The organism is Streptomyces sp. NPDC003284 (assembly GCF_053589675.1).
Genome location: NZ_JBSFSI010000009.1, coordinates 1 through 113,646, shown reverse-complemented (window position 1 = coordinate 113,646; position 113,646 = coordinate 1). Strand labels below are relative to the sequence as shown.

The following is a 113,646-nucleotide window of genomic DNA, read 5'->3' as shown; positions in this document are numbered from 1 at the left end:
GCTGCGCACGGCGCCACACGCGAGAACGCACACGGACGGACGGTATCCATGACCCACCCCGCGAACACTTCCGGATCCGCGGCACACCCCAGGATCGACACCTCCGTGCCGCACTCGGCGCGGATCTGGAACTACTGGCTGGGCGGCAAGGACAACTACCCCGTCGACGAGGAGGCCGGCGACGCCTACACGGCGGTCTTCCCGGGCATCGTCACCATCGCCCGCAGCAGCCGCGCCTTCCTGCGGCGCACCATCACCCATCTGGTCGCGGAGGCGGGCATCCGGCAGTTCCTCGACGTCGGGACCGGCCTGCCGACGGCCGACAACACCCACGAGGTCGCCCAGCGGATCGCCCCCGAGGCACGGATCGTCTACGTCGACAACGACCCGATGATCCTGGCGCACGCCCGCGCCCTGCTGTACTCCACGCCCGAGGGCGCGACCGCCTACATCGACGCCGATGTGCTGGACACGGACCGGATCCTCGCCCAGGCGGCCCGGACGCTGGACCTCACCCGGCCCACGGCCCTGATCCTGAGCAACATCCTGGGGCACGTCCCCGACCACGGGCAGGCGCGCGGGATCGTCACCCGTCTGATGGACGCGCTGCCCTCCGGCAGCCACCTGTCCGTCAACGACGGTTCGCTGGGCGTCGATCCGGTCTTCGAGCGGGCGCAGCAGTCCTACAACGAGAGCGGCGCCGCCCCGTACGTGCTGCGCACCGTCGAGGAGATCACGGCCTACTTCGACGGGCTGGACCTGCTGGAGCCCGGGGTGGTTCCCGTCCCGCTGTGGCGTCCGGAGCCCGCGGACGCGACCCCGGAGCCCATCGCCGAGCACGGCGGTCTCGCGCGCAAGCCGTGACCCGCCCGGGGGACGCGGCGGGGCCCCGGCAGATGACCGGGGCTCACCTGCGCGCACGGTGTGCGGGGTTCCCCCGCGTGGCCGCGCCGAAGGGCCGTCAGGTAGTCCGAATGCGGCGCTCCGATGGTGCGGACCGCGCATCCCGCTGACAGTGATCACGTCGCACCTGCGATCCCGAAGAGCGGGCGTGGTGCCTGTTCTCGCAGTCGCGACGGAAGGATCACCATGCGTATCTCCCGTACTCTGTTCGTCTCGGCGGCGATCGCGTCCGCCGTCGCGTTCTCGGCCCCCGCCGCCGGCGCTCTGGGCATCACCGCCCTCGCGCCCGCGCAGGCCACCGTCGTCCACGGTGACGACTCCGACGACCACGGCAGTGACCGCGGTTCCAAGGGTGACGACGACCACGGCAGCGACCGTGGTGGCGACCGCGGTGGTGACCGTGGTGGCGACCGTGGCGGTGACCGCGGTGGCGACCGTGGTGGCAAGCCGCACGGTGGTGTGCACGCCGGTGGCGGTGCGCTGGCGATGGCCACCACCGGTGACGACTCGGACGACCACGGCAGTGACCGCGGTTCCAAGGGTGACGACGACCACGGCAGCGACCGCGGCGGTGACCGTGGTGGCGACCGGGGTGGCGACCGCGGTGGCGACCGTGGTGGCAAGCCGCACGGTGGTGTGCACGCCGGTGGCGGTGCGCTGGCGATGGCCACCACCGGTGACGACTCGGACGACCACGGCAGTGACCGCGGTTCCAAGGGTGACGACGACCACGGCAGCGACCGCGGCGGTGACCGTGGTGGCGACCGCGGTGGTGACCGGGGTGGCGACCGTGGCGGTGACCGCGGTGGCGACCGTGGTGGCAAGCCGCACGGTGGTGTGCACGCCGGTGGCGGCGGCCTGGCCCAGGACACCAACACCATGGGGCTGGGTGCCGCGCTCGTGCTCGGCGGTGTCGGCGCGGGTGCCTACATGCTGCGGCGCCGCAAGGCGTCGGGCACGACCGTGGCCTGAACAGATCCCTGTTCTCCGTCGGTGCGCCGCCGCGGCCCGTGTCCCTCCCCGTGAGGAACGCGCGGGCCGCGGCGGCGGCGCCACCCGCGCCACGCGGGACCCGCACCACCTCTTGACGAAAGGCACCGTCCATGGCTATCCAGCGTCCGCCCCAGCCGGACCGGTCCGGGACAGAGACCGCACCACCGCGTGCCCGGCTGCGCCTGCTGTGGCCCGTGGCAGCGGTCGGGTTCGGACTGGTGCTCATCCACCAGTCCCTGGGTGCCGCCCCGGTGACCAGCCTGCGGCAGCCGGACAGGCCCGCGGCGATCGCCTCCCGGGCGCCCTCGGCCGCACAGCCGGAGCCGTCCACCGGGACCGACGACGGAGCACTGCCCCGCTCGGCCCCCACCCGGATCTCCATTCCGGAGATCTCCGTGGACGCGCCGTTCACCAAGCTGTCCCTCGACGCGAGCGGCCAGCTGGCGCCGCCCCCCGCCGATGACACCAACCTCGTCGGCTGGTACCAGGGCGGAGCCGCGCCCGGCGAGCGCGGCGCGTCGATCGTGGTCGGCCACGTCGACACCACCACCGGCCCCGCGGTCTTCGTCGGCCTCGACGCCCTCAAGGCCGGTGACCACGTCGACATCACCCGCGAGGACGGCATCGTCGCCCGGTTCGCCGTCGACGCGGTGGACACCTTCAGCAAGGCGAGCTTCCCCGACGACGAGGTGTACGCCGACACCCCGACGCCCGAACTGCGGCTGATCACCTGCGGCGGCACCTTCAACCGCACCAGCAAGGACTACGAGTCCAACGTGGTCGTCTTCGCCCACCTCGAATCCAGCTCGCAGTCCTGAGCGGTGGCCCGCGGGCGGCCCCTCCCGCGCGGCGGCCCCTGAGCGGCGTCCGGCCCGCGCCGCTCAGGGGCGCGGGCGCCGCAGGAGCAGATCGGCGACGACCGGCCGGTGGTCCGAGGCCGTGGTGACCGCCTCGCGGACCCCGGCCACCGCGACCTCGGGGGAGACGGCCACGACATCGATCCGCCGGTCGGGAGCGCCCGCCGGATAGGTCCTGCCGCCCTGCGGGGCGGCGTCGGCCAGCGGCCCCCACAGCCGGGCCAGTTCGGGCGCGCCGGGCTCCGCGTTGAAGTCCCCGACCAGCACCTTCGGGCCCGCGTCCGCGGCCAGCACGGCGAGGGTGTCGTCGACCTGGGCGCGCCGCACGGACGGATCGGCGCGGTAGTCGAGATGGGTCGTGTACACGTGCACGAGGACGCCCCGGACCCGTACGGCCACCTCCGCGAAGCCCGGCGCGGGCTCCGGCACCGGGTCCGGCGTCTGGGTGGAGAGCCGGGTGATGTCGTGGTTCTCGGCGCTCACCAGCGGCAGGCGGCTGAGCACCGCGACACCGAACCGCCGCCGCGCCGTGTGCCCCGGGTCGGCGGGCAGGTCGTAGATGGGCGCGAAGAACACCCGCATGCGCAGCCGCCGGGCCAGTTCGCGCGCCTCGTCGGTGTACGCGCTGCGCTCGCCCCAGCGCACGTCGACCTCCTGAAGGCCGATCACATCGGCGTGCAGCGCGCCGATCGCCCGCGCGGTGCGGTCGAGGTCGAGGACGCCGTCCTCGCCCGCGCCGGCGTGGATGTTGTAGGTGGCCACCCGCAACGGCACCGGCGGGGCGCCGTGCGGCACCGCGGTCTGCGGCGCCCCGGTCTGCGGGCGCGCCGCGGCGGCGCCGGGGGAGGCCGCCGCGAGCGTGGCCGCGGCGGTGAGCGCCAGGGCGGCCAGAACGCCGCGGACGGTGGGTCGGGCGGTGCCTGTCACACGAGTCACACGGTCCTCCGGGTGAGAGAGCGGTGCTACGGACGAGCCCCGGGATCCGGCCGGTGCGCCTGGGCGGGCGGCGCCGGTGGGCCCCCGGCGCACCCGACTGTAATGGGTGGGGCTGAACGTACGCTCGCGCACTTCTGTTGATGATATGAAGAAGTCTGATCAGGCTTTGTCGTCCGCGCGGTCCGGACATCACAAGGGTGGATTTCCGTCCCTTGCGAGGTGAGACCGCATGGTGCAGGTCGAACGACTGCTGGCCGACTGCCTGGACGACGCGCGCACCGCCCCCATGGGCACCGTCCCGCTGGACCCCGAGGACGCCGGTTACACCGCGGCCCGCCGGACCTTCCTGACCGCGGGACTGCACGCCCTGCGCGCCCACGCGCCCGAGGCGGCCTGGGTCCAGCTCAACGTCCGCGCCGAGCCGGCCGGCTGGCCCCGCCTGTACCGGCGCCTCGCCCGGACCGCCGGCGACCTGCTCGGCACCGGACCCGCCCGCGACTTCTTCTTCATGCACAAACCGCCCGGACTGCGCGTCAGGTTCCGCGCCGCGCACCCCTCCCGGGCCGGGGAACTGCGCACCGCCCTCACCCGCCGCCTGGACCCGGCGACCGCGGACGCGCCTTGGACCCGGCCGGTCGCCGAGGTGTACGAACCGGAGACGTACCTCTTCGGCGGCCCCCGCTCCATGCCCCATGTGCACGCCCTGTTCACCGCCGACTCGCTGGCCTGGCTGGACGCCCACACCGCCGCCGACGGGCCCGCGCCCGCGGACTGGCGGATCTCCCTGACACTGCTGGGCGCCGTCTTCGAGGGCCTCGGCATCGTCGGCTGGGAGCACCGAGGGGTCTGGCAGGCGGTCCGGGAGGAGACCGGGCGCCGCCTGCCCGGCGGCCTCGACGAGCCGGACCGCCGCCGCGCCGCCGACGGCATCCGCGCGTACTGGGAGCAGGACCCCGCATCCCGCCTCGCCGCCCTGCCGAAGGACTGGCGGGATCTGCTCGGTCCGCACACCGAGGAGGTGCGGCGGGCCGCCGAGCGCTGGCGCACCCACTACTTCGCCTCCGGCGCGGCCACCGTCGGCCCCCGCCGCGCCGCCGCCCACCACGTCATCTTCCACTGGAACCGCGGCCGGCTCTCCACCGCACGGCAGTGCCTGCTCACGGAGGCGCTCGCCGCCGACGGCCACGACGGGACGGACTGACCATGGGCCGGCCGACGGCGCGGATCCCCGCGCCGACCGACACCGCCGGGCAGGCGCTCGGGAACACCGCGCTGCTGCGCGTCGCCGGAATGCCCTGCGACGCCTGGACCGCGGGCGCCGCCCCCCACCTGTTCGACGCCGTGCTGCGGCACACCGACACCGCCGAACGGCTCGCCGAGCAGGCCCGCGTGCTGGCCGACCGGCTGGGCGAGGAGGCCGTGCCCCACCCCGCGCTGCGGGCCGCCGAACGCGGTGCCGTCCTCGCCCTGCGGCGGCGGCTGCACTCCGGCCTCCCGCCGCGCCCCGCTGACCACCTGCTGCTGCGCGGCTCGGCCGCCGTCCCCGCCCCGCTCGCCGCAGCGGTCCACGACCTGCTGCGCCGCACCGAGGCGGCCGACGAGACCCTGGCCGCACTGCGGCGGGAGATCGCGGACGAACAGGAACGCCTCGCCACCTGGGCCTGGCGGACCGCGAGCGACAGCCCGTTCCTGCGGGCCTTCCTGGACAGCGCCGCGCCCGGACTCGCCGACGACGTACGGCGCCGGCTCGCCGCGGGCGACACCTGGTCGAGCAGGCGGCTGCGCAAGCGCGCCGCCTACCTGTGGCGGGCCATGGGCCGGGCCGCGGCGAAGACCACACCGCGCGGCTGGGCCGGGCAGATCGCCGCGCTCCCGGTCACCGCGGGCGACGGCGGCGGCCCGCTGCTGCTGCCCCCCGGGGCCGCCCTCGGCGCCCTCGCCGCCGTGGCCGTGGAGAACGTCCACCTGGTCCGCACCCGCCCGGCCCCCACCGAACTGCGCACCGCGCCCGCCACGCTGCTGCTGACCCCCGCCCCCCTGCACTTCACCGAACCGCCCACCGCCGCCCCCGGCAGCACCCCCGGCCAGGTCCGCTGCTACGTCGTCGACCCCCGCGAACCGGGACGGCTGCGGCAGATCGTGCTGCGCCGCACCCGCGCCCTGGAAGGCGTCCTCGCCGTCCTCGCCGACGGCCCCCGCCCCCTCGGCGACCTCGAAGCGGCCCTGGCGACCGCCGCCGCACCGCCCGGCTCACCGCCGATGGCCTCCACCGAGGTGCTGCGCGGCTTCCTCCAGCACCTGCTCGCCCTCGGCGTCCTCCAGATCTGCCGGGCGCCCCGCCGCCACTGCGCCGACTGGATCCCGGCCGCCGCCGTCACCACCGGGGCACCCCTGCCCCGTACCCCCGCGAACACCCCGGGCGCCACGGACACCGGCCACTGGTTCCTCGACTCCTACCGCAGGCCGCACCCGCGCACCCGCGTCCCCGGAGCCGCGGCCGCGCGCGTGCGCGACGGCCTGCGGACCGCGGCCCGTATCGCCGCCCTGCGCGCCGCCGACAGCCCGCCGGACCCGCCCGCCCGGCGCCCCGAGTTCGCCGGACTCACCGAACAGCCCCGCCCGGTCAGCGAGTTCCTCGCCGAACGGCTGCCCGCCGAACAGCCGCGGCCCGCACCGCGCCACCCCACCGGCTGGGCCCCCGCCCACGACCCCGCCGGCCCCTACGCCCGCCTCCTCGACCGGCTGGACGCCGCCGCCCGCTCCGGCGCCGCCCAGGTCTCGGTGGACGACGCCCTCCTCGACGAACTGGGCGCCCCCGCGGCCGAGTCCGCACTGCCCTGCTGGCCGGTCGACTGCCTGCTGCGCCCGCTCGCCGCCCACGGGGGACGCGGACCGGTTGCCGTGCTGGAGACCGCCTCGGCCGCCGGAGTGCTCGACGCCCGGTTCGCCGACGGCCTGCGCGCCCTCTACGGCGGCTACGGCAACAGCGACGCCTACCGCGACTTCCTGGCCGCCGTGGAGCGCCGCACCGGCGTCCGCTTCGTCGACCTGCTCGTGCCCCCGCTCAACGAGCGCTCAGCCAACGCCGTACGCCGCCCCGTCACCACCCGCTGGTGGACCGGCGACCCGGACCCCACCCCCTACTACGGGCCGCTCACCCGGCACGCCCGGTACCTTCCGCTGGACCGCATCAGCCTGCGCCGGGACGGCCGGCGGATCGTCGCCGAGGCGGACGGCCGCCGCATCGTCCCCGTCTACCACGCCACCCGCTCACCCGCCCCGCCCTACGACACCCTCGTGCGGCTGCTGCTCGCCGCGAGCCATCCCGCCGCCTCCTATCTGCTGCGCCTGGACGCCCTGGACGCGGCGCTGCCCGACCGGCCCGTACTGCCGCGGCTGACCGCCGGGGACGACCTCGTCCTCGCCCCGGCCACCTGGCGTGTCGACCGCTCGCGCCTGTGGCAGCCGGGCGACGACCCGCTCACCAAGGTGCGCGCCCTCGCCCTGCTGCGGCGCGGCGCCGGACTGCCCCGGCACGCGTTCGTCCGCACCGCGCCCGGCGCCAAACCGGTGCCCGTGGACCTCGCCTCACTGACCGCGCTGCATCTCCTGGAACGGCTGTGCGCCCAGCAGGCGGGCGCCTCCCTGCTCGTGGAGGAGATGCTCCCGGCCCCCGACGGCCTGCTGCTGCGCGACCCGGTGCACGGCGGCGCGGCCGTCGCCGCGCAGGTGCTGCTGCGGCTGCCGCACGACCTGAGCGCCGGCCGGCTCGCCGAGTCCGCCGCCCGCACACTCGCCGGCCGCGACCGGCACGACGTCCCCGGCCCGCCCGCCAGGCGGTCCGCCGGGGCGGCCATCACCCGATGAGAGAAGGGAAAGTCCCATGCCCCACACCGAACTCACCGAACTCGACGCCCTCATCAGCGACCTCGACGAGCGGATCAGCGACAGCGACCTGCCGTCGGCCGCCGCCTCGACCGCCGGTTGCAGCGGCCTGTGCACGATCATCGTCTGTGCCACGGTCGTCATCTGTGCCTGACCGCACCCAGGAGCCGCCCGCCGAGGCGGGCGGCTCCGCCCGGCGCATCCCGAAGGAGCCCGATGGCGTCCGAGACCCTCCCGCCGGCCACCGTCCGCGAACAGGCGCGGGCCCACGCCGTCCGCTGCCTGAAGGAGTGGACCGCGGCGCCCGGCGGCACCGCGCACCCCGGCGACCCCGGAATCCCCGTACTGGCGGGACTCGTCGCGGAGAACCCCCGCGACGGCGACACCGCCCGTGCCGCGGTGGCCGTCTGGGCACGCACCGCCGGACGGGGCCCGGCCCACCCCGCCCTGCACGACGGCGGCCTCGCCGGAACCCTCGTAGGACTGCGTCTGGGCGCCCGCCTGCATCCGGCCCTCGACCAGGTCGCCGACCGGCTCGCCGCCCATCTGGGCACCCGGCTGCCCGCGTACCGCACCCATGACGTCGCCTTCCCCGACTACGACCTGATCTCCGGACCCGCCGGAACGCTCCTCGCGCTGTGCGCGGGCCCGCCGCGGCCCGCCGCGCTGCGCCCGCTCGCCGCGCACCTCGCCCTCCTGTGCGACGAGAGCGAACTGCCCCGGCTGCGCGCCGGACAGTACGAGGGGCACCCCCATCTCGCCTGGACGCAGGGCCGGATCAACACCGGCATGGGGCACGGCGTCGCCGGTGTGGTCACGGCGCTCACCGCCGCCGTGCGCCGTCTGGCCCCGGACCCGGCGCTCACCGCCGCGCTCACCCGGGCCGCCGCCTGGCTCGTCCGCCAGGCCCACGACGACGAACGCGGCATCCGCACCTGGCCGGAGGCCGGGCCCGACTCGTCGCCGTCGCCCGCCGCCCGGCCCCGCCAGGCGTGGTGCTACGGCACACCCGGCGCGGCCTGGGCCCTGTGGGACGCGGCCGACGCCCTGGACGACCCGGTGACCGCCGACTGGGCCCTGGCCGCCTTCCGCACGCTCACCGACCACTACGACGAGGACTTCCACCTCTTCGGCGGGACACCCGCCGACCGCCTCGGCCTGTGCCACGGCGCCGCCGGCGTGCTGTGCGTCGCCGACGCCCTGCACCGGCACGCCGGGCTGCCGGCCGCCGGGGCGCTCGCGGAACGCCTCGTCCGCCATCTGGCCGCCCGGCTGCCCGACGGCCCGTACGACCCGTGGCCGGCCGACCTGCTGGGCGGCCTGCCGGGCGTGCTGAGCGCCCTGCTCACCGCCACCGGCCCGGCCGCCTCCCGCGCCTGGCTGCCCTGCCTGGGCCTGCGCTGACCGCCCGTGTCAGGGGTGCGGTCCGCCCCGGTGGGGGAGCGTGCCGCGCGGCGGCCGGGCCAGGTAGGCGGAGGGGGCGCGGCCCAGCAGCCCCCGGAAGGCCGCCGTGAACGCCGCGGGGTTCTCGTACCCGAGCGAGACCGCGACCCGGGTCACCGGGGTGCCCGCGGCCAGCGCGTGCACCGAGCGCAGGACGCACGCCCGCTGCCGCCACTGCGCGAAGCTCAGCCCGGTGCCGCGCCGGAAGAGCCGGCCCAGGGTGCGTTCGCTGATGCTGAGGGCCGCCGCCCAGCGGGCGGGCGGATCATGGATGTCCGGGGCCCGCAGGAACGCCTCGCACAGCCGCCGCAGCCCCGGATCGGCGGGCAGCGGCACATCGAGGGGGAGCGGGGTCACCGTCCGCAGCTCGTGCAGGACCAGGTCGACGACGGCCGCGTCCCGGCCGTGCGCCGGATAGCGCGGCGCCATGTCGACGGCCGCGAGGAGCAGCGCCCGCAGCAGCGCGGACACCTCCACCACCCGGCAGCGGTCCGGGAACCACGGGGCGGCGGCGGGCTCGATGTACAGACTGCGGGTGCTGACCCCCGTCATCGTGACCTGGTGGGGCACCCGCGGCGGGACGAGGACCGCGCGGGCCGTGGGCACCGTCCAGGCGCCGTCGTCCGTCTCGACCTCCATCACCCCGGTGGCCGCGTACAGCACCTGGGCACGCCGGTGCTCGTGCCGGGGCAGCAGATGCCCGTACGGGTAGTCGGTGCCGATGGCGAGCACCGCGCGGTCCAGGGCGTCCACCTCGTCGACCGGTACGTTGCGCACCCGGCCACCCTACGCCGGACTGTCGGCTGCGCGTAAGGATGTGGCGAACAGTCGATTGCCCGCCACACCGGCCGCTCCGTAGCGTCGTCACGGTGTTCACTCTGTCCTCGTTCCTGACGCTCCTCCTGTTCGGCTGCCTGACCGGCGTCACCACGGTGCTCTTCGGCTTCGGCGGCGGCTTCGTCACCGTCCCCGTCGTCTACGGGGTCCTCGGCGCGACCGCGCACGACGGCTCCGCCGACGCCATGCACGTGGCGATCGCCACCTCGACGGCCGTCATGGTGGTCAACGCCGTCTCCGCGACCGCGGCCCAGCACCGGGCCGGGCGGATCCGCCGGGAGTACGTGTGGCCGCTGGCCGGCTACGTCCTGCTGGGCGCCGCGCTCGGCTCCCTGGTGGCGACCCGGCTCGGCGACACCCTGCTGCGTGTGCTGTTCGCCGGGTACCTGCTGGTCACCATCGCGGACAGCGTGCTGCGCAAGGGATTCCTCGCCGTCGGCGGCGACGGCGGGCCGCGCCCGCTGGGGCGGTTCACGACGACACTCGGCGGGGTCGGCATCGGCACCGTCGCCGCGAGTCTCGGCGTCGGCGGCAGCGTCATGACGGTCCCGCTGCTGCGCCGCCGCGGACTGCCCATGGCCACCGCCACCGCGCTCGCCAACCCGCTCAGCGTCCCCGTCGCCCTCGCGGGCACGCTCGTCTACGCGCTGGCGCCCGCGGCCCCCGCGCACACCGGCCGCGTGGGCTACGTCGACCTCGTCGCGTGCGCCGCGCTGCTGTGCGGCTCGCTGCCCACCATCGCGGTGGCCAGGCGGCTCGGCGCCCGCGTCCCCGACCGGATCCACTCCGTCGCCTATGTCGCGCTGCTCGTCCTCGTACTGGCCGTGACGGTGGCGGGCGGGCTGTGACGGTGCCGGAGCCTCACGCGCCGGAGGGCTCGCGGTGCGCGAGACAGCAGCGTACGAAGTCCCGCACCACCGGGTCCGCGTCGGCCGCCGGGGACCAGGCGACCCCGACCCGGGTCGGACTCACCCCGTCGACCGGTCGGTAGACCACGCCGGGCCGGGCGTAGAAGCGCGCCGCCGACGCCGGGGCGAGGGCGACGCCGTACCCGTTGGCGATGGCGCTCAGCCAGTCGTCGGGCTGGTCGGTGACCGCGCCGATGCGCACCGGACGGCCCGCCCGCTCGTCCGACGCCAGCCACAGCTCACGCCATACGCCGGTGGCGGCGGGCGCGGCGACGAACGGCTCGTCCCACAGGTCCGCGAAGGCGATCCGCTCGCGCCCCGCCAGCGGATGCGCGGCGGGCAGCGCCACCCAGCGGGGCTCGGTCAGCAACTCCCGTGTGCGGAAGGCGTCCTGGCCGGGGAACGGCAGCCGCAGCAGCGCGGCGTCCACCTCGGCCTGGGCGAGCCCCGCGGTCGGGTCGGACCACGACGCCTGGCGCATCTCGACCCGCCAGCCCGGCCTGCGGCGGCCGAGGTCGGCGATGATGGCGGGCGTGGCCTCGTTGGCGGCGCTGGCCAGGAAGCCCACGCGCAGCACCCGCCGCGCCCGGTCCGCCGTGCTCTTCGTCTGCCGCAGCGCCCGGTCCCAGGCCGCCAGCACGGCCGGTGCCTCCCGGGCCAGCTCCCGCCCCGGCGCGGTCAGGGTCATGCCCTCCCGGGAGCGCTCGAAGAGCGTGGTGCGCAGAACGGTCTCCAACTGCTTGATCTGCTTGGTGAGGGCGGGCTGCGACACGAACAGCCGCTGGGCGGCCCGGGTGAGCGTCCCCTCCTCGGCCACCGTCACGAACGTCCGCAGCAGCCGGGTGTCGATGTCCATGCCCATACGTTATAGACGCAGGTATTGGACGCAACCGGGGGCCGCGCAAGACGCTGGACACGCCGACGGGACCAGGTCCGCGCACTCCCGCTCCGCCCGTCGCGCCGTCCCGTCCACCGAGCCCGAACGGTTGCCCTCGCCATGTCCACCACATATGCCGTCATCGCCGCCCTGACCATCGCCGCCAACGCCGGTGTCGCCGCCGCCGACCTCGCGGGCGCGCGGTTCGTCCGCGCCAACGCGGCCGAGGTCGGTGTGCGGCCGCCCTGGATCCCGGTGCTCGCCGCGCTCAAGGCCGCCGGAGCGCTCGGGCTGCTCGCCGGACTCCTGGGCCTGTGGCACCTGGACGTCGCGGCGGCGGCCGGTCTGGTGCTCTTCTACGCCGGAGCCGTCGCGGTGCACCTCCGCACCCGGGTCCTGCACAACATCGCCTTCCCGAGCGCCTTCCTGGCGCTCGCGGCCGTGTGCTGCGCGCTCGCGGTGGCCGGCGTCTGACACCCCGGCCGCGCGGCGCCGCGGCCGCCCGCTCCACCGGTTCACCGGTTCACCGGTTCACCGGAGCGTGGAACGGACGGCCGCCGGGCGGGGGGGGCAGGGCGGCGCGGTCAGCCCGTCAGCGGACCGCTGGTCAGGGCGACGTCGAAGAGGTGCAGCACACCCCGGTCACTGCCCTGCGGCAGCACGACCGAGGCGACGCGCCGGTCCGGGTCGAGCGCCACCGGCGCGGTGGCGAACACCTTGGCCTGCGCGCTGTCGCTGCCGCCGCCCGCGGTGTTGCGCCCCTCGGTGGTGACCAGCGGGACATTGCCGAACCGGTAGTCCGTGCCCGGCGTCCAGTCGGTGAGCCCGACCGGCACCCGCTGGGTGGAGCCGTCGGTGTACTCCACCACCGCCTCGCCCTGCGCGGGCCCGTTGGTGGCCAGACCGAGGAAGGTGATCCCGGTGCCGCGGGCGCCGCCGAGCGCGATGCGCTGGCCGTGCGGGATCCAGTTGTCCGGCTCGCCCGGCGCGGTGTCCGGCCAGGTGAACACGGCACCGGTGGCGCCGAGCGGCAGCCGCGCACCCGGCGCGGCACCGGCCGCGGCCAGCCGGTCGCGGGAGAGCGAGTTGCCGCTCAGGTCCAGGGAACCGAGGTCGCCCCGGCCCGCCGGGGTGGTGCCGATGTCGTTGCGGGCGTCGGCGCCGTCCGTGTACGACGGTGGCACGTCGCCCGCGCCGGTGCCCCAGGTGCCCGGGGTCCGCGCCATGGTGAACGTCAGCGTGCCGCCCCGGCGGGTGAAGCCCTCGTCCACCCAGGAGCGTGTGGTGCGCCGCCCGTCCACCCGCAGCCCGGCGACGTACACCCGGCCCTGCGAGACCCCGTCCGCCCTGAGGGTCAGGGTGCGGCCGGTGCCCGCGCTCCTGATCCGCACATGGTCGAACATGGGCGCGGAGACCACCAGGTCGGCGGTGCCGTAGACCGAGGGGTAGACGCCCAGGTTCGCCCAGACGTACCAGGCGCTGAGCGAACCGAGGTCGTCGTTGCCCGGCAGCCCCGAGGGCGAGGTGCCGTACAGCTCGGTGACCGCCCGGCGCAGCACGTCGGCCGTGCGGTCCGGGCGCCGCAGCCAGTTGTAGACATAGGGCATGGAGAAGCTCGGCTGGTTGCTGAGGTAGGCGCCGGTGACGCCGTACACGCCCGCGTCCAGGTCCTTGGTGTGCTCGTCCAGTTCGGCGGTGACCCGCGCGATGCCGCCGCGCTTCTCGATCAGCGTGCCCACGTCGTGCGGCACCAGCCAGCCGTACTGGTAGCCGGTGGCCTGGTCGAACTGGTCGCCGCGCCGGCTCAGGTCGAAGGCGCGGTCGAAGCCCGTGCGGTCCCGGGGGCGTATCTGCCGGGTCGTGTCGTCGAAGACGTTCTGCCAGTTCTGCGCGCGCGCCATGAAGGTCCCGTACGCGTCCCGGTCGCCGAGCCGATGGGCGAGCTGGGCGATGCCGAAGTCGTCGATGGCGTACTCCAGTGTGGTGGAGGTGGCCGAGCCGCCCCGGCGGCTCTCCAGGAAGCCGGTGCTGAAGTACTGCTGGGCGCCCGCGCGCCGGGTGGCCGTGGCCGGCAGCGACTGGGTGGTCTTCATGGAGGCCAGGGCACCGGCCCGGTCGTAGTGGGTGCTGCCGAAGGCGTCCACGGAGGCCAGCAGCGACTGGAGGGAGTCGCCGCTCATCTTCTGCTGCGACTGGTTCAGATGCGGCCAGTTGGGCCAGGTGCCGGTCTGCCGCACCATGTCGACGATCGACTGGTTGATGTCGTCGCCGACCTTCGGGAAGAGCAGCGCGACCAGCTGCGCCTGGCCGCGGTAGGCGTCCCAGCCCGAGTAGGTGACGTACTCGTGACGGCCCCCGGTCACCTGGTGGACCTGCCCGTCGTAGCCGGTCCAGCGGCCGTCGGCGTCGTCGAACACATTGGGGTGCAGCAGCGCGTGGTAGAGCGCGGTGTAGAACGTGACGCGCCGCTCCCGTGCGCCGCCGTCCGCCGCGAGCGTGCCCAGCGCCTCGCGCCAGGTCCGCGCGGCCCGGTCGCGGACCTGGCCGAAGCCGAGCGAGCGGGTCTCGGTGTCGCGGTTGTGCGCGGCGCCCGCGACGCTCACATAGCTCAGCCCGCTCTTCGCCGTGACCCTGGCACCCTGGTCGAAGACCAGGTAGGCGCCCGCCCCGTGCGGGTCGCCGGTGCTCCGCGCGGTGGCCGAGCCCGGGGTGACGGTGCCGCCCTGCCAGGTGCCGAAGGCGCGCACCGGCCGGTCGAAGGTGGTCGAGAAGTAGGCGCGGTAGCGGCCCCCGACATCGCAGACCGCGGCGGACTCCACCCAGCCGCTGACGGTGTTGCCGGAGACGGTGACCTGGCTGCCGAAGACGCGGTTGTTGGAGCCCGCCACGTCGATGAGCAGCGCGGAGCGGGCCGCCCCGGAGAAGTCGTACCGGCTGACCGCCGTGCGGGTGGTGGCGGTCAGCTCGGTGCTGACATCGTTGTCGGTGCGCACCTTGTAGTACCCCGGCCGGGCCTGCTCCCGGTCGTGGCGGAACGGCAGGTAGTAGTCGGTGATGCGGGTGGCCGGGCTGACGGGCAGCGCGCCGCCGGGCAGCTCACCGGTGTAGGGCAGCACCGGGAAGTCGAAGGCGCTGAACCGGCCCTCGCAGCCGGTGCCGGACAGCCGGGTCATCCCGAAGCCGCGCAGCCGGTCCGCGGTGTACTCGTACCCGCCCTTCTGGTCGCCGTCGCCGCTGCGGTACGTCGTCGGGCTGGACTGCACCATGCCGAACGGGACGGTGGCCCCGGGATAGGTGTCGCCGTACGCGCTGTTGCCCTTGTCCTGACCGGTGTCCAGCCGGGTGCCGATGAACTGGTCCACGGCGTCGTACGGGTCGACGCCGCGCCCCGAAGCCGAGGCCGTGACGGGCGCGAGGCCCGCCAGGACGGTGCCCAGGGCGAGGGCGCCGGCCAGCAGCCGTCGTGGCCGGGGTCCGGGGCGGTGCGGCCTCGGCCGCGTCACTGATCTCCACATGGTGGTCGTGTCCTTCACTGCCGCTGACAGGGATCCGCGCCGACAACGCGCGGGCCAGGAGGCTACCTTGGCGAAAGAGCGCGACACACGCGTGAACGGACGGGGCCGCCGTGTGAACGCCGCCGGAACCAGCTCCGACGTCCCGGCTCCCGCCCGCCGCAACGAACTGTTCACACAGAGACCGGAATCCCCGGGCACCGCACCGCCGTTGACCCCCACATGACTGTGGGAGTGACCATCGACACGACCGGATCCGCGCTGCCCGTCGAGGAGGTGGTGCGCCAGGCACGGCAGGCGCGCGCGTCCGGGCTCGGATCCCTCTGGTTCGGCCAGACCTTCGGCTACGACTCGCCGACGATCGCCGCGATCGTCGGGCGCGAGGTACCCGGCATCCACCTCGGCACCTCCGCGCTGCCGGTCTTCGGCCGGCATCCGCTGCTCGTCTCCAGCCAGGCCCAGACCGTCCAGGCCGCCACCGGGGGCCGCTACCACCTCGGACTCGCCCTGGGCACCAAGCTGTTCACCGAGGGCGCCTTCGGACTGCCCTTCGAGCGGCCCGTCGCCCGGCTGCGCGAGTTCCTGACCGCGCTGCGCTCGCTCACCGAGACCGGGCAGGCCGACTTCGAGGGCGAACTGCTCACCGCCCGGACGCCGTTGCCCGCCTCGGTGCCCGGCGCTGAGCCCGCCGTGCCGCTGCTCGTCGCCGCGATGGGACCGCAGTCCCTGCGGGTCAGCGGCCGGCTCGCCGACGGCATCCTGCCCTACCTCGCCGGTCCGCGCGCCCTGGAGCAGCACATCGTCCCGGCCCTCACCCGGGCCGCCGAGGAGGCCGGCCGCCCCGCGCCCCGCGTCGTCGCCTTCGTGCCCGGCGTCGTCACCGCCGAACCCGAACGGGTGCGCGGCACCGCCCACGAGGCGCTCTCCTTCTACCAGCAGATCCCGTCCTACGCCCGGGTCATCGAGCAGTCCGGCGTCGCCCACCCGGTGGAACTCGCCGCCATCGGCGACGAGAAGACCCTCGCCGACACCGTCCGCCGCTACCGCGACGCCGGTGCCACCGAGGTCGTCCTCTCCGGCAGCGAACTCGGCGGCCCCGACGACCGGTTGCGCACCTGGGAGGCGCTGGGCGAACTGGCCTGACACCCCCCGCCCGGCCCCCGCAGCGCCCTCAACCGGCGACTGCCGCGGCCCAGTCGGCGACCTCCACCACCGTCCCGGTCGTCCTGGCGTGCTCGGCCGCCCACACCACCCGGTGGGTGGCCAGGCTCTCCTCGGCGTCCGACAGCAGCAGCGAGGCGTCCCCGGTCGCGACGGCGGCGACGAACGCCTCGGTCAGCGCCTCGTCACCGCCGCCGTGGCCGTCCTCGGCGGACGGACCCGCCTGCGCACCGGCCTCCGCGGCGAGATCGACGAACTCCTCGGTGCCGTCGCGGAAGTCGACCACCCGCAGCGTGGTGCCGTCCCCCTCCACGAAGCCGTGCGTGCCCATCAGCCGGGTGCGGCGCTGCTCCATCGGCGTGAAGGCGCTCATGGTGAACGAACAGGTGGCACCGGAGGCGAACTCCATCGTGACCACCTGGTGGTCCACCACGTCGTTGTCGCAGGCGTACACGCAGCGCCCGTACGGCCCGGTGCGCAGCGCCTCCAGCACCCCCGCCTCCGTGTGGTCCGCCGTCACCGCCGACAGCGGCCAGAACTCCTGCTCCGGATCGCCGAGGCAGCCCAGGTAGAGCCGCTTCGCGGAGTACGGGCAGGTGGTCTCCAGCGGGCAGTCCGTGCAGCGGGCGGCGGCCCCGGCCGGTGCGTCCCCGGCCCTGAAGTGGGTCAGCGAACCGAAGGACGCGACCCGCGCGGGTGTCTCCCCGACGAGGTGCACCAGCCAGTCGATGTCGTGGCACGCCTTGGTGAGCAGCATCGGCGCCGAGGTGTCGGCGCGCCGCCAGTTGCCCCGGACGAACGAGTGCGCCTGGTGCCACCACCCCACCGGCTCCAGGTGCTGCACGCTGACGAGCCGTCCGATGCGGCCCTCGGCGAGCAGCGCCTTCAGCCGCCGGGTGTAGCCGGTGTGGCGCAGCACATGGCACACCGCCAGCAGGACACCGTGCTCGCGGGCGGCGTCCGTGATCGCGGCGGCCTCCCGCGCGGTGGTCGCCATGGGCTTCTCCAGGAGGATGTGGTGGCCGAGGGCGGCCAGCGCCAGCGCGGGCCCGGTGTGGTCGCGGTCCTGGGTGGCGATGACGCACGCGTCGGCGACCCGGCCCGCGGCGGCGGCCTCCCGCCAGTCGCGGTGGGTCCGCTCGGGCGGGACGCCGAACTCGGCGGCGGCCCGCGCCCGCCGCTCCGGGTCGGGCTCGGCCACGGCGACCACCCGCGCCGCCCCGCCCGTCCGGGCGTGGCGCGCGTAGGTCATCCCGCGCAGTCCGGCTCCCACCAGCAGGAGCGTCACCTCGGTCATGGTCGTCCTCCCTTCCGGCGCGCCCCGCCGGCCGGGGCGCGCCCGTGCGGCATCCGTCAGTGGCCGAGCGTGGCGCGCAGCGACGGCTGGAGCAGGTCGCCGTGGGCCCGGACCATGTCGTCGCACAGGTCCCAGATGCGCTCCACGGGCAGGGCGGCGGCCGTCGCCGGGTCGGTCATGGCCGCCTGGCGGATCGAGCGCGGGTCGTCCTCCAGGGCGGCCCGGACGACCAGGTCGTTCATGCTCAGGTAGGAGCGGTTGAGCGCGGCGCACTGGGCGGGCAGCGCGCCGACCCGGGTCGGCTGCACCCCCAGCGCGTCCACCAGGCAGGGCACCTCCACGGTGCCGCCCGCGGGCAGGTTGTCGATCAGCCCGTGGTTGGGGACGTTGCCGTAGACCGTGCGCGGGGTGCCCGTGGTGATGCTGTGGATGATCTGCGGGGCGTACTCCATGGTGCCCTCGACGGTGAGCGGCTCGCCCTGGGCGAGGGCGTCGCGGGTGTGCTCGTAGGCGGCGATGTTCTCGTCCACGATGTCGAGATAGGCGCCGACCGGGAGGCGCAGCCGCTCGATCTCGTCGGTGTGGTGCAGGTACCAGGGCACGTACTCGGAGGAGTGCTCGCTCGTCTCGGTCGGGTAGTAGCCCAGGCGCCGGTACATGTCGACCCGTACGCGGCGCCGCAGTTCGGGGTCGGACTCGATCAGCGCGTCCAGCCGGGGGTAGAGGTCGGTGCCCCGGTGCTCCAGGCGCAGCACCCACGCCTGGTGGTTGACGCCGGCGGCCCGGTAGGTGACCTCCTCGTGCGGGACGCCGAGCAGTTCGGCGAGGTCGTGGACGGTCCAGTACACCGAGTGGCACAGGCCCACCACGCGGGTGAGGCCCGTCGCCCGGGTCAGGTACTGGACGTTCATCGCCATGGGGTTGGTGTAGTTGAGCAGCCAGGCGTCCGGGCAGACCTCGGCGATGTCCTCGCCGAGCGACTTGAGCAGCGGGAAGGTGCGCAGCGCCCGGAAGATGCCGCCGACGCCGAGGGTGTCGCCGATCGTCTGGCGCAGCCCGTAGCGGGCCGGGACCTCGAAGTCGGTGCGGGTGGCCTCGCGCATGCCGACCTGGACGATGTTGATGACGAAGTCGGCATCGGCGAGGGCCGCGCGCCGTTCGGCGTGCGCGGTGATCCGCACGGTCCCGGACGGGGCGAGCCGGTCGGCGATGTAGCGGGCCGCCCCGTGGGCGGTGGCCAGCCGTTCGGCGTCGATGTCGTGCAGGGCGATGTGCGCGCCGCGCAGTTCGGGGAAGGCCAGCAGGTCGGCCAGGAGTCCCTGGGTGAAGACGACGCTGCCCGCGCCGACGAAGGCGACCTTGGGGGTGCCGGAGGGAGCGGAAGGGGGGGTCTGGGTGGTCATCACTGGTTCTTTCCGTTGCGGGTGACGGCGGCCGCGGCCTCGTCCCAGGTGGGCTGGGCCGGCGTTCCGCCATGGGCCCTGGTGGACAGTGCGCCGCAGGCCGCGGCGGTCTCGAGGACCTGCGGGAGGGGCAGGCCGCGCAGCAGCGCGGCGACGAATCCGGCGTCGAAGCTGTCCCCGGCGCCGACGGTGTCCAGCGGCCGCACGGGGACGGCGGGAGTGCGCAGCAGGGTGCGGCCGTCGTGGGTGAGGGCGCCGCGCGCCCCGTCCTTGACGGTCACCCGCGGGCCGTGGGCCGCCAGCACGGCGGCGGCCTCCTCCAGGGGCACGTCCCCGGGAGCCCCGGCGGCGACGGCCAGGGCCCGCGCCTCCTGCGCGTTGGGCAGCAGGTGGTCGGTGGCCGCGAGGACGTCGGCGAGGCGGCCGGCCGCCCAGGTGCCCGCCGGGTCGTCGTTGGTGTCCAGGGAGGTGGTGGCGCCGTGCGCGCGGGCGGTGGCGAACAGCTCCGGGAGCGCGGCGGCCAGGCGGGGCAGCAGGAAGTAGGACGCGGCGTGCACGTGGCGGCTGCCGGTGAGCAGGGCCTCGGGCACGTCCTCGGGCCCGGTCGCCGGGAGCGTGCCGGGCGCGGTGAGGATGGCCCGGTCGCCGTCGGGGCGGGTCAGGACGACGGTGAGCGGGGTGGGCAGGTCCGGGTCGACGCGCAGCGCGGAGGTGTCCACGCCCCGGTCCTGAAGCGCCGCGCGGACGTAGCGGCCGGCGTCGTCGTCGCCGACCCGCCCGGCGAGGGCCACCTTCAGACCGAGCCGCGCGGCCCCGCACGCCATGATCGAGGCGGAGCCGCCGAGGGTCAGCGCCCCGCTGTCGACGAGCCGTTCGCGCTGTCCGAAGGCGAGCGGCGCGTCGAGCGGGCCGACGACGATGTCGGGGTTGGCGTCTCCCAGGACGAGGAGGTCGTGGGCGTACGGCATGCGGGGTTCCTTGCTGTGCGGACGGGGTGCGCCCGGTGGGCGCGGTACGGGCGGTGCGCGGGGTTCATCCCTTGAGGCCGCTCGACGTGATCGACTGGATGAAGGACTTCTGCGCGAGCAGGAAGGCGAGCAGCACGGGGAGCACGGTGATGACGTTGCCCGCCATGACCGCCGACCACTTGGTGTGGTGCTGCCCCTGGAAGGTGGTCAGTCCCAGCTGGAGCGTGTACTGCGTGTCGTGGTTGATGGCGATGAGCGGCCAGCTCAGGTCGTTCCAGGTGGTGAGGAAGGTCAGCACCGCCACCGTGCTCAGCGCCGGACGGGACAGCGGCAGCACGATGCGCCACAGCACCCGCAGCCGGGAGCAGCCGTCCAGCCAGGCCGCCTCCTCCAGTTCCCGGGGCAGGGAGAGGAAGAACTGGCGCAGCAGGAACACCGCGAACGGCGTGACCAGCGACGGCACGATCAGCGCGCCCAGCGTGTCGATGAGCCCGAGCCGCTTCATGACCAGGAAGGTCGGGATCATGGTCAGCTGGAACGGGATCGCCATGGTGGCCAGCATCAGCCCCAGCAGCAGCCGCGACCCGGCGAACCGCATCCGGGCGAACGCGTACCCGGCCAGCGCGCCCAGCACCAGATTGGACGCCACCGCGACCAGCGACACGATCAGCGAGTTGAGGAACCAGCGCGGGAACATGGCGTTGCCCAGCACGTACCGGTAGCCGCCGAGGTCGATGCGCGAGGGCCACAGCGCGGGCGGGAACCGGTTGATCTGCGCGTCGCTCATGAAGGAGCTGAGCACCAGCCAGATCAGCGGCACGGCGAACACCAGGGCGAGCGGGGCCAGGAGCAGGTGCCAGGGGCTGAACGGCCGGCGCCTGCGGGGCCGTCCGGGACCGCCGTTCGTGCCGTCGCCGGTTCCGGCGGCGGGGGACAGGGCCGTGGGGGAGGGGGAGGTGACGGTCATCGTGCGGCTCCTTCGAGACCGGTGCGGCCGGTACGGGCCCGGCGGCGCACGGCGCGGCTCACCCGCGGTACGGCGGCCAGCACCAGCAGGACCAGGGCGAGGGCGTAGGCCGCGGCCGCGCCGTACCCGGCGGTGAAGTTCTTGAACGCCTGCTCCCAGATGAAGTAGACGATGACCGTGGTGGAACCGAGCGGGCCGCCCTTGGTCGTCACGTACACCAGGTCGAAGACCTGGAGCGCGTTGATGGTCTGCCACAGCAGCAGGAAGACCAGCACCGGGGTGAGCGCGGGCAGCGTCACATGGCGCAGGATGTGGCGGCGGCCCGCGCCGTCCAGCCGCGCCGCCTCGACCAGCGAGGGCGGTACGTCCTGGAGCGCGGCGAGCAGGACCACCACGCAGAAGCCGGTGCCGCTCCACAGGGAGATCGCGACGAGCGCGGGCAGCGCCTGCCCGGGATCGGTGAGGAAGCCCTGCGGGGAGACGCCGATCTTGTGCAGCACGGAGTTGGCCGCGCCGAACTCGGGGTCCAGGATGAAGGAGAACAGGACGCCCTGGGCCGTGGCCGAGACCACGAACGGCACGAAGAAGAGGGTGCGGTACAGCGCCACGAAGCGCAGCCGCTGGTTGAGCGCCAGCGCGAGGAACAGTCCGAGGCCGATGCTCAGCGGGACGTACAGCAGCGTGTACAGCAGGGTGTTGCGGACGGCCTGGCTGAAGTGCGGGTCCTGGGCGAGCGCCCGGTAGTTGTCGAGGCCGACCCAGCGGCTCGGGGTGACCAGGTCGTCGGCCTGGAAGGACAGCAGCAGCGACCACGCCACGGGCACCACGCTCAGCCCGAGGATCACCAGCACCGCAGGGGAGACGAAGCCCCAGGCGGTGGCCGTCTCCCGGGCGGCCCGGCGGCGTGCGGAACCGGCGTGCGGCGTGGGGCCGGGCGCCGCGCCGTGCGGATCGCCGCCGTCGCCGCGGCCGGTCGTACGGCTCTTCCGGGGGCCGCGGTCCGCGAGGGTGAGGGGGGAGGGCAGGCGGGGCATGGTGGTCCTCTCAACGCGGGATGAGCAGTGCGGCGTTGGCCTCGCGGGCGCAGTCGCGCAGCGCCCCGGCGGGTGTGCTGCGGCCGATGAGCACCGCGGCGATCGCCTGGCCGAGTGCCTGGGAGACCTGCGGGTAGGCCGGGTGGACGGGGCGTACCCGGGCCGAGGTCAGTGCCTGGGTGAACACCCGCAGCCCCGTGGTCCGCGCCTCCTGCTCGCGCCACGCGGACAGGGCCTGGGTGCTCCGGCTCAGCGGCAGGCTGCCGGCGCTGACGTCCCAGCGGACGTCCTGGGCGGGCTGGGTCAGCCAGCTCACGAAGGTGCGGGCGGCGCTGGTCCGGGCGGGACCGTTGTCGAACACGGTCCAGGTGTCGGGGCCCGAGATGGTCACCGGCCGGCCGCTGTAGCTGGGCAGCGGCACCACATGGTGGTCGATGCCCGCCTGGCGGATGTCCGGCAGCTGCCACGGCCCGGTGACGACCATGCCCATCCGGCCCGAGGCGAAGACCTGGTACATCTGCTCGCTGCCGGGCTTCGGGTCGACGTAGACGCTCCGGTCCCCGGCGAGGGCGGCCACGGTGCCCAGGGCCTTCTCGCCGACGTCCTCGAACCCGATGTGCCGTCCGTCCGGGGCGATGACGTCGCCGCCCAGGTCCCACACCATCGGCCACAGCCGCCACACGGTGTCCTCGTCGCCGACGCCGGGCCAGCCGGTGCCGAAGACCCCGCGCCGCCGGTCGGTGAGGCGTGCCGCGGTGTCCGTGAACTGCTCCCAGGTCCAGCCGGGGCGCGGCAGCGGCAGCCCGGCGTCGCGGAAGAGCTTCTTGTTGCAGACGACGGCGAGGGAGTCGAGCAGGGCGGGTGCGGCCCGTACGTGCCCGTTGAGGGTGACCGCGGCACGGGCCGGTGCCCAGAAGTCGTTCCAGGGCGTCGGTCCGGAGCCGACCGTCTCGGTCAGGTCCACCACGGACGGGCTGCGGGCGACACTGGCCAGGTCGGAACCGAAGACATAGGCGACGTCCGGGAACGAGCCGGCCGCGAGGGCGGCGGTGATCTTCTGGAGCATGGCGTCGGCCAGCACGCCGCCGCCCGCGTCGACCCGGATGCCGGGATGGGTGCGGTTGAACTCCGCGACCAGCTTCTCGATCGCGGCGCGGCCGGTGTCGGTCTGGCCGTGCCACAGTTCGACGGTGACCCGGCCGTCCGCGCCGACGCCGTCGGAGGTCCCGGCGGCGCAGCCGGGCAGCGCGGCCGTCGCGGCGGCGCCGAGGGCCAGCGCCGTGCCCCGCCGCAGGAACGTACGGCGTCCGGGGCCGGTGCCCGGCGGACGATGTGCTGCAACCATGTGAGCCCCCAGAGACCGCGCGACGCGGACGCCACGCGGAGGAACGTTCCGGCACGGCAGGCCGGAGGAAGGTGGGAGTGGGGAGGGTGGGACGGCGGCGCGGGACATGATGGTGCCAGGGCGCCGGTGCGGCGAAGGGTGTCCGGTGACAACTGTCGGCATCCGGTGGCGCGGGCAAGTGTCCACGGGCCCGCGCGACGCATCCGGACGCGTTCGCACACGAACGGACGCGCGCGGCGGGCGGGCGGTGCCGCCTCAGCAGGTCCTGCGGACGTAGCCGCTGCTCCCGGGAGCCGTGACGTCCAGGTCGCGCAGCACGATGCTGAGCCGGTCGCCGTAGGCGGCGCAGGCCTTCTTCAGGCCCTTGGCCTCGTACTCGATGACGATGACGTGGTCGCCGTAGCCGTCGACGTAGTCACCGCACTCGTCCCACCGGCCGCACTCCTCGGCGACGGCGAAGTCGAGGCCGGTGCGCGCCCGGTCGCCGGAGAGCGCGGAGGCGTTCTTCTGGGCGATCGCGAGGCCCTTGGCGTGGGCGTGGTCGGCGAGCAGCCGGACGAACGTCTCCGCGTTGTCCCGGCTGATCAGCTTGGTGCGGTCGAAGGTGTCGAGGTTGTCGGGCTCGACCGCCTGGAAGCCCTTGGCCGCGCACGAGTCGACCCAGGAGTTGACCTTGGCCGCGATCTGCTTGCGCTTGGCGTCGGTGCGGATGTCGAGCATGGCCTCCCCCCAGTTCTTGTCGTACACGACCTTGCCGGAGGCGTCGCGCAGCAGCAGGTCGCCCCACTCGGCCTCGGCGCCGGGCTGGGCCTGGAAGGCGTTGACGTAGCAGATGTTGTAGAGGCCGGGCGCCGGGGACGCCTGGTGGTCGCGGGTCACCACCTTGACCCCGGCGGGCGGGGTGTAGGCCGTGCCGATCTGGTAGTCGAAGCCGGCGTGCGCCGGGGGAGGGGTCACATCCTGGACGGCCGCGCTGGCCGAGGCGCAGGCGGTGAGGGGACAGACGACGGCCGCTGCCACGGCCGCCGCGGCGGCGGCGCGCCGACGGGACCCGGTCCTAGAGAAGAGGGACATCCTTGAGCTCCAGAAGATGCGAGGGTACGTCCCCGCCTCGGACCTCGCGTCCCGGTGGACGGATCCTGGCGACTTTGTCCGGACTTGCGGTGAGCGTACCGCGCTACCGGCTGGGCGTACCTCTGACGCCGGGTGCTCAACTCCAGCGTTGGAAGGAGTAAAGCGAGCAATTTTCGTCATGTCAACAGATCGGAGCTGCGCATCTTGCCGCCCGCGATGCGCGGTCTATGCTCACTTCATGCTGAGAACTGAGCGTCATGCGCGCATACTTGAGCATGTCTCCGCGCGTGGTGCCGTCGACGTCACCGAGTTGTCCCGATTGCTGGACGTCTCCGGCGCCACCGTCCGGCGTGACCTGCAACATCTGAGCCGGCTGAACCTGCTGCGCCGCACGCACGGCGGGGCGATGGCGGGCGGCACGGGTCCCGAACTCCCGGTGCGCCACCGCACCGAGCACCGCCGGGCGGAGAAGCAGGCCATCGCACGGGCCGCCGCCGAGCTGGTCCCTGAGGGCGCGGTCGTCGGCATGACCGGCGGCACCACCGTCACCGAGATCGCCCGGGTGCTGGCCGCCCGGGGCGCCGTCACCATCGTCACCAACGCGGTCAACATCGCCGCCGAGCTGGTGCCGCACCACGACGTCACCCTCGTCGTCGTCGGCGGCTACGCCCGCACCGAGAGCTACGAGCTGGTCGGGCCCATCGCCGAGAAGACCCTCGCCGACCACCACACCGACATCACCTTCCTCGGCGTGGACGGGATCAGCGCCACCCACGGCTGCACCACCCACGACCAGCTGGAGGCGGCGACGGACCGCGCCTTCGCCGCCAGCGGCGACCGGACCGTGGTGGTCGCCGACCACACCAAGATCGGCCGGGCCACCTTCGCCCGGATCTGCTCCCTGACGGACATCGACCACCTGGTCACCGACCGGTCGGCGCCCGCCGACGCGCTCGCCCGGATCGACGCCACCGGTGTGGCGGTCACCGTGGTGTGAGACGTCCGGCCGGGTAGGAGGGCCGCGCAGTGGGCAGGAGGATCCGAGGACGGGGCGGCCCGTCCTCGGATCCTCCTGCCCGTACGGGGCGCGGGGACTACGGGAAGGCGGGACCATGACGTCGGAGCAGACCCCCCGGGGCGCGGTGCAGGCGGTCGTCGTCCACGACGGACGCCTGCTGCTGGTGGACGAGCGGGGCGGCTGGCGGCTGCCCTCGGGGACCCCGGAGCCGGCCGAGACGCCGCGGGCCACCGCCGCCCGGGTCGTCCACGAGACCACCGGCTATCTGGTCGACGGCTCCTCGGAGCTGGGTCCGCAGGACACCGGCGAGGGCGAGGCGGCGCCCGAGGCCGTGGTGTGCCAGTTGCTGACCGCGGACCCCTCGTCCGGGGCGCGGCTCGCCCCGGAGCAGATCCGCTGGGCGCCGGTGGCCGAGGCGGCGCGCGGCGCGCTGCCCGGCGCGGTACGGGACTACCTGGCGGGCCACACGCCCGTATGACGGGCGGCGCGGGGCCGTGGCCCGGGTGCGGCGGCCGTCGCACCCGGCCGGGAGAGCCGGCGGCGGCCGGGCGGATCAGCCCACCGAGCCCTCTGAGCCCTCCGCGCCCTCCGCGCCCTCCGAGTCCCCCGTACCCTCCGGGCGCCCCGCGGGCGCCGAGGCGAGGAAACGCTCCCGGTCGACGAGGACCCGGTCGATCTCACCGTCCGCGACGAGTTCCCCGGCACCGTCCACGGCGCTGACCCGGAAGGTGAGCCGCCGCCCCTCGGCGGCGGGCGCCTCGGCGGTCACCTCCACCCGGCCGCCCACCCGCGTGGCCCGCAGATGCCGCACCCGGATCTCCGTGCCCACGGTCGTCCGCCCCGGTCCGGTGAACGGCGCGGCGGCCCGCACCGTCGCCGCCTCCAGCCAGGCGATCAGCCGCGGAGTGGCGAGCACCGGCACATCACCGCTGCCCAGGGACACCGCCGTGTCGGCGTCGGTCACCTCATGTCGCATCCCCTCACGCTAGCCGCTCCCTCCCCGGTGCGCCCACCCGGCGGGATTCCGGGAGGCGGTGCGTCAACTTACGGCGGGATCGGGCGAGTTCGGGTCCCGGGTATTCCCAAAACTCTTACCGGCCAGTAAGAACCGTGGGTAACCCCACTCTGCCAGGAGGTCTCATGAGACGCACCAGGCGCAGACTCCGGTGGACCCTCGCCGCCGTCGCGACCGCCGCACTGCTCGGCACGGCGCCGAACGCCGTCCCCGCCGTCGCGGCCGACACGGGCACCACCCAGCAGCAGGCGGCAGCCGTCACCGCGCTCCCGCCCGAACTGGAGGCGGTCCGGGCGGCGGAGGCCACCGCGCTCTACGGCGACCCCGCCGAACGCCCGCCCGCCGCCCGCAAGACCTCACTGATCTCCCTCGGCGACAGCGAGATCTCCGGCGAGGGCGTCGGCACCTACGAACCACCCACCAACGGGCCCGACAACTGGTGCCACCGCTCACCCGACGCCGCCGTCCACCGCACCGGCATCCCCGCCGACGTCACCTTCAACGCGGCCTGTTCCGGCGCCTACACGGGCAACATCAAGATCGGCGGCAGCAAGCAGTACGCCGACGAACTCGTGCAGAGCGACAACCTGGCCGTCAAGGCGCGCACCACCCGGGTCAAGATGGTGCTCCTCGTGGCCGGAGCCAACGACGACCTCCAGTTCGGCCCCGTCATGACCGACTGCGTCGAGCGCTATCTGCTCTCCCAGGGCCCCTGCGAGCCCAAGTACGCGCCGTCCTGGCAGTCCCGCGTCGACGCCCTGGTCCCCAAGGTCGAGCAGACCGTGCGCGACCTGAAGTCGGTGATGCGCGACGCCGGTTACGCCGACGGCGACTACAAGCTGGTCGTGATGAGCTACCCGAGCCCCATCGGCCCGGACTTCCGCGACAACCCCGCCTTCCCCGGCAAGCTCGCCTGCGGCGGCCTCGGCTACGACTCCGACACCGCCTGGGGCCGCAACGTCGCCGTGCCCGCCTTCGAACGCGGCATCCGCAGGGCGGCCACGGACACCGGCGCGCTCTACCTGGACGCCTCGCGCCTCTTCCACGGCCACGAGGTGTGCACGGAGAACACCTGGGCCCGCGGTCTGTACATCGACCTGTCCAAGCCCGGCCTGCCGGACGCCAACTCGGTGCGGCAGTCCTTCCACCCCAACGCGCGCGGCCACGCCGCCTTCGCCTCCTGCCTCACCCGGTTCTACGACTCCGGGCTGCGCGAGGCGTCCTGCGCCGACGTCGACTCCGCGGGCACGCCCGCCCTCTACCCGTACGCCTGGGACGACGTGTACGCGCCGGTGAAGAACCGGGGGACCGGCGGCTGCATGGACGTCTCCGCCTCCCAGAGCGCGAACGGGACCGCGGTGCTCGGCTGGGACTGCGCCGGGACCCGCAACCAGGACTGGTGGTACGACCCCGCGGGCCGGACCTTCCACACCGCGCTCACCCAGGACCGCTGCCTGGACGTCCCCGGCGCCCGGTACCAGGCGGGCGCCGCGCTGATCGTGTGGAACTGCTCGGGCTCCGCCAACCAGAAGTTCGTGCGCGACGGCGACACGATCCGCCCGGCGGCCGCGACCGGCCTGTGCCTGGCCCACGCGGCACCCCGTGAGCCGCTGCGCCTTCAGAACTGCGACAGCTCGGCCGGACAGCGCTTCACCGCCTAGACAGCGACCCGCCCCAGGACCCGGCCCGGCCGGGCCGGGTCCTGGAGCGGGGAGGTGCGGCGCGGTCCGGTCACGGGGCACCGGGTGCTCGGGATCGCCCGGTCCGCGGGCGCGGGCGGCTTCCCCGGCACGCTGTACCGCTGCGACCTCGCCGCCCCGACGAGGTCGCCGCGGCCGTCGCGTTCCTGCTCGGCGAGGACGCGGGCTGTATCACCGGCCAGACGCTGGGCGTGGACGGCGGCGGCAGCATCGCGGGTCGCCGACCCGCGCGCCGTACCGCCGCCGGGGGCCGGGGCAGGCACGGCCGCGTCCCTCAGGCCGCGGAGCGCGAACCGGCCGGGCGGCGCCGCAGCGCGGGGCTCGTCAGCGCCGGCGGGGCCCAGACACCGTCCGGCGGGTAGATGTCGGTCCCGGGCGGCACGATCGCGTCGATCCGGTCGAGCACGGCGTCGTCCAGGACCACGGACCGGCCCCTCAGGGTGGCGCGCAACTGCTCCATGGTGCGCGGGCCGATGATCACGGACGTGACCGCGGGATGCGCCAGCGGGAAGGCCACGGCCAGTTCCGGCAGCGTGCAGCCCATCTCCTCGGCGACGGCCACCAGTTGCTCGACCGCCTCCAGCTTGGCGACCGTGGTCGGCGCCGACGGGTCGAAGCGGCCCGGGTGCAGGGCGGGGCGTCCGGTGCTCAGATCCGTGTCCCGGCCCTTGCGGTGGCGGCCGGTCAGGAACCCCGACGCCAGCGGGCTCCAGGTCAGCACGCCCATGCCCAGGCGCTCGGTCACCGGCAGCACATGCCGTTCGACGCCCCGGGCCAGCAGCGAGTACGGTGGCTGCTCGGTCCTGAACCGGTGCAGACCGCGCCGTTCGGCCACATGGTGCGCCTCGACGATCTGCTCCGCGGGGAACGTGGAGCAGCCGAACGCCCTTATCCTGCCCTGCTGCACGAGGTCGGTGAGGACGGAGAGGGTCTCCTCGACGTCGGTGCGGTGGTCGGGCCGGTGCACCTGGTAGAGGTCGATCCAGTCGGTGCCCAGGCGCCGCAGACTGTCCTCGACCGCGCGGACGATCCAGCGCCGGGAGTTCCCGCCGCTGTGGGGGCCGTCCCCCATCGGGAAGTGCACCTTGGTGGCGAGCACCACGTCGTCGCGCCGTCCCTTCAGCGCCTTGCCGACGATGATCTCCGACTCCCCGGCCGAGTACATGTCGGCGGTGTCGACGAAGTCGATGCCCTCGTCCAGCGCGGCATGGATGATCCGGGCGCAGTCGTCGTGGTCGGCGTTGCCCACGGAGCCGAACATCATGGTGCCGAGGCAGTAGGGGCTGACCTCGATGCCGGTACCGCCCAGAACGCGGTGGCGCATGTGTGTCTCCTCGCGAGCCGTCCTCAGATGTCGGCGCGACCCTACGAGTTGGAGTCCGCTCCAGGGCAAGCGCCGTCGTCCGGCCGCGCTCGCGGCGCCGTCCGGAACAGATCACCACCGGCCGGTGTTCATACCGGTGTTCGACCGCACCGCCCGGTGCGGTCGGGCAGGATCCGAACGGAAGAGGGAAGCACATGTTCCACCGCGTACTCGTCGCCGTCGACTCGAGCCCCGCCCGCCACTCGGCCGTACGACTGGCAGGTGACATGGCGCGGCTGACCGGCGCCCGCGTCGGCGTGCTGCACGTCGCGCCCACCGCGGCGACGCTCGCCGTCGTCGTCCCGCTGGAGGGCGACGCGGAGGCCGAGGCCCTCGTCGACGAGGCCGTCACCGCCCTGCGCGAGGCGGGCGTCGAGGCCGAGGGCACCGTCGCGAGCGGCCTCACCACCGAGATCGCCACCACCATCTCCGCCGCCGCCGAGGACTTCGGCGCCGACCTGGTGGTCCTCAGCCCGCACCACCGCGGCTTCCTCGAAGGCATCTTCAGCCCCCGGGTCAGCGACGCCGTCGCCCACACCGGCCGCACAGCCGTCCTGCTGGCCCCGGAGGAGGGCCCCGGCACCGGAGCCTGAGGTCCACGCCGAGGCCGCGCCCGTGTCCGTGTCCGTACACGGGCCGGGCGCCGGGAAGCGGGCTCGCCGTCAGGAGCGTACGGCGGGCAGTTTCCCCTCCACGCGGGGCGCCAGCTTGTCGAGGCCGTCGCAGAGGTCCTGCTGGGTGGGTCTGACGTCGGAGACGCCGAGGAACTCGGAGAGCCGGACGACGGCGGCCGAGGAGCCGTCGATCGAGAACAGCAGCTCGCACCGGACGTCGTTCCCCGGCGTCGTGTTCCGCCAGATCCGCCGGCCGCCGATGGCGGAGCGCTCGGTGATCCGCTCGCCGGAGGCGGTGCGCAGCGTGCGCAGTTCCGCGTCGGCGGACCGCGGCAGCAGCGTCAGCGTCAGCGCGGTGCTCGCGCCCTCGAAGAACGCCGAACCCTCCCAGAGACAGCCGCGCGGGTCGCTCACGGGCCGGGCGTCGTGCAGCGCGTACTCCGAGAGTTCGTCCCCGGTGAAGAAGTCGCACGGTGTGATCGATCCGACATCGGCGGGCCGTGCCGCGGGCGGCGCGGAACCGGAGCCACCGGAGGATCCCGACGAACACCCGGTGACGGCGCCGAAGCACATGATCACCGGCGCGACGGCACAGACCAGCAGCGGGCTCCGACCCCTCATCACCACTCCTCGGCGCCTCCCGCGTCCGCGCCCGGGAGCGGGTCCCCCGCCGCCGGGAGGCGCGTCCACCGTAGCGAACACACGCATGCCGCAGAAGGGCGCGCATCATGTTCCCGGGGCCGGGAGCCCCCGGACCCCGCCGCCCGCCGGGCCCGCCGCCCCGGGCGCCGCGCTCGCGGACCGGACCCGCGCGCCATATTGTTGAATCTGGAAGTATCAAGGATGTGGGAGGCCCGATGAGCAACGCCGAGACAAGACCCGTGGAGACGCGGTGCGGCGCGGCGGACGGCGACGGAAGCGCCCCCCGGCCGCCGGTCGAGGTGCTCACCCCGCGTGACGTGCCGCTCGGCGGCCCCCGGGCGATGACCGTGCGGCGCACGCTGCCGCAGCGCTCCCGGACCATGATCGGCGCCTGGTGCTTCGCCGACCACTACGGCCCCGACGACGTCTCCCGCACCGGCGGCATGGACGTGGCCCCGCACCCCCACACCGGGCTCCAGACGGTCAGCTGGCTGTTCAGCGGCGAGATCGAGCACCGCGACAGCCTCGGCAGCCACGCGTACGTACGGCCCGGCGAGCTGAACCTCATGACCGGCGGGCACGGCATCAGCCACTCGGAGGTCTCCACCGCGCGGACCACCGTCCTGCACGGCGTCCAGCTGTGGGTGGCGCTGCCCGCGGAGCACCGGGACACCGCCCGTGACTTCCAGCACCACGTGCCCGCGCCGGTCGCTGTCGGCGGCGCCGAGATCCGTGTCTTCCTGGGCGCGCTGGCCGGGACCGCCTCCCCGGTGCGGACCTTCACGCCCCTGCTCGGCGCCGAGATCGTCCTTGCGCCGGGCGCCTCGCCGACCCTGCCCGTCGACCCCCGCTTCGAGCACGGGCTCCTGGTGGACCGGGGCACCGTCCGGCTGGGCGGCACGGGGCTGCGCCCGGCGGAACTGGCGTACGTCCACCCGGGCCGGGACACGCTGGACCTCGTCAACGGCTCCGACGGGCCCGCCCGCCTCGTCCTGCTCGGCGGCACGCCGTTCGAGGAGGAGATCGTCATGTGGTGGAACTTCGTCGGGCGCAGCCACGCGGACATCGTCCGGGCCCGGCAGGAGTGGGAGGAGGCGTCCGACCGGTTCGGCGCCGTCGAGGGCTACCCCGGGGCGCGCCTGCCCGCCCCGGTGCTGCCCCACGCCACCCTCACCCCGCGCCGCAACCCGCCGCGGGCCTGACCCCGCCCGCCCGCGCCGACGGCACGCGAGGGCGGGGACCGCAAGGCGGAGCCGCCGCGCCGGGGCGCGGCGGCTCACCGGCCGGGAGACGGTCGGTCAGGGAGCCGGGGGCTCGTCGTCGGACTCGGTCGGCCACTTGGACAGCAGCTCCTCGAAAGCGTCCATCCCCAGCAGGAGCAGCAACATCGCGATCGGCGTGCACAGCGCTACCAGAACCATGGAGCCTCCCGAGGGGAGCACCAGCGGACCCTTCACCCGGCCCGGCCGGCGGCACGCGGCAAGGCATCTCCAGTCTGCGGCCGAATGGGGTAACGCGCACGTCGGAGGGCGGCCGGGGGCCGCCCGTCCTCACTCCCGCGGAGGCTTGACCGCGATGTCCAGGTAGAAGGAGTCGATGCTGCGGACCGCCGCCTCGAACTCCTCCAGGTTCACCGGCTTGGTGACATAGGCGTTGGCGTGGTGGTGATAGGCGCCGGTGACGTCGTCGGGCGCGGCCGACGTGGTGAGGACGACGACCGGGATGGTCCGCAGGTCGGGGTCCTCCTTGACGACGGCCAGGAACTCCCGGCCGTTCATGCGCGGCATGTTGAGATCGAGCACGATCAGATCGGGCCGCTCGTTGGCCGTGTCGCGCAGATAGTCCAGGGCCGCGATCCCGTCGGAGACCTGGGTGAGGTTGCGGGTGCCCCGCTCGGCGAGGGCGTCCTGGATGAGCATCGCGTCGGCGATGTCGTCCTCGACCAGCAGCACGTCGTGGGGGCGGGTGGTGGCGGCGGCCATGAGTCACGGGCTCCGGGGGGTGGGCGGCGGATGAGAGGTGCGTCGTGGGTGTTCCGCCCGGTCGCGGACCGAACCGGACCGGGCACCGGCAAGGCTAAGGCGTCGATCTCGCCGTGGACAACATGTGTTGGCGGACGGTGGGTACAGTGTGCTTGGCCCGCGCCTGACCGCGGCCGCAACCGCTGAGGGAGAGACACGAGCCGGGATGCAGAGCAAGCCGTCGGACACCGCGGGTGCCTTCTCCGGCTGGACCACCCGCCGCTGGCTGCGTACGGGGGTCCTCACCACCCTGGCCGTCCTCGCGGTCCTGGGATCGCTGGGCGGCTGGGCCACGTGGCGCACCTCACAGCTCACCGCCGACCTGGTCGACCGGCGCTCGCCCGCGCTGGTCCAGGCGCTGCGGGTGGAACAGGGCCTGGTCAACCAGGAGACCGGGATCCGGGGCTACGGCCTGTCGGGCCGCACCGACTTCCTCCAGCCCTACGCCCAGGGCGTACGCGACGAACAGGCCGCGCTCGGGCGGCTGCGCACCCTGGTCGCGGACGACGACCGCGCCGGTGCCGACCTGGCCGAGGTCGAGCGGCTGGCCGAGGACTGGCAGCGGCGCGTGGCCCGCCCCGTCGCCGCCGCCTCCGCCGAGGAGGCCGTGCGGCTCGCCACCCAGCGGGCGAGGGACGGCAAGGGCGCCTTCGACGCGCTGCGCTCCGCGATGTCCCGCCAGCAGTCCCACCTCCAGAGCGAGAACGCCGCGGGCGTCCACGACCTGCGGCAGGCGGTGGCCCTGCGCAACTGGACGTTCGCGGGCATCGCCGTCGTCATCGTGCTGGTGGCGGCGCTGGTCTTCGAGGGACTGCGCCGCGGCATCACCGGTCCGCTCAGCCGGCTGAGCGCGGACGCCCGGGACGTCGCCGGCGGCCGCTTCGACCACGCCCTGACCGGCACCGGACCCGCCGACCTGCGCCGGCTGGCCGAGGACGTGGAGTCCATGCGGCTGCGCCTGGTGAAGGAGCTCCAGTTCAGCGAGGAGTCCCGCACCCTGCTGGACGAGCAGGCGGAGGACCTGCGCCGCTCCAACACGGAACTGGAGCAGTTCGCCTACGTCGCCTCGCACGACCTCCAGGAACCGCTGCGCAAGGTGTCGAGCTTCACACAGCTGCTGCAACGGCGCTACGGCGGCCAACTGGACGACAGGGCCGACCAGTACATCGCGTTCGCCGTCGACGGCGCCAACCGCATGCAGACCCTCATCAACGACCTGCTGGCCTTCTCCCGGGTCGGCCGGGTGCACAACGACCACCGCTCCGTCGACCTGGAGTCGGTCTTCGGCCGCACCCTCGACGACCTCGGCGTGGCCGTCGAGGAGACCGGCGCCGAGATCACCCACGACCCACTGCCCACCGTCGTCGGGGACGCCACCCAACTGGGCATCCTCTGGCAGAACCTGCTGTCCAACGCCATCAAGTTCCGCAGCCCCGACCACCCGCCGCACGTCCATGTCAGCGCCTCCGAGGACGACGGCACCTGGGAGTTCGCCGTCAGCGACAACGGCATCGGCATCGCCCCGGAGTTCCGCGAGAAGGTCTTCGTCATCTTCCAGCGGCTGCACACCAAGGACGCCTACCCGGGCACCGGCATCGGACTGGCCATGTGCAAGAAGGTCGTGGAGTTCCACGGCGGAAGGATCCGGATCGACCCCGACTACAAACTGGGCACCCGCGTGATCTTCACCCTCCCCGCCTCCGCCGCGGACACGGCGTCCGGGCAGAGACCGGAGCCCCCGCTCACCGTTCCGTCCCCGGGCCGCCCGGAGTCCCCGGAGGGAACGACCCAGCCGTGACCGATCCCGCCGTGACCGACCGAGACGCCGGCCGCGTGGACCGGTTCCGCATCCTGCTGGTGGAGGACGACGACGGGGACGCGCTCCTGGTCGAGGAACTCCTCTACGACACCGACCTGCCGCACACCCTCACCCGCTGCCGCACGGCCGCCGAGGCGCGCGGCGCGCTCGCCGCGCACCCCGTCGACTGCGTCCTGCTCGACCTCCATCTGCCCGACGCGTCAGGGGTGGAGACGGTCCAGGCGATCGAGCCGGACACCCAGGCCGCCATCATCGTCCTGACCGGACTCGACGAACCCCGCGCCGGTGTCGACGCGTTGGCCGCGGGCGCCCAGGACTACCTGGTCAAGGGCAAGGTCGAACCCGACCTGATGCAGCGCGCCGTCCGCTACGCCATCCAGCGCAAGCAGGCCGAACGCGCCAACGCCGCCCTCCAGATCGGACGCCTGCGCGCCGAGGAGAACGCCCGCCTGGAACGCGGGCTGCTGCCCGAACCGCTGCTGTCCTCCGCCGTCGTCACCACCTCCAGCCGCTACTACCCGGGCCGGGCGCAGGCCCTGCTCGGCGGCGACTTCCTCGACGTCGTCCAGACCGGCGACGGGCAGGTCCACGCCGTCATCGGCGACGTCAGCGGGCACGGCCCCGACGCGGCCGCCCTCGGGGTCTGCCTGCGCATAGCCTGGCGCGCCCTGACCCTCGGCGGCCACCGGGACCAGCATCTGCTCACCCTGCTGGAACAGATCCACATCGCCGAGCGCACCGGCAGCGACCTGTTCGCCACCTGCACCCTCATCACCCTCGACCCGGCCGCGGCCACCCTGACCCTGCACCTGGCCGGCCACCACGAACCGCTCCTCGTCACCCCGGACGGCACCCGCCAGGTCACCGCCGCGCACGGCATCGCCCTCGGGATCGCCCCCGGACTGGGCAAGTGGACCCCCACCACCCTCGAACTCCCGCCCCGCGGCGGGCTCATCGTCTACACCGACGGCCTGATCGAGGGGTTCGCCGACAGCACCGAGGCCCGGCTCGGGGTGGAGGGCCTGCTGCGCATCATCGACACCATCGACGATCCCGACCCCGGCGCCCACCTCGACCGGCTGATCGCCCGCACCCGCACTCTCAACGCCGACCGGCACACCGACGACCTCGCCGTGCTGCGCCTGGACTGGGACACCGGCCGTGTCCCGGCCGCCGGCCGGAGCCCCGAGCGGTAGGGCCGGAGCCGCGCCCGGCGCGGCTGTCGCTGTCGCTGTCGCTGTCGCACGCGCTGTTACAGGACCAGGACAAAGCGCCGATGAACGCCCGCGCCCAGGGCGTCGTCGTAACTGATGAGTGCGCCAATCGGCACGATCGTGACGGTCGGCGCGAAACGCGGTTCTGATCAGAAAAGGGGCAGATCTGTGATGGTCTCGAAGCGGCGCTCCCTGCGCACGGCCGTCGTCGGTGTTCTCGGCGCGGCCTCCCTCGCCCTCGCGGGCACCGCGACGGCAGCCACCGCGGCACCCGCCGCGTCCTCCGGCGTCGTCGCACAGAAGTCCGTGGCCGCCACGGCGAGTATCACGGCCACGCCGTCCGCGACCTCCGTCCGCGCCTGGGAGCTGTTCCGGGTCACGGGCCGGACCACCGGGCTGAAGGCGGGCAGCAAGGTGACCCTCCAGCAGAAGCAGCACGGCACGTGGGTCAGCCTGCCCGCGTCCATGAACACCTCGCGGACCGGTTCCTACTCCCTCGGCGTCAAGCTCGGCCTGAAGGGCAGGAACGACCTCCGCATCGTCAGCGGCGCGACGGCCTCCCCGGTCTTCCGGGTGACCGTCCGCTGACCCCCGCCCCGACGGGCACACCCTGACACCGGCACCGGGCCGCCCACGCCCGGTGCCGGTGCCGTGTCACGGCGGCCCGGAAGGGCCCGGAGGCCCGGACGCCGATCTCCGGTGTGCCGGTACTACGTACGGCGAGCCGATCGCCAGTACCGTAGGAACAACTATGCCGAAGATTATCGACCACGATCAGCGACGCCGGGAAATCGTCGCGGTCGCGAAGAAGCTCATCATCCAGGGCGGGTTCGAGGCCGCGACGATGAGGAGCATCGTCGCCGAGGCGGGTTTCGCCAACGGCGCGCTCAAGCGCTACTTCCCCAGCAAGGACAGCATCGTCGCCGCCACCTTCGAGAGCGTGCTCGCGGAGATGAACGAGCGGATGGTCGCGAGCGAACCGGCGCCCGACCCCAGGGAGGCGCTGCGGCGCGACCTGGAGGCCACCCTGCCGCTGGACCAGTACCGCATCGACTCCGCCCGGGTGCTGCTCGCGCTGTGGGAGCACTCGCTGGACAACGAGGAACTCGCCACGCTCTACCGCGAACACCTCATGGAGTGGCGCCGCAGGCTGGCCGCGCGGATCGCCGAGGCGCGCGGCCGGGGCGAGGCACCCGACGCGCCCGCCGTGCACACGCTCGCGGGCGAGATCATCGGCCTGGCCGTCGGCGCCAACGTCACCTCGCTGATGTTCCCCGCCGGAGCGCTCGTCCCCGAGCACCGCGCCTATGTCGACCGGTGGATGCGCAGCCTCGACGACTGACCCCGGCCCCGGGACCGCCCGGGAGCCGGGGAGCGGCGCCGGGCCGGGCGGCGGCACGGCACCCCCGCGCGGCCGGTCGCCGGTCGGCCCCGGCCGCGCGGGCACGCCGGGCTACCTGCGCCAGAACAGGTGGTGCGTGACGCCGCTCGGGCTGGGCACGACGTCCAGGTGGAACCGGTCGAGCAGGTCGTCGGGCGAGTCCCACAGCCGCAGTCCGGAGCCGAGCTTCACCGGCGAGACCGCCACGTGCAGGGTGTCGACGAGACCGGCGTCCAGGAACTCCCGGACGGTGGTCACCCCGCCGCCCAGCCGCACGTCCTTGCCCCGCGCCGCCTCCCGGGCCCGCTCCAGCACCGAGGCCGGTTCGCCGCCGACGAAGTGGAACGTGGTGTCGGACAGGGTGATCGGCGGCCGCTCGTGGTGGGTCAGGACGAACACCGGTGTGTGGAACGGCGGTTCGTCACCCCACCAGCCCTGCCACTCGTGGTCCTGCCAGGGCCCGCGCTGGGGCCCGAACTTGTTGCGGCCCATGATCTCGGCGCCGATGTTGTTCCCGAAGTCCCGCGTCATGTAGTCGTCGAGGCCCCGGCTGCCGCCGGGTTCGGTGCGCCGGGGCCAGCTCGCCGTGGCACCGGCCCAGGAGAACAGCCGCTCGGGGTCGACATGCCCGAACGGCCGCTCGAAGGTCTGGTCCTCGCCGGCGGCGACACCGTCGCTCGACACATTGAAGTTCTGCACTCTCAGCAACTGGGCCATGGAGATCCTCCCTGGGGCGGTGATGTCACGGGTGAGACTGCGCGAACCGGTGGAACTCATCGCCGTGCGCCCGCCCTTCTAGGCGTCGCCGTCCTGATCCGGTGACCGCTCGACCGCCCGCCGCAGCAGCGCGAGGAACTGCTCCCGCTCCTTCGGGGTGAACGGCGCGAGGATCCGCTCGCTCACGGCCGTGACCCGGGGCGCGAGGGCGACGGCCAGAGCGCGGCCCTCCTCGGTGAGGCGCACCACCTTGCGCCTGCGGTCGTCCGCGTCCTGGGCGATGTCCACCAGGCCCCGCTGCCGCAGCCGCCGCAGCAGCGGCGCCGCGGTCGACTTGTCGAGATGGGCGCGCGCGCCGAGGGTGCCCTGGTCCATGTCGCCGTGGGCGTCCAGCAGGCTCAGCACGGTGAACTGCGGCCCCGTCACGTCCTGGTGCACCGCCTCGTACCACAGCCGGGTGTGCACCTGGTTCAGCCGGCGGGCCAGCGGTCCCGGTCCGTCGAGCGCCTCCAGGGGAGTGGGCCCGGGTGCGCTCTCGTCGGTCATGGGTGCCGCCTCCGCCGCATTTGATTCAGGACGTGTACGTACTATACCGTCCGAGGAAGTAGGACGTGTACGTCATAACTGACTGTGACAGGAAGGGTGGCGAAGTGAGAATCGTCGTCGCGATGACCGGGGCCACCGGGGCGCCCATCGGCGTGCGCCTGCTCCGGGCGCTGGGAGAACTCGGGGTCGAGACACACCTCGTGGTCAGCCGCTGGGCCAGGGCCACCCTGGCCCAGGAGACCCCGTACTCGATGCGGGACCTGCGGGAGATGGCCTCGGTGTGCCACGGGCCGGACGACCAGGCCGCGCCGGTCTCCAGCGGGTCCTTCCGGGTCGACGGCATGGTCGTCGCACCGTGCAGCATGAAGACCCTGGCCTCGGTCCGCACGGGCTACGGCGCCGATCTGATCAGCCGCTGCGCCGACGTGATGCTCAAGGAGCGGCGCAGGCTCGTCCTGGTGGCGCGGGAGACCCCGCTGTCGGCCGTGCACCTGGAGAACATGCTGGAGCTGACCCGGATGGGCGCCGTCGTCATGCCGCCCGTCCCCGCGTTCTACAACGGTCCGGAGACCGTCGCCGACCTCGTCGAGCACATCGTCGTGCGCGTCCTCGACCAGTTCGGCCTGGACCTGCCCACCGCGCGGCGCTGGCAGGGCATGAAGGCGGCCCCGCACCCGGCCCCCGGCACCGCCCCCGCACCCCTCCCGTCCGCAGCCCCCTCCGCAGCAAAGGACCTCTCATGACCCAACACGGCAGCGCGCTCAACTTCCGGGACTTCGTGTCCGAACTGCTCGCCGCCGGCGACGCGGTCGACATCCGCGAGCCGGTCAGCCCCACCCTGGAGGCCGCGGCCGTCACCCGGCGCGTCTACGACACCAGGAGCCCCGCCCCGCTGTTCAGCCGGCTGACCGAGGGCGACGAGGGATTCCGTCTCCTCGGCGCCCCCGCCGGACTCGGCTCGTGCCCGGGACAGACCTACGGACGCCTCGCCGCCCACTTCGGCCTGGGACGCGACACCACCCCGCGCGACCTGCTCGAATACCTCGTCGACGCCATGGACGCGGCCCCCGTCCCCCCGCGGATCGTGCCGACCGGCCCCTGCAAGGAGAACGTCCTCACCGGCGACGCCGTCGACCTGACGCGCTTCCCGGTGCCGCTGCTGCACCAGCAGGACGGCGGGCGGTACTTCGGGACGTACGGCTTCCATGTGGTGCGCACCCCGGACGGATCCTGGACCAGCTGGTCGGTCAGCCGCACGATGCTGCACGGCCCCACCACCCTGGTCGGCCCGGCCATGCCGCAGCAGCACCTCGGCATGATCCACCGGATGTGGCGCGAGCGCGGCGAACGCACCCCCTGGGCCATGGTGCTCGGCGCCCCGCCCGCCGCCCTGGCCGCGGCCGGTATGCCGCTGCCCGCCGAGGTGGACGAGGACGGCTACGTCGGCGCCCTGACCGGCACCCCGGTCGACGTCGTGCGCACCGAGACCAACGGCCTGTACGTCCCGGCCAACGCCGAGATCGTGCTGGAGGGGTACATCAGCCCCGACGAGACGGCCCCCGAAGGACCGATGGGGGAGTACCACGGGTACGCCTTCAGCGAGGGCAGGCCGCAGCCCGTCTTCCACGTCGAGGCCGTCACCCACCGGGACCGCCCGATCCTGCCCTTCTGTGTGGCGGGCGTCCCCCCGGAGGAGAACCACACCGTGTGGGGCACCATGATCTCGGCCGCGAGCCTGCACCGGCTGCGCGCCCAGGGCCTGCCCGTCTCGCTGGCCTGGTGCTCCTACGAGGCCGCGACCTGCTGGATCGTGGTCGCCGTCGACACCCGGAAACTGGCCGCGACGGGCCTGACCGAACGGCGGCTCGCCGACGCCGTCGCCGAGGCGCTCTTCGGCTCCCACACCGGCTGGCTGGTGCCCAAGGTGCTGCTGGTGGCCGACGACGTCGACATCACCGACATCGACCAGGTGGTGTGGGCCCTGGCCACCCGCCACCACCCCGCCACCGGCCACTACGTCTACCCCGAGGCGCCGGGCATCCCCATGGTCCCCTACCTCACCGACGACGAGGTGCGCGCCGGGCGGGGCGGCAAGTCCGTCGTCAGCTGCCTGCTCCCCGCCGACTTCGAGGGCGAGACCAGAGGCGTCACCGCGTCCTTCCGGAACTCCTTCCCCGAGGACGTGCGCCGCCGGGTGACCGACAGGTGGACCGCGTACGGATTCCCGGCCCCCTCCGGGACACCGCGCCCGGCGGCCTGAGCGGGGCGGCATCTGCCGCGAACGCCTCCCGGAGAAGGGCGCGAACGGCCACCGGTTAGCATGTTCGAACTCATGACCATCGGCCTGATCACCCGTTCTTCACCGGAAAACCATGCCAACCAGCATCATTAGCCAGCAATATGTCCACAACCTACTCAATGGGCTAAACAATTGAAGAACACATCGAAGCGAATATCCGCTCGAGCGGTGCTGTGGACCGCCGCGGGCGTGGCGGTCGTCGGATTCCTCGTCGCGCTGGAGATCGCCGCACGCGGATACGGCGTTCCGGGGCCGATCACCAACCAGGCCCGGGAGATCGTCTTCGCGCCGCGCTCGGGCCCGCTGCTGTACGCGGGGCTCGCGCTGCTGATGGTGGTGCTGACCTGGCGGCAGCGGCTCGTCGCCGCGTGCACGGCCCTCGGTATCGACGTCGTGTTCCTGCTGGTGCGCTGGGCGGCCGGTGCCGGACCGGCCTTCGGCAACGGCGCGCTGTGGGTGGTCCTGGGCTGCGCGGTCCTCGCGTTCACCCGGCGCACCGGCCAGGAGCGCGCGCTGCTGCTCAAGGGTGTCGGACTGGCCCTGCTGCTGGTGGCGGGCCACAAGACGGGTGACACCTGGCTGCTCATCACGTCCAAGACCCGCCCGTCGGTCCTCGACCAGTACGTGGCGACCACCGACCACGCGCTGGGCAACCCCTCCTGGCTGGTCGGCCGCGCCCTGGAGGCCACCGGACCGGTCGGCTCCCACCTCCTGCACCTCGTCTACGGCCAGCTCCCGCTGGCGGCCGCCCTCGTCGGCCTCTACCAGCTGCGCAACGTGGCGGCCGAGCGCCGCTTCCCCAGCCACCACCTGGTGCGCACCTTCCTGGCCATCGGCCTGGTCGGACCGGCCATCTACATGATCTTCCCGGTGGTCGGACCGGTCTTCGCCTACGGCCCCGACGGCGGCCACTGGGCGACGGCCGACCTGTGGCCGGACACCCTCGCGCCGCTCGGCACCCCGCACGCGATGCCGTTCGACGAGATCACCCCGCGCAACTGCATGCCCAGCCTGCACACCGCGTGGGCCACCACGCTCTTCATCCACTCCCGCAAGGGCTCGCGGGCCATGCGCTGGGCGGGCACCTTCTGGCTGGTCGCCACCCTCACCGCGACGCTGGGCTTCGGCTACCACTACGGCGCGGACCTCGTCGCCGGTGTGGTCTTCGCACTGACCATCGAGGCCACGATGCGCTCGCTCGCCCGCGGCTGGGACCGGTCGGCCACCCGCTTCGTCGCCCACGGCACGGTGGTCTTCGCCGCGCTCCTGGTCGCGTACCGCTATCTGGCGACCGAGCTGGCCGGACAGCCGTGGCTGTTCGGACCCCTGCTCCTGCTGGCGATGGGCTCGGTGATCCTCGGCTACGTCCGGACCATGAGGCTCTGGGACCCGGAACCGGCCCTGGTGCCCCGCCCGGAACCGCAGCCCGAACCCGTGTGACCCCCGGGCCGACCGGGGGCCGAGCGCCACGAGGGCGGGGCCGGGACGCCGTACGCGTCCCGGCCCCGCCCTCTTCCGTACGCAGGGGCGGCCCGGACGATCACCGCACGCCCGCGGACGAGTCGTCGGGGCAGCAGACTGTGCCCCCGCGGCTCTGGCGCGACAGCGCTCCGCCCGGTACCTCTGGAACCGCCCGTCCGCGCCGCGACAAGGGACTCACCCATGCCCGCCCACGCCCATGACAAGACGCCGGATCCCGCCGAGCGTTCCCCGAGGACCCGGCGCGCCCCGTCGCCCGCCGCCCGCCCCGCCACGGGAGAGCGGCCCGCGCTGCTGGCCCTCCAGCGCGCCGCGGGCAACGCCGCCGTGGCCCGGATGCTGGAGGAGGCCCGGCACCAGCACTCCGATCACTGCGGCCACCGCCCCGCGCCCGACGAGGCGGCCGTCCAGCGCTCCGCCGTCGACGAGGTCCTGCGCGGTTCCGGCACGCCCCTGGCCGAGCCGGTCAGGAAGGACATGGAAGCCCGGATGGGCGCGGACTTCTCCGATGTGCGGCTGCACACCGGAGCCGACGCCCGGCGCTCCGCCGAGGCGCTCGGCGCCCGCGCCTACACCATGGGCAGCCATGTGGTCATCGGCGACGGCGGCGGCGACCGGCACACCCTCGCGCACGAACTGACCCATGTGGTCCAGCAGCGCCGGGGCCCGGTCGCGGGCACCGACAACGGCCAGGGGCTGAAGGTCTCCTCGCCCTCGGACCGCTTCGAACGGGAGGCCGAGGCCAACGCGACCCGGGTGCTCGGCGGCCCGGCCCCCGCCCACCGCCCGGCCGAGGACACGACGGCCGCCCATCCCGGCGCCGCCCCGGCGCTCCAGCGCTCGGTCGACTACTCCAAGGGCCGCTGGTCCCAGGAGAACCTCCCGCCGGACCGCTTCGCCGAACTGCTGGAGAAGGCGGCCCCCGGCGAACAGCGCGGCGCCACCTTCGCCGTCCCCTACGCACAGCTGCTGCGCGCCCTGGAACAGTCCTCCGTCACCGTGGAGATCGACGACCAGACGTCCTACCAGGGAGCACGCGCCAAGTTCGTCATCGACGACCTGACCGCCCAGGGCGGCGTCCTGCACATCAAGCCGCCGCCCGCCGACGCCCCGGCCTCCGCGCTGCGCGAGTTCGCCGCGACGGTGGCGCACGAGATGCAGCACGCCCTGGACTCCGTCACCCGCGCCTTCAAGGCCCAGACGCCGAAGCAGACGATGAAGGAGCGGTGGATCTCCTCCGAGCTGCGCGCCTTCGGCACGGAGGCGGCGGCCGCCTTCAAACTGGCCGTGGGGGACAGCTACCCGGCCAGTGAGGGCAAGCCCAGCGCGATCATCCGGGCGCTCCCCGACAGCAGGCTCTCCAGCGAGCGCAAGCAGCTCGCCCTGGAGTTCCACCAGATGGACAGCTATCTGCGGGCCGCCAAGGAGCCCCTGGGCGCCTTCGGTTCCGCGCTCTCCGTCGACGACAGCGCGCTGCTGAACCGCCTCGCCGGATATCTGCGCGTCTACGGGCTGGTCGAGGAGACCCCGACGTGCCGGACGGCGCTGGAGTGGCTGCGGTCGGCCCCCGCCGTCGAGGCGGCCGGGCTGCGCGCGGGCATCGAACTGTTCCACGACAACCGCCCCCAGGTCGACCGCGGCCGCTGACCACCGGCCCGGACGCACGGAGGGGCCCGCCGCGACCGGCCATGGAACAGCCGGTCGCGGCAGACCCCGCATGCGGTGCGTGCGGTGCGTGCGGTGCTACGACCGCTCGGCCGGCGGATACCCCGTCGGCGCGTCCACCGGAGCCCCGTACACGCGCATCTCGGCGGCCGCGGCGAAGGGCTGGCCGTTGAGCGCGTTCAGCGCGGTGAAGCGCACAGAGGAGGCGCGCACCGGGGAGAACGAGATCCGCTGTGTCTGCGGCGAGTCGGTGAGCGTGCCGTCGGCGACGGTCCGCCACGTGGTGCCGTCGTCGGAGACGTCCACCCGGTAGCCCGCGACCCGGCCGTTCTGGCCGCCGCTCTGCCGGCCCAGATAGCCGAAGCCGTCCACGTCGGCCGGACCGCCCAGCTTCAGCGTCACCCAGTGCGGGTAGGGCGCCTCGGACGCGGTGTAGTCGGTGTGCCAGATGGTGCCCGGGTCACCGTCCAGCACATTGGACACCGGGCCCTCCGCGGCCCCCGAGGACAGGTTCTCCGAGTCCGCGCTCGCCGTCATCGAGCCCGGCGAGAGGACCGGCTCGCTCGCGACCGCGGCCCGCGCGTCCGCCGAGACCGTCTTGGTGGCGCCCGCTTCGTCGTAGACGGCCGTGGCCTTCCACGCCGCCGGGGTGCCCGCGGCGCCCGCCGGAGGCGTCAGCACCCAGGCGGTGCTGACGGTCGCGCCCGGCCTCACCCGCTCGAAGCGGTTGCCGTCGCGCTCCTTGACCTGCACCGTCCAGCCCGAGGGCAGCCCCTCGAAGCGGGTGACGACGTTCGTGGCGTCGCCCTCCTCGCTGTTGGTGAAGGAGGTGACGTACTCGCCCGCCACCCCGGGACTCAGATCGGTGCCCGCGGGGGTGGTCACGCTCGCGCAGGCCGCGCCGCCGGTGACCGGGCCGAGGTCGGTGACGCGGAAGTCGTCGAGGACCAGGTCCGCTCCGGCCGCGCCGCCGAGCTTGCGCAGCCCCACCCAGGTGTCGCCGCACCCGGCGACGATCTCCTTGGAGTACGCCGTGGTGTCCAGGGCGGGAGCGAGCGTGTCCCGGCCGATGTCCCGGGCCGTGGTCTTCCCGCCCGCGATCCGGTCGGCGCCGGTCACCCAGGCCCACTGGCCGTCGAGGTTGGTCTGGTAGTCGAAGGAGACCTGGTAGCGGTGACCGGCGACGAAGGGCACCGTCGCGGGCACGGTCCGGTACACCAGACCGGTGTTCTCCTCGTGGGCCTTGAGCGAGTGGCCGCCGTCGAGGACGTCGTCCACCGCCTTGCCCTTCAGGGCGCCGGAGTTGTACGGCGAGTAGGTGTTCTTCCAGCTCTTCTGGCTGTACGGCGCGTGCAGCCGGCTGATGCTGGTGCGCGGGTCGGTGACCCCGCCCGCGTCGCCCTTCACGAACGGGCCCCAGCCGGGCTGGTTGCCCTCGAAGTCGTCCTGGGCGACGACGGCACCGCCGGGCGCGGGCGCCGAGGTGTCGGCCATGACCCGTACGTCGTCCAGGGTGACGGCCGCGGTCCCGGCCGCCGCGCCCAGCGCGACGGTGACCTGTCCGTCCGCCGGAGCGGTGAAGGCGACCGAGGCGCGCTGCGCGTAGGTGCCCTGCTTGGCGTCGGCCGCCACGGTGTTGCGCAGCGGCGTGGTGTCGAACGCGTTGCGCGCCTGCACGCGGTGGCCGCTCGCCTCCAGGGTGACGGTGCGGCGCTGTCCGGCCGTGACCTCGACGTCGGCGCTCAGCGTGTAGCGCTTGCCCGGGGTGAGGCCCTTGACGCGCTGGGAGACGCCGGAGGCACCGCCGGTGCCGAGCCGCAGCACGTTGTCACCGGTGTCGGTGCGGGCGAGGGCGGCGCCGCCGCGCGGGCTCCACGCCTTCAGGTTCCCGGAGTTGAAACCGGGGTCGGCCAGCGGGCCGCCCTCGCCGTAGCGGGCGTCGGTGTGCGGGGCCCGGTCGCCGTTCGGCGCGAGGACGTAGGGCTGGTCCTTGTCGCCGGTCAGTGTCACCTTCCCGCCGTGCGCGGTGATCCGCCCGGCCTTCACCCGGCCCTGGTCGGTCAGCTTGTAGAGGGTGAAGGAGCGGGTGGAGGCGAACTGCCCGGTGAGCGTGAAGGTGTGCGTACCGCCCGAGCCGCTGTAGTAGTACATCTTGTCGGCGCGGCTCGGCGAGGAGGTCCCGTCGCCGCCCTTCGCCTCGCCCCAGGGCAGCAGATAGGTGTCGCCGTCGAGCACGTCAGCGCCGTTCACCGACACCTGGCGCCGGCCGTCCTGGAGCGCCACCCGCACCCCGCCGCTCAGCGTGGCGGACCTGCCGAAGTCCCAGTCCATGACCTGGTAGTGCTGGAGGAACTTGGTCGGCAGGTTGTCGGTCCAGATGTTGCGGTAGAAGGCGTCGTAGTCGTCGTGGCCGGTCCAGCCCTCGAACTCCTTGACGCTGCTGCCGCCGAGCAGCGGGTCCACGTTCCACACGTCGCGGTCGGTGTTGGAGAGGAACCGGACGATGTTGGAGTTGATGCCCTTGTTGGTGACGCCGCCGTAGTTCTTGTCGCTCGCCCAGTGCGACCACACCGAGTCGCCCTCGAACTTGTACGCCCACTCGGTGGCGACCTCGAAGCCCATCTTCCGCAGCTGCGCGGCGAGTCCGTCGGCCAGCCAGCCGCTGGAGTAGTAGGCGTCGATGTAGACGGTCCTGATGCCGGGCGCCTCCTTGCGGAGCTGCTTGAACCGGTCGAGGACCGCGCCGCTGCCCAGGTCCGTGCGCTGGTCGATGTGGTACGACTGGTTCAGCCAGTCCCAGCCGTTGACCTGGCCCTTGACCAGGGCCTCGCTGAAGGTCTTGGCCTGCGGGTAGGCCTCGGTGGCGTTCACGTGCACGGCGATGTCGGCGTTGTAACCGGCGCCGGTGCGGGTGAGCTTGTTCAGGTCGGTGAGGCCGCCCGCGCGGTCGTTGTAGTTGCCGCCGTAGTCGGGGTGCGCCGAGTCGTGGCCCTCGTCGGCGTAGCCCTTCTCCAGCACCCACTGGCCCAGGTCGTCCGTGGCCAGGGAGATCCGCTTGACGTTGTCGAGCGTCTTCAGGAACGGGTTGGTGGCCTGGCTGGCGAAGTTGAACGGGATGTGCTGCACGACCCGTTCGGGCACGCGCTCCGCGCCGAGCGGACGGGTCATGCGGGCGCGGTAGGCGATGGCGCCGTCCTGCCAGTCCACCTGTCCGTCGCCGTTGGCGTCGGCGGCGAGCACGACGGTGGCCTGCGGCAGCGCGTACGTCTTCACCCGCGCGTCGGTGGCGCCCCGGGGGGCGTAGGTGTAGGTGCCGACGGACAGTTCCGCGCGGCGGGCGCCGTTCCCGGCGTCCACGATCCGCGACTTCAGGCGGTTGTTGCCGTTGTCGTTGTTGTCCTGCGCGGAGTCGTCGGTGGCGTTGGTGAGGATCCCGGCGGCCAGGGCGCCGTTGCTGACGAAGCCGTAGGGGGTGCCGACGGCCGCCTTGTCCGGGGCGGTGTCCGCGGTGATCGGCAGGAACTGGTCCGCCGTGGTGGTCGAGTCCGTCGAGATCCTGGTGCGTGCCAGGGTGGCGTGGGCCGCGGAGGAGTCGACCGAGACGAGCGACTGGTCCGGGATCGCCAGCTGGTCGACGGTGGACGCGGCGGGGCCGGTGATGCTCTTCACCGCGAAGACGACCGTCCCGCGGTCGGTGACGGTGATCGTCGAGGTGATGGTGAGGCCGGGCAGGTCGGCGAAGGTGGAGGTGTAGACGGCCTGGGCGCGGTACGCCTTCATGGTCGTGGTGGCGGTGTGCGCCGTGCCGTTGACCGTGAAGGTGTCCAGCACCCGGGCCTGGCCGCCGAGCGTCCTGCCGCCCATCGTGTACGAGATGACCTGGGGGAACTCCTTGGCCACCCGGACGGTCAGGCCCGCGGCGCTGAGGGTGACCGGGGTGGCCGGGTTCTCGGGGGAGGCGGGGGCGGCCGGGGCCGGCGGCCGGTCCGGGCCCGCGTGGGCCGGCAGGGCGCCGGCCGACAGCGTGCCCAGGGCGATGAGCGCGGCGGTCGCGGCGGCGGCACCGGATCTGGGCCGGCCGGAGCGCCGGGAGCGCCGGGAGTGGTGCAGGGGCATGGGATCCACCTGGGAGCTTCCTCGTGACTCTGAGACGGGGGGTGAGGAAGACAGTAAGGGAAAGTTATCGATAACAATAGGTCTCGGCACCGATCAATCGCCTTGGCTGGTGGGGAAGATGAGGCGGGTGCTATCGATAACAGATGGCGGTGTCCGGGCCGCCCCGACAGGCTCGGCGTGCGCCGACAGCGGGCGGCAGCGGGCGGCCCACCGAGGGACCTGCGCGTCCACGGGTTCGACGCGTCCACGGGTTCAACGGGTGCGAGGGCGGCGGCGCGTACCCCCCCGGCGGGTCCGAGCGGGCCGACCACGCGCCCTGTTGACGCCGCGCACCGCGCCCTGCTCTGCTGGCGCGGTCACCGGACCCGCACGGCAGGGGAGTCGCGCATGGCACTCACAGGACGGCGTCCCGGCTCCGTGCTGGTCGTGCAGCACACCGAGCGGGGCGGTCCGGGCCGCGTCGGTGCCTGGCTGCGCGCGGCCGGACTCGGCCTGGAGGTCCGGCACCCCTGGGCCGGGGAGGCTCTGCCCGGGACCCTGGACGGACGTCCGCTGCTGGTGCTCGGCGGCGGCTGGCTCCCGGACGACGACGAGCGCGCCCCCTGGCTCCCGGCGACCCGGCACCTGGTGGCCGAGGCGCTGGCCGAGGGCACACCGATGCTGGGGATCTGCCTCGGCGGGCAGATGCTGGCCCAGGTCGCGGGCGGCACGGTGCGCGCCGCGCACGGCACGCCCGAGTACGGCAGCACCACCATCCGGCTGCGCCCCGAGGCCGCCGCGGACCCGCTCCTCGCGGGGCTCGGGGAGACGGTGCCCGCGATCGAGCGGCATGTCGACGCCATCACCGGACTCCCGCCCCGGGCGGTCTGGCTCGCGGCCAGTGACGCCTGCCCCCATCAGGCGTTCCGGGTGGGGGAGCGGGCCTGGGGCGTGCAGTTCCACCCGGAGGCGGACGCGGCCGCCGTCGCCGCCTGGGACCGGGCGTACCTGGCCGGGCGCGGCGTCGACGCGGACCGGCTGCACGCGCGGGCCGTGGCCGACGAGGCGGCGTCGGCCGCCGCCTGGTCCGAGTTCACCCGGCGGTTCGCGCGGGTGTGCCGCGCCTGACCGGCTCCGCGCGAGCGGCCCCGCCGCGCCCGGACGGCATCGCCGGACCAGGAGCGCGACCCCGGGGACGCGGTTCCGGCACCGGCCCGGCGACGGGCTAGGGTTCTACGGTGCCGACGTACAGCATTGGCCAGGCCGCGCGCCTGCTGAGGGTGAGCCCGGAGACCGTGCGGCGGTGGGCCGACGCGGGCCGGCTGCCGATGGGCCGGGACGGCGCGGGCAACCGGGTGATCGACGGCGTGGGCCTCGCCCGGCTGGCCGAGGAGCGCGCCGCCGAGGACGCGCGGGAGGCGGCGTCCGGCCCGCCGACCTCCGTGCGCAACGCCTTCACCGGCATCGTCACCGCGCTCGTCGCCGACGACGTCGTGGCCCGGGTGGTGGTCCAGGCGGGCCCGCACCAGGTCGTCTCCCTGGTGACCCGGGAGGCGGCGGACGAACTGGACCTGGCGGTCGGGGTCACGGTCGTCGCGCGTGTGAAGTCGACGAGCGTGCACGTCGACCGGTCCTAGCCGCCCCGGTCTCCTTCGGCTCCCCGGCGGGCCGGGCGACCGGCGCCCCGTCCGGACCCGTGCGGCACAGCAGCGCCGCCCACAGGTCCAGCCGGTCGCGCAGGCTGGACAGGTCGCGGCCGGTGAAGTGCTCGATGCGCCCGATGCGGTAGTGCACCGTGTTGACGTGCAGGTGCAGGGCCTCGGCGGTACGCGCCCAGGAACCGTCGTGGGCGAGGAACACCTCCAGCGTGCGCAGCAGCGCGGCGGACGCGTCCGCCGGGCCGAGCAGCGGCCCGAGGACCGTACGGCTGTAGGCGGTGCGCACCTCGGCCGGTATGCCGGTCAGGAGCGAGCCGAGCGTGGTCAGGGCGCGGGCGTCGGTCAGCCCGGAGGCGTCCGGTGCGCTCGTGCGGGCGGACGCCAGGGCGTAGCGGGCCTCGGCCAGGGCCCCGGGCAGCCCGGCCGCCTCGGCGGTGGGCGCGGCGAGCCCGCCGTGCAGGAGGCCCGGGTCGCATCCGGCCACCCGGGGCCAGACCTCGGCCAGCGCGGCGGCGGTCTCCTCGGGCAGCACCGCGAAGGCGCTCCCGTCGGGCAGCCGGCCCACGGCGGCGCACGCGGGCACCGGCTGCCCCGCCGCCTCGTGCGCCCCGGCCACCGCCTCCGACAGCGCGCTCTCGGCGGCCCCCGGGTGCCGGGTGCCGGTGCCGGCCACGACCAGGCGGTACGGTCCGCGCTCCGGCAGCCCGCAGGCCCGCAGGGCGGCGGGCAGGTCCCCGGACTCCGGGGCGGCCAGCACCCGGCCGAGTCCGGCCGCCGCGTCCCGCTCGGCGGCCCGGCGGGCGGCCAGCGCCTCCTGGCAGCGGCCCAGGACCGTGGTGATCTCGTGCAGCAGCCGCGGCGGCGCGGCGGCCGCGTCCGGCAGATGCAGCCACCAGCGCTCGTACCCGCCGACCGCGTCGGCGTCCGCCTCCACCGGAACCGTCGCGCCGCTGCCGCTCCCGGGCAGGGCGGCGGCCTCGCGCGGCGGGAGCGGGACGGCGCCCGGCGTGGCGGCCACCGTGCGGCCCGCCGCGGTGAGGACGTAGGCCGGGGCCGCGTCCAGGTGCGCGAAGGCGGCCGTGAGCACCGCGGCGGGCCCCTCGCCCTGGGCGACGAGCCGGTCCAGCCGGTCGCGCACATGCTCGGGCAGGGCCCGGTGACGGCCCAGCTCGCCCCACTGCCGCAGGTACACCGTGTCGGTGATCGCGCGGAACATCACATGCGCCGGCACCCCGGCCACCGGCAGCCCGTGCCGCGCGCACGCCTCCACCAGCTCGCCGGGGACCAGCCCGTGGGTCTCCTCACCGGCCAGCAGCGCCGCGGCGCCCGCGTCCTTCAGCCCGGAGACGAAACGTTCTGCCTTGCCCTTGCCGCCGTCCGCGCTCCACCAGACGAGCCCGCTGAGCACCACCTCGTCGGGCCGCACGAAACGGGCGGGGTCCTCCAGATCCGTGACGGTGACCCCGCTGATCTCCCGCCGCAGCAGCGGGTCCTCGGCCCAGAGCAGGCGCAGACCGAGGGACTCGTCCTCCAGGAGGTGTTCGACGTGCATGTGCTCCTGCTCCTCGTACGCCTGCCGGATGGGGGTGCCTGACACCCGGCATCTCACATTCACCAGGTGCCTGCGAGTCATCGCATGGTAAATGCCAGACGACACCAGCGGAATGCCTCTTGGAGGATCACCCAGACAACAAGGCGGCGCCGCAGTGTTTTCCGTGCTCCGGACCAGTCGTCCCAGGCCCCTGTGGCTTGCTTCACTGCCGCCATGGACCTCAACACGGTGACGGAGATACGCGACGCCCGGCACCCGGCGCCCTGGCGGCCGGGCGACGCCTGGCTGGGCGGCGGCACCTACCTGTTCTCCGAACCGCAGCCGCACCTGCGCCGCCTGGTCGACCTCAGCCGCACCGGCTGGACCCCCGTCCACCGGCACCCGGACGGTGCGCTGGAGATCGCCGCCACCTGCACCATCGCCACGCTCTCCCGGTACGCGAAGACGCTCCCGGATCCGGCGGCGCCCCTGTTCGAGCAGTGCTGCCGGGCGTTCCTCGCCTCCTTCAAGATCTGGAACATGGCCACCGTCGGCGGCAACCTCTGCAACGCCCTGCCGGCCGGCCCGATGACCTCCCTCACCGCCGCGCTCGACGGCGAGTGCCTGCTGCTCGCCCAGGACGGCACCCGGCGGCGGCGCCCCGTCACCGGCTTCGTGACCGGCGCGGGACGCAAGGACCTCGCCGAGGGCGAACTGCTGCGCTCGGTCACCCTGCCCGCCCGTTCCCTGGCCTGCCGCACGGCCTTCCGGCAGGCGTCCCTGTACGGCCTCGGCCGCTCCGGCGTCCTGGTCATCGGCGCCCTGGACCCGCTCGACGGCTCCCTCGCCGTCACCGTCACCGCGTCCACCGTCCGCCCGGTCCGGCTGTGGTTCCCGCTGCCGCCGACCGCGGCGGCCCTGCGCGCGGCGATCGGCTCGGCCGTCGCCGACGACGAGTGGTTCGACGACATCCACGGGCTGCCCGCGTGGCGGCGCCACATGACGTTCCGTTACGCGGAGGAGATCCGCCGGGAACTGGGAGAGGCGGCACGATGAGGATCGACGTCAACGGACGGCGCCACGAGGAGGAGCCCCGGCCCGGCCAGTGCCTGCGCACCTATCTGCGCGAGCGCGGCTGGTTCGGTGTCAAGAAGGGCTGCGACGCCGGGGACTGCGGCGCCTGCACCGTCCACGTCGACGGCAGGCCGGTCCACAGCTGCCTGTACCCGGCCTTCCGCGCCGACGGCGCCGCCGTCACCACCGTCGAGGGCCTCGCCTCGCCCGAGGGCGACCTGCACCCCGTGCAGCAGCGGTTCCTGGACGCCCAGGGCTTCCAGTGCGGCTTCTGCACCGCCGGATTCCTGATGACCACGGCCGCCCTGGACGAGGACAAGCTCGCCGACCTGCCCCGCGCCTTCAAGGGCAACCTGTGCCGCTGCACCGGCTACCGCGCCATCGAGGACGCCGTACGCGGCGTACGGAACGTGGAGGCCCCGGCGCCCGGCGAGGCCGTCGGACGCAGCCTGCCCGCCCCCGCCGGACCGCAGGTCGTGACGGGCACCGCCCGCTACACCTTCGACATCACGGTGCCCGGACTGCTGCACATGAAGCTGCTGCGCTCCCCGCACGCCCACGCCCGCATCACCGCGATCGACACCTCCGCCGCGCTGCGCGTGCCCGGCGTCCACGCCGTGCTCACCCACCACGACGCCCCCGAACGGCACTTCTCCACCGCCCGCCACGAACACCCCGAGGAGGACCCGGACGACACCCGCGTCCTGGACGACACCGTCCGGTACATCGGCCAGCGGGTCGCCGCCGTCGTCGCCGACAGCGAGGCCGCCGCCGAGGAGGGCTGCCGCCGGGTGGAGGTGACCTACGAGGTCCTCCCGGCCGTCCTCGACCCGGAGGAGGCCATGCGGCCGGGCGCACCCGTCGTGCACGACAAGGACGCCGCGACGGCACGCATCGCCCGCCCCCGGGACAACGTGGTCGGCGAGGCGCACGGCGAGATCGGCGACGTCGAGGCGGGCTTCGCCGCGGCGGACGCCGTCCACGAGGCCACCTACCGCACCCAGCGCGCCCAGCACGCCAGCCTGGAGACCCACGGCGCCGTCGCCTGGATCGACGAGGACGGCCGGCTCACCGTCCGCACCAGCTCCCAGACCCCCTTCCTCACCCGCCGCGCCCTGTGCGCCCTGTACGACCTGCCGCCCGAACAGGTGCGGGTCGTCGCGGGCCGGGTCGGCGGCGGCTTCGGCGGCAAGCAGGAGATGCTCGTCGAGGACATCGTCGCCCTGGCCGTGCTCCGGCTGCGCCGCCCGGTGAAACTGGAGTACACCCGCGCCGAGCAGTTCTACGGCGCCACCACCCGGCACCCGTTCACCGTCCACGTCAAGGCGGGCGCCCGCCTTGACGGCACCCTCACCGCGCTGCGGCTGCGCGTCGTGGCCGACACCGGCGCGTACGGCAACCACGGCCCGGCCGTGATGTTCCACAGCGTCGGCGAGTCCCTGGCGGTCTACCGCGCCCCGCACAAGAAGGTCGACGCCTACTCGGTGTACACGCACACCGTCCCGGCGGGCGCCTTCCGCGGCTACGGACTCGGCCAGGTGATGTTCGCCGTCGAGTCGGCCCTGGACGAACTCGCCCGGCTGCTCGGCATCGACCCGCTGGAGTTCAAGGCCCGCAACATCATCGGACCCGGCGAGGCCATGCTCACCCCCGGAGGCCACGAGGAGGACCTGCACATCGCCAGCTACGGCCTCGACCAGTGCGTCGCCGTCGTCCGGCGGGCCCAGGCGGAGACCGGGGCCGGACACCCCGCCCCCGACGGCTGGCTGGTCGGCGAGGGCACCGCCCTGGCGATGATCGCCACCGGTCCGCCCGGCGGCCACCTCGCCGACGCCCGCGCCTGCCTGCTCCCCGACGGCACCTTCGACCTGGCCGTGGGCACGGCGGAGTTCGGCAACGGCACCACGACCGTGCACCGGCAGATCGCCGCGGGCGAACTGGGCACCACCGTCGAGCGCATCACCGTCCGCCAGTCCGACACGGACGTCGTACGCCACGACACCGGCGCCTTCGCCTCCACCGGCACCGTGGTCGCGGGCAAGGCCACCCTGCGCGCCGCCCGCGCCCTCGCCGACCTGCTCCTCGACTTCGCCGCCGCCCAGCTGCGCGTGCCGCGCGCCGACTGCCGGCTCACCGAGGAGGCCGTGGCCCACCCCGGCGGCCGGCTCCCGCTCAAGGAGCTGTACGAGAGCGCCCGCGCGGTCGGCGTCGAGTGCGCCGCCGACGGCCACTTCGGCGGCACCCCGCGCTCGGTCGCCTTCAACGCGCAGTGGTTCAAGGTGGCCGTCGACCCCGGCACCGGCGAGATCCGCATCCTGCGCAGCGTGCACGCGGCCGACGCCGGACAGGTCATGAACCCGATGCAGTGCCGCGGCCAGGTCGAGGGCGGCGTCGCCCAGGCGCTCGGCGCCACCCTCTTCGAGAACGTCCGCATCGACGCACGCGGCGCGGTGGAGACGGCCGCCTTCCGCCGCTACCGGCTGCCCCAGTACGCCGATGTGCCGCGCACCGAGGTGCACTTCATGGAGACCGCCGACACCATCGGCCCGCTGGGCGCCAAGTCGATGAGCGAGAGCCCGTTCAACCCGGTCGCCCCCGCCTTCGCCAACGCCCTGCGCGACGCCACCGGCGTCCGCTTCACCGAACTCCCGCTGACCCGCGACCGGGTGTGGCTGGCACTGCACCACCGGGGGGTGCGCTGACCGGCCGTCGGCGCGGGGCGGCGGCCGCCGCGGTCCGGGCGGCCGGCCGGGTGCGCACCGGCGGGACCGGTTCACGCCGGTGCGCACGGCGCACTGCGCGTGGTCACAGGCGCCCCATGAGGACTCCGCACGCTCTACCGGCGCTCGCGGACGGAGTAAATGATGAGCACACCGCGCACGAACCAGGCGATCCGCACCCCTGCCCGCACGGCAGGCGGACCTGCGGCGGAAGGAGCCCATGGTGTTGCTTCTCATCTCCCCGGACAGCGTCGAGGAGGCCCTCGACTGTGCGAAGGCCGCCGAACACCTCGACATCGTCGACGTCAAGAAGCCCGACGAGGGCTCGCTGGGCGCCAACTACCCCTGGGTCATCAGAGAGATCCGCGAGGCGGTCCCGGCCGACAAGCCGGTCTCCGCCACGGTGGGCGACGTCCCCTACAAGCCCGGCACGGTGGCCCAGGCCGCCCTCGGCGCGGTCGTCTCCGGAGCCACGTACATCAAGGTCGGGCTCTACGGCTGCACCACGCCCCAGCAGGCCGTCGAGGTGATGCGCGGGGTGGTGCGGGCGGTGAAGGACCACCGTCCCGAGGCACTCGTCGTCGCCTCGGGATACGCGGACGCCCACCGGATCGGCTGCGTCAACCCGCTCGCCCTGCCCGACATCGCCGCCCGCTCCGGCGCCGACGCGGCCATGCTGGACACCGCGATCAAGGACGGCAGCAGGCTGTTCGACCACGTCCCGCCGGACGTCTGCGCCGAGTTCGTACGGCTCGCCCACGACGTGGGTCTGCTCGCCGCCCTCGCCGGCAGCGTCAAACAGGCCGACCTCGGTCCGCTCACCCGGATCGGCACGGACATCGTGGGGGTGCGCGGCGCGGTCTGCGAGGGCGGCGACCGCACCGCAGGAAGGATTCAGCCGCATCTGGTGGCCGCCTTCCGGGCGGAGATGGAGCGGCAGGCCCGGGAGCACGCCGCCGCCGTCCCCGCCGCGAACTGACCCCGGCATGCCGGACCTCCGAGCCGACACCGTCCCAGGACGCCGGGCCGGGGCTCTCGCCGTCCTCGACCCCGCCACCGGCGAGACCGTCGACGAAGCCCCCGACCAGCACCCCGACGAGCTGGACGCCGTCGTCGGCCGCGCCCACCGGGCCTGGCCCGGCTGGCGCTCCGACGCCGCGGCCCGCACCACCGCGCTGCGCGCGGCGGCCGACGCCGTCGAGGCGGCGGCCGACGACCTCGCCCGGCTGCTCACCCGCGAACAGGGCAAGCCCCTGGCCGAGTCGTACGCGGAGACCGCCCGCACCGCGGCCCGCCTGCGCTACTTCGCCGGTCTGGCCCCCAGGACCCGGCAGATCACCGACGGCCGGCCGGTGCACAGCGAGATCCGCTGGCGCCCGCTGGGACCGGTCGCCGCGATCGTGCCGTGGAACTTCCCGCTCCAGCTCGCGGCGGCGAAGTTCGCGCCCGCGCTGGCCGCCGGGAACACCGTGGTCCTCAAGCCCTCCCCGTTCACCCCGCTCGCCACCTCGCTGCTGGGCTCCGTCCTCGCCGGTGTGCTGCCCGAGGACGTCCTGACCGTCGTCACCGGACGCGAACCCCTCGGCGCCCGCCTCGTCTCCCACCCGGGCATCCGCCACGTCACCTTCACCGGTTCGGTGCCCACCGGACGGGCCGTCGCCGAGGGCGCGGCGGCCTCCCTGGCCCGGGTCACCCTGGAACTGGGCGGCAACGACGCCGCCGTCCTGCTCGACGACGCCGACGTGGACGCCCTCGCCGACCGGCTGTTCTGGGCCGCGTTCCGCAACTGCGGGCAGGTCTGCATGGCCGTCAAGCGCGTCTACGCACCGGCCCGCATCCACTCCCGGGTGGTCGAGGCCCTCGCCGAGCGCGCGAAGAGCGTCGCCGTCGGCCCCGGCCTCGACCCCGGCACCCGGCTGGGTCCGGTCAACAACGCCCCGCAACTGGCCCGCGTCGAGCAGGTCACCCGGCGGGCCCTGGCGGACGGCGCCCGCGCCGCGGCGGGCGGCCACCGGCTGGAGGGCCCCGGACACTTCTTCGCCCCCACCGTCCTCACCGACGTCCCGCCCCACAGCCCGGTCGTCACCGAGGAGCAGTTCGGCCCGGTCCTGCCGGTGCTGCCGTACCGCGACCTGGACGAGGCCGTCGAGGCGGCCAACTCCACCGGCTACGGACTGGGCGGCTCGGTGTGGGGCACCGACCTCGACCGGGCCGAGGCGGTGGCCGACCGCCTCGAATGCGGCACCGCCTGGATCAACCACCACGCCGAACTCTCCCTCGCCCAGCCCTTCGCGGGCATCAAGGACAGCGGCGTCGGCGTCGCGGGCGGACCGTGGGGGCTCTACGGAAACCTCCGGCCGTTCGTCGTCCACCGCCCGCGGGAGGACGGCCGATGAGGATCCAGGCGGCCGTACTGCGCTCCGGCGACAGCCCGTTCACGGTCGAGGAGGTGGACCTGCGGGACGAACCCGGCGCGGGCGAGATCCTGGTCGAGATCGCGGGCAGCGGCATGTGCCGGACCGATCTGGCGGTCCGCCGCTCGGCCGGGCGCAGCCCGCTGCCCGCGGTCCTCGGCCACGAGGGGGCCGGGGTCGTGGTCCGCACCGGCGGCGGCCCGGACACCGAGATCGGCGTCGGCGACCACGTCGTCCTCAGCTTCGACTCCTGTGGGCACTGCGGCAGCTGCCGCGCCGCCGCCCCCGCCTACTGCGACTCCTTCGCCGCCCTCAACCTCTTCGGCGGACGCAAGGAGGACACCCCCCGGCTCACCGACGCGGCCGGGGGAGCGCTGGCCCCGCGCTGGTTCGGCCAGTCCTCCTTCGCCCGGTACGCGCTCGTGTCGGCCCGCAACGCCGTCCGGGTCGACCCCGCGCTGCCCCTCGAACTGCTCGGCCCGCTCGGCTGCGGCTTCCTCACCGGCGCCGGAGCCGTGCTGAACACCTTCCGCACCGGCCCCGGCGACACCCTCGCGGTGTACGGCGCCGGAGCGGTCGGCCTGGCCGCGGTGATGGCGGCCACCGCCGCCGGCGCGCTGACCGTGGCCGTCGACCGGCACCCCGGGCGGCTGGCCCTCGCCGAGCGGTTCGGCGCGCTCGCGCTGCACGCCGACACGCCCGGCCTGCCCGAACGGATCCGGCGGCTCACCGACGGCGGCGCGCGGTACGCGCTCGACACCACGGCCGCGCCGCCGCTCATCAACGACGCGCTCCGGGCCCTGCGCCCCACCGGCGTCCTCGGCCTGGTGGCACGGCTGCACACCGCGCTGCCGCTGGAGACGGGCACGCTGGACCGGGGCCGCTCCGTCCGGCACATCTGCGAGGGGGACGCCGTACCGGCACTGCTGATCCCCCGGCTCACCACACTCTGGCAGGCCGGGCGGTTCCCCTTCGACCAGCTGATCCGCACCTACCCGCTGACCGCCGTCAACGACGCCGAACGCGACTGCGAGGCGGGCCGGGTGGTCAAACCCGTCCTGCTCCCCGAGGGAAGAGGCCGATGAGCCAGGCACGCAGCACCGCGGACTCACCCGGTCCGCGCCCGTATCCGACCGCCCGGCACCTCACGGTCGCCGCTCCCGCCCACGGAGGAGACATGACCGGCACGGCGCCGCAGCACACCCGACCGCAGGAGACCCGGGAGACCGAGGGCGTGGACGGGGGAGTGGGCCTGACCGCCCTCCTGGTCGCCGCCGCACGGGCCATCGAGACCCACCGCGACGACAGCCTGGCCCAGGACGTCCACGCGGAGCACTTCGTGCGCGCCGCACCCGCGTGCGCCGACTGGCCGGTGCGCATCGAGCAGGTCCCGGACGGCGACGGCAATCCGCTGTGGGGCCGCTTCGCCCGCTACTTCGGGCTGCGCACCCGGGTCCTCGACGACTTCCTCCTCGGCGCGGTCCGCACCGGCGCCCGCCAGGTGGTCCTGCTCGGCGCGGGCCTGGACACCCGCGCCTACCGGCTGGAGTGGCCGTCCGGCTGCGTGGTCTACGAGATCGACCGGGACGGCGTCCTCGCCTTCAAGCACCGGGTGCTCGCGGAACTCTCGGCCACCGCGCGGGCCGCGCGCGTCCCCGTTCCGGTCGACCTGCGCGGCGACTGGGTCACCGCGCTGACCGGCGCCGGGTTCGACCCGGCCGCACCGACCGCCTGGCTCGCCGAGGGCCTGCTGTTCTACCTGCCGGCCCCCGCCGAGACCTATCTCGTGGACACGGTGGACCGGCTCAGCGCCCGGGGCAGCGCACTGGCCTTCGAGGCCAAACTGGAGAAGGACCTGCTGGACTACCGCGACAGCGCCATCTACACGGCGACGAGGCAGCAGATCGGCATCGACCTGCTCCAGCTCTTCGACAAGGGACCGCGCCCCGACTCCGCGGGCCGCCTCGCCGCCACGGGCTGGTCCACCGCGACGCACACCCCCTTCGACTTCACCCGTCGGCACGGCCGCGGCCCGCTCCCCGAGCCGAACGACGCGCTGGAGGGCAACCGGTGGGTCTTCGCGCACCGGACGCGGGAGTGACGTCCGCCGGGCGGCCCGTCCCGGTACGGCCCGGTGCGCCGCCGCCCGGTATCAGCGGTGCCCGTCACCGCGGGCGGAGCACAGCGCGTGGTCGACGAGACGGGTGACGTCCTGGATCTGCCGTACGGCGCTCTCCTCGTCACCGGGCCGGCTGTGCAGCACCACGGTGACGGAGGCCCGCCCGTCGGCGGTCGCGGCGGGCCACATCAGATAGCCGAACCCGTCGCCGCTGTGCCCCCAGGAGCCGCCCCCGCAGGACAGCGGGATCCGTTCCAGACCCAGACCGTAGCGCGTACCGGGCGGCGAGCCGTGACCGGGCGGAACCTCGACCGTGCGCCGCATCTCGGCCAGTTGTGCGGGCGCCAGCAGCTCGCCGCGCGCCAGCGCCCGGAAGAACCGTCCGGTGTCCGCCGCCGTGCTCACCATCGACCCGTCGGCGTCCCCGTCGAAGGGCAGATAGGCGACCGTGGTGTCGGTCAGCGCCCCGCCCGGCTCGAACTGCTGGTAGTCGCGGGCGTGCGGAGCGGGCAGGAACGGCCGGTCGCCGGGGGCGAAGGTGTGCCCGAGCCGCAGCGGACGCACGATCCTGGCCCGTACCTCCTGCTCCCAGGTACGGCCCGTGACCGCCTGGATCACCATGCCCGCGAGGACGTAGTTCGTGTTGGAGTACGCCCAGCCCCGGCCGGGCGCGAAGAGCGGCGGGTGCCGCAGGGCGAACGCGACGCGCTCCGCTGAGGTGTACGTGGTCCAGCGGTGCGCGCGGTACCCGGCCGCGCTCAGCTCCGGCACCACGTCACCGACGTAGTCGGGCAGCCCGCTGGTGTGCTGGAGCAGCTCGCGCAGGGTGATCCGGCGCCCGTCGCCGCCGTGGCCGCGGACCACGCCCGGCAGCCACCGCTCCACCGGATCGTCCAGCGACACCCGCCCCTCGCCGACGAGTTGGAGCAGCACGGTCGCCACGAACGTCTTCGTGGTGCTGCCGATCCGCACATACCCGTCCGGAGGTACGGGCCGTCCCGTACGGAGATCACCCACCCCGCTGCGCGCGATGGTCGTCCCCCGCGCTGTCTCCAGCCGGACCGACACCCCTGTGACACCGTCGGCGTGCAGTGTGTCGGTGTCCCGCTGGAGCACGGACGTACGCGCGGTGACCGCCGCTCCCGCCTGCGTCGGCACCAGCGGGGCGAGGGACAGCAGAGCGAGGACGGTTGCGATACGGAAGGGTGCCCTGGGGCGGGCGGTACGGAAGGGGGCTCTCGGGCGGGTGGTCGGCATGCGGGCAGCCTAGGAACGTCCGGGGCGGCCGGACCATCCTGCCAGCGGGAGGTTCGGGGGTCGGGTTGTCCACAGGACGGGGCCACCGCCGTGCCGGCCGTCCTCAGCGCGGACCGGCCGGACCCGTACGGCTCGGGGCCCCGGCGTCCACGGTGACGGAGACGACCCCGTCGACACCCCGGCACAGCCGCTCGATCACCGGTACGAGGCTCGGCTCCGGCACCGACCCCGTGAGCGCGGCCCGGCCGTCCTCCACCGTGACCGTGAAGTCGTCCGGTGCGAGCCCCAGCGTGCGCACGAGGACGTCCGAGGCGATCTCCTCACGGATCGCCTCGTCCCGGCGCAGGAAGATCCGCAGGAGGTCGCCCCGGCTGACGATCCCGGCCAGGACGCCCCTCTCGTCCACCACGGGCAGGCGCTTGACCCGGTGGGCCTCCATCGTGCGCGCGGCCTCGACCACACTCCACCCGGGACGGGCGCACACCGGGGGAGCGGTCATCACCTCCGCCGCGACGGCCCCCTCCGACGCCTCGTCAGCGCGGTCGGACGCGCGCTGCGGGAGCAGTCCCGCCGGGTCGGGGCGACCGGCCACCCGGTGCAGCAGATCGGCCTCCGACACCACGCCCAGCGGGTGGCCGAGGTCGTCGACGACGGGGACGGCGCTCACGTCGTGGTCGGCCAGGGTCCGCGCCACGTCCTTGAACGAGGTGTCCCGCCGTACCCGGACGACGTCCTGCGTCATGAGGTCTTCGACCGTTCGGTGCTGCATGTTCTCTCTCCTCGGATCCTCTCCGGGCTCCGTCGGCCCGCTTCCGGCGGTACGCCGCCGCGGCCCGGCAGGTCAGGGGTTCCCGTCGTGCTCCTCCCGCACCACGACGACCGGGCAGGCCGCGTACTGGGCGCAGCGCTGGCTGACCGAGCCCAGCATCGCGCGGCCGAAGCCGCCGTGTCCGCGACGGCCGACGACGAGGACGTCCGCCCCCTGCGAGGCACGGATCAGCACCTCCGAGGGGTCGCCCTCGACGACGCGTTCCCGCAGCCGCTCGGGGCGCTCGTCGCCGAAGACGGTGCGCAGTTCCTGGGCGAAGCGCTCGCGGGCGTGGTCCATGTCGAAGTCGGGGTCGATGACCAGTCCGCTCCAGCTGAACTCCGTGGGGGTGCTCCAGGCGTGGACCGCCTCCACGGCACCGTCCACCAGCCGCGCGTACCGGACCGCCCAGTGCAGTGCCGCACGGGACGACGGGGAGCCGTCCACCCCGACGACCACCGTGGGACGTGACTCAGCCGATGCCATGAGCGCCCTCCGCTCGAACGTCGCGCTCCCCGTCCCCACGCTGCCAGTCCTCCTGCCCGGCGGCCAGCCGGGGAGCGCCGCCGGGCACGGCCGCCGGGGCGGCGGGTGCGGCCAGGTGGGCGGTGAACCACGCGCGGCTGCGCTCCGCGAGGTGTTCCAGCGCGCCCGGTTCGGCGAACAGGTGCCCGGCGTCCGGGACGACGTCGACACGCGGGGCGCAGCCCATCCAGTCCGCCGCCAGCCGGGTCGGGCCGACCAGCCGGGTGTCCAGCGCCCCGACGACGAACAGCGTGGGCGCGCGCACCCGGGCCAGTGCCGCCGGTCGGGCCAGTTCGGGGCGCCCGCCGGCACTGACCACGCCGTGGACGCCGTCGTCGGCCGCCGCCGCCTCCAGGGCGGCCCCGGCGCCGGTGTCCGTCGCCCAGTAGCCCACGGGCAGGCCGGTCTCGCGGCGCAGCCAGTCCGTCGCGGCGCGCAGCCGCCGGGCCAGCAGCGTGACGTCGAAGACGCAGTGCGGACTGCGGCCCTCGTCCTCGGTCAGCAGATCGAGCAACAGGGTGCCCAGACCCGCGCGCCGCAGCGCAGCGGCCACCCGCCGGTACCGGGGATCACGCGCGGCCCCGGTGCCCGCGTGCGCGAGGACCACCACGGCGGGGGCCCGCGGGGGCAGCGCGAGGAACCCGGTCATACGTGTCTGCCGCGCGGGCACCTCCACGGCCCGGCCCGGCCCCGATCCGCCGTCCGGCCGCGATCCGCCGTCCGGCCGCGATCCGCCGTCCGGCCGCGATCCGCCGTCCGGCCGCGATCCGCCGTCCGGCCGCGATCCGCTGCCCGGTTGCGGCCCGTTGCCGGGTACCGGTGCCTTCGCCGGTCGCCGGGCGGGGTGCTGTCCCGTGTCCGGGTGGTCGGCGTGGCGCATGGGCCACCTCCTGGCGCTCGTTCCGGCGGACACCCGCCCGCGGTGGGCCGGGCCCGGTGTGCGGGCCACGTCTTCCGTCTTCAGCATGTCCCCGGTCCCCGGCCCCGGCCCGTCAGCCCGTCTTCTGGTCCCACTTCGGGCCGACGACCTCCCACTCCCTTCCCCACCGTTCGTACAGGCGCCGGTCGAGGCACCACCGCGCGAGGGCGGCCGTGCCGTAGGCGAGACCGGCGAAGGAGAGGGCCGCCGCCCCGCCGAACAGGGCGGCCTGGGTGTGTGCCTCGGCCGGTCCGGGCGGCTCGGTGGTCAGGGCACCCCGGCCGTTCTGCCAGACGGTGACCGCCGTTCCGGCGGGCAGCCCGCTCGGCACCAGGGTGTGCGCGGTGCGCGTCGTGCCGTCCGGGGCGGTCCAGCGCACCCGGGCCGGTGTCTCGGAGCCGTCGGTGGAGGGCGACAGGCCGCGGGGCGCGTCGGTGAGCAGGACCGCCGCGGCGGCGTGCCGGTCGGCCCGCTGGCCCGCGAACTCCTGCCCGGCCGCCCGCGCCGTGACCGTCCAGACGAGCGCGCCGCCCACCAGGATCAGCACCCATGTCAGCAGCGCGATCCAGGCCCCGGCGACATCCTCACGGCGCCGCAGCGGGTTGCCGTGCCACCGCCACAGCAGCCGCCTCGCACGCCGGGTGTGCCTCGGATGTGTCATGCCGTTCATCGGGCGCCACCTCCCTGCCCGGCCTCTCGCTCCTGCCCGGCCCCTCGCTTCCGAAGGTGCCAGGCGGGCCGCCCCGACCGCTTGGGCCGGACAGCCCTCATTCCCCGGGGACCTCCTGCCGGGGCGCGGACGAGCCGGTCGGCGTGCGGCCGGGGCCGTCCGGCCCGCGCGCAGACGTCCGCGCGCCGCGCGGACTCGGGTACGTGTCCGTGACCAGGACGGCCACGGCGGTCGCGAGGAGCACGTCATGCGAGGCGTCCAGTACCCAGTACACCGTCAGCGACGTCATGACCAGCAGCGTCGTCGCCCTGGCCGGGGGCGGGGCCTTCAAGGAGACCGTGCGTGCGATGCGGAGCCGGGGCGTCGGCGCGCTGCCCGTGCCGGACGGCGGCGCGGAGCAGCCGCCCGGCGCGGCGGCGGCGCGTGCGGTGACCGCCCGCGACCTGGCGACCGTCCCCGCGGTCGCCGTCCACGCCGACGCCACCGTGGCCGGGGCCGCCCGGCTCATGGCACGGCACGGCGTCAAGCAGCTCCCCGTCGTCGACGAAGCGGGCCGCCTCATCGGCACCCGCCGGGGTCCAGCACCGCTTCGGCGCGGTCCGGAGCGAACCCGCCGGGACCGCGCACCGGTCCCGCGCGATCCGGCGTGCACCCGCCGGAGTCCGGCGGGTGCACGCCTCCGTCCGGCGCCGACCCGGCACGGCCCGGATCCGGGGCCCGGCCGCACCGTACGGACGGACCCCTCCGCGCACGGCCCGCGCACCTGAGCCACACGGGTCACGCTCCCGCCCGAAAACACCTTCCGGGACACTCGACGGCCCCGGCTCGGGCGAACGTTCTCGGCCGAATACGCCCCGCGCGCCCTCCGCCCCGGCGGCGGGCGCCCCGTTCCCGGCGGACCCCCGCGCGCCACCACGCCCCGGCGCGCGGAACCCCGGCCACCCCGCGCGGAGAAGCGGCGTTCCGCTGCTCCGCCCGCGGAATGTCCGCCTCCCTTCCGCCGCGCGGACGACCGGTGCCCGCCTCCTTCCCGGCGGCGCCCCGGCGGACGGATCCGGCCAGCCCCGCCGCACCCTTGTTGCGTTCGTCCGGGCCGGATTAGGCTCCCGCTCGCTTCGCTCTCTCCACACTTTCTCCATTGTTTCGCCACGTCGGTGAGGTGGTCAGTGGAACGGCCGGTGTCGACCGCACGACCGTCCCGCGAGCGGACGGACCCACGGGACTACCGACTTCTGTGGTGGGCCAACGCCGCCGACGGAGTCGGCAGCCAGGCATCCGGTGCCGTCCTCCCGCTGCTCCTGCTGGGACTGGGCAACCCGCCCCAGACCGTCGGTCTCGTCGCCGGGGTCTCCACCGCCCTCGGACTCCTGCTCGGCCCGGTCGTGGCCGTCCCCGCCGACCGGGGCGCGCGCAAACGCGTCATGCTCGGCTCGGCGCTCGTCGCCGCCCTCGCCATGGGAGCGGCGACCCTCGCCCTGACCGGCGGCCGGCCGTCCCTGTGGCTGATCCTCGCCGCCGTCCTGGTCGAACGGATCGCCACCGCCTGCTTCGAGGCGGCGTCCCGCGGGACGGTCGCGCTGATCTGCCCCGGCCCCGAGCAGCCCCGGGCCCTCGCCCGGCTCGCCGCCGCCGACCAGGGCGCACTGATCACCGGCCCGGCCCTCGGCGGACTGCTGTACCAGGCCGCCCGCGCGCTGCCCTTCCTCGCTGACGCGCTCTCCTACCTCGTCAGCGCCCTGTGTGTGGGCGCCATGCGCGCGGATCTCACCGCACCGGCGCCGCGCGAGCCCGGCGGGGGACTGCTGCGCGAGAGCGCGGCCGGGCTGCGCCTGGTGCGCTCCTCGCCGCTGCTGCGGCTGGTCCTGGTGTGGTGCACCACGGTCAACCTCGTCGTGGTGGCGCTGTACTACGGAGCCGTCTTCACCCTCCAGCGGGCCGGACACGGCGGCGCGGTCCTCGGTGCCGTGCTCGCCGCCTCGGGCGCCGCGGGCCTGGCCGGGGCGCTCGCCGCGCCCAGGGTCGCCGTCCGCCTGGGCGCCGTACGGGCCGTGACCGGCGTGACCTGGCTGCTCGTCCCCCTCGCCGCCGCGCTCGCCCTGACCACCGACGCGTGGGCGTACGGCGCGCTGTTCAGCCTCGTGTGCCTGCTGATGCCGCTGGCCTCGGTGGTCCTCCAGGCCCGCGCCCTCCAGGCGACCGCGCTCGCGCTCCAGGCCCGTACCGGAGCGGTCCTGGCCACCGCCGCCACGGGCGCCGCCGCCCTGGCCCCCGTCCTGTCCGGCGCCCTCGCCGGGCGCCTGTCCACCGCCGCGCCCGCCGTGGCCTGCGGCGTCCTGCTGACGCTCCTGGCCGTCCACACCTGCCGGCGCCCCGTGCGCGCGGCCCTCACGGCGCGGGCCGCCGGATGACGGGCGGCGGCGGATACCAGGTGTACCGGGCCGCCCTGCCCGAGGTGTGCGCGGCCGACCCGGCGAAGATGGTGTTCACCGCGGACGCCGAGGGCCGCTGCGAGGTGTTCACCTGGGACGCCGTCAGCCGCGGCGCCCGCCAGGTCACCCACCGGCCGCGCGGCACCCTGCACTGCGCCGTCGACCGCGACGCACACGTGTGGTGGTTCGACGAGGACGAGCACGGGGCGGGGCAGTGGCGCTTCCAGCCCTTCACCGGCGGCCCGGACCGGCCCGGACTGACGAACGTGCCGTCCGGACTGCCGCGCGGCCTCGCGGTGAGCGACCACGCCGCCGTCGCCGTCGCCGTCGGCGAGGGCCGTACCACCACCGTCCGCACGGGCCCGCGCGGCGGCGCCGCCCGCACCCTCGCCCGCTTCGACGGCCACACCACGCTCACCGGCATCACCCCCGCGGGCGGACTCCTCGCCGTCGCGGACGCCGCGGCCGTCACCGTCCTCACCACCGGCACGGGAGCCGTACGCGCCGTCCTGCCCGGCGGCACGGGCGGCCGGCTGTGGTCCCTGGGCTTCGCCCCCGGCGCGGACAGCGAGGAGCTCCTGCTCGTCCGCGAACACGACGACCGGTACGTCCTGGCGACCTGGCGGCCCGGCAACGGCCTCGTCACCCACACCTGGTGCGCCTTCGACACCGAGATCACCGCCCGCTGGGACGCGGACGGCCGCTCCGTCCTGATACGTCAGGACCGCCACGGCCGCTCCGCCCTGCACCGCGCCGACCTCACCACCCGCACCCTCACCCCCGTCCCCACCCCGCCGGGCACCGTCCTGGACGCGGCCACCCGCCCCGGCGGCGACCTGCACTGCCTGTGGACCGACACCGCCCACCCGCCCCGGCTGACCTCCACCCGGCACACCCCGCTGCCCCCGCTGCCCACCGTCGCCGACCGGATCCCCGGCACCCACCGGGACGTGTGGACCACCGGCCCCGACGGACCCGTGCACACCCTGCTCAGCCTGCCCGACACGGCACGCGGCCCGGTCCCCGCGGTGTTCCTGGTGCACGGCGGCCCCGCCGACCACGACCGCGACGCCTACGACGGCGTCGTCCACTCCCTGCTCGCCTCCGGCTTCGCCGTCGCCCGCGTCAACTACCGCGGCTCCACCGGATACGGACCCCGCTGGCGGCACGCCTTCGGCGGCGGAGTCGGCCTCACCCAGGCCGAGGACCTGGCATCCGTACGGGCCGATCTCGTCGCGCGCGGACTCGTCCGGGCGGACGCCACCGGACTGTGGGGCACCTCCTGGGGCGGCTACCTCGTCCTGCTCGCCCTCGGCACCCGCCCCGGCCTGTGGCAGGCCGGTGTCGCGGTCAAACCGGTCGCCGACTGCGCCGCCGCCCACCGCACCACCACACCCGCGCTGCGCGCCCTGGACGAACGCCTCTTCGGCGGCACCCCCGACGAGGTGCCCGAACGCTACGCGCGCAGCTCCCCGATCCGCTACGCGGCCGCCGTCCGCGCCCCGCTGCTGGTCGTCGCGGCCACCCACGACACCAAATGCCCGCCCGGCCAGGTCCGCGGCTACCTCGACGCGCTGCGCGCCGCCGAGGTCCCGCACGAGTCGCTGTGGCTCGACTCCGGCCACGACGGCTACGACGGCGAGGACCACGTCACCGTGCTGCGCCGCGCGGTGGTCTTCCTCGACCGCCATCTGCGCGGCCCCGGCCGCACCCCGGGCGGCCCGCCGCCCCGGCGCCCCCCGACGCCCCGCTCCGCCCGGAGCGGGGAGCACCGCACCACCGCACACACCACCGAGAGGAGAGAACCCCATGCAGAAGGACATCATCCACAACGACCCGCTCGCGGGTGACGAGGAGAACCGCAAGCCGGGCATCGGCATCACCGTCACCATTCCGTTCCGCAACGCCGAGGACGCGGAAGAGGACTGACCCCGCCCGGCCGGCCCGGCGGCGCGCCGCCGGGCCCGCCCGGCACCTCACCCCCGAGGAGCCGACATGCGTGTCCTGCTGGTCAACATGCCCTGGTCGCCGATCGACCTGCCGTCCCTCGCGCTGGGAATACTCAAACGCAGCGTGGACGAGCGCGTGCCCGGCGCCCGAGCCGAAGTCCTGCACGCCAACCTCGAATTCGTCGACTGGATCACCGCCCGGACCGAGTTCACCGGCGACGACTACGAGTACTACTCCCTCTCGTCCTACTTCATGGGCTGCGGCGACTGGGTGTTCTCCTCCGCCCTCTACGACGACCCGGGCTGGCGCGAGAAGGAATTCACCGAGGTCATGCGCGGCAAGCTCAAGAAGCAGCGGATGGAGATGACCCGCGAACTGCACCGGATCGTCCCGGAGTTCGTCGACGAGATCGCCCGCCGGATCGTCGCCCACGCCCCCGACGTCGTCGGCTTCACCTCCACCTTCCAGCAGAACACCGCGGCGCTCGCCGCCGCCCGCCGTGTCAAGCAGCTCGCCCCGCACCTGGTCACCGTCATGGGCGGAGCCAACTGCGACGGCGCGCAGGGCGCCGCCGTGCACCGCAACTTCCCCTTCGTCGACCACGTCGTGCGCGGCGAGGGCGAGGCCGCCTTCCCGCAGCTGCTCACCGCGCTCGCCGACGGCACGGACCTCGCCGACGTGCCCGGCCTGTGCCACCGCGGCCCCGGCGGCGAGAGCGTCGCCAACCCCATGGCCACCCGCCCGCTGCCGCCCGCCGCGATCCTGCCGCCCGACTACAGCGGCTACTTCGAACGGCTCGCGGCCTCCGCCGCCCGCAACTGGGTCGAACCCAAACTGGTCGTCGAGGGCGCCCGCGGCTGCTGGTGGGGCGAGAAGCACCACTGCACCTTCTGCGGCCTCAACGGCTCGTTCATGGAGTTCCGTTCGAAGAGCCCCGACACCTTCTACGAGGAGATCATCGACCTGGCCCGCCGCCACCGGGTCCTGGACATGTATGTCGTCGACAACATCCTCGACATGGGCTACCTGACGACCGTACTGCCCCGGATCATCGACAGCGAGTACGACCTGCGGCTGCACATCGAGATCAAGGCCAACATGCGCCGCGCCCAACTGCGCACCCTCGCCGACGCGGGCATGATCTACGTCCAGCCCGGCATCGAGTCGCTCAACCACCGGGTGCTCGACCTGATGGACAAGGGCGTGAGCGGCTGCCAGAACGTCCGGATGCTCCGCGACGGAGCCGAGACCGGCCTGTCCGTCGCCTGGAACTACCTGCACGGCTTCCCCGGCGAGAGCGCCGCCGACTACGAACCGGTGATCGCCCAGCTCCCCGCGCTGGAGCACCTCGACCCGCCGGTCGACCTGTCGGCCCGGATCGCCATCGAGCGCTTCAGCCCGTACTTCGAACGCCCCGAACTCGGCTTCACGGGACTGCGGCCCGAGGAGCACTACCGCTTCACCTACGACCTGCCGGAGAACGAACTCTACGACCTCGCCTACGTCTTCGAGGCACCCGCCCGCGGTATCGGCGAACCGACCGTCACCGCGCTCAACGACGCCCTGGCCGCCTGGAAGAAGCACCACGCCGACGCCCGGCTCACCCATGACGACCTGGGCGACCGCATCGTCCTCGTCTCCCGGCGCCGCGCCTTCGACTGGCGGACGAGGGAACTCACCGACCCCTTCGAGCGGGCCGCGTTCCGGCTGCTCGACCAGCCGCACACCCCCGCCGCCCTCGCCCGCAAGGCCGCCCGCCAGGTCCCCGGAGCCGCCCGCGACGAGGCCGCCGTACAGGAACTCCTCGACGCCTGGACGGCCCTCGGCATCGTCTTCACCGACGGCGGACAGTACGTCCACATCGCCCCGGCCGCCGTCAACGAGGACCTGCTGCGGCTGGACTTCATGCGCCACGCCCACGCGCCGCTGGCCTCGCCCGCCGAACCCGTCCACGCCTGACCGCGCCCCGCGCCCCTATCACCGAGCCCCGAGGAGGAGCACCCCGTATGAGCACCACCCTCAGTCCGCCCGCTGTCCTCGCCTGGCGCGACCACGACCCCGCCGCCTGCGAACTGCCCGGCATGTCCCTCGGCGAACTCGCCCTGCCGGGACCGCTGGAGGACGAGAGCGAACGGCTGTGGCAGCTCGGCGCCCGGCGTGTGAGGCTGCCGGAGACCGTCGACCTCGCGGGCACCGTCGACCCCGGGCGGGCCGCCGAGACGGTGGCCGCGCTGAGCCTGGTCCGGGACCTGACCGCGCGCGCCGTCCTGGTGGAATGGGAACTGCGCCTCGATCCCGGTCCCGAGGCGGCCGACGACTGGCAGGCCCTCAGCCATCTCCAGCCCCCGCAGCGCGTCGAGGGCCCCGAAGCGGCCGACGAGGCGCTGCGCGCCTGGCGCCGCGGCCACTACCTGTGCAAGTGCCTGTGGCGCAAGGGCCCCGGCTTCGTGCAGATCCGCGACCGCCGCTGGGGCGACCTGCGCCGCTTCACCGCCGACGAGCCCCACTACGAGCAGGCCATCGAACGCCTGGCGTACGGTGCCCCCGCGCACACGCTGCCCTCCGGCGTCCTCGACGACTTCCGCGGCGAGAGGCTCGTCCTCGACGTCGGCCCGCTCGCCTGGTGGCTGCCCTACCGGGTCAGCCGCTGGCTCCAGGAGTCGATGACCATCTGAGGACCTGAGGACGCCGCTCTGGGCACCGGTCCGCACCGCTCCCGGGGCGGGTGTCAGAACCGGTTCCGGGGCCGGTCGAGGCGCCAGACCACGTCGACACCGCTGCAGGGCGGGGCGACGGGCCCGGGAGCCCGCTCACGACGGACCTCGGTGAACCCCAGCCGGCGCGGGACGGCGGCGCTGGGGACGTTGGCCAGATCGTGGAGTATCTCCAGGTACTCCACGTCCGGCAGCGTGAACATCTCGGCGACCAGGGCGGCCGTCGCCCGGGTGGCGATGCCCCGGCCGGTGGCGGCCGGATGCAGCCAGTACCCCAGCCGCCATCCCCCTGGCTCGGCCCGGTGGCTCTGGCACATGCCGACAGGCGTGCCGTCCTCGACGACGGCGTAGTTGTAGGTCTCCCCGCTCTCCCACCTGGCCTCGGACCTCTCCAGGAAGTCCCGGGTGCGTTCCTCGCTGTGCCCGGCGACCCACGGCACCCACGGGAGCAGATGGTCCGCGGACTCCTCGATCAGCCGGAACGCCTGGGCGGCGTCGCTCCCGGCCCGCCAGCGCCGCAGGAGGAGGCCCTCGCACTCGATGATCTGACTCGGTCGGTCCATGACCGCCATGATCGTCGCCGCGTCCAGCCCGGGGAAGTACCGCACCGGACGGGCCCGGGACGTACGCGCCGGACGGGAAGGACGCGACCGGTCAGGCACCCGGCCGGTCCGCTCGCGCGGACGCGGGCAACGCGTCCCGGCGCCGGTCCCGCCGCTCGGGCAGCAGCCGGAAACCCGCCGCCCGGTAGGTGGCGACGGCGGCGGTGCGGGCGCTCGGTGTGCAGACGAGGGCACCGGAGGAGCCCAGCCGCCTGAGCGCGGCCGCCGCGGCGCGGGTGACCGCCGCGCCGTGGCCGCGGCGGCGGTGGTCCCGGTGCACGCCCATCGGTTCCAGCAGCCCCGGCCGTCCCGGTCCCGCCGACCACACCGCCACCGCCGCCACCGCGGTGTCCCGCTCGTCGTAGGCGAGCAGGCACCGCGCGTCGGTGAACGGGGTCCCGCCCGCCATCGCGTGCCAGTGCGACGCCGTGAACGCCGACCCCTCGAACGCCGACCGGTGCACGGCCGCCCACGCCCGCGCCCGCTCCGGACCGGCCACCTCGATCCGCAGACCCGGGTCCTCCACCGGCTCCGCGAGGTCCCGGCGCAGCGGCGTCCACGACTCGTCGGCGTGCCAGCCCCGCTCGGCCAGCAGATCCTGGACCAGCGAGCCCGTGGGCGCCTCGACGTACACCGTCCCGGCTCCCAGCACGCCCCGCTCGGGCCGCGCCGCGTCCTCGACCACGCTCCGCGCCAGCTCCTCGTCGTGCTCCGCCTCCGGCGCGGTCGTGAGGCGCAGCAGGCCGGGGCCGTCCAGCAGCCCGACGGCGAGCACCCGCCCCTGCCTGCGCCACGTCCGGACCGCCGCGGCGCACGCCCGCGCGCCGCGGCGCCGGTACCAGCCGAGGTCGCCCGGATGCAACTGGAGCGGCGCCTCGTCGCGCTGCCAGCGCCGCAGCGCGTCCACGACCTCGTCCAGCCCGCCGATGCCCGGTGTACCCAACTCCGTCGCCATACCCCGGATCACACACCATCGCGCCACCGGCGCGCATCCGGATTCCGTCCACGGAGGACCCCTGAGCGTCGTCCTCCCCGGGACACACCCCTGACGGGCCGCCGGACCCTCGGCCTCGCCGACCCGGCGGACGAACCCCGGGTGCCGGGCTGTCTCAAGTCCGCGGCGCATCCGTCCCGTTGCGCCGCGGTGCGGGTGGCACGGTTGTCTCCGTTGTCTCCGTTGTCGCCGATGTTGCCGCAACACCGGTCGGCGGACCGGTCATGACCTGCGTGCCGGACGTGTTGCGGGCGGCGGCAGCGGTCCGGCAACGGGCCCCGATGTGTTGCCGGTTCACCGATCGCCGTGCGCAACGGAACCGCCTGGCGTCATTGTGTGACGCGTCGCAGGGCGGGCCCACCGGGGTGCGCCGTCCCGGCCGGGGTCCGGCCGGGTGAGGAAGGGCGGGTTCGATGGATCGTTCACGTGTGCCGGTGTGGGCGGCGCCGACGCTGTTACCGCAGGCGCCGACGAGGACGAGGGGCGGGAGCGCCCGTGGGTGAGCTGCGTCCTCTCGCGCCCGGCCTGACACCGCAGTCGCGGGCGCTGGCCCTGGCACTGCGTGAGCTGTTCGAAGGGCTGGACGTCTCGGTCCGCCGCTACGCGGCCCGCCGCATCCGCGACGCCGGGACCTTCTCCCGCTATCTGAGCGGCACTCGCGTCCCGCCCTGGGAAGTCGTCACGGATCTGCTCACGGACGTCGCCGAACACCGGGGCACCGCCGCCACCCCGGAGGCCATCGAACTGGTGCGCAGGCTGTACCAGGCGGCCGTGGAGACCACCACCTCACCCCGGCACGCGGTCGAGGTCCTCGAACAGCAGCTCGCCGAGGCCGACCGGGCCTCCCGCCGCTCCACCGCGCGCGGCGACGCCCTGGGCGACGCCCTGCTGGACCGCAAGCACCGCATCGCCGATCTGGAGGTACGGCTGAACCAGTTGGAGGCCGAGTGGAGCGCGGAACGCGAGCGGGCCGAACGGCTGGCCGCCGCCGACCCCGACGTCACCGGCCTGCTGCGCGAGCGCGATCATCTGCGGGAGGAGGCCGCCCGGCTCGCCGCCCAGCTCCGTGCGGCCCAGCGGCAGCGCGACGAGGCCGAACAGCGCTGCACCCTGCTGGAACGGCAACTGGAGGCGGTCGAACAGACGCAGTGGACCGCGCCGTCCGTGGCACCGGCGGTCCCCCAGGCCCTGCCGAGGGTGCTCATCGTCGACGACCAGCCGGACAACCTGCTGGCCATGACCGCCGTGCTGGCCACCCTCGACCAGGAACTGGTCGCCGTCCCGTCCGGCCGTGAGGCCCTCAAGGCCCTCCTCGACCACGACGACTTCGCCGTGATCATCATGGACGTCCAGATGCCCGACATGGACGGCTACGAGACCGCCGCCCACATCAAGCGGCGGCCCCGCACCCACGACGTGCCCATCATCTTCCTCACCGCCATGGGCACCGACCCCGAACACTCCGCCCGCGGCTACGCGGCCGGTGCGGTCGACTACATCGGCAAACCCTTCGACCCATGGGTGCTGCGCGCCAAGGTCGCCGTGTTCACCGGCATCTACCTCGAACAGCGGCGCCTCGCCGGGGAGCGGCGACTGCCCGGTGCGCCGGAGCGTCCACCCGTTCAGGACGGCGGGCAGCCGAACCAGTTCACCGTGCCGTCCTCCGACGTGTAGCCGAGGCACCTGAAGGTCCGGTCGTGCAGGGTCCTGGTCCGGTCGACCGCGCCGTCCAGGGTGTCTCCCTTGCGGTGGGTCTGTACGAGGGTGTCGATCTCGACGGTGTACCAGCGGCCCCTGCCGGACGGGATGTCGCAGTGGTAGGCGGTCAGGCCGCGACTCGGCCCGTCGCTCCACAGGTTCTGTTCGGCGCGGTCGCAGTGGGCGCGCTCGGCGGCACCGGCGGTGCCGGCCCCGGCGACGAGCAGGGTCGCCGCTCCTGTGACCGCCGCCGCGGTGACGCCGATCAGGCGCCTGAGGGTAGGACTCATCGGTTGTTCCTCCTGCCGGATGCGGTGACGGCACGGAGTTCGCCCGGTCACCTTGCTGCCATGGTCACGCCGGTCGGCGCGGCCCGGCGCGCCGGTCGGCGTCGGCTTCCCCCGACCCGGTGACCCCGGTGCTGCCAATGCAGCAGCGGCGCGGACGGAGCCGGTGGCGGCGCGGAGGCCGTCGCCACGCTGGGACCGGCGTCAACCCGGCCACCGGAGCAGACCCACACCGGCGAATCCGGTTCACGTCATCCTGCCGCGCCTTCGGACCGCACCGGCCCCCGTCCCGAGGCGCGACCGCCACGGCAAACGCCGCTTTCCGGACAAATCAAAGATCACGCGGAAAATCCCGGAAAAAGGCGAATCGTTCCGGCATGGGAGCGTCTCCGTGCAGCCGCTCCCGCCCGGAGGACAGCGCCGACGGGAGGGCGACGTACGAAGCACACCCTGTGAGTCTGAAGGAGCACCTGTGATCTCGAAGGGCAGGAGGACCCTGCGGTCCCTGGCCGTGGCGCTCGCCGCGGCGGCCTCGTTCACCCTCGGCGTGCCCGGCGGCAACGCCTTCGCCATCGACCACGTCCAGTGCGTGGGCGGCGAGAACTTCCTGAAGATCTGGTCGCACCTGGACGGCCGGCAGAGCGTCGACTGCTACGCGAACGCCGGGAAGACCGGCTTCGGCGGCTGGTGGGTCGACCGGATCTCCACGGGCAACAACGACCTGATCTACTACGACGCCAACGGCGACTCGGTGAAGATCGAACGCTGGCACGACATCACCTTCCCGAACTATCCGCCGAAGGTCGTCTCCATCCAGATCCTCTGACGGCCCGGCACCCGGCCGCCGCGAGGCGGGCCGGCCGCGCCGGTGCGGGCGCGGTCGGCCCGGCGTCCACGGGTCCGGGTCCGCCGTGCCGCGCCCGCGCCATGTCCTGTCGGAGGGGAGCGCGCGGCACATAGGCTCCGCGGCATGAAGATCTTGATCTCTGTGGACATGGAGGGCATCTCGGGGATCGTGCATCCCACCGGGACGAACCCGGACCGCTACGACTACGAGCGCGGCCGCGCGGCCGCGCGGCGATGACGGCCGAGGCGAACAGCGTGACAGCCGGTGTGCCGGACGCCGAGCCCGACGCCGTGGTGTGGGTCGCCGACGCGCACGGGCCGTTCCGCAACCTGCTGCCGGAGCAGCTCGACCGGCGCGCCCGCCTCGTCCGCGGCAAACCGCGCCCGCTGGGCATGCTCGGCGGGCTCGACGAGGACACCGACGCGCTGCTGCTGATCGGCTACCACGCCCGTGCCGGACGCGGCCCGGCCGTGCTGGCCCACACCATGAACGACGGCATCCTCGACGTACGCGTGGCCGGGCGCTCCATGGGCGAGATCGGTCTCAACGCCGCCATGGCCGGGCACCTCGGTGTACCGGTGGCGCTGCTCAGCGGCGACGACAGCGCCTGCGCCGAACTGCTGGCGCTGGTCCCCTCCGCGCACACGGTCGCGGTCAAGCAGTCCCTCGGCCAGAGCGCCGCCGTCGCCCTGCACCCCGAGGAGGCGCGCGAGCGGCTGCGCCGCGCAGCCGCCGAGGCCGTGACCCGACGTGCCCAGGTCGCCCCGCTGGCCCTCGCCGGACCGCTCGACGTCGAGGTGGATCTCTTCTCACCGGCCACGGTCGACCTGGCCGCGCTCGTGCCGGGTGTCTCACGTGGTGACGGCGCCCGCACCGTCGCCTTCACCGCCGACGACTTCGCCGCCGCCTACCGCCTGGTCCTGCTGCTCGCCCAGCTCGCCACCGTCAGGCCCGGCTGAGTCCGGCCCCGGTCGCGCTCCCGTGCCGGACGGTTCACGGGCGGGGGCGCGTTGGCCGGATGAGGAGACTCGCGGCACCGGCCGGAGATCCCGCCGGGCGTCCGGACGGTCGTTTTTTGTCCGGTCGGCGGTGAGGCCGGAACACCCCTGCTCCTGGAATTCCTTGTTCCACGAGAAGAATGCTCTCCCGCATGTCACCGGCCTCACTTCCGCACCTTGGGAATCGCACGCTTTCCTGTCGAAAATTCGAGCGAGGCGAAAACAGGTCACCGGTTCTTCGTGCCATTTTCAGGACTTTTCCCGGCGCTGAATTACTAAATCGTTTCGGCATATCTACGATCCCAGGCTATGACCGACACTCCACGGGACAACTCCGCCACCCGTGCCCGCTGGCAGACCTGTCTGGGGCTCGCCCGCGACCTCCTCCTCGTCGGACCGGACGGCAGGGACCTCAAGCTCGACTACCTGCACACCCTCATAGACACGGGCCGCCTCGGGCCCACCGCGCACCCGCGCAAGAAGATCCTCGTCATCGGCGCCGGCATCACCGGTCTCGTCGCCGCGCGGCTGCTCAAGGACGCCGGACACGACGTCACCGTCCTGGAGGCGAACGCCAGCCGGGTCGGCGGCCGTATCAAGACCTTCCGCACCACGAAGCACCACCAGCCCTTCGCCGACCCGGCCCAGTACGCCGAGGCGGGGGCCATGCGGCTGCCCGACTTCCATCCCCTGGTCCTGGCCCTGGTCGACAAACTCGGGCTCGGGCGCCGCCAGTTCTACAACGTGGACATCGACCCGCACACCGGCAGCGGCCCCGACGTGCCCGTCCCGCCGGTCACCTACACCTCCTTCACCGGCCGGACCTGGACCTACGGCGACGACAGCCCGGACTTCCACGAGCCCGACAAACGCGGCAACTCCTGGATCCGCGCCAACCGCGTCCAGGTGCGGCGCGCCGACTACGCCGCCGGTCCCGAGAGGATCAACGAGGGCTTCCACCTCACCGACGACGAAGTCCGCGCCTCCGCGGCGCAGTTGGTCGACCAGGCGCTGGAGAGCGTGCGCGACTACTACTCCGACCTCGTCGACGGCGTGCGCGTCGACAAGCCGTTCGAGCAGTGGGTCGAGGGCTGGGCGCGGGTGATCCGCGACTTCGACGGCCATTCGATGGGCTCGTTCCTGCGCGATCACGCCGGTCTCAGCGACGAGGCCGTGGAGGCGGTCGGCACCTTGGAGAACATGTCGTCACGGCTCCATCTCTCCTTCTTCCACAGCTTCCTCGGCCGCAGCGACATCAACCCCGGCGTCCGCTACTGGGAGATACCGGGCGGCAACTGGCGCCTGCCGCACGCCTTGTACCAGGGTCTGCGCGACGAGGTGCAACTCGGCCGGCGTGTCATCCGCATCGAGTACCACGACCCCAGCCGCGACACCGACCCCGAGGGCACCGGTGCGGTCGGCCCCGACGGCTGGGGCGTGGCCGTACAGACCCTGGACGAGGACGATCCGAAGGAACTGCCCCGGCTGTGGACGGCGGACCTGGCCGTCGTCACCGTCCCCTTCTCGGCCCTGCGCTTCGTGGAGATCGTCCCCTCCATGTCGTACAAGAAGCGCCGTGCCGTCATCGAGACCCACTACGACCAGGCCACCAAGGTGCTGCTCGAATTCAGCCACCGCTGGTGGGAGTTCACCGAGGCGGACTGGCGGGACGCGCTGGAGGACATCGCCCCGGGCCTGTACGCGTACTACCGCGGCGGGGACCGCAGCGGTCACGGGCCCGGTGCCGCCGCGGCCGCACCGCTGCCCACGCTGCCCGAACCGGAGGCCGGGCTGCTCGGTGCCGCGGTCAAGGACAACCTCGTCACCGAGGAGATGCGGCAGGTCGACGGCACCCTGCCGCTGCGCGGCCCGGCCGTGCGCCCCGCCACGCACTGCTTCGGCGGCGGCTCGACGACCGACAACCCCAACCGGTTCACGTACTACCCCTCGCACCCGGCCGAGGGCGGTACCGGCGGTGGCGTCGTCCTCGCCTCGTACTCCTGGTCCGACGACGCCGCGCGCTGGGACTCCATGCCGAAGACGGAGCGCTACCTCTACGCCCTGCGCAACCTCCAGGCCCTGCACGGCCGGCGCATCGAGGTGTTCTTCACCGGCCGGGGCGCCACCCAGAGCTGGGCCCGCGACCCCTACGCCTTCGGCGAGGCCGCCCTCTACACCGCGCACCAGATGACCAGCTTCCACCTGGACGCCTCCCGGCCCGAGGGCCCGGTGCACTTCGCCGGTGAACACACCTCCCTCAAACACGCCTGGATCGAGGGCGCCCTGGAGAGCGCCGTGCGCGCCGCGCTCGCCGTCCACCGGGCCCCGCCGGTCACCGACAGGCCGGAGCACGAGCAGGACCACGGACAGCACCTGGGGCAGGACCAAAGCACCACCCACACGCGGCAGCCGGGGCAGTCCGCATGAGCGGGACCCCGCCCTCCTGCACGGTCGCCCGCTATCTCGCCCTGCGGCTGGCCGAGTTGGGCATCACCCATCTGTTCGGCGTGCCCGGCAACCACCTCGGGCCGTTCCTCACCACGTTGCGCTCCGAGGGCGACATCGAGTGGGTCGGCACACCCACCGAGGGCGGCGCGGGCCAGGCCGCCGACGCCTACGCCCGTGTCCACGGTGTGGGCGCGGCGGCGGTCACCTACAGCGTGGGCGCCTTCAACCTGCTCAACTCCTGCGGCGGCGCGTATGTCGAGCAGGTCCCGCTCATCGCCGTCAACGCGTGCCCGCCCTACGAGCAGTGGCAGAACTTCCGCGCCGTCGGTCTGCTCACCTCGCACATGAGTCCGCGCGCGGAGAGCAACCTGGACGTCTACCGGCAGGTCACCGTGGACGCGCAGGCCGTCTCCCACCCGGGCCTGGCGCCGACCCAGATCGACGCCGCGCTCACCGCGTGCCTCTCCGAGCGCAGACCCGTCTACCTGGAGGTCATGGAAGACCTGTGGGACGCGCCCTGTCCGGCCCCCGCGGCGCCGCTCGTCCGCCGTGAACGGCCGCTCGGCGAGCGCGGCCGGGTGCTGCTGGAGGACGCCGTGCACGCGATCCTCACCCTGATCGAGCAGCACCCCGGCCCGGACGGCAGGCCCCGGCCGATCGTGTGGGCCGGGGAGGAGACCGACCGGTTCCGGCTCGGCGGGGAACTCGTCGACCTGGTGGAGGCCACCGGTGTGCCGTTCTGCACCACCGTGGGCGCCAAGGGCGTCGTGGACGGGCAACTGCCGCAGTTCCACGGCGTCTACAACGGCAGGGCCAGCCACCCGGACGTCCACGCGGTCTTCAAGGACTGGGCCACCTGCCGGATCGGGCTCGGGGCCTGGTCCACGTCGAAGAACCTCGACGGCGAACAGAGCGTCGGCACCGACTGGGTGATGGCGGCGCACGGCGGTGTCAGCGTCGGCACCTCCTACTTCCCCGACGTCCAGCTCGCCCATCTGCTGCCCGCCCTCCAGGACGCCCTGGTGAAGGCGTACGGCACCGGGGGCCTGTACGCCGACTACTACGCCGAGTCCTACAGCTACGGCGGAGCGCCCGCGGACCGTCCCGCAGGGCTCGCGCAGCACCGGGCCTCGCTGAACGCCGGCGGTCCGCGCTTCCGCCAGGCCGAACGGCTCACGTACGACGGCGTGTTCGACCGGATCAACCAGTTCCTGGGCCAGGAGACACCGGAGCGCTGGACGGTCGTCTCCGACGCCGCGTTCTCCCTCATCGGCTCGATGAACCTGTCCGTGCCCGCGGGCGGCTTCCTGTCGCAGATCAGCTGGCTGTCCATCGGCTGGTCGCTCGGCGCGGCCACCGGTGCCGCGCTCGCCCCCGGGCGCGCGGGCGCCCGTCCGATGGTGTTCGTCGGTGACGGCGCCTTCCAGGAGACCTGCCAGGAGATCTCCACCCACACCCGGCTCGGGCTGCGCTCGGTGGTGTTCGTCCTGGACAACGGGCACTTCTACGGGATCGAGCAGATGCTGGTGAACCCGGCCCACTACGCCGAACGGGACCCGGCCGACGCGGACTTCTACAACATCCTGCACCCCTGGCACTACGACCGCCTCGCGGCCGTCTTCGCCGGTGAGGACACCCCGGCGAACGGGGTCACCGTGGCCCGGCCCGCGGAACTGGACGACCTGCTGGCCCGGCTCGCCGACCCGCACGACCCGGTGAACGCCGGACCGCTCCTGGTCCGCGTCCGCCTGCACCGGCACGACTATCCGCGGGCCATGGCCTACAAGGTGCCGAGATCCTCGTAGGCGAAACCTCTCATTCCCTGGAGAAGCGAAATGGCTGACCTGAACGTACTGATCGCGTTCGACGCCGCCACGATAGTGGAGCAGTACCCGAACGCCTCACGCAATCCGGACGCACCGACCTACGTCGACCAGAGCCTCATCTACATGACGACGCGCCACGACCACATCGTCGGCACGTCGGGCGCCGAACTGAACCTCCGGGCGGAGCCCGGGGACACCGTCCGGTGGCGGGAGACGACGCTGTCGCTCGGCAGCGACCACAAGGCCCTGCTCTACCGGTACGTGAGCAGCGACCCCGGCCACACCCTCATCAGGACGCCCGAGATCGAGGTGGTCGACGGTGTCTACCCGCTGCCGAAGGAGGGCAGCGAGGGCAGCCCGGACTTCCTGACGCAGAAGTACCAGGACCACTACTGGCGCACCACGGTGAAGAGCGTCGGCAAGGTCGTGTACCACTTCTCCTTCCAGATCCTCGACCGGCACCGGCAGTTGAAGGGGTACTTCCAGTGGGACCCCTTCATCACCATCGAGGACTCCTGACCTTCCGGCCGTGACGGGCGGGGGCGGCGGCCGTGGTCGCCGCCCCTGTCCGGACGGCCGCCTCAGTCCTTCAGCAGGGCGGCGACCAGACGTGCCATGGCGGCCCGCGGGTCGGGCGTGCCGGGCCGGCTCGTCAGCAGCAGATGGTGGGCGGTACCGACGACGGCCAGGGCCACCATGGCGGGGTCGACGGTCCGCGCCACCCTGCCGAGCGCCTGCTCGGCCCCGACGTACCCGGTCACGGCCTCCTGGATCGTGCTGAAGCCCGGCGCCCCGCCCTCCAGGGCCGCGCGGACACGGGACGCGGCGACGGGCCGTGTCATGGCAAGCCCCGACAGGGCGGGACCGCCGGATTCGAACAGCGCGAGCACGACGGCCTCCAGGTTCCCCGCCACCGTGCCCCGCCCGGCGGCCTCCGACAGCGCGCGCGCCTTCTTGGCCGTCCGCGCGAACCGGTCCAGGCACAGCTCGGCCACGAACTCGTCGAGCCCCGCGAAGTGCGCGTGCAGCAGCCCCTTGGCGCAGCCCGCCTCGGTGGTCACGGCCCGGCTGGTGAGCGCGCCGGGACCGTCCCTCTCCACGACCCGCTCGGCGGCCCCGAACAGCCGCTCGCGTACGTCCGGGGTCGCGACTCCGCGCGGTGACATGTGCCTCGCTCCTGTTCTGTGGCCCCGACCGGGCAAGGGCCGACTGCCGGGATCCTAGGGCCTGTCCGGCATTGCCGGTACGGGCGTATGCCCATACTGTTTGGGCGTACGCCCAAACCGGCCGTCGACAGCGGGAGGCCCTGTGCCGGACATCGTCAACAGCGAGCAGGAGAAGGCGTGGAACGGTCCCGAAGGCGCCCACTGGGCCCGCCACCAGGACCGCTGGAACGCCGTGAACGGGGGCTTCGACGAGCCGCTCCTCGACGCCGCAGCGATCACCGGAGCGCACCGGAGCCTCGACCTGGGCTGCGGCTCCGGGCAGACCACACTCCTCGCCGCGCTGCGCGCACCCCGGGGGAGCGCCCTGGGCCTCGACCTGTCCGGCCCGATGCTCGCGTCGGCACGGGCGCGCGCGGAGCGGGAGGGCGTCGCGAACGTCTCCTTCATCCGGGGCGACGCACAGGTGCACCCCTTCGAGGCGGGGGCGTTCGACGCGGCGATCAGCCGCTACGGCGTGATGTTCTACACCGATCCCGTCGCGGCCTTCGCCCATGTCCGCCGGGCGCTGCGGCCCGGCGGACGCCTGGCGTTCGTGTGCCCGGCCGACGCCGCGCTCAACGACTGGACGGCGGCGATGGCGTCCCTGCGCGGTCTGCTGCCGGCCGGTGACTTCGGCACACCCGGGCTGCCCGGCATGTTCTCGTTGGCCGACCGCGGCCGCGTCCACGCCGTCCTCACCGCCGCCGGTTACACCGGCATCAGCATCGAACCCGTGCGGGCGTACGGCACTTGGGGGCACGGAGCCGAGGACGCGGCGGACTTCCTGCTCGGTACGGGACCCGGCCGCCACCTGATGGAGCGGGCGGAGCAGGACGCCCGGGACCGCGCCCGGCACACCCTCACGGACCAGCTGCGCGGCCACGAGTCGGACGACGGCACGGTCCGGCTGCTCAGCACGTCCTGGCTGGTCACCGCGGACCGGCCGACAGCGCGCTCGGAGCCGTGACAGCAGGCGTGTTCCGTGGGCGTGGCGCCGCGCACATCAGGGCAGGGCGAGCACGTCCTCGATCGCCGAGCGGATCTCCTCGTCGCGCAGGAAGGCCCGGTAGTCGCGGTACGAGGAGAGGCGCCGGTCGGACTCCCGTGCCGCACGCAGCAGTTCGCGCGTCCCCGGCGACACCGTGCCGATGCCGGTGAGGGCCCGCAGCGCGTCGAGGAAGCAGCCGTAGGAGTCGTCGCCGTCCGCGGGCGGGACGACGTACTCCTCCAGGACGGAGACGCTCGGCTCGCGCTCACCGGTGATCGACCACAGAGCCGGCGCCGCCCGCAACCGCAGCCAGCCGGGGCCGTGTTCCACGGCGTGACGCACCGGACCGGCGTACGGCGCGGCCGCCGGTCCGAAGTCACCGACGAGGCCGACGGGCCCGTACACGGAGCCCTCCTCGGCCAGTACCGCCTCCCCGATCAGGCGCAGCGCCGTGTCCCGGTCGCCGCCCAGACGCCAGACGGCCCACGCCACCTTGAGCCGGTTGCCCGGGTGATCGAGGACCGCGCACCCGCGCACGGCGTCCACGGCCGACGCCGCGGCCGGTCCCATCGCGACCAGCACGTCGACCGCGGCCAGCGACCACCGGGTGTCGCCCAGCAGGGCCACCACCTCGGGGAGCGCGGGTGCCGCGGCGGGGCCCCACGCCGTGAGCACCTCCAGGAGACGGCCGACCGGTGCCCCGTCGGCTCCGCCCCCGCGAAGCCGCGCGCGCACCGCGGGCAGCAGGGCGTCCGCGTGCGCCCCCAGCGGGGTCAGCACGTCCTCGATCTCCGGCAGCCGGGGGTCGCCCATGACGTACGAGCGGGAGTAGTGACCCTCGTACGGCGCGCACAGCCGCTCGACCAGACCCGGCAGCCCGCGCGGATCACCGATGCGTGTCAGGGCCCAGCGGGCATGGTCGCCCACGGTGCCCTCCAGGAACTCGGCCTCGCCCGGATCGTCCAGCAGGGCGGCCAACTCGTCGGCGTACTCGGCCGACCGGGGTCCCAGCACCGCGAGCAGATGGGCCGCCCGGAACCGCACGCCCTCGTCGGGGTCGCGGAGCAGGGCGCCCGCGAGCGGCAGCAGCGCCGGTGCCGCGGACGGCCTGACCACCAGTACGCGCCACGCCTCGTCCAGCGTGGCCCGGCACAGCGGCGCGTCCCCGGTCCGGCGTGCCGCCTCGATGAGCCGTACGGCGAAGGAGAGCGCGGTACCGGGCTCGTCCTCGAACAGCATGGCCGTCCAGGAGACCACCTCCTCGCGGGTGAAGGCCCCGTCGACGTCCGGTGCGTACCACACCGCCTCGAACAGCGGACGCGTGGAGGCGTCCGACAGAACCTCCACCAGCAGGTCCAGCTCACGGACCGGGACCCGGGGGTCGAAGGAGGCCCAGGCGTGCACGGCCGCGACCCGCAGGACGGGATCGCCGGTCCGCAGCACCTCCCGCACCACCGCCCGCACCCGGTCCACCGCCCCGGCACCGGCGGGCCCGCTCCCGGCGGCCGTCCCCAGCGCGAGCAGCAGCGGCAGCCGCACGGCGGGATCCGTCTCGGTGTGCCACCGCTCCAGCAGCGCACCGGCGCCCACCGGGAGGGACAGTGTCTCCCTGCGCACCTCTGGCCGGGGATCCGCGAGCAGCGCCCTCAGCCGGGGCCGCTGGGACCGCCACGCCTCGTGCCAGCCCGCGTCCACCGGTCCGGGCCCGGCCGCCGCCCTCGCCAGACAGGCCACCAGTTCGACCAGGGTGACCCGGGCGCCCATGCCCGGGTCGCAGGCGAGGGCGACGACGACCGGCAGCGCGGCGGTCGCGTCGGACGCCAGGCCCCCGGTGCCCCGCACCAGGGAGCCGAACAGGGGATGGCAGTCCTCCTCGGCCGCCTCGCCGCCTTTGCGCAGCAGGCGCTTCAGGGCGCGCCGCGCCTCCTTGTCCTGGACCTCTCCGAGCAGCGCCCCGAGCCGGTCCGCCGCCATGCCGCCCGGACCGCCGGGCTCCGCGCCTGTCACTTGTGCCCCCGTGCCCGCTCGGTCGGTCTCCGGCGCACATCATGACATCGTGGGCGGCCCGCCGTATCCCGCGCGACCGTGACGGACGGCGGACCGCCGCCGGGGAAAGGGCCGTTCAGGCCAGGCCGGGACTCTCGGCGGTCGCCTCCGCCAGCGACTTGCGCGCCAGGTCCGGGACCTCGCAGTCGGGTGCGGCACGGCCGATCGGGAAGAGGATGTAGGGCCGTTCGTTGCCGGGCCGCCCGCAGATCTCGGTGAGGAAGCCCATCGGATTGGGTGTGTGCGTCAGCGTGCTCAGACCCATGGCGTGCAGGGCGGCGATGAAGAAGCCGCACGCGATGCCCACACTCTCGTTGACGTAGTAGTTCTTGCGCAGCGAACCGTCCGGCAGCGCCGTGCTCTTCTCGGCGAAGCAGACGACGATCCACGGCACGACGTCGAGATAGCTCTTGTCCGCGTCCGTCTCCAGGCGCGCCAGCGCCGCTCGCCACTCGGGCGGGATCCGCCCGCCCTCGTAGTTGACCCGCTCCTCCTCCTCGGCGGCGACCCGGATGCGGTGCCTGGTCGCCGCGTCGCCGATCACGGCGAACTTCCACGGCTGGAGGTGGGCGCCGGACGGGGCGGTGTTCGCCGCGGCGATGGCGAGGTCGACACACGCGCGCGGGACCGGCTCGTCGCTGAAGAACCGCACACTGCGGCGGCGGTCGAGGAACGACACGAAGTCCTCGCCCCGCCGGACCATCTCGGCCTCCCCGTACCGCTCGGGCCGGTACGGGACGAACGGGTGGGTGTGCTGCCTCACTGCTGCTCCTCCTCGGCCGGGGGACCACAGCGTGAGCCATGGACAGCCGAATAGGCAACGCGGCTTCCTGCCTCTTGCTAATCTGACAAAGAACGGGGCCGGGCGATGCCTCGCAGAGCGCAGATCGGCAGGCACAGCACCATGGCACGCCAGGGACTCGACCCGCTCGACGGCCGGATGCTGCGCCTGCTGCGGGAGCGTCCGCGCGAGGGCCTGCTGGAGATCGCCCGCCGGCTCGGCGTCGCACGCGGCACGTTGCAGGCCCGGCTCGACCGGCTGACCGCCTCCGGCGTGGTCACCGGCTACGGCCCGGACGTGGACGTCGCCGCCCTCGGCCACGTGGTCCAGGCGTTCACGACCTTCGAGGTGGACCAGCCGGCCCGCGAGGCCATCGCCGCCCGGCTGCGGGCCGTCCCGCAGATCATCGAGGCGTACATCGTGACGGGCCCCGGCGACATCTGGTGCCGTATCGCGGGCACGAGCAACCAGCACGTCCAGCAGGTGATCGACCATGTCCTCGCCGTACCGGGCGTCCGCCGCAGCACGACGGTCATCGCCCTGAGCGCCGTCGTCCCCCACCGGGTCCAGCCCCTGGTCGACGAGGTGGCCGGTCTGCCACCCGGCCCGGACGTGCGGGAGTGACCACCGACGTCCGTCCCGGCCGCCCGGTACGGAACACGAAGCGGTGTCACCTCGCGTCGCCGCCTCTACGGCACTTCACCCGGCCCGACCCGTGACCCCCCGGCCCGCCGCCGGTTGACCAGGTGGTCGGGTCGGTGGGATCGGGGCACGGGAGGAACGCGCCATGGAGCACGGCACGGATGCGGGGCACGGGTTGGTCACCAGGCGGCGCTTCCTGGGGGCGTCGGCCGCCTCGGTCGCGCCGGTCGGGACGCCCGCCGTCCGGGCGTTCGCCGCGGACGGGGCGGGGCGGGTCCTGACGTACCGCGAGACGACCGGAGGGTCCGTCACCGCGCACCCGGACGGACACACGCTGATCGCCGAGGTGCAGGGTGTGCTGTGGCGCGTGCCGCGTGCGGGCGGCGCGGCCGAGCGGCTGACCCGCTGGGAGGTGGAGGCGACTCGGCCCGCGTTCGCGCCGGACGGCCGGACGGTCGCCCTGTGCGGCTACGCGGGCGGCGCCTTCCACCTGTGGACGATGCGGCCCGACGGCGGCGGACTGCGCCGGGTCACCGACGGCCCGTGGGACGACCGCGGGGCGGCGTGGTCGCCGGACGGCACCCGGCTGGCGTTCTCCTCCGAGCGCGGCGGCGACCCGGTGACCGGCGGCTCCTACGGCCTGTGGACCCTCGACGTCGGCAGCACCCGGCTCACCCGGGTGACGGCAGGCCCCTTCGAGGACTACGACCCGGTCTGGTCCGCGGACGGACGCACCCTGGTGTGTGTGCGCGCCGCCCACACACCGGACGGCGGGAACGACGGCGGTCTCTCACTGGTCCGGGTCTCCCTGGCGGACGGCACCGCGCGGCCGGTGCACACCGCGGCCACCGGCCGTCTGCTGTGCCCGGCCGTGTCCCCGCGCGGCCGGATCGCCTGGCTGCGGCTGTCCGGCGCGGACGGCCCGCCCACCCTCCCGCCGTCCCGGGCCGAACTGCTGGTCGACGGAAAGGTGGTCGCGGCGGGCGAGGACCTGGCCGCCGCCCCGCCGTGCTGGCTCGGCGAGGACCGCCTCCTGTACGTCGCGGACGGCCGCCTCCGGCTCCGCTCCCTGACCACCCCGGCCGTCACCGACATCCCGTTCACCGCCCGGATGCCGGTCCCCGGCCCGCTCCGCCGCGGCGTACGGCGCGACACCTCACGGACCGATACCGCCCCCGTGCCCGTGCGCGGTCTGCACCGCCCGGTGCTGTCCCCGGACGGGCGCCGGGTGGCGTGCGCGGCCCTCAACTCCCTGTGGCTGCTGCCGTCCGGCGCCCCGGACGACGGCGCCGAACCGCCGCGCGAGCTGCTGCGGGCCGCCGGTACGGAGTACGTGCAGATGCCGGCCTGGGCCCCCGACGGGCGCAGCCTGCTGTACTGCACCGACCGCGACGGACTGACGGCCGTACGCAGGATCCGCCTGGACGGCTCGGCGGACGAGGCCGTGACCGGCGGCGGACGCCTCTCCCCGGCCCTGTCGCCGGACGGCACACACCTGGCCTGCCTCGACGTCCACGGCAACCTGCTGGTCCGCGACCTGGCCACGGGCGAGGAACGGACCGTCGCCCGCCCCCTCGCCACCGACGGCCCGCCCGGCACCCCCACCTGGTCGCCGGACGGCCGCCGGGTGGCCTTCTGCGACCGCAACCGGCTCAACCGCCGCTTCCGCGAGGGCTACAACGTCATCCGCGTCGTCGACGTCCGCACAGGCACCGAGCGGCGCCATCTGCCCGCCGCGCACCAGTCGCTGTCCGACCGGGTCGCGGCCGGACCCGTGTGGTCCCCGGACGGCCGCTGGATGGCGCTCGTCGCCGAATCCGCGCTGTGGCTGCTGCCGGTCACCCCCGACGGCACCCCGGCGGGGCCCGCCCGCAGGCTCACCGACGAGCCGGCCGACCACCCGAGCTGGGCGGCGGACTCCCGCACCCTCCTGTACCTGTCCTGCGGGGACCTGCGCCTGCTGTCCCTCGACGACACCCGCATGCCGGGCCTGACCCGCACCCTGACCGGCGTCCCCACCGTGCCCGCCGCCCGCCGCCACGGTCCCGGCGGCCGGGAACCACTGCGCGTCCACGCCGGGCAGCTGTGGGACGGCACCGGGCGGGCGCCGCGCCACGACGTGGACATCCTCGTGCGCGGCGACCGGATCACCGCCGTCGCACCGCACCGCGCGCGCCGACCGGGCCACCGCACGTTCGACGCCTCCTCGTGGACGGTCCTGCCGGGCCTGTTCGACAGCCACACCCACCCCTACCAGGCCACCTACGGCGCCCGGCAGAACCTGACGGCCCTCGCCTACGGCATCACGACCACCGCCTGCATGGGCGGCCCGCTGTACGAGGCGGCCCGGCTGCGCGAGGCCACCGCGTCCGGCGCCTGCCTGGGGCCGCGCGCACTGGCCTGCGCCGAACTGATCGACGGCTCGCGCACCGCCTACAGCATGGGCCGCGCCCACCGCACCGAGAGCGGGGTACGGCGCACCCTGGCGCGGGCCGCCGCCCTGGACGTCGACTTCGTCAAGACCTATGTGCGCGCCCCGGGGACGTACATGGCACAGGCCGCCGAGGCGGCGCACCGGCTGGGGGTGCCGTGCGGCAGTCATCTGTGCGCGCCGGGCCGGGCCGCCGGCCAGGACCTGACCACCCATCTCCAGGCCACCCAGCGACTGCCCTACGGCCATGCCACCACCCCGCTCGGGCACATCCACCAGGATCTGGTCGAGCAGTACGCCGACGGCGGCTTCGCCCTGATCATGACGCCGTTCAGCGCGCAGGTCCTGCTCGGCGCCGACCCGGCGCTCGCCGACGACCCCCGGGTGGACGTCCTCATGCCGCCCTGGGACGCGGCGAGTGTCCACGACCGCGCCCGCACGCGCCCCGGCGCACCCGAACTCGCGGCGCTGGAAGTCGAGTTCGGCGACTACCGGCGGCTGGCCGAGCACGGGGCCCGGCTCGCCCTGGGCACCGACGCGCCGCTGGTGCCGGTCGGCCTCTCCCTCCACCTGGCGCTGCGAGGGCTGCACGCCCACGGGTTCACCGCGGCCGAGGCCCTGCACACCGCCACCACCGTCCCGGCCCGCCTCTTCGGTCTGGCCCCGGACCTCGGCACGGTCGAGGCGGGCAGGCTGGCCGAGCTGACGGTGGTCGGCGGGGACCCCTTCACCGACTTCGCCGCGCTCGTCGACACCGTCGCGGTGGTACGTGCCGGTGTTCCCCACCGCCGGGACGACCTCGTCGCCCGGCGCCACAAGGTGTCTCGGTCCCGGACACCCGTGTGATCGGCCGCGTCGGGGTGTGCACACACACCTGTACATTTCTGACGATGTGTCGGACGGAGGGTGGCTCGCGGTGGGCGGCCGCCGCGATGACGCCGGACACCGCCGCGGCGGGCGGGCGGCGGGTGCCGGGCAGGGCGGGGGAGCAGGGGCGCGGCGCGCGGCCGTCCACGGCCCGCTCCGCCGAGCGCCCGCGGACAGCGGGACCGGCGCCGGAGGGGGGAGCCCGCCGGGCCGTGGCCCGGTGCGAGCGAAGCGGACGGCCGGAGTTCTCCCTCCGTCGCACAGAGATCCGGCCGCATCAGCGAAGACTCGGCGGAGGCGTTCCGGAAGCGGAAGCGGTACCGGGCGCAGGCGGATCTTGAAATCCGTCGCGCACCGCTCCGCGCCGCCGGGCCGTTCGATACCCAATCACCCGGGTAAACCATGGAACTTTTACAAGTCCGATCGCAGGATCTTACATTCCTGGCTGCCTTGACCGCCTGGTGTCCGTGGGGCAGGGTATGCGCCGGGGTCGGACGTGCCTCGTGTTGCACGATCACGTGCCTGCACTGCTGAAATACCGCAGAACTGCTGCTTTGTATCGCCAATTGACGTCAAGGGAGCTTTGTGTGAGTTCAGTGCATGACGGTACCGCGACGGAAAAGAAGCAGTCACTCGCAAGCATGTTGGCACGTGCACGCGCCCGGGTCACCGACGGGCCGCGTCCCCGTCAGGACCGGAACAACGTCCCCCTCTCGTACTCGCAGAACACCTTGTGGTTCGTCGACCGGTTGCGGACCGGAATGTCGACCTACAACGTCGGATTCCTGTTCCGTCTCGAAGGCGATCTCGACGTAGACGCGCTCACCGGTTCCGTCACGAGCATCATCATGCGGCACGAGGCGCTGCGTACCTATGTCCTCGTGGAGAACGACGAGTATTTCCAGGGCATCGTGGAGAGCCCGGAGATCGTCGTCGAGCGGAAGTCCGCGCAGTCCGAGGAAGAGGCCGAGCGGCTCATGGCCGAACTCGGCGACACGGTGCTCGACCTGACGCGGTTCCCGCTGTGGCGGGCCGCTCTGGTCACCGTCGGCGACGACCTGCACTACTTCGGCTTCGTCGTCCACCACATCATCTTCGACGGGGTGTCGACCTCGATCTTCTTCGAGGAGTTAGAGCAGGAGTACAACGCCCGAAGAACCGGCACCACCCCCAAGATCGAGCCCCCCACCGTGCAGTTCGCCGACTTCAGCGAGTGGCAGCGCAAGCGCATGAGCGCGGGGGCCTGGCAGGAGAGCGCGGACTACTGGGCGGATACACTCAGCCATGTTGATGTCATGGACATTGCAGGTGACCGCCCGCTGCCGCCCGAGGCGACCTACGAGGGGTCCGCGCAGGAGAGCAACTGGCCGGGGCTCGCGGCACAGGTGAACGATCTCGCCTCGTCGCTGTCCACCACCCCGATCACCGTCTACGCCACGGCGATGGCCTGCCTCTTCCACCGGTACTCGGGTTCCGAGGACGTCATCTTCGGAATGCCCACCGCGAACCGCTCCGAAGTCGAGTGCGAAAGAACCGTCGGCTTCTTCATCAACATGCTTCCGCTGCGCTGCCGCATCGATCCCGACGAGACCTTCAAGGAATGCCTCGCGGGAATTCAGCGGCGGTTCCGCGACGGCCAGGCGCACGGACAGCTCCCGCTGGAGGAGATCATCGCGGGCGCCGGTGTCAAGCGCGACCCCTCGCGCTCCACTCTGTTCCAGTACACACTGACGATGAACGAGTGGGCGGAGCCGCTCCGGCTCGACGGAATCAAAGCCGACGAGAAAATACCGGAGACCTCGCGCGCGAAGTTCTTCCAGTCCTGGACCGTCACGCAGAACGGCCCGGATCTGGAGATCAATATCGGGTACAACACCGATATATTCGACCGGGCGACGATCGACACCATGCAGCGGGTCTTCGTCGGAATTCTGCGCAGGGCGATCTCCCTTCCCGACCTCAGTCTGCGGCAGTCCTGGGCCCATGACGAGGAATCCCGCGAAACCCAACGGCGTTTCGGCAGCGGACGCACGGTCCCGGCGCCCACCGGAAATGTCTTCACACATTTCTGTGAGATCGCGGACACATACGCGCAGCGCGTGGCCGTCAGCACCCCCGACGAGGAACTGACCTACGGTCAGCTGCGGCGGCGCGCCGAGGCGATCCGCGCCCACCTCGCCGCGCACGGCGTCGGCGCCGGCGACCGGGTGGGCGTCGCGCTCACACCGTCACCCGACTTCCCCGCGACCGTACTGGCGCTGCTGGCACTGGGCGCCGTGTATGTGCCGGTCGACGCGATGAATCCGCCGGGCCGTATCGAGGCGATCATCGACAACGCCGAACCGCGGCTCGTCGTCTGCGACGCGACGACGGCCGGGGTCGCACCCGCCCTGGAGTCACGACTGCCGGCCGGACTCCCGGACGCGGCGGACACCCCCGGCACGGCCCCGGGCGGGGACGCCATCGCCTACCTGATGTACACCTCGGGCAGCACGGGCACCCCGAAGGGCGTACTCGTCAGCCACGACAACATACTCGGGTTCATACGCAACGTCCGGACCCTGTTCGAACTCACACCTGAGGACCGGTTCCTCGGCTACGCGTCCTGCGGATTCGACGTCTCGGTCTTCGAGATGTTCGGCGCCCTGCTCACCGGCGCCTCGCTCCACGTCGTACCGTCCGCGATGCGCCTGGACATGTCGGGCGTCCAGCGGTTCCTGGAGGAGCACCGCGTCACGGTCACCGACCTGCCGCCGTCGGTCATGAAACTGCTCGACCCGGCCCCGCTGGACGATCTGCGCATCGTGTTCGTGGGCGGTGAGGCCTTCTCCCACGAACTCGTCCGGGCCTGGGGCAAGGGCCGGCGCATCTTCAACGGCTACGGCGTCACCGAGTGCACCGTCACCAGCATCGTCGAGGAGCTGAAGGAGCCGCTGTCGGCCGCCGCCCTGCCCATCGGCGCCCCGATGGACAACCATGTCGCGTATGTGCTGGACGAGCAGAACACACCCGTGCCGCAGGGAGTCATCGGACAGCTCGCCATCGGCGGCGTCGGACTGGCCGCCGGATACTGGCACCGGGACGAGGACAACCGGCGGCGGTTCATCCAGGACCCCGTCGGCGACGACCCCGAGGCGCGCCTCTATCTGACCGGTGACCTGGTGCGGCTCAACGGCGACGGCCGCCTCGTCTACGTCGGCCGCGCCGACAAGCAGGTCAAGATCAACGGCGTGCGGATCGAGATCGGCGAGATCGAGAGCGTCATCCGCGCCTTCGACGGGATCCGCAACGTGTACGTCCAGGTCCAGCAGGTGCAGGACCACAAGCGGGTCGTCGCCTACTGCGCCACCGGCGCAGCGCGCGATGTGTCCGAGACGGCGCTGCGGGAGCACTGCCGCAGGTATCTCGTCTCCACGATGGTGCCGAGCACCTTCCTGGTGCTGGACGAACTGCCCGTCAACGCCAGCGGGAAGATCGACGAGCGTGCCCTGCCCGGAGTCGACGCCACCGCCGAGCCGGAGCCCGAGGAGCGGCTCAGCGACGTCGAACGGCAGATGCTGACCAAGGCGTTCGGCCCGATCCTCGGCCGCACCGACTTCGCCAAGAACGTCAGCTTCTTCGACCTGGGCGGGACCAGCTTGCAGGCCGCCCAGCTGGTCTCCAAGATCAAGAAGATCTTCGCCACGGACATCTCCCTGGCCGCGTTCTTCGCGGACTCCAGCGTGCAGAGCATGGCCCTGGAGGTGGAACGGGCCCGGCTGGCCGGACTGCCCCCCGAGGAACTCGAGAAGGTCATCGAGCAGATGTCCGAAGAGGACGTTTCCCGACTCCTGGCCGAGTGAGCAGCCGGACATCGACCACAAGGGCAGGGAACACGTGATGCAACGTGAAGGGGAACGCCTGAACGCCTATCTCCGGACGAGATCGGCGGGGGCGGACACGACGAGTCTCATCGAACTGAGCCGGCCGGACTCCTCCGGCCAGGTGCTCCTGTTCGCCCACCCGGTGGGCGGCAGTCTGCTGGCCTACCAGCCGCTGGTCAGACGGCTCGGCGACCACCGCTGCTTCGGCCTCGAAGCCTCCGCGAGGACACCCGGCGACGGCGGCCCCGCCGCGTCGATGCAGGAACTGGCCCGGCGCTACGTCGAGAGCTTCGCCGGCCGGGGACCCGAGGTCGACGTGGTGTGCGGCTGGTCCTTCGGCGGCGCCCTCGCCTGGGAGATCGCCTGCCTGCTCGCCGCCCGCGGGCGCCGTCCCAGGGTGGTGCTCCTCGACTCGACGTGGTCGGGCGGCGTCTACCCGCGCTGGACACCCGGCGACGCGGTACGGGCCTTCGTGGACGACGTGTCCAGGCTGAGCGGACACGACGGCGAGAGCGCGCCGGACACCCGGGCGGAGGCCGCCGCCGCACTCGACATGGACCTGGAGACGTTCACCGAGCGCTTCGAGATCTTCGAGCACAACCGACGGCTCATCTGCGAGTGGGAGCCCACACCGGGAGACCTCGACGTCGTCTCCGTGCGCGCCGAGGAGTCCGCCAAGTGCGACTGGCGCACGGTGACTTCGGGCAGCGTACGCTTCGAGGACCTGCCCGGCGACCACTACGGCCTGCTCCGGGACGACGGCAACCTCGCCGCGATCGAGCGGGCCGTCCGGGACGAGCCGTCGGCCGCGGCGGCAGCCGTCCCGCACCCGGACGACCCGGCGGCCGAGGCCGGCGAGACCGCTCTGCACACGTCGCTGAAGCAGCTCGTGGACACGCCCCACTGGCGCGACCTCGTGATCAGGGCCCGGCGGATGGACCCCGACGCCATCACCGAGGCGTACCGGGAACTCGGCCGGCGCGGACTGCTCACCCCGGACTGGCCGGGCGAGTACGGCGGCGCCGGAACACCCACGCGCCGCGCCATCGAACTCTTCGAGGGTTTCTCCTCGACCGGCCTGCCGGACCTGGTGTACGCGCTCACCGTGCAGATCGTGGGCAACTTCGTCCTGAAATCCGGCTCCGAACGGCTCAGGCGCGAACTGCTCCCGCGCATCGCCCGCGGCGAGGAGTTCGCCACCGTCCTCTACAGCGAGCCGCGCGCCGGGAGCGACCTCGCGGCGCTGCGGACCAGGGCGGAACGCCGGGGCGAGAACTATGTCCTCAACGGCGTCAAGGTGTTCAGCATCTACAGCGACATCGCGGGTTCGGCGCTGGTGGCCGCGCGCACCGGACAGGACGGGCACAAGTACGACGGCATCACCCTCTTCGTCATCGACCTGGCGGCCGACGGCGTGAGCGTGGAACTCGTCGAGACGGTGCAACGCGAACGGATGTGCCGCGTACGCCTCCACGACGTCGAGGTCGAGAGCTGGCGCCGGGTGGGCGACGAGGACCGCGGCTGGGCCCTGCTCGACGGCGCCCTGGCCATCGAACGCACCGGCATCGACCATGTCGTCAGGGCGGCCCGCTGGCTGAAGGCACTGCACGCCACGACCGCACCCTCCGCACGCCTGCGGCGGCTGGAGGGCCAGGTCGAGTGCGCCACGACCCTGGCACGCGCGGCCACCGAGGTCTTCCTGCGCGCCGACGTCAGGGCCACCGACACCGCCGTCGCCAAGCTGTACACCAGCGAGACCTGCCAGCAGGTCGGGCACGAGGTGCTGCGCCGCTGGAGCACCCTCGCCACCGCGCCCGGCGCGGACGACCTGGTCCACGAGGAACTCTTCTCGGCGCTGACCGAGTCACCCGGACTCACCCTGTCCGCGGGCACGTCGGAGATGATGCTGTCCACCCTCTCGGCGGATCTCAAGGAGGAGTGCTCCCGGCGCTGCCTGGAGATCCTGCACCGCTTCGGCGGCGACCTCGTCGACACCGTCGTGGAGGTCCTCGAACCCGAGGGCGCCCGCATCAAGGCCGAGCCCCTGTTCGCCCACTCGGACGAGCGGCGCGAGGCACTGGCGAAGACCCTCACCGACCTCGGCTTCGACCTGGTCGAACGCCCCGAGGACGAGGGCGGTCTCGGGCTCGGCCTCACCGCCGGCTGCGGCATCAGCCTCGCCATGGGCTACCTCGGGTACGAGAACGCCTATACCCCGCACCACTTCGCGGGCGACGGCGGCACCCGGGCCCCGCACGGCCCGTGCGCGCAGCGCGCGTGCAGGCTGCGCCACGCGGCCTACGTCCTGGGCCTCGGCATCGGCCTCTTCCGCACCGCGTGGGAACACGCCGTCGTCCGGGAGCAGTTCGGCCGCCGCCTCGTCGACCACGACTCCCTGATGTTCCCGCTGATCCGCGGCTACGCCGAGCTGACCGCCCTGGGCGCGCGGCTCCACGAACTCGCCGAGCACGCGCGGGACGCGGACGAGGACGCCGTACGGCGCTTCGAACTGGTGGAACAGGACGCCCTGGTGCGCGTCGTGCGTGGCGCCATGCAGGTGCTGGGCGCCCAGGGCATCACGGAGTGGTCGGTCGGCTCCCGCTTCTACATGAAGTGCGCGCAGAACATGGGACTCCTGGACCACGAGGGCATGGTGGCGGACGGATGACCCGGGCGGCGGAGCCGCCGCGAGCGGGCCGCCGGTGAACCCGGCCCCGGCCGGAATGCACGAGCAGTGTCCGCGTCACCCCACCCCCCATGCGAAGGCGGTCTTCCGATGCGAGTCTCCCTCAAAGGCCCTCAGCCCTCGGACACGGCGTCGCCGGACGTCTACGAGGAAGCGCAGTACGCCGAACGGGACATGCACGCGGTCTGGCAGGAACTGCGCGACAGCGGCGGCCTGCACCGCCAGCGGACCCCCGACGGACAGGAGTTCTACGCGGCGACGCGCTACGCCGACGTCCGCGAGGTCCTGGGCGATCCCGGGACGTACTCCTCGGCGTACAGCACCATGCTCACCGTACGGGGGGACGGGGACGTCGCGGCGGGCGCGGCGATCCACCTCACCGACCCGCCCCTGCACTCCGAGATCAAACGCGCCTTCACCCCGCTGATGACCGTGCCGGCCGCACAGCGCCTCGAACAGGGCATCACGGACCGCATGTCCGAGCTGTTCGAGACCGTGCGCGGCCGGGAGTCGTTCGACTTCTGCGAGGCGATGGTCACCCTGCCCATGACGATCACCGGGGAGTTGATGGGCATTCCGCAGCAGGAGTGGACCACCACCGGCCGGGCGACGGTGCGTGCCATGGGGGGAGCGGACCCGGCCGGGTCGGAGTACCAGCGCCGGTTCGAGCTCTTCGAGGCGCACACGACGATCATGACCGTCCTCGGCGAGGTGCTGGAGGCGAACCCTTCCGGGGACACGGTGAGCGGACGGTGCCCGGTCACCGCCCAGGTCGTCGGCGACGAGACCAGGGACGTCGCCCTGCTGAACGCGTACGCGTTCCTCATGGGCGCCAACCCCACCGTGCCCCAGACGATCAACCAGACGCTGATCCTCCTGGCGAGCGACGGCGATCTGTGGTCGTGGTTCACCCGCCAGGAGCGCACCGACCAGAGGTTCGTCGACGAGGCACTGCGCTGGGCGAGCCCCGTCAACCACGTCCTGCGGCGCACCACCGCCGACACCGTGCTCGCCGGGACCGAGGTGCCGGCCGGTTCGCTGGTCTCCGCCTGGATCGCCTCGGCCGACCGCGACGAGGCGGTGTTCGAGGAGCCGTACGCCTTTCTGCCGGACCGCTCCCCGAACCAGCACCTGGCCTTCGGAGTCGGAGTGCACCGCTGCATCGGGCAGCACGTCGCCGCCCTCGGCATGCGGATATTCTTCGATCTCTGGCGGAAGAATGTCCGTTCCGTGTCGCTCGGCGGAGATCCCGGACATCTCATCTCGAACTTCTTGAACGGCGTAGTGTGTCTGCCGCTGACAGTGACCTGGAAATGACCGGGAATGACCGGCCGGGTCGACTGAGAAACCGCGGAAGGCAGAACTGATGAGTGAATTCGTCACCACTGTTGTCGGACCGGACGACTGGCCCGCCGTCAGCGAGTTCTTCGAACCGAAAGGACTCGTGGAGAACTGCTGGTGCACGTACTTCCGGATGACATCGAAGGAGCGCTCCGGCTGCGGCACGGCGGCACGCCGGGACCGGCTTCGCGACCTGGTCACGTCCGGCGAGCGGGTGGGCGTCCTCGGCTCGGTCGACGGCGTCCCGGTCGGCTGGCTCGGGGCCGGTCCCCGGGCGTCCTTCCCGCGGCTGCGCGGATCCCGCGCGGCGAAGCCGATCGAGGGCGACGACCCCGAGCACATCTGGTCCATCGTGTGCCTCTACCTGGCCCGTGAGCACCGCCACCGGGGCCTGGTGAAGGTGCTCGTCGACCGGGCGGTCCAGTGGGCACGGGACGAGAAGGCGGAATTCATCGAGGCATTTCCCGAGGACGACCGCGATCCCGGGGCCGCATTCGACCGCCACAGCTTCCACGGCCGGGTGAGCACCTTCGAGTCCTGCGGATTCACCGTCGTCGAACCCCGCCTACAGCGCAGAGCCTTGGTACGGAAGGATCTCCGTTGACAGTTCACAAGATGCTCGTGCTGGAGCCGTTCCTGAACAACCAGGCGGCGACCACACCCGACAATCTCGCCGACGGACGGCTGAACATCTGGCGGAACTCGCTCCCGGCGCGGAGCGAGCCGCTGGAGGTCGTCGTGGACGGTGTGCCGCTGCGCAGCGCACCGCTCGACGGGCGGGGCCCGGACAACGTGCTGTGCTCGGGACAGCGGATAGCGGTCCCCGAGCGGCGCTGGGACTGGCTCTATGTCATCGGCTGCGGTGAGCGGCGGGTCAGAGACGTCCTCACCTGGCACTTCTCCAACGGCTCGGTGGACCGCGACCACTTGGCGCTCTCCGACCTGTGGGAGGGCCGCTCCGGCTACGGCGAGGAACTCGCGCTGCGCACCGACGTCATCCACTACCCGTACCACGTGCAGGAACGCATCGGGATCACCCTCTGGTGCCAGCGTGTGCCGATCACCTCCCGGCAGCCGCTCGGCGCCATGTCACTGCCCAAGAACCCGGCCGTGCACCTCTTCGCCATGACGCTGGTCGGCCGGCGGGCGGGCGGCCGGTCGGCGGACGAAGGGGACCAGTCGTGAACGCGAGCGGTACGACCGGGACGGCACTGCGCGCTCCGCGGTGGGACGGCACCACCGGCACCTACCCCCAGTGGTACGAGGACCCGCTGAGCTGTCTGCAGACCACTCTCGGCAGCATCCTGCTGGAGCACGGTCTGCGGCCGGTCGAAGTGCTCGGCCGGGCCTGCGAGTTCGCGTTCGCGCCCGACGACGTCATGTGCGAGGAGTTCTACCGCCCCGCGCAGAGCAGCCGCGGTGTGGCGGCCGACCTGTGCCCCTACCACGACGTGGAGTCGGCCTGGACGTCCGGGAAGGACGCCGACGACCTGATCGGCCTCATCGAGGAGCACGCCGCCGTCATCGTCGCGGTGGACAACTACCATCTGCCCTTCCGCCCCGCCTACCACGATGTGCACGCGGCCCACCTCGTCGTGGTGCCCGCCTGGCGGCGCACCGGCGGCGGACAGCTGGAGTTCTACGTCTCCGACGCCCAACCACCGGGATTCCAGGGGTGGCTGGCCGCCGAGCACCTGGTGGAGAGCTGGACGTCCGGCAACCCCACCGACACCCAGGACGTGTTCTTCTCCAGCCGGGAGATCGGCGGCCGGGTGCTGACGGTGAAGGTGCGGCCGGAACCGGGACCGCTCACCGACGACCAGGTCGTACGGGCGCTCAGGGGCAACCTCGACCGGTGGGACACCGGCACGGCCGGCCCCGCCGACCGCGTCTGGACCGGCCGCAGCGGGCTGCGCCGGTTCGTCGAGCGGCTGGACGAGCACAGCGCCGACCCGGCCCGGCTGCGGCCCGCGTACACCTTCGGCTGGGCCATGCAGGCGCAGGCGTACCTGCACGGGCGGTTCGCCCAGGAGTGCGCGCTCCGCACGCGCCCCGGCCATCTGGCCGAGGTCGCGGCCTCGGCGGACCGGGTCGTCTCCGCCTGGTCGAACGTACGGCTGCTGAGCGCGCACGCGGCGCACACCCCCGGGACACCGGAACTGATCCGGCGGCGCGGCGAGGAGCTGTCGCACGCCTACGAACAACTGGCCGTCGACTGGCGGCTCGCCCTGTCGACGGAACGGACGGACGCCTCATGAACGGCGCAGCCGCGGACACCCTGGCGCTCACCGGGGGCGAGCCCGTACTGGGCACGCTCGCGCCGGTGGACTGGCCGAGGACGACGGACGCCGACCGCGCGGCGGTGCTCTCGGTCCTGGACTCGAACGTCCTCGTCTCCGACCGCACCGGCGGCCCGACCGCCGTCGAGCGGCTGGAGAGAGCCTGGGCGGACTACTTAGGCGTACGGCGCTGCGTCGGCGTCAGCAACGGCACCACCGCCATCGAACTCGCCCTCCTGGCACACGGGGTGGGCCCCGGCGACGAGGTCGTCGTCCCCGCGCTGACCTTCGTCGCCACGGCGATGGCCGTGGTGCACGTCGGGGCGACACCCCGCTACGCCGACGTCGACCCGGTCACCTTCACCATGTCACCGCGGAGCCTGGCCGCGCAGATCACCGGGCGGACCAAGGCCGTCGTCCCGGTGCACCTGCACGGCCTGAGCGCCGACATGGAGGCGATCGGCGACATCGCGCGCCGCCACGGCTGCGTGGTGATCGAGGACGCAGCCCAGGCCCAGGGCGCCCGGTACCGGGACACCCTGTGCGGCGCGTCGGGCAACACCGCCACGTTCAGCCTCCAGATGACGAAGAACCTCCCCACCTGCGGGGAAGGCGGACTCGTCGTCACCGACGACGACGGCGTGGCCGACCGGATCGTCCAGTTGCGCCAGTTCGGCGAGACCATCCGCGCGGACCGCCCCCGGCGGTACGTGAGCCACCGCCTCGGCTTCAACGCGAAGCTGAGCAACGTCCAGGCGGCCTACACCGCGAGCCAGCTGGAGCGGTTCGAGGAGTACCACGCGGCCCGCAGATCCAATGTCGCCGCCTTCCTGGCACGGCTGGAGCACCTGGACGGCCTGCTGTGCCCGGCGGAGCCCGAAGGCTACGAGCACGCGTGGCACATCCTGCGGTTCGTCGTCGACCTCGGCCGGCTCCTGCCCGGCGTGGACACCGCGACGGCGCGGAACCTGCTGATCCGGGCCCTGCGCGCCGAGGGCCTGCCGGCGACCAGGTACCAGATGATGCCGGTCCCCGAGCAGCCCGCGCTGCGGTCCATATGCCCCCAGGAGCCGGGCTCGTGGCCGGTCACCCAGGACGTCGTCGACCGCAGCTTCACCCTCCAGCAGCGCCATCTGCCGCCCGACGCCGGGCCGTTGCTCCAGGACTTCGCCGATGTCCTGGAGAAGGTCTGGTCGCATCTGAAGGTCCTGGCGGAACTCGCGGAAGGTGCGGACCGCTGACCAGATCCGTGCACGAGCCGGCGGCCCGCGAACAGCTCGCGGCCCGCGCCCACCGCGTCCGGGAGCACATCGTGGAGATGTGCTCCGGCCCCGAGGGCGGCCACCTGGGCGGATCGATGTCCTGCGTGGAGATCCTGGTGGCGCTGTTCTTCCACACGATGAACGTCGACCCCGCCGATCCCGGACGGGCCGAGCGGGACATGTTCGTCCTGAGCAAGGGGCACGCGGCGATGGCCCTCTACGCCGTACTCGCCGAGCGCGGCTTCATCGCACCGGAGGAGATCGGCACCTTCTGCCGCCCCGGCGGCAGGCTGGCCACCCACGGCAACGCCGCCGTCCCCGGCGTCGAGTTCGCCACCGGCTCCCTCGGCCACGGCCTCGCCCTCGCCAACGGCACCGCCTGGGCGCAGCGTCGGCGCGGCGGGACACCCGCCCGCACCTATGTGCTGCTCGGCGACGGCGAGTTGCAGGAAGGATCCGTGTGGGAGGCGGCCCAGGTGAGCCGCGCCCTGAACGCCGGGAACCTCGTCGCGGTGATCGACGTCAACGGCTTCCAGCAGACCGGGGCCGTCGGCGAGGTGAGCCCCGGCGCGCCCGTGGCCGACCGGTGGAACGGCTTCGGCTGGCACACCGTCGAGGTGGACGGGCACGACCCGGCGGCCCTCTGCGCTGCCTTCGACGAGGCGGCGGAGACGGACGGGCCGACCGCGGTGGTCTGCCGCACGGTCAAGGCACAGGGCACCGGTGTCCTCGCGGGCCGGGCCGTCTCCCACTTCGTGCGGCTCGACACCGCGAAACGCGCACGCGTCCTGGCCGGACTGCGCCGAACGGCCCCGCCCGGCGGCACGAAGGGAGCGCCCCGCCATGCCTGAGGTCACGGCGGAGCGGGCGAGCACCCGCGCAGCCTTCGCGGACGCCCTGCCGGAACTCGCGGTACGGCACGGCGTACTCGTCGTCGACACCGACACCGGCAGCGTCAAACCGACAGCTGAGATGGATTACCTCAACGTCGGCATAGCGGAGAACGCCGCCATCGGGCTCGCCGCCGGTGCCGAGCACTGCGGACGGCGCGCGCTGGTCTGCACGTTCGGCGCCTTCGCCGTCAGCCGGGCGTTCGAGTTCATCAAGCTCGACATCGCCTATCCGCGGCGCCGGGTGTGCATCGTCGGCACCCACGGCGGCGCCAGCGGGGGCTGGCTGGGGCCGACCCACCACGCCACCGAGGACCTGGCCCTGATGAGCGCGCTGCCCCACATGCGCGTCGTCGTCCCGGCCGACGCGCACCAGACGGCGCCGCTGCTGGAGCAGTGCCTGCGTCACGACGGCCCGACCTACCTGCGCCTCGGCCGCAAGGCGTCGCCGCTGTTCGCGGGCGTGCCCGCACCGGAACTGGGCGTACCCCAGGTGGTCCGGCCCGGCCGCGACATCGCCCTGGTCGCGACGGGACCCGAGATGCTCTCCACGGCCCTGGACGTCGCCCAGGCCCTGGCCGACGAGGGACACAGCGCCCAGGTGGTCAACGCCCACACCGTCGACCAGGAGGCCGCCGCCGCGACCGGACGGGTCCTCGCCGGGCAGTGCCGTCTGCTGGTCACGCTGGAGGAGGCGTGGACCTCCGGCGGAATGGGCGCGCAGATCGCCGCGGCGGTCGGAGCCCGCGGCATCCCGTGGCTCCCGATCGGCGTCACCGGCTTCCTCCCGCCCGGCACCCACGCGTCCCTGCTGGAGGCCGGCGGCCTCACCGCCGACTCCGTCCTCCGCCAGGTGCTGAAGTCCGTCACCGGCCCGCGGTGACCGAGAGCCGACCGAGAGCCGACGGAGACCCCACCGAGAACCGACCGAGAACCGACCGAGAACCGTCCGAGAACCGTTCGAGAAGGGACAGACGAGATGGACACGCAGTGCGTCAGCTGCGCCGGCCCGTTGCAGATACCGGCGGACAGCTATCAGGGGGAGATCGTGAGCTGCCCGGGGTGCGCGGCGGAACTGGAGATCCAGTCGACGGCCCCGCTGGCCCTGGCGATCGCGCCCGAGCCCGAAGAGGACTGGGGTGAGTGACCGCCCGGGGAGACGGCCGCGGCCGGTCGGGATCCTCCTGTCCACCGTCCGCTACGAGGAGCGCCGCCTCCTGGACGAACTGGAGCGCCGCGGCATCCCCGCGGTCCGGCTCGACCCCCGCACCCTGTCCTTCGCACCGCGGGACGCCGAGCGGCTCGTGGGCATGCGGGTCCTCAACCGGGAGATCTCCAGCCAGCGCGCGGCGCTCACGGCCGAGTCACTGGAAGCGTTCGGCGCGTATCCGGTGAACGGCGCGACCGCGAGCCGCGTGTGCGGCAACAAGTGGTCCACCTACGTACGGCTGAGGCAGCTCGGCATCCCCACCCCGACGACGCTGCTGGCGCCGTCCCCGGAAGCCGGGCGGGAGGCGATCGAGACGGTCGGCTACCCGGCCGTGGTCAAGCCCCTCAGCTCGTCGTGGGGCAACCGGGTCAGCCTGATCACCGACCGGTACGCGGCCGACGCCGTCCTCGAACACTGCGCCGCGCTGCCCTCGGCGGTCACGCGGACCGTGATCGTGCAGGAAGCGGTGAGACCCGGCGCGCCGGACATCCGGGGCATCGTGGTCGACGGTGTCTGCGTGGGCGTCATCGTCCGGGCGGGCGGCGACTGGCGCAACAACGTCGCCCGGGGAGCGACGGTGGAGCAGCACCCGCCGGACAAGGAGATCCAGCGGCTGTGCGTCCGGGCGGCGGCCGCCGTGGGCGCCCGGATCGCCGGGGTGGACCTGGTCGAGGGCGCGGACGGGCACCACCTGGTGCTGGAGGTGAACTCCCGCGTGGAGTTCCAGGGGTTCGAACGGGCGACGGGTGTCGATGTCGCCGCGCGGATCGTGGAGGCATGTGTGTCCGAGCCGACCGATGTGAAGGTGCCCGTATGAAGCGCGTCGCGGTGGTGGGCGGCAGGGGATTCGTGGGCGGCGAGCTGCTGCGCCTGCTCGTCCACCATCCCGGGGTCGAGGTCACCGCCGTGACCTCGGACACCCAGGCCGGCAAGGCGGTGGAGAGCGCGCACCCGCCGCTGCGCGGCAGCGGACTGCGCTACAGCAGGCGCGCGGACCTGGAACCGGCCGACCTCGTCTTCCTCGCCGGGGTGCACGGCTCCACGGCGAAGATCCTCGACGAGACGACCGCGCTCGCACCGAAGATCGTGGACCTGACCGCCGACTTCCGGATCGAGGACGGCGCCCTGATGGAGCGCTACTACGGCTGGCGGCGCGAGGGGGAGCACGCCAGGGCCTTCGTGCGCGGCCTGCCCGAACTCCACCGCAAGCAGATCACCGACGCGAACCGGGTCGCGGTCCCCGGCTGCATGGCCACCAGCGCGATCCTGAGCCTCGCGCCGCTCGCGGCCCGCGGCCTCCTCCAGGAGGTGCAGATCGACGCGCGCACCGGCAGCAGCGGCTCCGGCGCCTCCAGCGGCCCGGCCAACTCGCACGCGCTGCGCAGCGGTGTGCTGCGGGTGTTCGCGCCGTTCGACCACCGGCACGAGGCGGAGGTCGTCGAGGCGCTCGGTGTCGGGACCTCCATGACGGTCACCGCGACACCGCAGGTGCGCGGCGTGCAGACGGTGACCAAGGTGGCCGTCGGCGAGGTGAGCGAACGCGAACTGCTCGCCATGTACCGCGAGGACTACGCCGCCGAGCCGTTCGTCCGCCTGGTGAACAGTCCGCGCGGCACCTACCGCTACCCGGACCCCAAGGTCCTGCTCGGCTCGAACCACTGCGATGTCGGGATCGTCGCGGACCACCGCGGCAGGGCGCTCGTGATGGGCGCCCTCGACAACCTCATGAAGGGAGCCGCGGGCGGCGCGGTCCAGTGCATGAACCTCATGCTCGGACTCCCGGAGACGTGCGGTCTGACGTTTCCCGGCCTGCATCCGGTGTGAACATGATGAGACTCGTGGTGAAGTGGGGCGGCAGCCTCCAGGACGACAGCGCGCGGATCGCCGACGACATCGCCGCCCTGAGCGGCGGCCACCGCGTCACCGTGGTGCACGGCGGCTCCCGGGACATCGACGACACCCTCGGCGAACTCGGTCTGCCGCGGCGCACCTTGCGCTCCCCGGACGGGATGGTCACGCGCTACACGGACGAGCGGACGCTCGGCGCTCTCATGATGGCGATGCGCGGCCGCACCCAGGCGCGGATCGTCTCGGAACTGGCCGCGCGCGGTGTGACGGCCGTGGGCCTGTCGGGAATGGACGGAGGACTGGTGCGCACCGAACGCAAGGCGGCCGTCCGCGCGGTCTTCGACGGCTCTGTGCGCGTGGTGCGCGACAACTTCGCCGGCCGGATCACCGGCGTGGACACCGCCGTCCTGGACGCGGTGCACACCTGCGGCATGGTCCCCGTCGTGTGCCCCCCGGGCATGACCGCCGACGGGCAGGCGACCAACGTCGACGCGGACCGGATGGCCTGCGCGATCGCGGCGGCCTGGCAGGCGGACCGGCTGCTCCTGTTCACCGACGCGCCGGGCGTCCTCGCCGACCCCGCCGACCCCTCGTCCGTCATCGCCGCACTGAGCCGCGACGAGGCGGGACGTCTGGTGCCGGAGCTGACGGGCGGCATGCGGATGAAGGTCGCCGCCGCGGTGGAGGCCCTGGAGAGGGGCGCACAGGCGGTTCAGGTGTGCGACGGACGGGTGGACTCGCCCGTCGCGAAAGCTCTACGAGGGAGCGGAACCCTCATCGGGAAGGGTCTTGGCACACCGTGACGATCGAACATCTCAGCACCCAGAAAAGCGAGTTGACCGACGACGAAGCCGTCGCACTGCTCGCCGAGGCAGTGGCGACACCGTCCGTCTCCGGCGACGAGCGGCGCCTGGCCGAGCGGCTGCGGCACATCGCGGCCGGACACGGCGCGCGGAGCCACATCGACGAGGTGGGCAACGTGCACGCCCTGGTCGGCCGCGGACCGCGCACGGTCATGCTCCTCAGCCACCTGGACACCGTGCCGGGCGCCGTCCCCTTCGAGCACACCGGGACCCTCGTCCGCGGCCGCGGCGCCGTGGACGCCAAGGGCCCGCTGGCGGCCATGCTGGTCGCCGCGCTCGGCAGCCGCGACCTCGGCATCCGCGTCCACTGGGTGGGCGTCGTCGAGGAGGAGACCCTGTGGTCCCGGGGCGCCGAACACGTCCGCGCGACCGTGCCGGTGCCCGACGCCGTCATCGTGGGGGAACCCAGCGGCGCCTCCGCGGTGACCATCGGCTACAAGGGGATGGCCGAGTTCGAGGTGCGGTGCGAGGTCCCGCGCACCCACACCGCGACCCCCGGGCCGAAGGCCGGCGAGATCCTGGTACGGGCGCTCGGCCGGCTCCTCGACACCTACGGGACCCGGGGCAACGCGAACTTCGGTGACGTCGGCCTGGTCGTCAGGGACGGCCGCCTCGAACCGTTCTCCGGTGGGTGCTCCCTCGTGTTCCGCACACCCCCGGGCCTCTCGCCCGAGGAACTGCTGCGGCAGGTCTCGGCGATCCTCGGCGAGGGGATCGACGTCGTCCCGGTGTACGACGTCCCCGCCGTCATGGTGCCGCGCGGTTCGGCGTGCGTACGCGCGCTGACCCGCGCCATCCGCCTCGAAGGGCTGCGGCCCGCCCACAAGCTCAAGACGGGCACCAGCGACATGAACACCCTCAGCAGGAGCTGGCAGGTGCCGATGGCGACCTACGGCCCCGGGGACTGCCACCAGGACCACACCGACACCGAGCACATCCTGGTCCAGGAGTACCTGGACGGCGTACGCATCCTCCGCACGGCCCTGCGCGAACTGGACAACTCCCTGCGAGAGGCGGCCTCATGACGGAGCGGCAGCCGGACCTCCTGGCGCTGTGGTGCGTACCGCGCTCGCGGTCGACCGCGTTCGAGCGCGCGATGTACGAGCGCGGCGACTTCCTGGTGATACATGAGCCGTTCTCGCGCGTGTGCGACTTCGGCACCGCCGAGGTCGCCGGGCGCACCTGCACCGGCCAGGAGCAGGTGATGGCCGCGCTCGTCGACGCGGCGGCCGACCGGCCCGTCTTCTTCAAGGACACCACCGACTTCCCCCTCGACCGGCTCGCCGCCGGCCCGGCCTTCCTGAAGCGGTGCCGGCACGCCGCGATGGTCCGCGACCCCGGCGACACGGTCCGCTCACACCTGAGGATGCAGTCCGACGCCACCTCCGCGGCGATGGGCTTCGGACATCTGTGGGACATCGTCTCGACCGTGACGTCCTCGGGGCTGCCCATGCACCTGGTCGACGGCGACCGGGTGGCCGGTGACCCGGAGGCGGAGATGCGGCGGTACTGCGCGGCCATGGGCATCGCGTTCCTGCCCGAGTCGCTCGCCTTCCGCAAGGAGCCGCCGCCCAGTTGGCGGGCGACCGGGCGCTGGCACGCCGGCGCCAGCGAGTCCAGCGCGCTCGGAGCCGCCCCGGCCGGGAAGGGACCCCTGCCGGACGAACTGGAGCGGACCGCCGCCGCCTTCGAACGCGAGCAGTTGCCGTACTACGAGCTGATCACGGCGGCCCTGGGCAAGGACGGCGAACGCAAGCCCGAAGTCCCTTGAAAAGCAAGCGAGTTCGACTGGCGCAACCACCGTCCGTGGCAGGGCTCAGGACACTAGATTGACGCTGCCGCACGGCGCGTGGGACACGAGCAACAGGTACCGGCAAGGACGACAGAGGAGCGGACATGACATTGGGCCGTAGCTTCACCAAGCTGTGGTGGTCGCAGGGCCTATCGAACCTCAGCGACGGGCTGGTGCTGGCCGCCGTACCCCTCCTCGCCGTGACGATGACCCGCGACCCCCTGCTCATCTCCGGCATGACGGTGGCCCAGTTCCTGCCGTGGCTGCTGTTCACGCTGCCGTCCGGAGCACTCGCCGACCGCATCGACCGACGCCTCATCATGGTCTGGGGCAATGTGATCCGCGCCGTCGGATTCGGCCTGCTGGTCCTGACCCTCGTGGCCGACCTGCGCCACATCACCATCCTCTATCTGGCCGTGTTCCTCGCCGGCACGGCCGAGACACTGGTCGACAACGCGGCCCTGACCGTCCCGCCGCGCCTGGTCAAACGCAGCGACCTCGAACGGGCCAACGGCCGTCTGTTCGCCACCCAGTCGGCCATCAACAACTTCGTCGGACCCACCGCGGGCGCCGCCCTGTTCGCGATGTCGGCGATCCTCGTCTTCACCTCCAGCGCGGGACTCTTCGCCCTCGCCGCACTGGCCGCGTTCACCCTGCCGCGGATGCTGCCGACCGCGAGCGACACCAGCGGCGCCCAGCACACCCCGGGCGAGGTCGTGCGCAGCATCAAGGAGGGCTGGTCCTACTTCTGGAACCACCGGCTGCTGCGCCGGGTCGCGTTCATCTCCGGCTCGATCAACCTGTTCTCGTCCGCCACCGGCGGCCTGCTCGTCCTCCTGGCCACCGGCCCCCTGGGCGTCTCCGACTCCTGGTACGGCATCTTCATCGCCGTACCGGCGGTCGGAGCCGTCATCGGCTCGCTGATCGCCGCACGCGTGGTCCCGGCCATCGGCGGGGGACCGGTCACCTGGCTCGCCGCGCTCGTGCCCGCCGCCAGCTATGTGGTGCTCGGCCTCAGCGGGAACGTCTTCCTCGTCGAGGTCTTCATGTTCTTCGCCGCGATCGCCACGGCACTGAACCAGATCGTGGTCAGCACGCTCCGCCAGGCGGCCGTCCCCGACGAACTCCTCGGCCGCGCCACCGCCGGATACCGCCTGATCGTGCTCGGCGCGGTGCCCGTCGGAGCCTTCCTCGGCGGCGGACTGGGACGCTGGCTGGGACCCGGGACCACCTTCGTGGTGTGCGGCACAGGACTGGCGCTCGCCGCGCTCGTCTTCGCCTCACGCGTCACGACCCGGGCGCTGCGCGAGGCCGAGCAGACCGTCCACCCCACCGCCGCCGAACCCATCGCCTGACCACGACACCGCACCGGATCCGGAAAGAGCGCACCAGATGAGCCTGACCCTGTCCCACACCACGATCGACGCCCGCGACCCCTACGCGCAGGCCCGGTGGTGGTGCGAAATGGCCGAGTTCTCCCCGCAGGAGGGGGTGCGGCCGGGCTCGGACGAGTGCTACGTGATCACCGAACACGGCTACACGGTGCTCTTCATCCTCGTGCCCGACGCGAAGACGGTGAAGAACCGCGTGCACTTCTGCATGCGCCCAAAGGACCGCTCGCAGGACGAGGAGGTGGCCCGCGCCCTCTCCCTGGGAGCGAGCCTGGTCACCGACTTCCGGGAGAGCGGCGGCTGGGTGGTCATGGCCGACCCGGAGGGCAACGAGTTCTGCATCCTGACCGCTTCGCGGCACACCGACGCACCCACGGAATCGTGAGCCGAGCCGACCAGACGAGAACAGGAGATCCCGTGACCGAGAACCGCGACGCCGTGTGCAAGGCCGAGTACGAGCCACCCGCGGACGAACTGGAGGAGGTGCTCGCCGCCGTCATCGCGGAGGTGCTGGACGTCGACCAGGTCGGCCGGCGCGACAGCTTCTACGACCTCGGCGGCGCGTCCCTGTCGGCCATCCGGATCTGCGCCCGCGTCGAACGCCGCCTCGGCATCCGCGTCGACCCCGCATGGCTGCTCGAACACGACGAACTGGCCGACTTCGCCGAGCAGATCCGGCTCGGTGCGGCGTGAACGAGCCGACGAACACACCGCCGCCGCGCACCGTGCACGCCGCGGTCATGGAGCACGCCGCCACGGCACCCCGCGACCTCGCCCTGGCGCACGGCGACGAACGCATCGACTACCGGACCCTCACCGATGCGGCGGCGGCACTGGCCGGGCAGCTCACCGCATGGGGCGTACGGCCCGGCGACATCGTGCCGCTGCTGGTACCGCGCGGCGCCCAACTGGTCGCCCTCCAGCTCGGCGTGCTGATGAGCGGCGCCGCCTACGCCACCCTCGACCCGCGCTGGCCCGCCCCCCGCATCGGGTCGATCCTCCGCCAGCTCGACCGCCCGGTCGTCGTCGGCCGTCCCGGCGGCGAACCCCTCGGCGTCACCCGGGCCCTCGACCCGGTCCCCCTCGCCGCGCTCGCCGGGTCCGCGCGGGCGGACCGGTTCGAGCCGGTGCACGCCGCCCTGGACGATCCGGCCATGGTGTTCTTCACCTCGGGCAGCACAGGTGTCCCCAAGGGGGTGCTCATACCCCACCGGGCGGTCACCCGGATGTTCGGACCGGGCGGCCTGGACGGCTTCGGGCCCGGACACCTCACCCCGCAGGTCGCGCCCGCCGCCTGGGACATGTACGCCTTCGAGCTGTGGGGCCAGCTCACCACCGGCGGCGCCGTGGTCGTCGTCGACGAGAACCACCTCATGCCCAGCCGGCTGCGCTCCCTCGTCACCGACGAGGGGATCGACACGGTCTGGCTCACGACCTCGCTGTTCAACCTGGTCGTCGACGAGGACCTGGACGCCTTCGAGGGACTGAAGACGCTCTACGTCGGGGGCGAGAAGCAGTCCCCCCGCCATGTCGAGATGTTCCTGCGGCGCTTCCCCGGCCTGCCCCTCTGGAACGGCTTCGGACCGGCCGAGAACTGCATGCTCACCACGGTCCACCGGATGGGACCCGACGACAGGAACGCCCCCGCGGGCATCCCGGCGGGTGTGCCGGTGCCCGGCACCACGGTGATCCTGCTGCGCGAGGACGGCTCACCGGCACCGCGCGGCGAACGCGGCGAGATCGTCGCACTCGGCCCCGGAGTGGCCCTGGGCTACCTCAACGACGACATCCTCACCCGCGAGAAGTTCCCGGAACTGGACGTGGCGGGCGAGCAGCGCCGCGCCTACCGCACCGGAGACATGGGAGTCTTCGACGACCGCGGCGTCCTGCACTTCCACGGCCGCCGGGACCGGCAGATCAAACTGAGCGGCAACCGCATCGAACTCGGCGACATCGAGGCCGCCGCGTCCACCGTCCCGCAGATCCGCACCTGTGCCGCCGTGGCGCGCACGGACGAGGGCGGCACCGTCGCACACATCGCGCTGGTCTACACCCTCGTCGAGGGCGTCGAGCTGACCCCGCGGGAACTGCGCGCGGCCCTCGGCGCGCTGCTTCCCGCCTACGCCGTCCCCGGCAGGTTCGAGCAACTGGACGACCTGCCCCGCAGGGAGAACGGCAAGGTCGACCTGCCCGCTCTGGAGAGGCGCCGGGTGTGATGCGCGCCTTCCCGCAGACCTTCGAGCAAGAGGCGCTCTGGATCGCCGAACAGTTCATGCCGGACCCCTCGCCGTTCCTGGAGACATGGGCGCAGTACATCGCCGGACCGCTCGACGTACCGGCCCTGGAACGCGCCCTGGCCGCGCTGGTGGGACGGCACGCCGCGTTACGCACCCGGTTCGAGCTGGACGACACCGGCGCGGTACAGCGCATCGACCCGGCCGGCACCGTCCCCCTGGAACGGCTCCCGTGGCCCGGCGGAGACCTGCACGACACCCTGCGCCGGGCCGGCCGGCGCCCCCTCGACCTGACCGTGTCACCGGCCAGGCTGACGCTGTACGACTACGCGCCCGACGAACACGTGCTGCTGCTCCAGATCCACCACATCGCCGTCGACGACGCCTCCCTGGCACTGCTCGACCACGAGCTGTCCGCCCTGTACACCGAGGAGACCGGCGGTGAACCGGCGAAGCTCACCCCGCCCGCCCTGACACTCGGCGAGCACGCCGTCCGGGCGCGGGCGGCCGGGATCGCACCGCAGGACCTCGCCTTCTGGGCCGGCTACCTGGACGGGGCACCGCCGCTCACCCACCTGCCGCCCCGGATCCGCCCGGCGGCCGCCCGGCGCGGCCCCGACTGCGACTGCGACTGCGTGCGCGCCACCGTCCCCGCCGAACTGGGCAGGGCCGTCCGCGCGGCGGCCCGCACGCTGCGCACCACGCCCCATGTGCTGATGAGCGCCTGCACGGCCGTGACCGCGGCGGCGGTGAACGGCGAGGACATCGTCATCGGCATCCCGGTGTCCCGGCGCGGCGAACCGGACCTCGACGACGTCTTCGGCTGTCTGACCGATCTGCTGCCGGTACGGTTCCAGGTCCCCGCGCGGGCCACGTTCGCCGAGGTGTGCGCCGCCGCGAAACGCAGCTCGCTGGACGTGCTGCGGCACCGCCAGGTGCCCTACGCCATGCTCGGCGGCGGTGTCACCCGCACCCGGGGAGTGCTGTCCGGCGAGCACCTGGGCCGTATCTGCCTCGTCCTCGACGAGATCCCGAGCCGGCTGACGCTGCCGGGACTGCGCTGCGAGCGGGTGTACGTGGCGGGCGCCTCGGCGAAGTTCGACTGGCTCCAGTACGTCGTCGCCGACGGCGAGGGCTGGAACGTACGGGCGGACTACGCCACGGACTACTTCACCGCAGACGAAGCGGTCGACACGCTCCAACAGTGGCTGACCGCCCTGTCGGCGGCCGCCGACGACCCTCACGTACCGGTGCGCACCCTGTTCGACAGGCTGGCCGAGATCGGATGACGTCCAGAAGGAGAGCGACATGCCGGTGAGAACTGAGCCGCGATCCGGTCCGGAGCGGCGCGCCTGCGAGTGCGGTGCGACGGTGTGGCTGACGGGCCTGCCCAGCTCGGGCAAGACAACGATCGCCCGCGCCGCGGCCGGACACCTCCGCGGCGCGGGACACAGGGTGGAGGTCCTCGACGGTGACGAACTGCGCGAGACCCTCTCCTCGGGCCTGGGCTTCACCCGCGCGGACCGGCACACCAACGTGCAGCGCATCGGCCTGGTCGCCGAAGTGCTCGCCCGCAACGGCGTCCTGGTGCTGGTCCCGGCCATCGCGCCCTACGCCGACAGCAGGCAGGCGGTGCGACGACGACATCAGGCGTCCCACACCCCCTACCTGGAAGTACATGTCGCCACACCGTCGAGCACCTGCTCCCGGCGCGACGTGAAGGGCCTGTACGCCAAGCAGGAGGCGGGCGAGCTGTCCGGACTCACCGGTGTCGACGACCCGTACGAGGCCCCGGAAACCCCTGATCTGCGCATACCCGCACATGTGCAGTCCGTCGCCGAATCGGTGTCGGCTCTGCTGAGCCTGCTGGGGGAAAGGCGTCTGACATGAGTTCCCGTCACACCGACCTGGACACCGGCCCTCTCTACGCCCTCTCGCATCTGGATGCGCTGGAGTCGGAGGCGGTGCACATCTTCCGTGAGGTGGCGGGGGAGTTCGAGAATCCGGTGATCCTGTTCTCCGGGGGCAAGGACTCGATCCTGATGCTGCGTCTGGCGTTGAAGGCGTTCGCTCCCGCGCCGGTGCCGTTCGCGCTGCTGCATGTGGACACCGGGCACAACTTCCCCGAGGTGCTGGCCTACCGGGACCGCACGGTGGAGCGGTACGGGCTGCGGCTGCACGTGGCGTCGGTGCAGGAGTACATCGACCGGGGGGTGCTGCGTGAGCGGGCGGACGGGACGCGCAATCCGTTGCAGACGCTGCCGCTGACGGAACGGATCCGCACGGAGCGGTTCGACGCGGTGTTCGGCGGGGGGCGCCGTGACGAGGAGAAGGCGCGGGCCAAGGAGCGGGTGTTCTCGCTGCGTGACGAGTTCTCCCAGTGGGACCCGCGCCGCCAGCGCCCCGAGCTGTGGAACCTCTACAACGGACGCCACGCACCCGGCGAGCACGTACGCGTGTTCCCGCTGTCGAACTGGACCGAGCTGGACGTGTGGCAGTACATCGCCCGCGAGGACATCGACCTGCCCGCCATCTACTACGCCCACGAACG

The 113,646-nt window shown here is 73.6% G+C and carries 99 protein-coding genes and 1 pseudogene; 68 read left to right on the top strand and 32 right to left on the bottom strand.

Annotation, left to right across the window (positions count from 1 at the left end):
* Positions 1–48: 48 nt before the first annotated feature.
* The 3 genes from ACWDYF_RS20625 (at position 49) to ACWDYF_RS20615 (ending at position 2,714) form a co-directional block, all read left to right on the top strand.
* Positions 49–864 carry an SAM-dependent methyltransferase gene (locus ACWDYF_RS20625; RefSeq protein WP_389464902.1) on the top strand — a complete coding sequence of 272 codons (816 nt, stop codon included), beginning with the start codon at positions 49–51 and terminating at the stop codon, positions 862–864.
* Between the two features lie 225 nt (positions 865–1,089).
* The gene (locus ACWDYF_RS20620; RefSeq protein ID WP_451584293.1) at positions 1,090–1,875 is read left to right on the top strand and encodes a hypothetical protein; all 786 of its coding nucleotides are present in this window, start codon (positions 1,090–1,092) and stop codon (positions 1,873–1,875) included.
* Positions 1,876–2,006: 131 nt separating this feature from the next.
* On the top strand, positions 2,007–2,714 hold the full coding sequence (locus ACWDYF_RS20615) for a class F sortase (protein ID WP_381744395.1): 708 nt from the start codon (positions 2,007–2,009) through the stop codon (positions 2,712–2,714).
* Between the two features lie 63 nt (positions 2,715–2,777).
* Here ACWDYF_RS20615 and ACWDYF_RS20610 read toward each other — a convergent pair whose 3' ends face one another.
* A complete protein-coding gene (locus tag ACWDYF_RS20610) occupies positions 2,778–3,680 on the bottom strand; it encodes an endonuclease/exonuclease/phosphatase family protein (RefSeq protein WP_389465124.1) in 903 nt (300 codons plus the stop codon).
* Between the two features lie 238 nt (positions 3,681–3,918).
* Here ACWDYF_RS20610 and ACWDYF_RS20605 point away from each other — a divergent pair, with 238 nt between their 5' ends.
* The 4 genes from ACWDYF_RS20605 to ACWDYF_RS20590 all read left to right on the top strand — a co-directional run bounded on the left by ACWDYF_RS20605 (position 3,919) and on the right by ACWDYF_RS20590 (position 8,978).
* Positions 3,919–4,890, top strand: coding sequence for a thiopeptide-type bacteriocin biosynthesis protein (locus ACWDYF_RS20605; RefSeq protein WP_389464910.1), 972 nt, complete (start codon positions 3,919–3,921; stop codon positions 4,888–4,890).
* 2 nt (positions 4,891–4,892) lie between these two features.
* Positions 4,893–7,556 carry a lantibiotic dehydratase gene (locus ACWDYF_RS20600; RefSeq protein WP_389464914.1) on the top strand — a complete coding sequence of 888 codons (2,664 nt, stop codon included), beginning with the start codon at positions 4,893–4,895 and terminating at the stop codon, positions 7,554–7,556.
* A 16-nt stretch (positions 7,557–7,572) separates the two neighbouring features.
* Positions 7,573–7,728, top strand: coding sequence for a hypothetical protein (locus ACWDYF_RS20595; protein WP_381744398.1), 156 nt, complete (start codon positions 7,573–7,575; stop codon positions 7,726–7,728).
* Between the two features lie 62 nt (positions 7,729–7,790).
* The gene (locus ACWDYF_RS20590) at positions 7,791–8,978 is read left to right on the top strand and encodes a lanthionine synthetase LanC family protein (RefSeq protein WP_389464918.1); all 1,188 of its coding nucleotides are present in this window, start codon (positions 7,791–7,793) and stop codon (positions 8,976–8,978) included.
* A 9-nt stretch (positions 8,979–8,987) separates the two neighbouring features.
* Here the strand turns inward: ACWDYF_RS20590 and ACWDYF_RS20585 are convergent, their stop codons facing one another.
* The gene (locus tag ACWDYF_RS20585; RefSeq protein WP_389464920.1) at positions 8,988–9,794 is read right to left on the bottom strand and encodes an AraC family transcriptional regulator; all 807 of its coding nucleotides are present in this window, start codon (positions 9,792–9,794) and stop codon (positions 8,988–8,990) included.
* 92 nt (positions 9,795–9,886) lie between these two features.
* On the opposite strand from ACWDYF_RS20585, the gene ACWDYF_RS20580 reads away from it, so the two are divergent.
* Complete coding sequence (locus tag ACWDYF_RS20580) at positions 9,887–10,702, top strand: sulfite exporter TauE/SafE family protein (protein ID WP_389464923.1); 816 nt, start codon at positions 9,887–9,889, stop codon at positions 10,700–10,702.
* A gap of 13 nt (positions 10,703–10,715) precedes the next feature.
* On the opposite strand, the gene ACWDYF_RS20575 is transcribed toward ACWDYF_RS20580, so the two are convergent.
* Positions 10,716–11,618, bottom strand: a complete 903-nt coding sequence (locus ACWDYF_RS20575; protein ID WP_037890521.1) for a LysR family transcriptional regulator — start codon at positions 11,616–11,618, stop codon at positions 10,716–10,718.
* A gap of 141 nt (positions 11,619–11,759) precedes the next feature.
* Between ACWDYF_RS20575 and ACWDYF_RS20570 the strand changes: the two genes are divergently transcribed.
* A complete protein-coding gene (locus ACWDYF_RS20570; protein WP_381744402.1) occupies positions 11,760–12,113 on the top strand; it encodes a DoxX family protein in 354 nt (117 codons plus the stop codon).
* Between the two features lie 110 nt (positions 12,114–12,223).
* Here ACWDYF_RS20570 and ACWDYF_RS20565 read toward each other — a convergent pair whose 3' ends face one another.
* On the bottom strand, positions 12,224–15,154 hold the full coding sequence (locus ACWDYF_RS20565; RefSeq protein WP_389464926.1) for a GH92 family glycosyl hydrolase: 2,931 nt from the start codon (positions 15,152–15,154) through the stop codon (positions 12,224–12,226).
* 219 nt (positions 15,155–15,373) lie between these two features.
* On the opposite strand from ACWDYF_RS20565, the gene ACWDYF_RS20560 reads away from it, so the two are divergent.
* A complete protein-coding gene (locus tag ACWDYF_RS20560; protein ID WP_389464930.1) occupies positions 15,374–16,294 on the top strand; it encodes an LLM class F420-dependent oxidoreductase in 921 nt (306 codons plus the stop codon).
* Between the two features lie 28 nt (positions 16,295–16,322).
* Here ACWDYF_RS20560 and ACWDYF_RS20555 read toward each other — a convergent pair whose 3' ends face one another.
* From ACWDYF_RS20555 to ACWDYF_RS20525, 7 genes are all read right to left on the bottom strand, one after another.
* Positions 16,323–17,609: a Gfo/Idh/MocA family protein gene (locus ACWDYF_RS20555; protein WP_389464932.1), complete on the bottom strand. Its 1,287-nt coding sequence runs from the start codon at positions 17,607–17,609 to the stop codon at positions 16,323–16,325.
* A gap of 56 nt (positions 17,610–17,665) precedes the next feature.
* Positions 17,666–19,012: an alpha-glucosidase/alpha-galactosidase gene (gene melA, locus ACWDYF_RS20550; RefSeq protein ID WP_389464935.1), complete on the bottom strand. Its 1,347-nt coding sequence runs from the start codon at positions 19,010–19,012 to the stop codon at positions 17,666–17,668.
* On the bottom strand, positions 19,012–19,980 hold the full coding sequence (locus ACWDYF_RS20545; protein WP_389464938.1) for a carbohydrate kinase family protein: 969 nt from the start codon (positions 19,978–19,980) through the stop codon (positions 19,012–19,014). The genes melA and ACWDYF_RS20545 overlap by 1 nt, the downstream gene beginning before the upstream one ends.
* A gap of 64 nt (positions 19,981–20,044) precedes the next feature.
* Complete coding sequence (locus tag ACWDYF_RS20540) at positions 20,045–20,947, bottom strand: carbohydrate ABC transporter permease (RefSeq protein ID WP_381744408.1); 903 nt, start codon at positions 20,945–20,947, stop codon at positions 20,045–20,047.
* Positions 20,944–21,981: a carbohydrate ABC transporter permease gene (locus ACWDYF_RS20535; protein WP_389464941.1), complete on the bottom strand. Its 1,038-nt coding sequence runs from the start codon at positions 21,979–21,981 to the stop codon at positions 20,944–20,946. Before ACWDYF_RS20535 ends, ACWDYF_RS20540 begins: the two co-directional genes overlap by 4 nt.
* A 10-nt stretch (positions 21,982–21,991) precedes the next feature.
* A complete protein-coding gene (locus tag ACWDYF_RS20530; protein WP_389464944.1) occupies positions 21,992–23,326 on the bottom strand; it encodes an ABC transporter substrate-binding protein in 1,335 nt (444 codons plus the stop codon).
* A gap of 255 nt (positions 23,327–23,581) precedes the next feature.
* Complete coding sequence (locus ACWDYF_RS20525; RefSeq protein ID WP_389464947.1) at positions 23,582–24,400, bottom strand: endo alpha-1,4 polygalactosaminidase; 819 nt, start codon at positions 24,398–24,400, stop codon at positions 23,582–23,584.
* A gap of 238 nt (positions 24,401–24,638) precedes the next feature.
* Between ACWDYF_RS20525 and ACWDYF_RS20520 the strand changes: the two genes are divergently transcribed.
* A complete protein-coding gene (locus tag ACWDYF_RS20520; RefSeq protein WP_026252843.1) occupies positions 24,639–25,397 on the top strand; it encodes a DeoR/GlpR family DNA-binding transcription regulator in 759 nt (252 codons plus the stop codon).
* A gap of 115 nt (positions 25,398–25,512) precedes the next feature.
* Positions 25,513–25,896, top strand: coding sequence for an NUDIX domain-containing protein (locus tag ACWDYF_RS20515; RefSeq protein WP_389464950.1), 384 nt, complete (start codon positions 25,513–25,515; stop codon positions 25,894–25,896).
* 75 nt (positions 25,897–25,971) lie between these two features.
* Here the strand turns inward: ACWDYF_RS20515 and ACWDYF_RS20510 are convergent, their stop codons facing one another.
* Entirely contained in the window at positions 25,972–26,394 is a 423-nt protein-coding gene (locus ACWDYF_RS20510; protein WP_389464952.1) for a thioesterase family protein, read from the bottom strand.
* Between the two features lie 164 nt (positions 26,395–26,558).
* On the opposite strand from ACWDYF_RS20510, the gene ACWDYF_RS20505 reads away from it, so the two are divergent.
* Together ACWDYF_RS20505 and ACWDYF_RS20500 are read left to right on the top strand one after the other, a co-directional pair.
* Complete coding sequence (locus tag ACWDYF_RS20505; protein ID WP_389464955.1) at positions 26,559–28,094, top strand: ricin-type beta-trefoil lectin domain protein; 1,536 nt, start codon at positions 26,559–26,561, stop codon at positions 28,092–28,094.
* Positions 28,058–28,495, top strand: a complete 438-nt coding sequence (locus tag ACWDYF_RS20500) for an SDR family oxidoreductase (protein ID WP_451584295.1) — start codon at positions 28,058–28,060, stop codon at positions 28,493–28,495. The genes ACWDYF_RS20505 and ACWDYF_RS20500 overlap by 37 nt, the downstream gene beginning before the upstream one ends.
* Here ACWDYF_RS20500 and ACWDYF_RS20495 read toward each other — a convergent pair.
* On the bottom strand, positions 28,408–29,457 hold the full coding sequence (locus ACWDYF_RS20495) for an aldo/keto reductase (protein WP_389464958.1): 1,050 nt from the start codon (positions 29,455–29,457) through the stop codon (positions 28,408–28,410). The two genes, ACWDYF_RS20500 and ACWDYF_RS20495, sit on opposite strands and share 88 nt — an antisense overlap.
* Positions 29,458–29,651: 194 nt before the next feature.
* Here ACWDYF_RS20495 and ACWDYF_RS20490 point away from each other — a divergent pair, with 194 nt between their 5' ends.
* Complete coding sequence (locus ACWDYF_RS20490; RefSeq protein WP_037890542.1) at positions 29,652–30,089, top strand: universal stress protein; 438 nt, start codon at positions 29,652–29,654, stop codon at positions 30,087–30,089.
* Between the two features lie 69 nt (positions 30,090–30,158).
* Here ACWDYF_RS20490 and ACWDYF_RS20485 read toward each other — a convergent pair whose 3' ends face one another.
* On the bottom strand, positions 30,159–30,731 hold the full coding sequence (locus ACWDYF_RS20485; protein WP_389464960.1) for a DUF3558 family protein: 573 nt from the start codon (positions 30,729–30,731) through the stop codon (positions 30,159–30,161).
* Between the two features lie 236 nt (positions 30,732–30,967).
* Between ACWDYF_RS20485 and ACWDYF_RS20480 the strand changes: the two genes are divergently transcribed.
* Entirely contained in the window at positions 30,968–31,954 is a 987-nt protein-coding gene (locus tag ACWDYF_RS20480) for a pirin family protein (RefSeq protein ID WP_389464963.1), read from the top strand.
* 96 nt (positions 31,955–32,050) lie between these two features.
* Here the strand turns inward: ACWDYF_RS20480 and ACWDYF_RS20475 are convergent, their stop codons facing one another.
* Positions 32,051–32,173, bottom strand: coding sequence for a hypothetical protein (locus ACWDYF_RS20475; protein ID WP_018569737.1), 123 nt, complete (start codon positions 32,171–32,173; stop codon positions 32,051–32,053).
* A 129-nt stretch (positions 32,174–32,302) separates the two neighbouring features.
* Positions 32,303–32,734, bottom strand: a complete 432-nt coding sequence (locus tag ACWDYF_RS20470) for a response regulator (protein ID WP_355481870.1) — start codon at positions 32,732–32,734, stop codon at positions 32,303–32,305.
* 205 nt (positions 32,735–32,939) lie between these two features.
* On the opposite strand from ACWDYF_RS20470, the gene ACWDYF_RS20465 reads away from it, so the two are divergent.
* From ACWDYF_RS20465 to ACWDYF_RS20450, 4 genes are all read left to right on the top strand, one after another.
* The gene (locus tag ACWDYF_RS20465; RefSeq protein WP_381744418.1) at positions 32,940–34,571 is read left to right on the top strand and encodes a sensor histidine kinase; all 1,632 of its coding nucleotides are present in this window, start codon (positions 32,940–32,942) and stop codon (positions 34,569–34,571) included.
* 11 nt (positions 34,572–34,582) lie between these two features.
* Positions 34,583–35,788, top strand: coding sequence for a PP2C family protein-serine/threonine phosphatase (locus ACWDYF_RS20460; RefSeq protein ID WP_381744419.1), 1,206 nt, complete (start codon positions 34,583–34,585; stop codon positions 35,786–35,788).
* A 189-nt stretch (positions 35,789–35,977) separates the two neighbouring features.
* A complete protein-coding gene (locus ACWDYF_RS20455) occupies positions 35,978–36,394 on the top strand; it encodes a hypothetical protein (protein ID WP_389464968.1) in 417 nt (138 codons plus the stop codon).
* A gap of 163 nt (positions 36,395–36,557) precedes the next feature.
* Complete coding sequence (locus ACWDYF_RS20450; protein WP_389464971.1) at positions 36,558–37,148, top strand: TetR/AcrR family transcriptional regulator; 591 nt, start codon at positions 36,558–36,560, stop codon at positions 37,146–37,148.
* A 111-nt stretch (positions 37,149–37,259) separates the two neighbouring features.
* On the opposite strand, the gene ACWDYF_RS20445 is transcribed toward ACWDYF_RS20450, so the two are convergent.
* Both ACWDYF_RS20445 and ACWDYF_RS20440 read right to left on the bottom strand, forming a co-directional pair.
* A complete protein-coding gene (locus ACWDYF_RS20445; RefSeq protein ID WP_018569731.1) occupies positions 37,260–37,904 on the bottom strand; it encodes a dihydrofolate reductase family protein in 645 nt (214 codons plus the stop codon).
* Positions 37,905–37,982: 78 nt separating this feature from the next.
* Complete coding sequence (locus ACWDYF_RS20440; RefSeq protein ID WP_381744422.1) at positions 37,983–38,450, bottom strand: MarR family winged helix-turn-helix transcriptional regulator; 468 nt, start codon at positions 38,448–38,450, stop codon at positions 37,983–37,985.
* A 104-nt stretch (positions 38,451–38,554) separates the two neighbouring features.
* Here ACWDYF_RS20440 and ACWDYF_RS20435 point away from each other — a divergent pair, with 104 nt between their 5' ends.
* The 4 genes from ACWDYF_RS20435 (at position 38,555) to ACWDYF_RS20420 (ending at position 43,875) form a co-directional block, all read left to right on the top strand.
* On the top strand, positions 38,555–39,193 hold the full coding sequence (locus ACWDYF_RS20435) for a UbiX family flavin prenyltransferase (protein ID WP_389464975.1): 639 nt from the start codon (positions 38,555–38,557) through the stop codon (positions 39,191–39,193).
* Positions 39,190–40,710 (top strand): UbiD family decarboxylase, encoded by a 1,521-nt coding sequence (locus ACWDYF_RS20430; protein ID WP_389464978.1) that lies wholly within the window; start codon positions 39,190–39,192, stop codon positions 40,708–40,710. The genes ACWDYF_RS20435 and ACWDYF_RS20430 overlap by 4 nt, the downstream gene beginning before the upstream one ends.
* Before the next feature lie 207 nt (positions 40,711–40,917).
* Complete coding sequence (locus ACWDYF_RS20425) at positions 40,918–42,189, top strand: phosphatase PAP2 family protein (protein ID WP_381744613.1); 1,272 nt, start codon at positions 40,918–40,920, stop codon at positions 42,187–42,189.
* 222 nt (positions 42,190–42,411) lie between these two features.
* On the top strand, positions 42,412–43,875 hold the full coding sequence (locus ACWDYF_RS20420) for an eCIS core domain-containing protein (RefSeq protein WP_389464982.1): 1,464 nt from the start codon (positions 42,412–42,414) through the stop codon (positions 43,873–43,875).
* A gap of 96 nt (positions 43,876–43,971) precedes the next feature.
* Here ACWDYF_RS20420 and ACWDYF_RS20415 read toward each other — a convergent pair whose 3' ends face one another.
* Positions 43,972–48,009: an endo-alpha-N-acetylgalactosaminidase family protein gene (locus ACWDYF_RS20415; protein ID WP_389465129.1), complete on the bottom strand. Its 4,038-nt coding sequence runs from the start codon at positions 48,007–48,009 to the stop codon at positions 43,972–43,974.
* Between the two features lie 387 nt (positions 48,010–48,396).
* Here ACWDYF_RS20415 and ACWDYF_RS20410 point away from each other — a divergent pair, with 387 nt between their 5' ends.
* Both ACWDYF_RS20410 and ACWDYF_RS20405 read left to right on the top strand, forming a co-directional pair.
* Positions 48,397–49,116 carry a type 1 glutamine amidotransferase gene (locus ACWDYF_RS20410; RefSeq protein ID WP_389464985.1) on the top strand — a complete coding sequence of 240 codons (720 nt, stop codon included), beginning with the start codon at positions 48,397–48,399 and terminating at the stop codon, positions 49,114–49,116.
* Between the two features lie 110 nt (positions 49,117–49,226).
* Entirely contained in the window at positions 49,227–49,625 is a 399-nt protein-coding gene (locus tag ACWDYF_RS20405; protein WP_355481857.1) for a TOBE domain-containing protein, read from the top strand.
* Here the strand turns inward: ACWDYF_RS20405 and ACWDYF_RS20400 are convergent.
* Positions 49,573–51,198 carry a helix-turn-helix domain-containing protein gene (locus tag ACWDYF_RS20400; RefSeq protein ID WP_389465133.1) on the bottom strand — a complete coding sequence of 542 codons (1,626 nt, stop codon included), beginning with the start codon at positions 51,196–51,198 and terminating at the stop codon, positions 49,573–49,575. The two genes, ACWDYF_RS20405 and ACWDYF_RS20400, sit on opposite strands and share 53 nt — an antisense overlap.
* Before the next feature lie 213 nt (positions 51,199–51,411).
* Here ACWDYF_RS20400 and ACWDYF_RS20395 point away from each other — a divergent pair, with 213 nt between their 5' ends.
* The 6 genes from ACWDYF_RS20395 (at position 51,412) to ACWDYF_RS20370 (ending at position 59,486) form a co-directional block, all read left to right on the top strand.
* Complete coding sequence (locus ACWDYF_RS20395; RefSeq protein WP_381744427.1) at positions 51,412–52,233, top strand: FAD binding domain-containing protein; 822 nt, start codon at positions 51,412–51,414, stop codon at positions 52,231–52,233.
* Entirely contained in the window at positions 52,230–54,953 is a 2,724-nt protein-coding gene (locus tag ACWDYF_RS20390) for a molybdopterin-dependent oxidoreductase (RefSeq protein ID WP_389464989.1), read from the top strand. Before ACWDYF_RS20395 ends, ACWDYF_RS20390 begins: the two co-directional genes overlap by 4 nt.
* A 241-nt stretch (positions 54,954–55,194) precedes the next feature.
* On the top strand, positions 55,195–55,950 hold the full coding sequence (locus ACWDYF_RS20385) for a (5-formylfuran-3-yl)methyl phosphate synthase (protein ID WP_381744616.1): 756 nt from the start codon (positions 55,195–55,197) through the stop codon (positions 55,948–55,950).
* A 7-nt stretch (positions 55,951–55,957) separates the two neighbouring features.
* Positions 55,958–57,367, top strand: coding sequence for an aldehyde dehydrogenase family protein (locus ACWDYF_RS20380; RefSeq protein ID WP_389464992.1), 1,410 nt, complete (start codon positions 55,958–55,960; stop codon positions 57,365–57,367).
* On the top strand, positions 57,364–58,470 hold the full coding sequence (locus tag ACWDYF_RS20375) for an NAD(P)-dependent alcohol dehydrogenase (protein ID WP_389464995.1): 1,107 nt from the start codon (positions 57,364–57,366) through the stop codon (positions 58,468–58,470). Before ACWDYF_RS20380 ends, ACWDYF_RS20375 begins: the two co-directional genes overlap by 4 nt.
* A gap of 92 nt (positions 58,471–58,562) precedes the next feature.
* The gene (locus ACWDYF_RS20370) at positions 58,563–59,486 is read left to right on the top strand and encodes a class I SAM-dependent methyltransferase (RefSeq protein ID WP_381744617.1); all 924 of its coding nucleotides are present in this window, start codon (positions 58,563–58,565) and stop codon (positions 59,484–59,486) included.
* Between the two features lie 51 nt (positions 59,487–59,537).
* On the opposite strand, the gene ACWDYF_RS20365 is transcribed toward ACWDYF_RS20370, so the two are convergent.
* From ACWDYF_RS20365 to ACWDYF_RS20340, 6 genes are all read right to left on the bottom strand, one after another.
* On the bottom strand, positions 59,538–60,761 hold the full coding sequence (locus ACWDYF_RS20365; protein WP_389464999.1) for a serine hydrolase domain-containing protein: 1,224 nt from the start codon (positions 60,759–60,761) through the stop codon (positions 59,538–59,540).
* Positions 60,762–60,864: 103 nt separating this feature from the next.
* Positions 60,865–61,530, bottom strand: coding sequence for a CBS domain-containing protein (locus ACWDYF_RS20360; protein ID WP_389465002.1), 666 nt, complete (start codon positions 61,528–61,530; stop codon positions 60,865–60,867).
* A 72-nt stretch (positions 61,531–61,602) separates the two neighbouring features.
* A complete protein-coding gene (locus tag ACWDYF_RS20355) occupies positions 61,603–62,055 on the bottom strand; it encodes a universal stress protein (protein ID WP_389465005.1) in 453 nt (150 codons plus the stop codon).
* Complete coding sequence (locus ACWDYF_RS20350; RefSeq protein ID WP_389465008.1) at positions 62,042–62,743, bottom strand: dienelactone hydrolase family protein; 702 nt, start codon at positions 62,741–62,743, stop codon at positions 62,042–62,044. The genes ACWDYF_RS20355 and ACWDYF_RS20350 overlap by 14 nt, the downstream gene beginning before the upstream one ends.
* A 343-nt stretch (positions 62,744–63,086) precedes the next feature.
* Positions 63,087–63,683, bottom strand: coding sequence for an Rv1733c family protein (locus tag ACWDYF_RS20345; RefSeq protein ID WP_389465011.1), 597 nt, complete (start codon positions 63,681–63,683; stop codon positions 63,087–63,089).
* A gap of 97 nt (positions 63,684–63,780) precedes the next feature.
* Positions 63,781–63,972 carry a hypothetical protein gene (locus ACWDYF_RS20340; RefSeq protein ID WP_451584292.1) on the bottom strand — a complete coding sequence of 64 codons (192 nt, stop codon included), beginning with the start codon at positions 63,970–63,972 and terminating at the stop codon, positions 63,781–63,783.
* Between ACWDYF_RS20340 and ACWDYF_RS20335 the strand changes: the two genes are divergently transcribed.
* The 5 genes from ACWDYF_RS20335 to ACWDYF_RS20315 all read left to right on the top strand — a co-directional run bounded on the left by ACWDYF_RS20335 (position 63,971) and on the right by ACWDYF_RS20315 (position 70,737).
* Entirely contained in the window at positions 63,971–64,450 is a 480-nt protein-coding gene (locus ACWDYF_RS20335) for a CBS domain-containing protein (RefSeq protein WP_451584291.1), read from the top strand. The genes ACWDYF_RS20340 and ACWDYF_RS20335 overlap by 2 nt on opposite strands.
* 411 nt (positions 64,451–64,861) lie before the next feature.
* The gene (locus tag ACWDYF_RS20330; RefSeq protein ID WP_389465014.1) at positions 64,862–66,091 is read left to right on the top strand and encodes an MFS transporter; all 1,230 of its coding nucleotides are present in this window, start codon (positions 64,862–64,864) and stop codon (positions 66,089–66,091) included.
* On the top strand, positions 66,088–67,962 hold the full coding sequence (locus ACWDYF_RS20325) for an alpha/beta hydrolase family protein (protein ID WP_389465017.1): 1,875 nt from the start codon (positions 66,088–66,090) through the stop codon (positions 67,960–67,962). The genes ACWDYF_RS20330 and ACWDYF_RS20325 overlap by 4 nt, the downstream gene beginning before the upstream one ends.
* Before the next feature lie 145 nt (positions 67,963–68,107).
* The gene (locus tag ACWDYF_RS20320; RefSeq protein ID WP_389465020.1) at positions 68,108–70,021 is read left to right on the top strand and encodes a RiPP maturation radical SAM C-methyltransferase; all 1,914 of its coding nucleotides are present in this window, start codon (positions 68,108–68,110) and stop codon (positions 70,019–70,021) included.
* A gap of 47 nt (positions 70,022–70,068) precedes the next feature.
* The gene (locus ACWDYF_RS20315; RefSeq protein WP_389465024.1) at positions 70,069–70,737 is read left to right on the top strand and encodes a DUF5825 family protein; all 669 of its coding nucleotides are present in this window, start codon (positions 70,069–70,071) and stop codon (positions 70,735–70,737) included.
* A gap of 53 nt (positions 70,738–70,790) precedes the next feature.
* On the opposite strand, the gene ACWDYF_RS20310 is transcribed toward ACWDYF_RS20315, so the two are convergent.
* Complete coding sequence (locus tag ACWDYF_RS20310) at positions 70,791–71,339, bottom strand: GNAT family N-acetyltransferase (RefSeq protein ID WP_389465027.1); 549 nt, start codon at positions 71,337–71,339, stop codon at positions 70,791–70,793.
* Positions 71,340–71,430: 91 nt separating this feature from the next.
* Positions 71,431–72,333: a GNAT family N-acetyltransferase gene (locus tag ACWDYF_RS20305; RefSeq protein WP_389465030.1), complete on the bottom strand. Its 903-nt coding sequence runs from the start codon at positions 72,331–72,333 to the stop codon at positions 71,431–71,433.
* A gap of 534 nt (positions 72,334–72,867) precedes the next feature.
* Between ACWDYF_RS20305 and ACWDYF_RS20300 the strand changes: the two genes are divergently transcribed.
* On the top strand, positions 72,868–74,046 hold the full coding sequence (locus ACWDYF_RS20300) for a response regulator (RefSeq protein WP_018569701.1): 1,179 nt from the start codon (positions 72,868–72,870) through the stop codon (positions 74,044–74,046).
* Here the strand turns inward: ACWDYF_RS20300 and ACWDYF_RS20295 are convergent.
* Positions 73,995–74,360: a hypothetical protein gene (locus ACWDYF_RS20295; protein WP_389465034.1), complete on the bottom strand. Its 366-nt coding sequence runs from the start codon at positions 74,358–74,360 to the stop codon at positions 73,995–73,997. The two genes, ACWDYF_RS20300 and ACWDYF_RS20295, sit on opposite strands and share 52 nt — an antisense overlap.
* A 469-nt stretch (positions 74,361–74,829) precedes the next feature.
* On the opposite strand from ACWDYF_RS20295, the gene ACWDYF_RS20290 reads away from it, so the two are divergent.
* From ACWDYF_RS20290 to ACWDYF_RS20270, 5 genes and pseudogenes are all read left to right on the top strand, one after another.
* Positions 74,830–75,183, top strand: coding sequence for a beta/gamma crystallin domain-containing protein (locus ACWDYF_RS20290; RefSeq protein ID WP_389465037.1), 354 nt, complete (start codon positions 74,830–74,832; stop codon positions 75,181–75,183).
* A 144-nt stretch (positions 75,184–75,327) separates the two neighbouring features.
* Positions 75,328–76,163 (top strand): annotated as a pseudogene (locus ACWDYF_RS20285) (M55 family metallopeptidase).
* Between the two features lie 348 nt (positions 76,164–76,511).
* Positions 76,512–78,629, top strand: coding sequence for a flavin monoamine oxidase family protein (locus tag ACWDYF_RS20280; RefSeq protein ID WP_389465041.1), 2,118 nt, complete (start codon positions 76,512–76,514; stop codon positions 78,627–78,629).
* Positions 78,626–80,455, top strand: coding sequence for a thiamine pyrophosphate-binding protein (locus ACWDYF_RS20275; protein ID WP_381744447.1), 1,830 nt, complete (start codon positions 78,626–78,628; stop codon positions 80,453–80,455). The genes ACWDYF_RS20280 and ACWDYF_RS20275 overlap by 4 nt, the downstream gene beginning before the upstream one ends.
* A gap of 30 nt (positions 80,456–80,485) precedes the next feature.
* The gene (locus ACWDYF_RS20270; protein WP_018569695.1) at positions 80,486–80,995 is read left to right on the top strand and encodes an inclusion body family protein; all 510 of its coding nucleotides are present in this window, start codon (positions 80,486–80,488) and stop codon (positions 80,993–80,995) included.
* 62 nt (positions 80,996–81,057) lie between these two features.
* On the opposite strand, the gene ACWDYF_RS20265 is transcribed toward ACWDYF_RS20270, so the two are convergent.
* Positions 81,058–81,642 carry a TetR family transcriptional regulator gene (locus ACWDYF_RS20265; RefSeq protein WP_389465047.1) on the bottom strand — a complete coding sequence of 195 codons (585 nt, stop codon included), beginning with the start codon at positions 81,640–81,642 and terminating at the stop codon, positions 81,058–81,060.
* 142 nt (positions 81,643–81,784) lie between these two features.
* On the opposite strand from ACWDYF_RS20265, the gene ACWDYF_RS20260 reads away from it, so the two are divergent.
* Positions 81,785–82,648, top strand: coding sequence for a class I SAM-dependent methyltransferase (locus ACWDYF_RS20260; RefSeq protein ID WP_389465050.1), 864 nt, complete (start codon positions 81,785–81,787; stop codon positions 82,646–82,648).
* 36 nt (positions 82,649–82,684) lie between these two features.
* On the opposite strand, the gene ACWDYF_RS20255 is transcribed toward ACWDYF_RS20260, so the two are convergent.
* On the bottom strand, positions 82,685–84,676 hold the full coding sequence (locus ACWDYF_RS20255; protein ID WP_389465053.1) for a hypothetical protein: 1,992 nt from the start codon (positions 84,674–84,676) through the stop codon (positions 82,685–82,687).
* Positions 84,677–84,791: 115 nt separating this feature from the next.
* Positions 84,792–85,478 (bottom strand): nitroreductase family protein, encoded by a 687-nt coding sequence (locus ACWDYF_RS20250; RefSeq protein WP_381744451.1) that lies wholly within the window; start codon positions 85,476–85,478, stop codon positions 84,792–84,794.
* 141 nt (positions 85,479–85,619) lie between these two features.
* Here ACWDYF_RS20250 and ACWDYF_RS20245 point away from each other — a divergent pair, with 141 nt between their 5' ends.
* From ACWDYF_RS20245 to cysD, 24 genes are all read left to right on the top strand, one after another.
* A complete protein-coding gene (locus ACWDYF_RS20245) occupies positions 85,620–86,120 on the top strand; it encodes an Lrp/AsnC family transcriptional regulator (RefSeq protein ID WP_389465139.1) in 501 nt (166 codons plus the stop codon).
* 163 nt (positions 86,121–86,283) lie between these two features.
* Complete coding sequence (locus tag ACWDYF_RS20240; protein WP_389465056.1) at positions 86,284–89,415, top strand: amidohydrolase family protein; 3,132 nt, start codon at positions 86,284–86,286, stop codon at positions 89,413–89,415.
* A gap of 662 nt (positions 89,416–90,077) precedes the next feature.
* Positions 90,078–93,278 (top strand): non-ribosomal peptide synthetase, encoded by a 3,201-nt coding sequence (locus tag ACWDYF_RS20235; protein ID WP_389465059.1) that lies wholly within the window; start codon positions 90,078–90,080, stop codon positions 93,276–93,278.
* A gap of 37 nt (positions 93,279–93,315) precedes the next feature.
* Positions 93,316–95,967 carry an acyl-CoA dehydrogenase family protein gene (locus tag ACWDYF_RS20230; protein WP_389465062.1) on the top strand — a complete coding sequence of 884 codons (2,652 nt, stop codon included), beginning with the start codon at positions 93,316–93,318 and terminating at the stop codon, positions 95,965–95,967.
* Between the two features lie 108 nt (positions 95,968–96,075).
* Positions 96,076–97,302 carry a cytochrome P450 gene (locus ACWDYF_RS20225; RefSeq protein WP_389465066.1) on the top strand — a complete coding sequence of 409 codons (1,227 nt, stop codon included), beginning with the start codon at positions 96,076–96,078 and terminating at the stop codon, positions 97,300–97,302.
* 49 nt (positions 97,303–97,351) lie between these two features.
* Positions 97,352–97,930, top strand: a complete 579-nt coding sequence (locus ACWDYF_RS20220) for a GNAT family N-acetyltransferase (protein ID WP_389465069.1) — start codon at positions 97,352–97,354, stop codon at positions 97,928–97,930.
* Positions 97,927–98,511, top strand: a complete 585-nt coding sequence (locus ACWDYF_RS20215) for a hypothetical protein (RefSeq protein WP_389465072.1) — start codon at positions 97,927–97,929, stop codon at positions 98,509–98,511. The genes ACWDYF_RS20220 and ACWDYF_RS20215 overlap by 4 nt, the downstream gene beginning before the upstream one ends.
* Entirely contained in the window at positions 98,508–99,584 is a 1,077-nt protein-coding gene (locus ACWDYF_RS20210) for a BtrH N-terminal domain-containing protein (protein WP_389465075.1), read from the top strand. The genes ACWDYF_RS20215 and ACWDYF_RS20210 overlap by 4 nt, the downstream gene beginning before the upstream one ends.
* Complete coding sequence (locus ACWDYF_RS20205; protein WP_389465077.1) at positions 99,581–100,846, top strand: DegT/DnrJ/EryC1/StrS family aminotransferase; 1,266 nt, start codon at positions 99,581–99,583, stop codon at positions 100,844–100,846. The genes ACWDYF_RS20210 and ACWDYF_RS20205 overlap by 4 nt, the downstream gene beginning before the upstream one ends.
* Positions 100,847–100,854: 8 nt before the next feature.
* Positions 100,855–101,718, top strand: coding sequence for a transketolase (locus ACWDYF_RS20200; RefSeq protein WP_389465080.1), 864 nt, complete (start codon positions 100,855–100,857; stop codon positions 101,716–101,718).
* The gene (locus ACWDYF_RS20195) at positions 101,711–102,640 is read left to right on the top strand and encodes a transketolase family protein (protein ID WP_389465083.1); all 930 of its coding nucleotides are present in this window, start codon (positions 101,711–101,713) and stop codon (positions 102,638–102,640) included. The genes ACWDYF_RS20200 and ACWDYF_RS20195 overlap by 8 nt, the downstream gene beginning before the upstream one ends.
* Before the next feature lie 96 nt (positions 102,641–102,736).
* Positions 102,737–102,904, top strand: a complete 168-nt coding sequence (locus tag ACWDYF_RS20190; RefSeq protein ID WP_018569679.1) for a hypothetical protein — start codon at positions 102,737–102,739, stop codon at positions 102,902–102,904.
* A complete protein-coding gene (locus tag ACWDYF_RS20185; protein ID WP_389465086.1) occupies positions 102,897–103,784 on the top strand; it encodes an ATP-grasp domain-containing protein in 888 nt (295 codons plus the stop codon). The genes ACWDYF_RS20190 and ACWDYF_RS20185 overlap by 8 nt, the downstream gene beginning before the upstream one ends.
* On the top strand, positions 103,781–104,791 hold the full coding sequence (gene argC / locus ACWDYF_RS20180) for an N-acetyl-gamma-glutamyl-phosphate reductase (RefSeq protein ID WP_381744463.1): 1,011 nt from the start codon (positions 103,781–103,783) through the stop codon (positions 104,789–104,791). The genes ACWDYF_RS20185 and argC overlap by 4 nt, the downstream gene beginning before the upstream one ends.
* 2 nt (positions 104,792–104,793) lie before the next feature.
* Positions 104,794–105,618: a [LysW]-aminoadipate kinase gene (locus tag ACWDYF_RS20175; protein WP_389465089.1), complete on the top strand. Its 825-nt coding sequence runs from the start codon at positions 104,794–104,796 to the stop codon at positions 105,616–105,618.
* Positions 105,615–106,703, top strand: a complete 1,089-nt coding sequence (locus tag ACWDYF_RS20170; protein ID WP_389465092.1) for a M20/M25/M40 family metallo-hydrolase — start codon at positions 105,615–105,617, stop codon at positions 106,701–106,703. Before ACWDYF_RS20175 ends, ACWDYF_RS20170 begins: the two co-directional genes overlap by 4 nt.
* A complete protein-coding gene (locus tag ACWDYF_RS20165; protein WP_389465095.1) occupies positions 106,700–107,449 on the top strand; it encodes a sulfotransferase-like domain-containing protein in 750 nt (249 codons plus the stop codon). Before ACWDYF_RS20170 ends, ACWDYF_RS20165 begins: the two co-directional genes overlap by 4 nt.
* Positions 107,450–107,574: 125 nt before the next feature.
* Positions 107,575–108,825: an MFS transporter gene (locus ACWDYF_RS20160; RefSeq protein ID WP_381744467.1), complete on the top strand. Its 1,251-nt coding sequence runs from the start codon at positions 107,575–107,577 to the stop codon at positions 108,823–108,825.
* A gap of 37 nt (positions 108,826–108,862) precedes the next feature.
* On the top strand, positions 108,863–109,246 hold the full coding sequence (locus tag ACWDYF_RS20155) for a VOC family protein (RefSeq protein WP_018569672.1): 384 nt from the start codon (positions 108,863–108,865) through the stop codon (positions 109,244–109,246).
* 32 nt (positions 109,247–109,278) lie between these two features.
* Entirely contained in the window at positions 109,279–109,554 is a 276-nt protein-coding gene (locus ACWDYF_RS20150; protein ID WP_381744468.1) for a phosphopantetheine-binding protein, read from the top strand.
* Entirely contained in the window at positions 109,551–111,077 is a 1,527-nt protein-coding gene (locus tag ACWDYF_RS20145) for an amino acid adenylation domain-containing protein (protein ID WP_389465099.1), read from the top strand. The genes ACWDYF_RS20150 and ACWDYF_RS20145 overlap by 4 nt, the downstream gene beginning before the upstream one ends.
* Complete coding sequence (locus ACWDYF_RS20140) at positions 111,077–112,384, top strand: condensation domain-containing protein (RefSeq protein ID WP_389465102.1); 1,308 nt, start codon at positions 111,077–111,079, stop codon at positions 112,382–112,384. Before ACWDYF_RS20145 ends, ACWDYF_RS20140 begins: the two co-directional genes overlap by 1 nt.
* 19 nt (positions 112,385–112,403) lie before the next feature.
* The gene (gene cysC / locus ACWDYF_RS20135) at positions 112,404–112,985 is read left to right on the top strand and encodes an adenylyl-sulfate kinase (RefSeq protein ID WP_389465104.1); all 582 of its coding nucleotides are present in this window, start codon (positions 112,404–112,406) and stop codon (positions 112,983–112,985) included.
* Positions 112,982–113,646, top strand: a 665-nt coding sequence (cysD, locus tag ACWDYF_RS20130; protein ID WP_451584290.1) for a sulfate adenylyltransferase subunit CysD, incomplete at its 3' end; no start/stop codon positions are given. The genes cysC and cysD, both read left to right, overlap by 4 nt.

Bases quoted from the DNA above. Each gene is read 5' to 3' on its own strand.
- ACWDYF_RS20625 (WP_389464902.1), top strand. From the start codon at position 49: ATGACCCACCCCGCGAACACTTCCGGATCCGCGGCACACCCCAGGATC.
- ACWDYF_RS20620 (WP_451584293.1), top strand. From the start codon at position 1,090: ATGCGTATCTCCCGTACTCTGTTCGTCTCGGCGGCGATCGCGTCCGCC.
- ACWDYF_RS20615 (WP_381744395.1), top strand. From the start codon at position 2,007: ATGGCTATCCAGCGTCCGCCCCAGCCGGACCGGTCCGGGACAGAGACC.
- ACWDYF_RS20605 (WP_389464910.1), top strand. From the start codon at position 3,919: ATGGTGCAGGTCGAACGACTGCTGGCCGACTGCCTGGACGACGCGCGC.
- ACWDYF_RS20600 (WP_389464914.1), top strand. From the start codon at position 4,893: ATGGGCCGGCCGACGGCGCGGATCCCCGCGCCGACCGACACCGCCGGG.
- ACWDYF_RS20595 (WP_381744398.1), top strand. From the start codon at position 7,573: ATGCCCCACACCGAACTCACCGAACTCGACGCCCTCATCAGCGACCTC.
- ACWDYF_RS20590 (WP_389464918.1), top strand. From the start codon at position 7,791: ATGGCGTCCGAGACCCTCCCGCCGGCCACCGTCCGCGAACAGGCGCGG.
- ACWDYF_RS20575 (WP_037890521.1), bottom strand. From the start codon at position 11,618: ATGGACATCGACACCCGGCTGCTGCGGACGTTCGTGACGGTGGCCGAG.
- ACWDYF_RS20570 (WP_381744402.1), top strand. From the start codon at position 11,760: ATGTCCACCACATATGCCGTCATCGCCGCCCTGACCATCGCCGCCAAC.
- ACWDYF_RS20565 (WP_389464926.1), bottom strand. From the start codon at position 15,154: ATGTGGAGATCAGTGACGCGGCCGAGGCCGCACCGCCCCGGACCCCGG.
- ACWDYF_RS20560 (WP_389464930.1), top strand. From the start codon at position 15,374: ATGACTGTGGGAGTGACCATCGACACGACCGGATCCGCGCTGCCCGTC.
- ACWDYF_RS20555 (WP_389464932.1), bottom strand. From the start codon at position 17,609: ATGACCGAGGTGACGCTCCTGCTGGTGGGAGCCGGACTGCGCGGGATG.
- melA (WP_389464935.1), bottom strand. From the start codon at position 19,012: ATGACCACCCAGACCCCCCCTTCCGCTCCCTCCGGCACCCCCAAGGTC.
- ACWDYF_RS20545 (WP_389464938.1), bottom strand. From the start codon at position 19,980: ATGCCGTACGCCCACGACCTCCTCGTCCTGGGAGACGCCAACCCCGAC.
- ACWDYF_RS20540 (WP_381744408.1), bottom strand. From the start codon at position 20,947: ATGACCGTCACCTCCCCCTCCCCCACGGCCCTGTCCCCCGCCGCCGGA.
- ACWDYF_RS20535 (WP_389464941.1), bottom strand. From the start codon at position 21,981: ATGCCCCGCCTGCCCTCCCCCCTCACCCTCGCGGACCGCGGCCCCCGG.
- ACWDYF_RS20530 (WP_389464944.1), bottom strand. From the start codon at position 23,326: ATGGTTGCAGCACATCGTCCGCCGGGCACCGGCCCCGGACGCCGTACG.
- ACWDYF_RS20525 (WP_389464947.1), bottom strand. From the start codon at position 24,400: ATGTCCCTCTTCTCTAGGACCGGGTCCCGTCGGCGCGCCGCCGCCGCG.
- ACWDYF_RS20520 (WP_026252843.1), top strand. From the start codon at position 24,639: ATGCTGAGAACTGAGCGTCATGCGCGCATACTTGAGCATGTCTCCGCG.
- ACWDYF_RS20515 (WP_389464950.1), top strand. From the start codon at position 25,513: ATGACGTCGGAGCAGACCCCCCGGGGCGCGGTGCAGGCGGTCGTCGTC.
- ACWDYF_RS20510 (WP_389464952.1), bottom strand. From the start codon at position 26,394: ATGCGACATGAGGTGACCGACGCCGACACGGCGGTGTCCCTGGGCAGC.
- ACWDYF_RS20505 (WP_389464955.1), top strand. From the start codon at position 26,559: ATGAGACGCACCAGGCGCAGACTCCGGTGGACCCTCGCCGCCGTCGCG.
- ACWDYF_RS20495 (WP_389464958.1), bottom strand. From the start codon at position 29,457: ATGCGCCACCGCGTTCTGGGCGGTACCGGCATCGAGGTCAGCCCCTAC.
- ACWDYF_RS20490 (WP_037890542.1), top strand. From the start codon at position 29,652: ATGTTCCACCGCGTACTCGTCGCCGTCGACTCGAGCCCCGCCCGCCAC.
- ACWDYF_RS20485 (WP_389464960.1), bottom strand. From the start codon at position 30,731: ATGAGGGGTCGGAGCCCGCTGCTGGTCTGTGCCGTCGCGCCGGTGATC.
- ACWDYF_RS20480 (WP_389464963.1), top strand. From the start codon at position 30,968: ATGAGCAACGCCGAGACAAGACCCGTGGAGACGCGGTGCGGCGCGGCG.
- ACWDYF_RS20475 (WP_018569737.1), bottom strand. From the start codon at position 32,173: ATGGTTCTGGTAGCGCTGTGCACGCCGATCGCGATGTTGCTGCTCCTG.
- ACWDYF_RS20470 (WP_355481870.1), bottom strand. From the start codon at position 32,734: ATGGCCGCCGCCACCACCCGCCCCCACGACGTGCTGCTGGTCGAGGAC.
- ACWDYF_RS20465 (WP_381744418.1), top strand. From the start codon at position 32,940: ATGCAGAGCAAGCCGTCGGACACCGCGGGTGCCTTCTCCGGCTGGACC.
- ACWDYF_RS20455 (WP_389464968.1), top strand. From the start codon at position 35,978: ATGGTCTCGAAGCGGCGCTCCCTGCGCACGGCCGTCGTCGGTGTTCTC.
- ACWDYF_RS20450 (WP_389464971.1), top strand. From the start codon at position 36,558: ATGCCGAAGATTATCGACCACGATCAGCGACGCCGGGAAATCGTCGCG.
- ACWDYF_RS20445 (WP_018569731.1), bottom strand. From the start codon at position 37,904: ATGGCCCAGTTGCTGAGAGTGCAGAACTTCAATGTGTCGAGCGACGGT.
- ACWDYF_RS20440 (WP_381744422.1), bottom strand. From the start codon at position 38,450: ATGACCGACGAGAGCGCACCCGGGCCCACTCCCCTGGAGGCGCTCGAC.
- ACWDYF_RS20430 (WP_389464978.1), top strand. From the start codon at position 39,190: ATGACCCAACACGGCAGCGCGCTCAACTTCCGGGACTTCGTGTCCGAA.
- ACWDYF_RS20420 (WP_389464982.1), top strand. From the start codon at position 42,412: ATGCCCGCCCACGCCCATGACAAGACGCCGGATCCCGCCGAGCGTTCC.
- ACWDYF_RS20415 (WP_389465129.1), bottom strand. From the start codon at position 48,009: ATGCCCCTGCACCACTCCCGGCGCTCCCGGCGCTCCGGCCGGCCCAGA.
- ACWDYF_RS20410 (WP_389464985.1), top strand. From the start codon at position 48,397: ATGGCACTCACAGGACGGCGTCCCGGCTCCGTGCTGGTCGTGCAGCAC.
- ACWDYF_RS20400 (WP_389465133.1), bottom strand. From the start codon at position 51,198: ATGCACGTCGAACACCTCCTGGAGGACGAGTCCCTCGGTCTGCGCCTG.
- ACWDYF_RS20395 (WP_381744427.1), top strand. From the start codon at position 51,412: ATGGACCTCAACACGGTGACGGAGATACGCGACGCCCGGCACCCGGCG.
- ACWDYF_RS20390 (WP_389464989.1), top strand. From the start codon at position 52,230: ATGAGGATCGACGTCAACGGACGGCGCCACGAGGAGGAGCCCCGGCCC.
- ACWDYF_RS20380 (WP_389464992.1), top strand. From the start codon at position 55,958: ATGCCGGACCTCCGAGCCGACACCGTCCCAGGACGCCGGGCCGGGGCT.
- ACWDYF_RS20375 (WP_389464995.1), top strand. From the start codon at position 57,364: ATGAGGATCCAGGCGGCCGTACTGCGCTCCGGCGACAGCCCGTTCACG.
- ACWDYF_RS20370 (WP_381744617.1), top strand. From the start codon at position 58,563: ATGACCGGCACGGCGCCGCAGCACACCCGACCGCAGGAGACCCGGGAG.
- ACWDYF_RS20365 (WP_389464999.1), bottom strand. From the start codon at position 60,761: ATGCCGACCACCCGCCCGAGAGCCCCCTTCCGTACCGCCCGCCCCAGG.
- ACWDYF_RS20360 (WP_389465002.1), bottom strand. From the start codon at position 61,530: ATGCAGCACCGAACGGTCGAAGACCTCATGACGCAGGACGTCGTCCGG.
- ACWDYF_RS20355 (WP_389465005.1), bottom strand. From the start codon at position 62,055: ATGGCATCGGCTGAGTCACGTCCCACGGTGGTCGTCGGGGTGGACGGC.
- ACWDYF_RS20350 (WP_389465008.1), bottom strand. From the start codon at position 62,743: ATGACCGGGTTCCTCGCGCTGCCCCCGCGGGCCCCCGCCGTGGTGGTC.
- ACWDYF_RS20345 (WP_389465011.1), bottom strand. From the start codon at position 63,683: ATGAACGGCATGACACATCCGAGGCACACCCGGCGTGCGAGGCGGCTG.
- ACWDYF_RS20335 (WP_451584291.1), top strand. From the start codon at position 63,971: ATGACCAGCAGCGTCGTCGCCCTGGCCGGGGGCGGGGCCTTCAAGGAG.
- ACWDYF_RS20340 (WP_451584292.1), bottom strand. From the start codon at position 63,972: ATGACGTCGCTGACGGTGTACTGGGTACTGGACGCCTCGCATGACGTG.
- ACWDYF_RS20325 (WP_389465017.1), top strand. From the start codon at position 66,088: ATGACGGGCGGCGGCGGATACCAGGTGTACCGGGCCGCCCTGCCCGAG.
- ACWDYF_RS20320 (WP_389465020.1), top strand. From the start codon at position 68,108: ATGCGTGTCCTGCTGGTCAACATGCCCTGGTCGCCGATCGACCTGCCG.
- ACWDYF_RS20315 (WP_389465024.1), top strand. From the start codon at position 70,069: ATGAGCACCACCCTCAGTCCGCCCGCTGTCCTCGCCTGGCGCGACCAC.
- ACWDYF_RS20310 (WP_389465027.1), bottom strand. From the start codon at position 71,339: ATGGACCGACCGAGTCAGATCATCGAGTGCGAGGGCCTCCTCCTGCGG.
- ACWDYF_RS20305 (WP_389465030.1), bottom strand. From the start codon at position 72,333: ATGGCGACGGAGTTGGGTACACCGGGCATCGGCGGGCTGGACGAGGTC.
- ACWDYF_RS20295 (WP_389465034.1), bottom strand. From the start codon at position 74,360: ATGAGTCCTACCCTCAGGCGCCTGATCGGCGTCACCGCGGCGGCGGTC.
- ACWDYF_RS20280 (WP_389465041.1), top strand. From the start codon at position 76,512: ATGACCGACACTCCACGGGACAACTCCGCCACCCGTGCCCGCTGGCAG.
- ACWDYF_RS20275 (WP_381744447.1), top strand. From the start codon at position 78,626: ATGAGCGGGACCCCGCCCTCCTGCACGGTCGCCCGCTATCTCGCCCTG.
- ACWDYF_RS20270 (WP_018569695.1), top strand. From the start codon at position 80,486: ATGGCTGACCTGAACGTACTGATCGCGTTCGACGCCGCCACGATAGTG.
- ACWDYF_RS20265 (WP_389465047.1), bottom strand. From the start codon at position 81,642: ATGTCACCGCGCGGAGTCGCGACCCCGGACGTACGCGAGCGGCTGTTC.
- ACWDYF_RS20245 (WP_389465139.1), top strand. From the start codon at position 85,620: ATGGCACGCCAGGGACTCGACCCGCTCGACGGCCGGATGCTGCGCCTG.
- ACWDYF_RS20240 (WP_389465056.1), top strand. From the start codon at position 86,284: ATGGAGCACGGCACGGATGCGGGGCACGGGTTGGTCACCAGGCGGCGC.
- ACWDYF_RS20235 (WP_389465059.1), top strand. From the start codon at position 90,078: ATGTTGGCACGTGCACGCGCCCGGGTCACCGACGGGCCGCGTCCCCGT.
- ACWDYF_RS20230 (WP_389465062.1), top strand. From the start codon at position 93,316: ATGCAACGTGAAGGGGAACGCCTGAACGCCTATCTCCGGACGAGATCG.
- ACWDYF_RS20225 (WP_389465066.1), top strand. From the start codon at position 96,076: ATGCGAGTCTCCCTCAAAGGCCCTCAGCCCTCGGACACGGCGTCGCCG.
- ACWDYF_RS20220 (WP_389465069.1), top strand. From the start codon at position 97,352: ATGAGTGAATTCGTCACCACTGTTGTCGGACCGGACGACTGGCCCGCC.
- ACWDYF_RS20205 (WP_389465077.1), top strand. From the start codon at position 99,581: ATGAACGGCGCAGCCGCGGACACCCTGGCGCTCACCGGGGGCGAGCCC.
- ACWDYF_RS20195 (WP_389465083.1), top strand. From the start codon at position 101,711: ATGCCTGAGGTCACGGCGGAGCGGGCGAGCACCCGCGCAGCCTTCGCG.
- ACWDYF_RS20190 (WP_018569679.1), top strand. From the start codon at position 102,737: ATGGACACGCAGTGCGTCAGCTGCGCCGGCCCGTTGCAGATACCGGCG.
- argC (WP_381744463.1), top strand. From the start codon at position 103,781: ATGAAGCGCGTCGCGGTGGTGGGCGGCAGGGGATTCGTGGGCGGCGAG.
- ACWDYF_RS20175 (WP_389465089.1), top strand. From the start codon at position 104,794: ATGATGAGACTCGTGGTGAAGTGGGGCGGCAGCCTCCAGGACGACAGC.
- ACWDYF_RS20165 (WP_389465095.1), top strand. From the start codon at position 106,700: ATGACGGAGCGGCAGCCGGACCTCCTGGCGCTGTGGTGCGTACCGCGC.
- ACWDYF_RS20160 (WP_381744467.1), top strand. From the start codon at position 107,575: ATGACATTGGGCCGTAGCTTCACCAAGCTGTGGTGGTCGCAGGGCCTA.
- ACWDYF_RS20155 (WP_018569672.1), top strand. From the start codon at position 108,863: ATGAGCCTGACCCTGTCCCACACCACGATCGACGCCCGCGACCCCTAC.
- ACWDYF_RS20140 (WP_389465102.1), top strand. From the start codon at position 111,077: ATGCGCGCCTTCCCGCAGACCTTCGAGCAAGAGGCGCTCTGGATCGCC.
- cysC (WP_389465104.1), top strand. From the start codon at position 112,404: ATGCCGGTGAGAACTGAGCCGCGATCCGGTCCGGAGCGGCGCGCCTGC.